This window comes from Buttiauxella sp. JUb87 (genome assembly GCF_004361975.1).
GTDB classification, from domain to species: domain Bacteria; phylum Pseudomonadota; class Gammaproteobacteria; order Enterobacterales; family Enterobacteriaceae; genus Buttiauxella; species Buttiauxella ferragutiae.
In genome coordinates, this window is the sequence record NZ_SNVY01000001.1 from 1 (window position 1) to 115,343 (window position 115,343).

The window sequence follows — 115,343 nt, forward strand, 5'->3', positions numbered from 1 at the left end:
AGAGGGTAATCGCGTTGTGTGCGTTTAACATATTGGTTCATCACATTTTCCTCTGCCTGCGAGTTAAATGTGTCAACGCTATTTAGGACGGGTCAGCAGACATAAAAAAACCCGCCGAGGCGGGTTTTTTATTAGGCTTTACAATTAAGCGGTTTTCTTCGCTTTCTTGTCAGCTTTAGCTGCTGGAGCAGCTTCTTTTGCAGTCGATGCTGGCACGCTACCTTCTTCTACATAATCACGACCGTAGAAGGTATCCATCAGAATCTGTTTCAGTTCAGAGATCAGTGGGTAACGCGGGTTAGCACCGGTACACTGGTCATCGAACGCATCTTCAGACAGTTTATCAACGTGAGCCAGGAAGTCAGCTTCCTGAACGCCTGCTTCGCGGATGGACTTAGGAATACCCAGTTCAGCCTTGATGCTTTCCAGCCATGCCAGCAGTTTTTCGATCTTAGCAGCAGTACGGTCGCCCGGTGCGCTCAGACCCAAGTGGTCTGCGATTTCAGCATAACGACGACGCGCTTGTGGGCGGTCATACTGGCTGAATGCAGTCTGCTTGGTTGGGTTGTCATTCGCGTTATAGCGGATAACGTTGGAAATCAACAGGGCGTTCGCCAGACCGTGAGGAATGTGGAACTGTGAACCCAGTTTGTGCGCCATTGAGTGGCACACACCCAGGAAGGCGTTAGCAAACGCGATACCGGCGATGGTCGCAGCGTTGTGTACACGCTCACGAGCAACTGGGTTTTTAGCGCCTTCGTTGTAAGATGCTGGCAGGTTTTCTTTCAGCAGTTTCAGTGCTTGCAGAGCCTGACCGTCAGAGAATTCGCTAGCCAGTACGGAAACGTAAGCTTCCAGTGCGTGAGTCACGGCATCCAAACCACCGAAAGCACACAGGGACTTAGGCATATCCATCACCAGGTTGGCATCAACAATTGCCATATCTGGAGTCAGAGCGTAGTCCGCCAGCGGGTATTTCTGACCAGTTGCATCATCAGTTACAACAGCAAACGGGGTCACTTCTGAACCAGTACCGGAAGTGGTGGTAACCGCGATCATTTTCGCTTTTACGCCCATTTTCGGGAACTTGTAGATACGCTTACGGATGTCCATGAAGCGCAGCGCCAGTTCTTCGAAGTGAGTTTCTGGGTGCTCGTACATAACCCACATGATTTTCGCAGCATCCATCGGTGAACCGCCGCCCAGCGCGATGATCACGTCTGGTTTGAAGGAGTTCGCCAGCTCTGCACCTTTACGTACCACGGTCAGAGTTGGATCCGCTTCTACTTCGAAGAATACTTCAGTTTCAACGCCAGCTGCTTTCAGAACAGAAGTGATCTGGTCTGCATAGCCGTTATTGAACAGGAAACGGTCGGTAACGATCATCGCACGTTTGTGACCATCAGTAATCACTTCGTCCAGCGCGATTGGCAGAGAGCCGCGGCGGAAGTAGATAGATTTCGGAAGTTTATGCCACAACATGTTCTCAGCTCGCTTAGCAACGGTTTTCTTGTTGATCAGGTGCTTAGGACCCACGTTCTCAGAGATGGAGTTACCACCCCATGAGCCACAACCCAGAGTCAGGGAAGGCGCGAGTTTGAAGTTGTACAGGTCACCGATACCACCCTGTGAAGCAGGGGTGTTGATCAGGATACGTGCAGTTTTCATTTTGTCGCCGAAGTGCTTAACGCGCTCTGGCTGGTTGTCCTGGTCTGTGTACAGGCAAGAGGTGTGGCCGATGCCGCCCATCTCAACCAGTTTCTCAGCTTTAACAACAGCGTCTTCGAAGCTCTTAGCACGATACATAGCCAGAGTTGGAGACAGTTTTTCGTGAGCGAATGGCTCCGAATCGTCAACAACGCTAACTTCACCAATCAGGATCTTGGTGTCAGCCGGTACAGTGAAGCCTGCCAGTTCAGCAATTTTAGTTGCTGGCTGACCAACGATAGCGGCGTTCAATGCGCCGTTTTTCAGGATGATGTCCTGAACAGCTTTCAGCTCTTTACCCTGCAGCATGTAGCCGCCGTGGGATGCAAAACGTTCGCGCACTGCATTGTATGCAGAGTCAACAACGATAACTGATTGCTCGGAAGCACAGATTACGCCGTTGTCGAAGGTTTTAGACATCAGGATAGAAGCAACAACACGTTTGATGTCGGCAGTTTCGTCAACAACAACAGGGGTGTTACCTGCGCCAACACCGATTGCTGGTTTACCGGAGCTATATGCTGCTTTAACCATGCCTGGACCACCGGTTGCCAGAATCATGTTGATATCTGGGTGGTGCATCAGAGCGTTAGACAGTTCGACAGATGGCTGGTCAATCCAACCAATCAGATCTTTAGGTGCACCAGCAGCGATAGCAGCTTGCAGAACGATGTCTGCGGCTTTATTGGTCGCGTCTTTTGCACGTGGGTGTGGAGAGAAGATGATCGCGTTACGAGTCTTCAGGCTGATCAGAGATTTAAAGATAGCCGTTGAAGTTGGGTTAGTCGTTGGCACGATACCGCAGATGATACCGATTGGCTCAGCGATAGTGATAGTCCCGAAGGTGTGGTCTTCATCCAACACACCGCAGGTTTTCTCATCTTTATAGGCGTTGTAGATATACTCAGAAGCAAAGTGGTTTTTGATCACTTTATCTTCAACAATACCCATGCCAGATTCGGCAACGGCTAGTTTCGCGAGAGGGATTCGAGCATCAGCGGCAGCCAGAGCGGCGGCGCGGAAGATTTTATCAACTTGCTCTTGAGTAAAGTTGGCATATTCACGCTGGGCTTTCTTGACGCGCTCTACAAGTGCGTTAAGTTCAGCGACATTAGTTACAGCCATAATGCTCTCCTGATAATGTTTAAACTCTTTTAGTAAATGAGCTGCTCGAGTCGACAGTATAGTCAGCGGGCAACAGCTTGCGTAGAAGAGGGCCACGACTATCCAAAAACTTCCCAAAACATCTTGCTGATTTACTAAAAGAGCCTTATCGAAAAAACCTATTCATGGTCTGAATCATACGCTCTTCAGATGTTTCCAAGAGTACTCACTTCTGAGTAGGTTTTTTGTGACTTGCATCACATTATCCTAAGGCTGACTCCATTCAGCATGACAGATTCAGGTTATTGATAAGTCTTTAAAATTCTTGTCACAGCAAAGCTAAAACAAACTACCATATTTTCAACAAGTGAGTAACAATATTGTTTAATATCGCAATTGCGCATAAAAGTAGTTATCTATGCTGCGAAAGGGCGTAGCGCCAGAACTGGTTTTCCATTACATTACCGCGGCCTTTGCTACGTTCATTTGCGGAGTTTTTAGTGGCTCAATCCTTATTTGATTTGCCAACCTATTTTAAGTTCTTTATTGGCCTGTTCGCGCTGGTAAACCCAGTTGGGATCATTCCCGTGTTTATCAGCATGACCAGCTACCAAACCGCGTTGGCGAGGAATAAAACAAACCTTACCGCCAACCTGTCAGTAGCGATTATTTTATGGACGTCGTTGTTCCTCGGTGACGGTATCCTCCAATTATTCGGCATATCAATTGATTCCTTCCGAATTGCCGGCGGCATTCTGGTGGTGACCATTGCGATGTCGATGATCAGCGGTAAACTGGGTGAAGATAAACAGAACAAACAAGAAAAATCAGAAAGTGCTATTCGCGAAAGCGTAGGCGTCGTTCCGTTAGCTCTTCCATTAATGGCAGGTCCTGGTGCAATCAGTTCGACTATTGTCTGGGGCACGCGATACCACAGCTGGAATTATTTAATCGGTTTTACGATTGCCATTGCGCTCTTTGCTTTTTGCTGTTGGTTAGTTTTCCGTCTAGCTCCTTTGCTAGTGCGCCTGTTAGGGCAAACGGGGATTAACGTTATTACCCGTATAATGGGTCTGTTATTGATGGCTCTGGGTATTGAATTTATTGTGACTGGTCTGAAAACCATTTTCCCAGGATTATTAAGTTAGTTCTGCTGAAAGCTACATATGAAAAAGCAGAATAACCATTCTGCTTTTTTTTGTTAAATTCCCACCAACTGATTTGAATCATAAGCGCTGCTGTTCTTTTCACTAGAAAACCATTCATAAGAAAATGCTTTGGAAACCGTATATTAGCGGCCCCGGCATTTGTCCGTTGTACATAAAGTTAACAATCAAATCGTTATTTAACTAACCCTACACAATGATGCTTGCTGCGGCTTTATTGAGATGATATTAGTTAATCAAGCTGTCTTGCAGATGAATGTGCTAAAAAATAACCAATTGTTAATTTTATGTGAACGCCAGTGTGTTGTGTTCATGTTGCAACAGAACAAACCAGATTAACACTGCAATTTCTTTATTTTTTAGCGTGTTAACTCGACGAAATGCATTGATGCAGCATCTTTCCAGACGACGTTCTGGATAGATAAAAGAGAAATGGTTAACAAATTTGCAAATTGTATTGGCGGGAATTAGGTGCTTTTGATACTTTCCGGACAACACAATTATCTGAAAAATGTTTCATTTACAGATGACTCATCAAAATCAACCTCAGTACAGGGTAGGTTGATTAAGAATCGACGGAGCAGGGTGCCATAAAGAGCATCCCCCAAATAAAGTCGGTGATAGCAAGTAAGACAAAAAATAAAGCCTGGCAGTTGCATAACGCTCTTGCACTGTAAAGGAACCCCTGAGGGGAAGAGGCTGGCTTTCGGGTCGGTAATTATAATGAGTGGAGTATCAACACAATGTCCATCATCACAAAAAAAAGTCTGGTAGCAGCAAGCATTTTATCCGCGCTAATCGTAGGCAATGTGGCCATGGCGGCCGAAGTTCCTGCCGGTGTTCAACTGTCAGAAAAGCAAACGTTGATTCGCAATAACGGTGCTGAACCACAGTCTTTGGACCCAAACAAAATTGAAGGTGTTCCTGAGTCAAACGTGAGCCGTGACCTGTTTGAAGGCTTACTGATTACCTCTCCAAAAGACGGCCACCCAATTCCGGGCGTGGCAGAGTCCTGGGATAATAAAGATTTTAAAGTCTGGACCTTCCATCTGCGTAAAGATGCGAAATGGTCTAACGGCGAGCCAGTCACGGCACAAGATTTCGTCTATAGCTGGCAGCGTCTGGTTGATCCAAATACTGCTTCCCCATACGCAAGCTACCCGCAATACGGCCATATCGTAAACGTTGATGCCATCATCGACGGCAAAATGAAACCAAGTGAACTGGGCGTAAAAGCCATTGACGACCACACGCTGGAAGTCACTCTGAGCGAGCCTGTTCCTTACTTCTACAAACTTCTGGTTAACCCGGCGATGTCCCCGGTGAATAAAGCGGCCATTGAGAAGTTTGGTGAGAAGTGGACCCAACCTGCCAACATCGTGAGCAACGGTGCTTACAAACTGAAGGACTGGGTGGTTAACGAACGTATCGTGATGGAGCGTAATACCAATTATTGGGATAACGCGAAAACTGTTATTTCACAAATTACTTATCTGCCAATCTCTTCTGAAGTCACGGATGTTAACCGCTACCGCAGCGGCGAGATTGACATGACATATAACAACCTGCCAATCGAACTGTTCCAGAAGCTGAAAAAAGAAATTCCAGCTGAAGTACACGTTGACCCGTACCTGTGTACTTATTACTACGAAATCAACAACCAGAAAGCTCCGTTTAACGATGTGCGCGTCCGTACCGCTCTGAAACTGGGCCTGGATCGTGACATCATCGTTAATAAAGTGAAGGCGCAGGGCGATCTGCCAGCTTACGGCTACACGCCTCCTTATGCTGACGGTGCAAAACTGACTAAGCCTGAGTGGTTCTCATGGACTCAGGAAAAACGTAATGAAGAAGCTAAGAAATTGCTGGCTGAAGCGGGCTACACCAAAGACAAACCGCTGACCTTCGACCTGCTGTACAACACTTCCGATCTGCACAAGAAACTGGCCATCGCTGCCGCTTCTATCTGGCAGAAAAACCTCGGTGTGAACGTTAAGCTGGTAAACCAGGAGTGGAAAACCTTCCTTGATACTCGTCACCAGGGCAACTACAACGTTGCACGTGCAGGCTGGTGTGCGGATTACAACGAACCGACTTCCTTCCTGAACACCATGTTGTCTGGCAGCTCAATGAACACCGCGCATTATAAGAGCCCGGCCTTTGACGCCATCATGGCGGAATCGCTGAAAGCAACAGATGAAGCACAACGTGCCGCCGCGTACGATAAAGCGGAACAGCAGTTGGGCAAAGATTCTGCAATCGTTCCGGTTTATTACTACGTGAACGCCCGTCTGGTGAAACCATGGGTAGGCGGTTATACCGGCAAAGACCCGATGGATAATATCTATACTAAAGATATGTATATCATCAAACATTAATGGCAATTCGTGGGGTAAGTTTTACCCTTCATACTTCACGCTGCAGGTGCGTTAACTGCGCTCATTCACCCCAGTCACATAGTTTGTCTATGTTCCTGGGGATTCATGAGTTTGTTGCCTTCCTGCACCGTGAATTATTTAGGGTAAAAAGGGTAGGACTTACCCCATCGTGTCTTATTTAATCGCATGCTAAAGGCACAGCCAGAAGGTACGGGCAATGTTGAAATTTATTCTACGTCGTTGTCTGGAAGCAATTCCGACACTCTTTATTCTTATAACTATTTCATTCTTCATGATGCGTCTTGCGCCGGGTAGTCCATTCACCAGCGAACGCGCGCTTCCGCCAGAAGTGATGGCGAACATCGAAGCTAAATATCATTTAAACGATCCAATCACGACACAGTATTTCAGTTATTTGAAACAACTGGCACACGGTGATTTTGGCCCGTCATTTAAATACAAAGATTATTCAGTAAACGATTTGGTCGCCTCAAGCTTCCCTGTCTCGGCAAAATTAGGTGCTGCTGCATTTATCTTTGCGCTTGTTTTAGGTGTTTTAGCGGGGGTCATCGCCGCACTGAATCAAAATACCAAATGGGATTACGCCGTAATGGGGGTGGCCATGACGGGGGTTGTTATCCCGAGTTTCGTGGTGGCGCCATTACTGGTTCTGATATTTGCGATAACACTTAAGTGGCTGCCCGGAGGCGGGTGGAACGGCGGTGCCATTCAATACATGATCCTGCCGATGGTTGCACTTTCATTAGCTTATATTGCAAGTATCGCGCGTATCACTCGTGGCTCAATGATTGAAGTGCTGCACTCTAACTTCATCCGTACAGCTCGCGCTAAAGGTTTGCCAATGCGTCGCATTATTTTGCGCCACGCGTTGAAACCGGCTCTGTTACCCGTACTGTCATATTTGGGCCCAGCTTTTGTCGGTATTATCACCGGCTCGATGGTGATTGAAACCATTTACGGGTTACCGGGTATTGGCCAGTTGTTCGTAAACGGAGCGTTGAACCGTGACTACTCACTGGTTCTGAGCCTCACCATTCTGGTAGGCGCGCTGACGATTCTCTTTAACGCGATTGTTGACGTGCTGTACGCCGTTATCGATCCAAAAATCCGTTACTGACACTGGAGTTCGCCATGATGTTGAGTAAGAAAAACAGCGAGGCGCTGGAAAACTTCAGTGAAAAACTAGAAGTAGAAGGCCGTAGCCTTTGGCAAGATGCCCGTCGCCGTTTTATGCATAACCGTGCCGCGGTTGCCAGTTTGATTGTTCTGGCGATTATCGCGCTGTTCGTGGCCTTTGCGCCGATGCTGTCGCAGTTTAGCTACTTTGATACCGACTGGGGAATGATGTCGGCAGCACCAGATATGGAATCCGGGCACTACTTTGGCACAGACTCCTCCGGTCGAGATCTGTTAGTTCGCGTGGCAATCGGCGGGCGTATTTCTCTGATGGTGGGTGTCGCTGCGGCGCTGGTCGCGGTAGTCGTTGGCACATTATACGGCTCGCTCGCGGGTTATCTGGGCGGTAAAACCGACTCAGTGATGATGCGCTTGCTGGAAATCCTCAACTCCTTCCCATTCATGTTCTTCGTGATTTTGCTGGTGACCTTCTTTGGGCAAAACATCCTGCTGATTTTTGTGGCAATCGGGATGGTTTCCTGGCTGGATATGGCGCGTATCGTCCGTGGCCAAACTCTAAGCCTGAAACGTAAAGAGTTCATCGAAGCAGCCCAGGTTGGCGGTGTCTCTACCGTTAACATCGTTGTTCGTCACATTGTGCCAAACGTACTTGGCGTGGTGGTGGTTTACGCCTCGCTGCTGGTGCCAAGCATGATCCTGTTCGAGTCTTTCCTGAGCTTCCTGGGTCTGGGTACACAAGAGCCATTAAGTAGCTGGGGTGCATTGCTGAGCGATGGTGCCAACTCCATGGAAGTGTCCCCATGGTTGCTGATGTTCCCGGCAGGCTTCCTGGTTATCACTCTGTTCTGTTTCAACTTTATCGGCGATGGCCTGCGTGATGCCCTCGACCCGAAAGATCGTTAAGGAGTGCCGCGATGAGCACAATTGAAAATTCTGCGGTGGTGACTCCACTGAGCCAGACTTCTACGCTGTTAGACGTAAAAGATCTGCGCGTCACCTTTGGTACTCCAGATGGTGACGTTACGGCGGTAAACGATCTGAATTTCAGCCTGCGCGCCGGTGAAACACTGGGTATCGTAGGTGAATCCGGTTCCGGTAAATCGCAAACAGCATTTGCGTTGATGGGCTTGCTGGCGGCGAATGGCCGTATTGGCGGGTCGGCTAAATTCAACGGTAAAGAGATCCTGAATCTGCCAGAGAACCAACTCAACCGCCTGCGTGCAGAGCAGATTTCCATGATCTTCCAGGACCCAATGACCTCACTGAACCCTTACATGCGTGTAGGTGAGCAGTTGATGGAAGTGCTGATGCTGCACAAGAAATTGGGCAAAGCCGAAGCCTTTGAAGAATCTGTTCGTATGCTTGATGCGGTAAAAATGCCCGAAGCGCGTAAGCGTATGCGCATGTTCCCGCATGAGTTTTCCGGTGGTATGCGTCAACGTGTGATGATTGCGATGGCACTGCTGTGCCGTCCAAAACTGCTGATTGCCGACGAACCGACCACTGCGCTGGACGTCACCGTTCAGGCGCAAATCATGACGCTGCTTAACGATCTCAAACGTGAGTTCAATACTGCGATCATCATGATTACCCACGATCTTGGCGTAGTCGCCGGGATCTGTGACAAAGTGCTGGTGATGTATGCAGGTCGTACTATGGAATATGGCCAGGCGCGCGACGTGTTCTACAACCCGGTTCATCCTTACTCCATCGGCCTGCTCAACGCGGTTCCACGTCTTGATGCTGAAGGCGAATCTTTGCTGACCATTCCTGGCAATCCACCAAACCTGTTACGTCTGCCGAAAGGTTGCCCGTTCCAGCCACGTTGCCCACACGCTATGGAAATCTGCAACACGGCTCCGCCGCTGGAACAATTTGGTGAAGGCCGCTTACGCGCTTGCTTTAAGCCAGTGGAGGAGTTGGTATGAACGCCGTGACACAAGATAAAAAAGTCCTGCTGGAAATTGCAGACCTCAAAGTTCACTTTGATATCAAAGACGGCAAACAGTGGTTCTGGCAACCCTCCAAAACGCTGAAAGCGGTTGATGGCGTGACACTACGTTTGTACGAGGGTGAAACGCTGGGTGTGGTAGGGGAATCAGGTTGCGGAAAATCGACCTTTGCCCGTGCCATTATCGGCCTGGTCAAAGCCACCGAAGGCAGAGTTGCGTGGCTGGGTAAAGATCTGCTGGGGATGAATCAGGACGAGTGGCGCGATGTGCGCAGCGACATCCAGATGATTTTCCAGGACCCGCTGGCATCACTCAACCCGCGTATGAATATCGGCGATATTATCGCTGAGCCGCTGCGTACCTATCACCCGAAAATGCCGCGTCAGGAAGTCCGTGACCGTGTGAAAGCGATGATGATGAAAGTGGGCTTGCTGCCTAACCTCATTAACCGTTACCCGCACGAATTCTCAGGCGGCCAGTGTCAGCGCATCGGGATTGCCCGCGCGCTGATCCTTGAGCCAAAACTGATCATCTGTGACGAACCCGTTTCGGCACTCGATGTATCCATTCAGGCTCAGGTGGTGAACCTACTGCAAAAACTGCAACGTGAAATGGGACTGTCGTTGATCTTCATCGCCCACGACTTGGCGGTGGTAAAACACATTTCAGATCGCGTCCTGGTGATGTATCTGGGTCATGCAGTTGAGCTGGGTACTTACGACGAGGTGTACCACAACCCGCTGCATCCTTACACCAAAGCCTTGATGTCTGCGGTACCCATTCCCGACCCGGATTTGGAAAGAAACAAAACGATACAACTTCTTGAAGGGGAGTTGCCATCGCCTATTAACCCGCCGTCAGGCTGTGTTTTCCGTACCCGTTGTCCTATTGCTGGGCCAGAATGTGCCAAAACTCGCCCGGTGCTGGAGGGCAGCTTCAAGCATGCCGTTTCCTGTCTTAAGGTAGACCCGTTATAATCTCGCAGGGCTGGCATGATGCCAGCCCTTTTTGTTTGTGAGGTTACTTGCCTGTGCTTATTCTTGTTACCCGTCAGCGGATGTACCATCTTCTCTTTGATCAAAAAACGCGCTCAGGCCGACGCTTTGAAGCGTTATGCGGGTTATTCGCTTTACTCAGCGTGATTGCGGTCTTTATCGAGTCAGGACTCGGCACGCAATACCATCTGACCTACGATGAATGGCAGCTCTTTGTGGCTCTGGAAATTGGCTTCACTCTGCTGTTTACGCTGGAGTATATTCTGCGGGTGCTGTGTTGGCCTGACCCCAGAAAGTACGTCTTCAGCTTCTGGGGCTTCATCGATCTGGCGACGATTTTGCCGCTGTACGTGTTGTGGCTGTGGCCTGAAATAGGCGTCAATTACGTGTTTGCGTGGCGCGCAATGCGTGCAATCCGCGTACTTAGAATACTCAAACTGCTGCGCTACATGCCGACGTTGCACACCTTATGGCAAGCTATTGTTAATGCTCGACACCAATTGATTCTGTTCTATTCCTTTATTCTCATCGTGATGGTGGTCGCTGGTGGCCTGATGTACGGCATTGAAGGGCCGCCAAACGGTTTTACTAACCTGGGGACGTCGGTGTACTGGGCGGTGGTGACGGTGACGACAGTGGGGTATGGCGACATCACTCCGCATACCGGGCCGGGGCGCATGGTCGCTTCAATTCTTATCTTGATTGGTTACTCGGTGATTGCCATCCCAACCGGGATTATTACCGCGCATATGACTAACGAGTTTCAGAAACAGCGGAATTCCCGTTTGTGCCCAAACTGCCATAAAGGCAATCACGACGAAGAGGCTCGATTCTGCAAATCCTGTGGGAGTGCGTTACCTAAGCTGTAGGTCAGATGTAAATGGCGGATGACGCTAACGCTTATCCGCCCTACAAAGGCTTACTCGCGCCAAAGAATATGGCAGAGTTTGTGGTCTTTTTCGCGGCACAACAGTACACGTGCGAAGATGTCGTTAATTTCACCGCCATCGGTATCGGCCAGGCCAATCACCACTTCGGCGAAGAAATCAGGGTTCAGATCGAAATCCACATGTTCCTGCCAGTCTTCTGCCGGGTCAAAAAGCTCAGCACCGCCGCGTTCTTCAAATTGCAGATTAAACAAAATTACATCGGCCGGGTCGAGGTTATCGACCGCCAGCTCAAGAAAAATATCGTAAGCCTGCTCGAGGGTTTCATCTTCTGTCAGGCGATTGTTCAGATCCATTTCCATGTCTGGTTCCACTTATTAAATACTGATGCGCCACGTTTTACAGCAACGGGCTAAAGAAGTAAAACAGTCGCTCTACCACGCGCTGCCACATTGGACGCTTAACCCACAAACGCTGGTCTAACAGGCGAGAGCGGGAGATATAATCGTCTTGTACCGCCGCCAGATCGCTGGCAAAACCGGAGTCATCAATCACCAGCGTAATCTCGAAATTAAGCCACAAGCTGCGCATATCCAGATTCACGGTACCGACTAAACTCAATTGCCCATCGACCAGCACACTCTTGGTGTGCAGCAGACCGCCTTCAAACTGGTAAATTTTCACCCCAGCAGCCAGTAACTCAGTGAAGAAGGCTCGGCTCGCCCAGCCCACCAGGAGAGAGTCATTCTTGCGTGGGACAATAATACTCACGTCGACGCCACGTTGCGCCGCGGTGCAAATAGCATGTAGCAAATCATCACTCGGGACGAAATAAGGCGTCGTCATAATTAAATATTCACGCGCCGCATAAACTGACGTTAGCAGCGCCTGATGAATTAAGTCTTCCGGGAAACCAGGACCTGAGGCAATGGTATGAATGGTATGCCCGGTCGCCTCTTCAAAAGGCATAATATTCGCGTCTGGAGCCGGTGGTAAAATACGCTTACCGGTTTCTATCTCCCAGTCACAGGAATAAACAATCCCCATCGCGGTGGCGACCGGGCCTTCCATACGCGCCATTAAATCGACCCATTGCCCGACGCCAGCATCCTGTTTAAAGAAACGCGGATCGACGAGATTCATACTGCCGGTGTAAGCAATGTAGTTATCGATCATCACCATTTTACGGTGCTGGCGTAAATCCATACGGCGCAGGAACACACGCATCAGGTTAACTTTGAGCGCCTCAACCACTTCGACGCCAGCGTTACGCATCATATTCGCCCACGGACTGCGGAAGAACGCGACGCTACCCGCAGAATCGAGCATTAATCGGCAATGAATCCCGCGACGCGCGGCTGCCATCAGCGATTCAGCAACCTGGTCAGCTAAGCCCCCTGGCTGCCAGATATAAAACACCATCTCGATATTGTGGCGAGCCAACTGGATGTCACGAATCAACGCGTGCATCGTTTCATCTGACGTGGTGAGCAGTTGGAGTTGGTTGCCTTTGACACCGCCAATCCCCTGGCGGCGCTCACACAGCTGGAACAGTGATGTCGCCACTTCGCTGTTTTCTTCGGCAAAAATATGTTTGCAGCTTTTAAGATCGTTCAACCATTTGGCGGTTGATGGCCACATGGCACGCGCGCGCTCTGCGCGGCGTTTACCCAGATGCAGTTCGCCAAATGAGAGATAGGCGATGATCCCAACCAGCGGAAGAATATAAATGATAAGAAGCCATGCCATGGCTGAAGGAACTGCACGACGCTTCATCAAAATTCGTAGCGTCACGCCGGCTATTAAAAGCCAGTAACCTAAAATTATCAGCCAACTAAAGACTGTATAGAAGGTTGTCATCGTTCAAAAATCCTTTAGAAACCGTATGCTTTTGAGTTTACGCACAACAGCCAGCGGTTAACACTAAAACTATACCCAAAATTGGGAATACGAGCAGCCAGCGGGCCAACAGCTTGAAGTGTGACGGGTATAATCGTAAAACGACTGGTCTGTAGGGCAGAAGGCACTATAATGGCGCGTCTTACATGCAACCCGAGTCGTAAAAATGAGGCGTAGTAGAACTGAGGTCGGACGGTGGCGTATGCTTCGTCAGACGCAACGGCGCAGATCGCGTTGGCTGGAAGGTCAGTCACGCCGCAACATGCGCATTCACGCCATCAGAAAGTGCCAGACAAACCGCGCGCGTAATTCCTTGCTGTTTGCTATTCACGATCAATGGGCGTCGTAAAGAAAAGGGCACCGCTCGCGGTGCCCAGTATCATTTAGCTGCGACCTTTAGAAGAAATGCATCGCAAGTACAATAATCAGAACTGTTATTGTGGCCGCCGCCACTAACACCATTGGGTGACTGGCCAGCCAGGCATTCCAGCGAGCTTCCTGATTTCCCACCGATTGCTTATGTTGTTCATAAGACTCATCAAAAAGATCCATGAAAATTTCCCGACAAATTCAATAACAGCATTAACTTAAAATTACCCATTCAGTACGCTGCGCATTGTCACCTTTTGTGAATCTTTGAACAATGTTTCCTGGTTATCCAATGTTATTTGTAGAGGGTCGCCTCTCCGTAGACCTGCCCATCATCGCTACTCTCGGTCGTGATCGTATAGGCTGATGCACCGTTGTTTATTGCTTCTGCTTTAAGGGAGTTTTCCACTTCTTCAATAGTGCTCCCCCTTGCTGTGAGGGTGCCGCTTTGTTGGTTATAAGAGGTTTCATCGGCGAGAGTATCAACAGCCAGGGTCGTTATCGGAAGGGCTATCAGGACCGCAGCTACTGAAAAATAAAGTAAATTTTTCATCATTACATCCTCAAGGCTTACGAGTGATTAAAAGTAATTACCTCATAAAGTGTAGGTGAAATGACTTGGCGAAAAGTCAAAAAACGATGGGATAATTCTCATTTTGTTAATGCTAAAACATGACGAATTTGCTGTTTTGATTTTCATGCAACACTTGTGAATTGGAACCGTGTCAGCCGATCATGATTGCGCTCGGCAGTTAGATTTATTCAATAAACCGGATAACATTGACTACTATTAGGGGGAAGCCGCTAAAGGGTTGATTTTCGTAACCTAAGGAATGAATCATGTTGAAAAAATTCTGTGTTATTGCCGTGACAGGCGTTCTTGTTTCAGGCTGTGCATCCCAGAATGATTTATCCCCACAAGAAAAGAAATACCAACGTGTAAATGCCGCCGCGCATCAATGTGCAGAAGAAGTAAAAAATAAAACCATCGAATTAACCGCCAAAGGAATGTCAACTACCGTCCGTTGGACGACCTTACAGTATGTGGTGACAGGCTCCGATGGCACAGAAAATCTGCGCGCAGTTGAGTACAGAACGTCCACAGTTCTGGATAATGACGTACCGGGGAGTGCGTGGAAAATATGCATGCAAAATGCCGATGCGTTGGTCCCAGAGTTGAAGTTCTGAGTGTCGTATTCAGAAAGAAAAGGCACTTCAAAATACGATGAGTACTTATTTGTGCCCTTTATGAATTAAAGAATAAATCAGAAGACCTTTTTATAGGGCTTGATCGCGACCTGTTTAACGACGCCAGCGGCGATATAAGGATCGGCCTCGGCCCAGGCTTGTGCATCTTCTAGCGACGCAAACTCAGCAATAACCGTTGAACCGGTAAAACCCGCAGCCCCTGGATCATTGCTATCAACGGCAGGCATTGGCCCCGCGGTTAACAAGCGACCTTCATCGCGTAAAAGTTGTAGGCGTGCAAGATGGGCAGGGCGCACAGCTAGCCGCTTTTCGAGAGAATCGGCATTATCTTCCGCATAAATGATATACAGCACGTGCAGCACTCCTTTTGATATGAGGGTTGTAAAATACGGTAAGTGAATGGCGCAAAGACTGCAATTGAAACATAAACAAGATGTTAAATCGCGGTCACGAATGGGGGAAAAACCTGCAGGTGGAAGGATAAAGAGCCACTTTCTTCGATGCGTTGTTGAATATGATTGCTATTTGCATTTAAAATTGACGCCTGTTTAAGAGACTTAAGCCATTATGACGTCAATGACCTTTGATTTACCTCGCCGCTTTCCATGGCCAACCGTTCTCTCGGTTGTGATACATGGTGCTGTTGTCGCGGGGTTGCTCTATACCTCGGTACATCAGGTTATTGAGTTGCCAGCGCCCGCACAGCCTATCAGTGTCACCATGGTGACCCCGGCTGAGCTCGAACCCCCACAACCTGAAGTGGTGCAACCGCCTCCGCAGCCGGTAGCAGAACCTGAGCCAGAACCGATTCCCGAACCGCCAAAAGAAGCGCCGGTAGTCATCCATAAGCCTGAGCCGAAACCCAAACCAAAGCCTAAGCCAAAGCCGGTGAAAAAAGTGGAACAGCCGAAGCCAGAAGCCAAACCGGTTGAACCCCGTCCAGCAACTGCGGTAACTAACACGGCACCAGCTCGTCCGGCACCGGTTGCTAAAACGGCACCAGTGGCGTCTACCGCTCCGGTTGCGACAGGGCCACGCGCGCTTAACCGTAATTCGCCACAGTATCCTTCTCGTGCACATGCGTTACGCATTGAAGGTAAAGTGCGGGTGAAGTTTGATGTTGGCCCGGATGGCAGCGTGAGTAACGTGAGCATCCTCTCCGCAACGCCTGCCAATATGTTTGAGCGTGAAGTGAAAATGGCGATGAAAAAATGGCGCTACGAAAGCGGAAAGCCAGGCCAGGGTTTGATTGTCAATGTGGTCTTCAAACTTAACGGCGGCGCAACGATGGAGTGATCAAGCTCCTTGCCAAATAAAAACGGAACCTAATGGTTCCGTTTTTTGTTTATAAGCTGTACTTACAAGAAGGTGTAACTCAAATTCACACCCACGCCATAATTGCGCCCCGGTGCAGGTTCGAAGTAGCGACCATTACTTTCGTTGACGATGACAGAGCCGACATATTCCCGATCAAATAAGTTATCGACACGCCCCCAAACATCCAACAGCCAGCGTTCCTGAATACGCAATTTGTAACCGCTGTTGAGCGAGGCAACCGTATAAGCAGGCGCCTGTTCGCTATTCTCATCATTGGCCTGAATGTCACTCATATAGCGAACGTCAGCACCGGCATAAAAACCTTCTGGCGGTGCGTATTCCAGCGCCGCGTAGCCCATGTTACGCGCAATACCCGGAATGCGATTTCCCTCGCAATTGTCTTCACCCCCACAAGCGTTACTGCGATACGTTGCATCCAGATAAGTCCACGCCATTTTTACGCGCCAGTCATAACCTAACTGGCTATCAGCAGAAAGCTCCATGCCACGACGGCGTGTCTCACCGGCATTTTTATAGGTTGTGCGGCCACCACTACTTTGGTCGGCAACAATCTCATCGTCGGTGTCTGTCTGGAATAGCGCGGCGGTCAACAAACTGTTGCCGACCCGGGTTTTGCTGCCGATTTCTATGGTGTCGCTGGTGGATGGCTTCAGACCGAAATTCAAACCCGCCTGGCCATTATCACGATAGGAGAGTTCGTTGATGGTCGGTGTTTCAAAACCGCGACCCGCAGAGGTATACACATTCCACGCATCGTTGACTGCATACTTCAGTGCCGCCGCTGGCAGCCATTTGTGATAGCTCGCGTCACCACTGTCATCGCCATTCCGGGCAGTAATGTATTCGTCATTCGAATCGAAATAAACCGAACTAAAACGCACACCAGCATCGAGACTCAGCTTATCGGTGAATTGCCACGCGGTTTGTAGATACGGGTCAACATTCCACATCAGATTACGTTCGTCACGGCGCAAATCGCCTTTCTCACCCAAAACCGTGGTGCCATTTTCGACCACAAAGTTTTCATAGCCTTTGCGCTTTTCTGACATGGTTTCGTAATCAAGACCCGTGGTAAATGTCACTGGGACAGATAGCAGATTGCCACGGTGCGTCCAGCGTGAATCAATCCCCTGATAATGGCGGCTCAGCTCAATCACACCGCCGGGATGTGTTGGGTTTAACTGCGGAGCGACGGGTATCGATTGGTATTGAGTGGTTTCGCGCACACCTGCATAGGTCATGACACTGAGGTCATCATTAGCGGTTAATTGCCTGTCGTAACGCAGGCCGGCCTGCGATTGTTTTGTGGTTTTACGCGTATTGTACTGCTCAGCGCGAGGTGCCTGAGTGGGGTTGTCGTGCCATTCCTGCTCGGTTAAACCGCCTGGGTCGTTGGCATCAATATCGACGCTATTGAGCAGCAGCGTCAATTTACTGGCTTCATTAAGGCGCACACCCAATTTGGCGTTACCGAGATTTTTTTGCGCGCTACTGTGGTCACGATAACCATGAGTGGTAAAGCGCGAAGCCGAAACCGCGTAATCGACATCGCCCGCTTGTGTGCCATCGCCTGTTGCACCGGTGGCTTTAATGCTGTTGCGCCAGCTTCCGAAACTGCCGTAATAACTGCTGGCTTCCAGCGTTGGTGGCTGAGTTCCGGTAGTGGTGCTGACATTCACCACACCGCCAGAAGCGTTACCGTAAAGTGCGGAGAAGGGGCCACGTAACACCTCGATACTTTCTACGCTATTGATGTCGATATTTGAGGTTTGGCCCTGGCCATCAGGCATGGTTGCCGGAATGCCATCGACATACATGCGTACGCCACGCACACCGTAAGTGGAACGCGAACCAAAACCACGAACCGACAACTGTAAATCCTGCGCATAGTTTTGACGGTTCTGGACTTGCAAGCCTGCAACACTGCCCAGGCTCTCGGAAAGATTCACACGCGGTGCCGCCTGGCGCATATCATCGCCATTAACAACACTCACAGCCGCAGGCGTATCCAACTCGGAAATCGTGCCTTGTGTTGCAGTCACGACCATCGTCTCTTCTGCCGCAAGCGCGGGCAGGGCGAACGAAGAAAGGGCCGGAACTAAGATAAGTGGAAGCGACAGCTTTCCATGTTGCACAATTTTCATCAGACATTTTCACAGGTAGGAACATTTACGCTCCGGACGAACCATCTGGAACATTCAAGTGCATATGTTAATACTTGTGATGAATGTTTGAAAAGTGTTAACGGCACATAACGTTAATGCGATGAAAAACGGCAGGCTAAAAAAATAGCCCCAAAATGGGGCTATCAGATGGCTGACAAAGGCCACTAAACAGGTGTTGCAGGGGGATTAGCGATAGCGTCATCCACCCTTTGCGCAAGTTTTGTCAGCTGGCGTTGTCTTCGTAGTGTTTATTAACATCGTGAGCGAGTTCATGGACACGTTTACGTGCACCAAACCAGCCAATGACAAGCACCAAAGCAATCAATGGGATAGAGGCGATGGTGTAGGTTCCATTCGGGTAATCAAAGGCCATCAACACTAACACGCTGAACAGGAATAACAGCGTCAGCCACGAGGTGAAAGGCGCACCCGGCATTTTAAAGCTGACATCTGCGGCTTTGCCTTCTTTAATCGCCTTGCGTAAACGCATCTGGCAAACCACGATAAACGCCCAGGAAGAAATAATACCCAGCGAAGCCACGTTAAGGACGATTTCAAATACCTGCGACGGCACCAGGTAATTCAGGAATACGCCAATCACATACACTCCAAGCGTCACCAGAATACCCGCGTAAGGGACTTGCTGCTTGCTCATTTTCGCCATGAATTTAGGCGCTGAACCGCCCATCGACATCGAACGCAAAATACGTCCGGTGGAATAGAGGCCAGAGTTCAGGCTGGATAATGCCGCACTCAGAACCACCATATTCATAATGTCGCCGATATACGGCACGCCGAGTTTTGAGAAGAAGGTGACAAATGGGCTTTGCCCGGCTTGATAGGCATTCCATGGCAACAACAGCACCAGTAAAACCACCGAACCGACGTAGAAAAGACCGATACGCCAGATAACGCTATTAATGGCTTTTGGTACCATATTCTGCGGGTCTTTACACTCGCCAGCCGCCGTACCCACCAGTTCAATCGAGGCGAAGGCAAATACCACGCCTTGCACCAGCACTAATGCCGGTAATAAACCGTGTGGGAAGAATCCGCCGTTATCGGTAATTAAATGGAAACCCGTGGTATTGCCATCGAGCATTTTCCCGCTGCCGAGGAAAATAGTACCCACCACCAAAAAGACCACGATGGCGAGGACTTTAATTAACGCGAACCAAAATTCCATTTCGGCAAACCACTTCACGCCGATCATGTTCATGGTGCCGACTATACCCAGTGCGCACAGTGCAAATACCCATTGCGGTACATCACCGAAGGCACCCCAATAATGCATATATAAAGCGACAGCGGTAATGTCGACAATGCCGGTCATTGCCCAGTTGACGAAGTACATCCAGCCTGCAACATACGAAGCTTTTTCACCGAGAAATTCACGGGCGTAAGAAACGAAGCTGCCGCTTGATGGGCGATGGAGCACCAGCTCGCCCAGTGCGCGTAAAATGAAGAAAGAGAAGATCCCGCAAACCAGATACACCAGCGCTAACGCCGGGCCTGCCATTTGCAGACGAGCACCTGCACCTAAAAACAGACCGGTGCCAATGGCGCCGCCGATGGCAATCATTTGTACCTGACGATTACCCATCGCTTTGTGATAACCGGAATCATGAGAATTGAGCCAGCGTCGCTTGGCTGCGTGTTTTTCTGCTTCCGTTTTGTGTGTTGCTTTCATGTTAACCCTGTTCCCTTGTTAAAAGATCCCCGTGCATTTGCCTGGCATTTTTATAACTTCAGCGCCATGGCAAATCGGGCGCTAGATCCTATACAGGATTGTTAACGGACGCTAATGTCTTTTTTTGAAAAAGGGGGTTGGGGCGCGAAAAAAATGTTACGAAAATGCAACGCGGAAAACCCGCGCTGCATAGAGGAAGATGCGAGGAATCAGCGGCGCTGCCAGCTTATCGCGTAGTGATAGTGTTTTTTATCAAGCCAAAACTCGGGTGATACGCTCGGGCTCCAGGAGTCATCGCCACCTACGCCCATATGGAAACCATCCAGATTTAAACAAGTTCCAGCTTGCTTGACCAATAAATGGCGATGCGAGGTTTCGCGCAATTGTTGTTGGCTAAAGCGGCTGATATTGAAATGGAAGTTCCCCTGCCAAAGGTTGTCGCCATATTCCAGCCTCTGGGTAGCGCAGCGCAGGCCGTTTTCGGATGGGAAAACATACGGCGTATACAGATCTTCAAGCGGGCGCTGCCAGTGGCCAAATAATGCCGATTGCTGGCGATCAGGGTAGTTTTCATGCGGCCCCAGCCCCAGCCAACTGACAGGCGCATCAATTTGCGCTAACTCGCAAGTCAGCCCGATGCGCGCCGGAGGCGGGGTGCCAAAAGCGACCTCAACATCAACGCTAATATGCAGTGTGCCTTCGCAATCAATACGCCAGCTTTTATGGCTGACAAACAGCGTTTTCCCGTTGTGCTGCCAGCTATGTGTGGTGCGGATCAGCACTTCGTTGGCCAGTTGTTCGGCTTCACAATTTTGCAACTGGGATTCCAGTTGATACATGCCCGCCGCTTTCCAGCGTTCGACCCAGGCGTTGGGATCGATACGGCTGGCTTCACTGACGCCAATGTCGTTATCCAGCGGGGCGCGAGTGAACTGGTCTTGCAGTGGTTGCAGCAGTGCGGGTTGCTGCGCTTTCCACCACTGGCTTAATAAACCGGTTTCACGATTGAACTGCCAGTGGTGCTTGCCGAGGCGAATAGTGAAATGACAATGGCTGGTTTCAAGCCCTGGCGTTTCACCGCTAAATGGCAGCGGTGTGGTGCTGAGTATGCCCGGTAACTGCCATTGATCCCAGGCGCAAACATGCCCGGCTTCACACCAGTCGGTAGCGTGGATTTGCTGCACTTTCACCGTCAGCCACACGTCGCCATTTTCGGTTATCGGCGGCAGGGCATCAAAAACCAGGTTCTGTGTGCCTTCAGGGGCAATATCTAACAACACTTCACCTTCTGCGAGCAGCACTCCAGCTTGCGAAACCTCCCAAATCAGGCGCTCGTTATCGCTAGGGCGGAACAAATATTCGCTTATCACCTCAAGGCGCAATGGGGTTTCACGATGCAGGGCGAACTGAAAAAACTGCTGTGCTTGCTGGGCTTCATACAGCGCCGGATGCGGTGTGCGGTCGGCAAACACCAGGCCATTCATACAGAACTGCCGATCGTTTGGTTTGTCGCCAAAATCACCGCCGTAAGCTGACCAGGCTTCACCGTTTTCGTCATGTTTAATCAACGACTGGTCGACCCAATCCCAGACAAAGCCGCCTTGTAAGCGAGGATGCTGGCGGAATGCTTGCCAGTATTTGTGGAAGCCGCCAAAGCTGTTGCCCATGGCGTGGGCATATTCGCAAAGGATCAGCGGGCGTGTTTCATCCGGCATGCCGATCCACTTTTTAATCGACCATTTTGGCACCGCCGGGAACGGCTGATCCTGGTCGACACGCGCGTACATCGGGCAAATGATATCGGTGGCAGCACTGTTGGCACCGCCGCCTTCATATTGCACCGGGCGTGTGGGGTCGAATGATTTTATCCAGCGATACAGAGCGTCATGGTTCGCGCCATGCCCAGACTCATTACCGAGCGACCAGATGATAATAGAAGGGTGGTTAACATCGCGTTGTACCATGCGCGTGACGCGTTCTGTCATCGCAGGTAGCCAGACCGGGTCGTCACTCAGGCGATTCATTGGCACCATACCGTGGGTTTCAATGTTCGCCTCATCCACCACATATAAGCCGTAACGGTCGCACAGCCGATACCACAATGGGTGATTGGGATAATGCGAGCAGCGCACGGCGTTGAAGTTGTGCTGCTTCATTAACACAATGTCCTGGCGCATGGTTTGTTCGTCCATGACCTGGCCGTTAAGCGGATGATGTTCATGGCGGTTGGTGCCACGGATCAGCAATGGTTTACCGTTTAACTTCAACAACCCCTGATGGATTTCAACTTTACGGAAACCGACATCATAAGCTTCTGCTTCGATCGTCGCGCCCAGGTTATTGCGTAACGTCACCACTGCGCGATAAAGGTGGGGTTGCTCGGCACTCCACAGCAGCGGGTTGGCGACCGCAATTTTTAATGTTGTGCGGTCAGAGTATGCACCACGTTCATCAATAATCTCACTGCCGAGGACTTGTTGTGTTTCGCCGACGCAATCTTCGCCGTGCCACAATTGCAAGCTGACTTGTCCAGCGCTGTCGATATTGCTTTTAACAACCACCTGCGCTTGCAATATCGCGTGGCTAAAATCTTCGTTTAACTGCGAGCTGATACGCACATCGCTGATTTGTGTGGTGGGTTTATGCAGCAGCGTCACGTCGCGGAAAATCCCGCTCATACGCCACATATCCTGGTCTTCCAGATAGCTGCCGTCGGACCAGCGCAGCACCATGACCGCAAGGCGGTTTTGCCCTGAGTGCAGCACTCCACTGAGATCAAACTCCGATGGCAGGCGGCTGTCTTGCCCGTAGCCAATCCAGTGCCCGTTACACCACAAATGAAACGCTGAATTCACACCATCAAAAATAATCCGTGTCTGGCCGCTCTCAAGCCAGGAAGATTCGACACTAAATGTGAGCGAGTAACAACCAGTGGGGTTTTCTTCAGGAACGTGCGGTGGGGTGACCGGAATGGGATAAGTGACATTGGTGTAAATCGGCGCATCGAAACCATGCATTTGCCAGTTTGATGGTACCGGAAAAGTCTGTGCATCCGCTAAGTCCGCGTCCAGCCAATCTTCGGGAACCTTCTCGGGTTGCGTAAAGTAGCTGAACTGCCAGTCCCCGTTCAGGTGTTTCACACTTTCTGAAACTGCGTCTTCGCGCGCAGCCCGTTCATTACGCCAGCTGGCAAACGGTGGATGAGCTGGCAGGCGGTTTAATTGCGTGACTGCCGGGTTTTCCCAGTCACGGCGGCCAAGAATCGCTGCCAGAGAGGCGGCAACAGTACCTGATTGAATTGTCATGCTGGAGGTTCCTTTACATTTTTGTGATGCGCTCACAATTTATAGCAATATGATTTTTGTCACTGGCAAAGTAAAGCAGCAAAACAGCTTCAGGTGAGGCGATTCACAGAAATTACTTCAGCCGCGAAACCTGGCGGGCGAGCACAGTCAGCGCATCGGCCAGCGTTTGTGGGGAAGGGGTTGAGGTATCTGGCGCGGCCGTCGTTTTACGTTCGATAAGCGTGATCGGCAGTACCGTGGCCTGCACGGGCATATTTGGCGAGCGTATTTGTTCAATCAGGCGGTCAACGCTGGCAGAACCCAGCAGCTTAAAATCTTGTTTGATGGTGGTCAGCGGCGGGATAAAACAGGCGCTGTCTTCAGTGTCATCATAACCCATTACCGATACTTGCCCCGGCACCGCTAAACCAGATTCATTCAGAGCCCGTAACGCGCCAAGTGCCATTTGGTCGTTGGCGACCAGCAGGGCAGTGAAAGTGATGCCCTGGCCGATTAATGCCAGTGTCTGTAGATAACCCGCTTGTGAGCTCCAGTCGCCTTGCAATTGTGCCACGGCGGTCAGCTGATGCTTTGCCAGCGCCTGTTGCCAGCCTTCAAGACGCAGGCGCGCAGAAACGGAAGCCAACGGCCCACTCAGTAAAGCAATTCGCTGGTGGTCTTGCGCAACCAGATGCTCAACCGCCAGATGCGCACCTGCCCTAGCATCAAAGATAATACTGTCCAGATTCAGCGCGGGTGAGACATCGAGGAACAGCACGGGCACCGTGCCAGACATTTCGTTGATGATTCGTGCCTGCTCACTTTCCAATGGAATGTTGACGATCAAACCGTCGACGCGCTGCGCAAGCAAGTTGTTGACCGCACTTTTGCAGGCTTCTGGATCAGGCTGTTCAATCATCGACATCATGACATTAAAGTGCCGCCGGCTGGCCTGTGACTTAATGGCAGCGGCGATTTGCGACGGGGCATGTAGCGACAAATTACTGGTCACCAGGCCAATGTTCTGGCTCAGTTTCCCAGCCAGCTGCTGCGCTACACGATTGGGAACGTAATTGAGCGACTGCATGGCCGCTTCGACTTTACGCCGGGTTTTATCAGAAACATGCGTCGCCTGATTAATCACGCGTGACACCGTTTGATAGGAAACATTGGCATGTTTCGCCACATCGTAAAGCGTTATCGACTTGGTTTTCACGGTGAGTTTCCTTATGGCGCTCATATTCCTGAGTGTGTAGGGCATTATCGATCATCTGCGAGCAAAAAAACGCATTATAGTGAATTCATCTGTTTTTAAGAGATTGAGATCATGGCTTTTGACCTTCAGGCATATTTCACGCGCATTGGTTTGCAGGGCGAGGCAAAACCGGATCTGGAAACCTTACAACGCATTCATCTGCTGCATACGTGCGCCATTCCTTTTGAAAATTTGGATGTGCTGTTAAGACGAGAAATCCGCTTAGAAATAGAGTACGTTTTTGAAAAACTGGTGGTCGCAGGGCGAGGGGGATACTGCTACGAGCAAAATGCATTGCTGCGTGCGGCTCTTGAGAGTATCGGCTTTGTGGTCGAAGACCTGGCTGCCCGGGTGTTGATTACGCAACCTACCGAGATGCCGCCGCGAACGCATCGTTTATTGCTCGTCACCCTCAATCAACAACGCTACCTGGCCGATGTTGGTTTTGGTGGCAAAACGCTGACGTCCCCGCTGCGATTCGACATGGACGTCGTGCAGACCACCGATTTCGGTGATTATCAATTAACGCAGGTGGACGGTGACTTTTTGCTGAGCACGCATCAGCAGGATAAATGGCTGGCGCTGTATCGTTTCGATTTGCAGCCCCAGTATCTGTCAGACTTCGAGGTGGCTAATTATTATGTTTCGACCTGGCCGCAGTCGCATTTCTGCCAACATTTAATGATCTGTTTGAAAAATGCCGATGGCACAACGTTTACGCAAAATGACAGGCAATTTAACGATGGCCAGCCGCGGACGCTTGACGATGCCGCCGAGTTTTATCAGTTGCTACAGGATAAATTTGGTTTGCGGGTCAATCACCCACGCTATGGCTTCAGTCTTGCGGAATTCGCAGCGATTTCTCTGCCTTAACAGTTGCAAGGAACGGGCGCTTAACGTAAGTATATTGTTTCCAATAAAGGGGAGAACCACTGTGCCACATATCACTGTAAAACACTTTCCGCGTGAACTGACTGACGAACAAAAAGAAGCGCTGGCTGCCGATATTTGTGCCGTACTCAAGAAGCATTTCAATTCAACGGATGAATCATTGTCTGTCGCGTTGACCCCAATCCAGAAAGATCGCTGGAAAGAGGATGTTTACGATAAAGAGATCGCCCCAGCTCTGGATACGCTGGCTAAAAAACCGGGTTACACCCTGTAAACTTTGCTCAGAGCCGCTCCCCAATGGCGAACGGCTCTGGCTGATTAGCTTTTTGTGACATCACTCAACAACACGGCGATACTCTTGCCGCCTTCGGTTTGCTCCAGCGCGATTTTCACCGCAATCGTCAGTGGTACCGACAACAGCATACCTACCGGCCCCAGTAGCCAACCCCAGAAAATCAACGACAAGAACACTACCAGAGTCGATAGCCCCAGCCCTCTGCCCATCATGCGTGGCTCGATGATATTGCCAAACACCAGGTTGATAGCCAGATAACCGGCAACCACCAGTAATGCTTCATACAAGCCACTGAAGACCAATACTTGCGCGACAGGCGGGATCGCTGCCAGTACCGAACCGATGTTAGGAATGTAATTGAGTGAGAAGGCGAGAAGCGCCCAGACGAAGGCAAAATGCACATCTAACATGATGAGCATTATCCAGACTACCAGGCCGGTGACCAGGCTAATCACAGTTTTGAGCACCAGATAATGGCTTACGCTGTCTAATGCTCGCTGAATCGCGACCATGCCGACTTCGGGACGGGACATTAATTGCTGAAGTTTTATTGGCAGCTGTGGCACTTCTATCAGCATGAATATCACGGTTAGCAGCAGTAAAAAGATCGATGACATAGCATTAGAAAGCTGGGTGATAAGACGTGTGGCAAGCGTCATCGCTGAATTCGGGTCGATATACTTGAACAGTTCATCCACTGACACCTTGATTCCGGCCCGTTGCAGCCACGGGTCAATTGCCTGCAGAGGGGAAATAAACGAGGCACGGTATTGCGGCACGGTGCGTGTCAGTTCATTGAGAATGGTGCCAAGATAGGCCAGCAGCAGTACAACCAGGAAGATAATCACCGAAATTACCAGGGTAATCGCCAGCACACGTGGGACATGAATGCGCTCCAGACGACGGATCATCGGGTTGACCACGATGGCAATAAATAGCGCCAGAATAAATGGAACGATCATATCGGCCGCCACTTTTATTCCTGCCAGGATGATGACCAGCATCCCGAACATGAGGACGACTTTTAATCCACCTAACGTAATAATGGGTTTTGCCACTATTGACGATCTCCTTCACAATAATTCGTTCCTTAATTATGGGTATAATACGGGGGTGCAACTGACTAATACACCGTTATTTTTTTGGCAAATCATCGTAAAGAATTGAAAAGAGAGGTTGAGAATATTCTTTGATATGCTAAAAATTAGCAATCTTTAGCTACTGAGGACAATTTACTATCCGCAACTGATGAGAAGCAACAACGCGGATACGTTGTGAAAACTATGGACATTATGCTTACCAACAAGCTGCTCCACACGTCAGAAATCCATCAAACACCCTCGTTTACTTCTGCTTATTCACTTTGCGGTGAACAGCACTGGCGCAACGCGCTTTAGATCCGCTCTCCTGCTTATCCCGTCATATTTCGCGCCCCAGCTGCGTCTGCATGTTTTGCTGGAACTCGAATTATTTAGGGAAAAAATACACACATTTTATTTTAAAGCTTTCGTACAGCTATTTTCTCTGTCAGGAGAGGAATCATGATCTATTGGATATTATTAGCATTAGCCATTGCTGCGGAAATTACCGGCACTTTATCAATGAAATGGTCGAGTGTTAGCGATGATAACCTCGGTTATATTTTCATGCTGTTAATGATCACACTTTCTTATATTTTATTATCATTCTCGGTGAAAAAAATCGCCCTCGGCGTGGCTTACGCTATGTGGGAAGGTATCGGTATTTTATTTATTACTTTATTCAGTGTGCTGCTGTTTGATGAGTCAATCTCATTGCTAAAAATAATTGGACTCACGACGCTGGTGGTCGGGATCGCGCTGATTAAATCAGGTACCGCGACCAAGAAAGAAAGCGCCAGGAAACCAATAAAGGGTAGCGAACATGCAGTCGTTTGAATGGATTCACGCATTATGGTTACTGGCGGCAATTGTGTTGGAAATTGTCGCCAACATTTTCCTGAAACACTCGGATGGTTTCCGTCGTTTTGGTTACGGCGTGCTCTCTCTGTGTGCGGTACTGGCGGCCTTCAGCGCGTTGTCTCAGGCGGTGAAAGGTATCGAATTGTCGGTGGCTTACGCGTTGTGGGGCGGGTTCGGTATTATCGCCACCGTAGCGGCGGGCTGGATTTTGTTTGGTCAACGCCTCAACCGTAAAGGATGGATAGGGCTGGTTCTGTTGCTTACGGGTATGGTGCTCATCAAACTGGCGTAAAAGTAAAGCCGCCTGGCATGAGTGCCGGGCGGTGTCATCATTGACTAGCTAATTTCTGTAACTGCTCGCGAAAACCGGTAACTGAGATCGCCCGGTTGTCGGCGCGATAGCGGTCTTTAGCCGCAGGAGCCGAACTTTGTACGGCGATTAATTGCCAGCCGTTTTCTGTTTTCAGCATCAATGGCGAACCACTGTCACCAGGCAAAGTGTCGCACTGGTGTGATAACACCGTTTTCTGCGCCCAACCGGTTATCTGGCAATCATTATGCGTGTAGAGATCGTCGAGATGGTCTTCCGGATAACCCGACTGCGTGACTTTACGGTCCTGGTTTTTCAGCGCTTCGGTGAGCGCATCACGGTCGCCTTCAAACAGCGGCAACGGCGTGATGCCTGAAGGCGGGTTGTGCAACACAATCAGGCCAAAATCGTGAGGTGCCGCATTAGATGGCACAATCCAGCCATCGCCGTCAGGTTTCAACCGACGCCCCAGCGTGGATTCTACTCGCCCTTCAATATCATGAATCTCGTAACGCCACTTTCCTTTCTGCGAAACAAACCGCAAAGCAATCGCTTTGTCAGGAGTCCCGCGCGGCGGTTGCAGCAAACAATGTCCTGCGGTTAGCGCCAGATGGGGGGAAATTAAGGTCGCAGTGCATAAATTACCGCTGGCAGTCTCAAGCTGACCAATGGCATCCCACGGGGAACTGGCTGAATCGGCGACACGTGTGCGGTCATCCTTACCAAAGAACAGCGTTTTGACGTCAGCAGTGCTCTCGTCATCTGCATGGGAAAGGGCAGGTAAAAAACACAGCACGCCTAACAACAACACCACTTTTTTGCGCATATCACTCTCTGATGGGGCGATTAATTTTAATTTTTATACCCGTCATCCTTCAAGCTGCAGGGGTATATATAGAACCTGTGAATGGATTAACTATAGACGGGTAGCACAGAAAGTGGGAGTAAAAAGTCATTACAGCCAGAAGCTTAGCGTAATAATGCCGCAAAGAATGAGCAGCGTGAGGATGATTTCAAAACTATAGCGTCGCAACATCATCCAGACTCCGGAAGTAAACACCCGGCGAGCCGGGTGTTTGTAGTGTGGCTATGCTTTCGGGATTGCCCCGACAACCTTATGCTGCTGGCTGAGTAGCTGGTTTAGCCGCTTCAGTTTTTGCTACAGGTTTTTTGTGGTGTTTTTTAGCAGCTTGCGCTTTCTGTGCAGCAGGTTTCGCAGCATCAGCTTTCGCTACAGGTTTTTTATGGTGCTTTTTAGCTGCCTGAGCTTTTTGCTCGGTTGCTGCTTTTTTGTGTTTTTTATGATGAGTAGTGGTGGCAGCAGGTGCTTTAGCCGCAGAAGTTGCAACTGGCGCTGCAGTTGCAGTCGTTTCAGCAGCGAAAGCGGCAGAGGACAGACCCATTGCAGCGACTACAACCAGAGCTAATACTTTATTCATCTCGACATCCTCAAATTTGTTTATGTTTGAACCCCTGAGGGGCCGTTGAGATGAACTATAAACTCGTGGATCAATGGCTTCAGTGAGTGATTGGTGTCGGCGTGTAACGGTTTGTACAAAGCCGGGGAAAGTTCCCCGGCTTTGGTGGCTTACAAGTAACGAGCTTCCAAATGTTTACGGAAATACAGCGGGTTGAGATCTTCACCCGTTGCATTAGTGATCAGCTCTGAAGTGGTGAATCGGCTGCCGTGCTGCCAGATATTCTGGCGTAACCAGTCAAACAGTGCGCTGAAGTTGCCCTCGGCAATATCGGCTTCAAGCTGCGGCAAGGCGAGTTTGGCGGCGTTGAACAGTTGTGCTGCATACATTGCGCCCAGCGTGTATGACGGGAAGTAGCCAAACGCGCCGTCCGTCCAGTGAATGTCCTGCATGCAGCCGTTGCGGAAGTTGTTTTTGGTAGACAGCCCCAGCCAGTGCTGCATTTTCTCATCCCAAAGTGCCGGAATATCTTCAACTTCGATTTCGCCATCGATGAGCGCACGTTCAATTTCGTAGCGCAAAACGACGTGGGCCGGATAGCTGACTTCATCGGCATCAACGCGAATATATCCGCGTTCAACGCGCTGGTTTACCGCAATAAAGTTCGCCGCTTCAAACGCCGGTTGTTTGCCGAAGCGCGTGGTCACCATTGGCAGCAGCAGTTTCAGGAACTCTTTACTGCGCCCTAACTGCATTTCAAAGAACAGACTTTGGGATTCGTGGATCGCCGCAGAACGTGCCAGAGCAACGGGCTGACCAAGCCATTCACGAGGCAGGTTTTGTTCATAACGGGCATGGCCGGTTTCATGGATCACGCCAAATAATGCGCTAACCAGATCGCTTTCATCGTAGCGAGTCGTGATGCGCACATCTTCCGGCACACCGCCGCAGAATGGATGCGCACTAACATCCAGCCTGCCGCCGTTAAAATCAAAACCCAGTAACTTCATGGTTTCCAGCCCCAATTCGCGCTGGTCGTGCGTGGCGAATGGGCCGGTTGGGGTAATAACCGATTCTTTCACCTGCTTATCAACGACTTTTTGCAGTAAATCAGGCAGCCAGCTACGTAAATCACCAAATAGCACATCGAGTTTGGCGCTAGTCATGCCCGGCTCGTAAATATCTAACAGCGCGTCGTAGCAGGATTTTCCTTTGGCATCGGCACGCAGTTTTGCCTCTTCACGGCAAACGCGAACCACTTCCTTCAAATTGGCGGCAAACCCTTGCCAGTCGTTAGCGGGCCGCTGCGTTCGCCAGCCATGCTCGCAGCGCGTACCGACCAGCGATTTTTCTTCTACCAGCGAGGCGGGCAGCAAAATGGCTTCCTGATATTGGCGGGTCATTTCACGCAGGTTGGCGCGTTCAACATCATTGAGATCTTCCTGAACCGCAGCCTGTAACAGCGTGGCGATTTTTTTATCGGTCAGGATTTGGTGTTGCAAAACGCTGAGTTCCGCCAGCGCTTCGCCACGAGCGGTGCTGCCATTGGGTGGCATATTGGTGAACATATCCCAGCCAGCGATGGCTGAGAGGTGTCCGAAACGGGAAAGACGCTGGAAGGTGCGGGTGAGGTGATTGTAGTTTTGCTTTTCCATAGTGCCTCGTGAAGAGATGATTTACGCAAGCGAAAATAGCAAAAAGCCATCCCGAAAACGAGGCCGTAACGGGGTTAATGTGCGCGGTGATGCAAACGCGTGCCGACTAACAATGCAATCACCAAAAGAGAGCCAATAAAACTCGCCACACCGCCCCAACCAAATGCGTGCCAGAAGATGCCACCGAGCGTCCCGGCAATGCTTGAACCAAGGTAGTAGCTAAACAAATATAACGATGAGGCTTGCCCTTTCGCGCGTTTCGCCCGTGGGCCAATCCAGCCACTGGCGACCGAGTGTGCAGCGAAGAATCCGGCAGAAAAAAGCAGCATCCCAATGAAAATAATCGCCAGCGGTGAAAACACGGTTAATACCAGCCCGAGCAACATTACCGCAGTGGAGAAAATCATCACCGGGCCACGGCCAAATTTGGCGGTCATTGCCCCGGCTTTTGGCGAACTCCAGGTTCCGGTTAAGTAAGCTACCGACAGTAGGCCCACCACCGCCTGGCTCAAATACCACGGCCCTTGCATTAAGCGATAACCAATGTAATTAAACAGCGTGACAAACGCGCCCATCAGCAAAAATCCCTGGGTGAATAACAGCGGTAACCCCTTGTCGCGCCAGTGCAAACGGAAGTTAATAAACAGCGTTTTCGGGCGTAATGAAGAAGGGCGAAAGTGCCGCGATTCAGGCAATATCTTCCAGAACATTAAGGCTGAGGCAAGGGCGAAGCAGCCGATGGCGGCGACCGCAATGCGCCAGTTAAACAAATCAGTCAGCACACCGCTTAACAGGCGGCCACTCATGCCGCCAATCGAGTTGCCACTGATGTACAAACCCATCGAAAAGGCCACGACACTCGGATGAATTTCTTCACTCAGATAGGTCATACCCACCGCGGCGACGCCGCTGAGCGATAGCCCAATCAAGGCGCGCATCACTAATATGCCGTGCCAGCTGGTCATCATAGTGGAGAGCAGTGTGCAGCTTGAGGCGAGCAACAACGCCGTTACCATGACTGGTTTGCGGCCAATGGCGTCAGAAAGTGGCCCGGTGAATAACAACCCAACGGCTAACATGGCGGTAGAAACTGACAGCGAAATACTACTACTGGCGGGGGATACGCCAAATTCATGCGACAGCACGGGCAAAATGGGTTGCACACAATAAAGCAGCGCAAAGGTGGCAAGTCCGGCAGAAAATAGCGCCAGGGTGACGCGCATGAATTGGGGTGAACCCCGTTTAATATAAATTGCCGGCTGGAGGGGAAGTCTGTCGTCTACATCTTCTGCCGGAGCGGTGTTGACGAGGGTTGTACGGCTCAAAATCGATCCTTAGTGCACTTTTGAAGTCTTCTTTTCAGAGTAGAAAATCGGGAATGTTCTGTCTAATATATTAATAATCTCAATTGATATGTTTAAAATATGAATATTGAATTGCGCCACCTGCGTTACTTTGTTGCGGTGGCTGAAGAGCTGCATTTTGGCCGTGCCGCTGCACGTCTGCGAATCTCACAGCCGCCCCTGAGCCAGCAAATACAAATTCTGGAACAACAAGTCGGGGCGCGTTTACTGGCGCGAACCAACCGCAGCGTGAGCCTAACCGCGGCGGGTGATCAGTTTTTGCTCGATGCCAGGCAGATTTTAAGCCAGGTTGAAAGCGCTGCCGCCCGCGCCGCCCGGCTGCATCACGGTGAAACAGGCGAATTACGCATTGGTTTCACCTCATCGGCACCGTTTATCAAAACCGTCTCTGACAGCCTGTCGACATTTCGCCGCAGTTATCCCGATGTGCATTTACAGATGCGGGAAATTAACACACGTGCGCAAATTGCACCGCTGAATGAAGGTGAGCTTGAACTGGGGCTGATGCGCAATACGCGGCTGCCGGACACTCTCGACTGGAAACTGGTGTTAAGGGAACCGCTGATGGCGATGGTGCATCGCGACCATCCGTTAGCCCAATGTACGGCGATTTCCCTGCAACAACTGGCAAACGAGCCTTTTGTCTTTTTTGACCCGCACGTCGGAACTGGCCTGTATGACGATATTATTAGTTTGTTACAACGTCACGACATTACGCCGTTTATCACCCAGGAAGTGGGCGAGGCGATGACGATTATCGGCCTGGTTTCCGCGGGACTAGGTGTTTCGATCCTGCCTGCATCGTTTAAACGCGTTCGGATCTCGGAAGTGGTTTGGTTGCCCATTGAAGAACCCGAGGCACAATCAGAAATGTGGCTGGTGTGGCCTAAACATCGCGAGTTGTCTGCCGCAGCACTTCGAATCTCCGCATTGCTAACGGAGTCAATAACTCGATTAAAAGGCATTTAAAGCACCGTAATATGTGCGGTAAATCACAACCCTAGGTAAATATTTGACTCCTTTGGTTGAAGTGTTTCACCATAGCCCAAAGTTTATTTCGAAGCGCGAAAATAAAGGGAGTCGCAAGTGGTTGCTGATAGCCAACCGGGCCATATTGATCAGATCAAGCAAACCAATGCGGGCGTAGTTTATCGTCTGATTGATACCCATGGACCGGTGTCGCGAATCGATCTTTCTCGTCTGGCGCAACTCGCTCCTGCCAGTATCACGAAAATTGTTCGTGAAATGATAGAAGCGCATTTGGTGCAGGAAACGGAAATCCAGGATCCCGGTAGCCGGGGGCGTCCTGCGGTGGGTCTGATGTTGGAAACTGAAGCATGGCACTATTTGTCTGTGCGGATTAGCCGTGGGGAAATCTCTCTCGGTCTGCATGATTTAAGCAGCAAATTGATTGTTGAAGATACCGTCTCGCTCGCGGTTGAAGACCAGCAGCCGCTCATTGAGCGGATAATCGCGCAAATCGACCAGTTCTTTATTCGTCATCAGCAAAAACTCGAACGCCTTACGGCGATTGCTATCACCATGCCGGGGATTATCGACACCAAACGCGGCATCGTTCATCGCATGCCGTTTTATGATGTCTGTGACATGCCTTTGGGCGAGATCCTCGAAAACTACACCGGCGTGCCGGTGTATGTGCAACACGACATCAGCGCGTGGACCATGGCAGAAGGGCTGTTTGGTGCCTCTAAGGGCGCACGCGATGTGATTCAGGTGGTGATTGATAATAACGTCGGTGCCGGCGTGATTACCGATGGACGTTTGCTTCATGCGGGCAGCAGCAGCCTGGTCGAGATTGGTCATACTCAGGTCGACCCTTACGGGAAACGCTGCTATTGCGGCAATAACGGTTGCCTTGAAACCATTGCCAGCATCGACAGTGTGCTGGAATTGGCCCAGTTGCGCATGAGCCAGTCGATGGGCAGCATGCTGCATGTCCAGCCACTGACCGTTGAGTCGTTGTGTGATGCTGCGTTAAACGGCGATCTATTAGCGAAAGATATCATTCTTGGGGTGGGGACCAACGTCGGTCGAATCCTGGCGATTATGGTCAACTTATTCCATCCACAAAAAATTCTGATTGGTTCGCCACTTAATCGAGCCGCAGAAATTCTGCATCCGGCGATTACCGCTTGCATTCGTCAGCAGTCGTTACCGGCTTATAGTGAACATATGATTGTTGAAAGTACCCAGTATAATCACCGTGGAACCATGGCGGGTGCAGCGCTGGTAAAAGACGCAATGTATAACGGTTCGTTATTGATTCGCCTGCTGCAAGGCTAATGTTTATGGCTTGATCCACTAAAAATTGCGCTATCTCAATCTGACTGAAGCACTATTCTTTTAGACTTTCCCTCCTGAATTATTCAATTTCTAATCACTCATATCCGTCTTACAAATAAATAAAGACGGGTATTTGCAGCATTTCCTTGGGAGTTAGTCATGCTTACGCGTTTCTTTATAACGGGTACCGATACTGCAGTCGGGAAGACTGTGGTTTCACGCGCCTTGTTGCAGGCGCTTGCAGCCAGCGGCAAAAGTGTTGTCGGCTATAAGCCGGTAGCCAAAGGAAGTAAAGAGACGCCAGAGGGCCTGCGCAACAAAGATGCGTTAGTTCTGCAAAGTGTTTCCACACTTGAATTGCCTTATGCAGCTATTAATCCTATCGCGCTGAGCGAAGAAGAAAGCAGCGTGAGTCATAGTTGCCCGATTAACTATTCGCTGTTGTCTGACGGGTTGCAAAATTTAGCCGGGCAAGTGGACCACGTTGTGGTTGAGGGCACTGGCGGTTGGCGGAGTCTGATGAATGATTTACGCCCGTTATCTGAATGGGTAGTTCAGGAACAAATGCCGGTGTTGATGGTTGTGGGTATTCAGGAAGGCTGTATTAACCATGCTTTGCTGACGGCTCAGGCCATTGCAAATGATGGCTTACCGCTGATTGGCTGGGTGGCGAACCGCATCAACCCAGGCCTTGCGCACTACGCAGAAATCATTGATGTATTAAGCAAAAAACTGCCAGCGCCGCTGGTGGGCGAGCTGCCTTATTTACCACGCGCCGAACAGCGTGATTTGGCAAATTACATCGATTTATCCCGCCTTTGCGGCGCTCTGGCGATAGACCGTTTGCGGGCGTAACCAGCGCGAAAGTGCTGAAGCAATTACGCACGACAGCAACAGACCGGGAAGCAATGTAAACTCCCCGGTCATTTCACAAACCATCAGCGTTGACATTATCGGTGCATGTGTGGTGGCGGCCAGCAGTGTTGCCATTCCGGTTAATGCCAGCAAAATCGCAATGTTATCGCCACTCCACGCCCATATCCCGTACCACTGCCCGACCAACATTCCCAATGCTGCGCCAACAAATAACGTCGGAGTAAATACGCCGCCCGGCGCACCAGAGCCGCTGCTTGCCAGCACTGCCGCCAATTTGTAAACCAGAACACCTGCCACGAACAGCAGTGCAGGCGGTTGCGAGAGAAATGACTGCACCACGCTGTAACCGTTACCCCAAACCAGCGGGGTGATAAGCGACAGCAACCCAACCAGCAATCCCCCTAACGCGAGTTGCCACGGCGGGCTTAAATGCAGACGCTGGAATATTTTGCTGCTTTGCGCCATAAGCCAGAGAAACAGTGGCCCAGCAAGCCCTGCGAGCATACCGAAGGATGCCATCAGCAAATATTGAACTGGCTGCGGAGCGCTGAGTGCGCGCACGGTGTAGAGCAGCGCTTGTTCGTCATTTAACAAGTGGGTCATCAGCAGGGCACTGACAGCGGCAATGACCACGGGGCCGAGGGAGGCGAGCATCAACGTGCCAAACAGAATCTCTGCGATAAACAAGCTACCCGCCAGCGGGGCATGATAGGCGCTGGCCATCCCGGCTGCCGCACCACAGGCGACCCACAACTTCCATTCGTCTGAACGTGAGAAACGCTGCGCGAAAACAGAGGCAAAGACGGTTGCCAGCAGTACCATCGCACCTTCACGGCCAATGGCGCTGCCGCTGGCGACAACAATCAAAGAGGCGGCAGATTTGACCAGGCTTGCGCTAACATCTAAGCGCCCGTCGCCGGTTTCAATCGCCTCCATATAGTCGGTGGGAGCCGAAGGGCGCTGGCGTGTCGCACGCTGCCATGCCCAAAGTAGCGTACCGGCAAGCAATCCACCTATCGCGGGGGTGAGCAGTCTTCGCCAGGGCGGTAGTGCCGCCGCAGCAGCGACCAGGCTGCCACTGTGGTCACCTAAAAAAAGACCTTCAAGGAAATACATCGACTGGCGAAACAGCCAGACCACCATTGCTGAGGCGATACCAATCCAGACGGCGAATATTAGTCGCCGTAGCATGCCTTTCATGTCGGGGAAGTGGTGTAAGCGGTGCATAGCAAGCATTGTAGGGTGGATAACCGCGAGCGTCATCCACCAATGTGAAGTAAACCCTGCTACGGTTGGTGAATATTCAATACCCGACGAGTGCGTCCCGAGCTGAGATAGTCAGCGATGTAATCCTGCGAAATCTCACCACTATAACGACCATCTTCATCGGTTATCGGCATCCACACCATGTTGTGCTCGTAGAGTTTTGACAGCACGATACGCAAGTTATCTTCTGCGCGCCCGGTCACTCTGAAGGGGTGGAGCACATCTGCGCAAACTCCTGTGGCTCCCCGCGTTTCACGGCGTTTCACAAACCCTAATGGTTTACCTTCATCGTCGACCACGGTTATCGAACGCATATCGTTGTCATCCATGATCGAGAAAGCTTCTGGTAGCGAAGTCGATTCACGAGCGGTGACGGTCGGTTGCTGGCCGGTAACGTCTCCTGCTTGTACCAACAGCAGGCGTTTCAGCGTGCGATCCTGGCCCACAAACGAGCCAATAAATTCGTTAGCCGGTTTAGCCAGTAATTCATCGGGGCTGGCACATTGCACAATTTTCCCCTGGCGGAACACCGCGATGCGGTCACCTAATTTCAGTGCTTCATCAATATCGTGACTCACCAGCATCACGGTTTTCTTCAACTGGCGCTGCATTTCCAGAAACTCATTCTGAATCGCTTCGCGGTTGATGGGGTCGACCGCGCCAAAAGGTTCATCCATCAACAGTACCGGAGGATCCGCCGCCAGCGCGCGTATCACGCCAATACGCTGTTGCTGCCCGCCGGACATTTCTCGCGGGTAACGATGGAGAAATTTGTTCGGGTCCAGCGCCACCATGCTCATCAGTTCGCTGGCACGCTCTTTACAGCGGGCTTTTTCCCAGCCCAACATGCGCGGCACCACGGTGATGTTTTCTTCAATTGTCATGTTAGGGAACAGACCGATTTGCTGGATAACGTAGCCAATATTGCGGCGTAGCGTCACGGTATCCAGTTCGTTAGTATTTTTACCGTTGATCAGAATATTGCCGCCAGTGGGGGCAATCAGGCGATTGATCATTTTGAGTGTGGTGGTTTTGCCACAGCCGGAAGGGCCGAGCAGCACACACATTTCACCTTCCGGCACATTCAGGTTGATATTATCAACCGCATTAAAAGGTTGGCCATTCTTCTGAGCGAACTGTTTGGTGAGGTTTTCCAGTTTTATCATTATCGAATCCCCTTTGGTGTCAGGACTAATTGCAAACGATGTAGCAACCAGTCCAGTAGAATCGCTAAAACACAAATCAATACCGCGCCGGCGATCAACATGCGGATGTCGCTGCTGCCGATACCGTTAAGCAATAACAAACCCAAGCCGCCAGCACCGATAACTGCGGCAATGGCCATGACGCCAATATTCATCACTACGGCAGTACGAATGCCGCCGAAAATAACCGGTAATGCCATGGGGATTTCAACCCAGCGCAGGCGTTGCCAGAATGTCATGCCAATACCACGACCCGCTTCACGCAAACCTGGCGGCAGGCTGTCGAGTGCGGTATGCGTGTTACGGACAATCGGTAACAGGGAATAGAGGAATACCGCGGTGATGGCAGGCAATACGCCAATCCCTTGCCCGATCATCGAAAACAGCGGAATCATCAGACCAAACAGGGCAATGGAGGGAATGGTCAGCACAATGGTGGCGATACCCAGCACCGGCGTGGCAAGCCATTTGTGACGCACGATTAAAATGCCCAGCGGCACACCAATCACAATCGCCAGACCCACGGCCATTAACACCAACCATAAATGTTGCAGCGTCAGACTGCCGAGATAGCTCGCGTTATCAAGCATATAGTGCAACGTTTCCATGGTGCCTCCTTAGAGCAAGCCTTTCTGCTGCAGGAATTCACGAGCCACCTGCTGTGGGGTTTCATGGTCGATGTCCACTTTGGCATTCAGGGTGGAAATCACGTCGTTGTTCAGTAAACCGGAAAGCGTATTGAGTGCTTCTTCAAGGCCGGGGTTGGCGGCGAGTGTTTCTTTACGCACCACAGGCGTAACAGCGTAACTTGGGAAGAAGCCTTTATCGTCTTGCAGCACTTTTAAATCGAAGCCTTTTACTCGCCCGTCGGTGGTGTAAATCAGCCCAGCGTCAACGAAACCATCGCGCACTGCGTTATAGACCAGTCCGGGGTCCATTTGGCGTATCTGCGGCCTGTCCAGCGGCATGCGGTAGGCTTGCTGCAATGGTTTCATGCCATCGCTACGGCCAGAAAACTCCAGGTCCAGGCCGAGCATCCAGTTGTTATCAGGGTCGGTCTGGCGGATATGTTCAATTTTTTCCACCAGTTCTGACATGGTGTTGATGTTCTCTGCTTCCGCACGTTTGCGCTGCATGGCGAACGCGTAGGTGTTGTTCATATCCGCCGGTTTCAGCCAGACAATCCCCAGTTTTGCATCGAGTTTTTTCACCGTGTCGTAGGATTCCTGCGGCGTCATTCGTTTGTTGATGTGATTAAAAATAATCAGCGACGTGCCGGTGTATTCCCAGGTCATATCCACTTGTTTGTTGACCATGGCATTACGCGAAATCACGGTAGCAATGTTGGTCTGTGGCGTGACCTGGAACCCTTTTTTTTGCAGATACTGCGTGGTCATAGCTGAAAGGATGTGTTGTTCGGTGAAGCTTTTGGTTGCCAGAACCAGCGGCTCAGCTCGTGCTGCGCCCGCCAGTAATAGTGTGGCGGCTAATGCAGCAAACAACGGTTTAAACGGGATCATAGTTGTCTCCTTTTTATTATTGTTATTCCGCTGTGTGGGGGCTTAACACGCGCCCTAAGCCCGCGAGTGCAATATCAAGCAGCAGGGCAACGAGTGCCGTGGCGGTTGCGCCCAAAATCAGCGTTGGGAAATCGTTGAGATAAATGCCAGGGAAAATCAGCTCGCCATAACTGCTGGCACCAATTAAAAAAGCCAGCGGCGCCGTGCCGACGTTAATGGCTGTGGCAATGCGGATCCCTGAAAGCATGACCGGCCACGCGTTGGGCAACTCGACCTGGCGCAAACGTTGCCCCTTGGTCATGCCAATCCCATTGGCCGCTTCGATAAGCGAAGCCGGGACGCCGCACAAACCTGAATAGGTGTTACGGACAATGGGCAGCAGCGAGGCGAGGAATAGAGCGATAATCGTCGGTTTATCGCCAATCCCGATGAAGACCATCGCCAGTGCCAGCACCGCCAATGGTGGCAAGGTATTCCCGACGTTAAATATCTGCATCGCATACTCAGCCCAACGCCGTGCGCAAGGACGGCTGAGTAGAATACCGCCAGGGATCCCCACTAACAGGGCCAGCGCCATCGAGTTAAACACCAAAATTAAGTGTTGTTGCCCGAGATACAATAAGTCGACCTGGCGTGCTTTTATGACGTTGGGGCCGATGCCCCAGATGAGTAAACCGAGCACAATTGTCAGTGCTACGACGCCTAAAAAAGTGCGTTTTATGAACGATGAATGCTGCATTGCTGTGTGTCTCCCTGGGTGCACGTTATAGCGACGTGATGGGTCGCCTGTTGTTATGCCGTGTGTCGGCAGGGTGTTTTGACCTATAACAATGTGAGGGGAAGGAATCCAGCTAATGAGGGAAATAGCAGATTAATGATTTGCGAGGAAATTAATGCTTTGGCCTGCACCGCCTCGCTTGCGAGGGTGAGATAAGAATTGTCTTAAAATGCATTAGCTAAAGTTACGGCGTAACTTTTGGTTTGTGCGGTGGATAAGCGCAAGTGTCATCCACCGCTTCTAAAATTATTAGAAATACAGCTCTTTAGTGGCAACCGGAATCAGCATCTCTTTGCGCCACTCGGCCAGGGTGATTTGAGTCAATTCACCTAATGCCTGGTAGAACGGATGTTCGGCATGAGCAATAAACAGCTCCAGGAAACGCCCACTCCACGGCAAAATGTGCCACGCCAGCAGTTCGTCGACTTTCTGCTGCAAACCTTCTTCAGCAAGCCACGCCGCCAGCATCAGCAATATCCCGATGTGGTCGTCCGGTTCGTTGCTCGCTTGTTCGTTGGCGATGTCGTTCTTGCGCATCCATTTGCGCAATTCAAGCATCGAATCACCAAACAGCACGTTTTCTTTATCGAGATACACAGAACCCCATGGTGAAGCCGGTAGTGCGTAAGGGCCTATAAACAGGCGTTGCCAGGCTTGGCTCAATGATTCTGGCTCATAACTGAAACCCTCTGCCATGCGTTGGGCGAGAGCATCCAACTGTTCATGCTGCACCGGCCATTGTTTCGCCCATTCAGGATCTTCAAGTGTGGCGTAAAGTGCGGCGACTTCCTGGCTGGTGGGAGCTTGATAATACAGCGCACCCAGTACTCTTCCGGTCAGGGCGATGGTCGCCAGTCTTTGTGTCGTTGTAGACATTTTTCTCTTCCTTGTTGCGCGGATTGCTCCGCGCATTTTGTATCAATTAACCTGCTACCGCCATGCCGACTGTCATATGCAGACCGTAAAAAATCCCACGGCCAATACATTCACCGACAACCACCAGTATGAATCCGAGCAGCAAACCGGATGTTTTGGCTGGTGTGCGGCGTATCAATGAGCAAATCCAGCAACCTAAACCCAGCGCTATTAACGCAATGCGCCACACTTGCAGCGAGGCGTAATCAGGCACCAACGCGCTGGCATGCTGCACAGAACTCTGGATTTCCGCCAGTTCGTTGCTTTGCAAAACGATCACCGCAATGGCGATGAATAACGCCAGAACGCTGACTGTTGCCAGTCTACGGCTGCGGTATTCGTAACCGATGCTTCGCAGCAACAGCACCGCCAGCAGTGGGCCAGTCAGTAAGACGGTGAGGAAGAAGCTCAGCGTGGTGTATCCGTTATGCCAGGTTGGCACGGTATCAATCTGGTAAACACGAGTCATCGCCGCGACAAAAAACACGCCCAACAACACGGTTATGACGAGCCAGATTTTGCCAATCGCCGCAGGCATTTTCTTCAGTATTGAAATCAGCCACCAGAAACCGCCAACGGCGAAGAACACCGAACCACTGGCAATTTCATTGCTCAAAGCCGATTCGCCAATACGATTGAGTGAGTTAAACGCCCGTAACGGGGAGCCGAGGTGCATCACCGAGGCAATAAACGCAATGCCCATCAACAGCCAGATAAAGAACATCGGGCGTAACATTTTATGCTGCAACTCACTGTTATTACTGGCCTGATTCCAGGCATAACTCATGACAATGACAGCCCCAACCACGCACTGGCCCAGTACGGTAAACAACACCAACGGCCATTCATGCCATCCGCTTCCCATCTCAAACCTCCTTTGGATTCGCCAGGTAGCCGGTTTTATCCCCGCAAGGACGGCTGTTGGCATTGGGTTTAATCACAATATTTGGCTTCGTGAAATGTGCTGACGGCAGCGGAGCAATAGCGGCTTGCTCGCCGTATTTTTTACGTAGTTCGTCGATGGGAGCCAAATCCAGCGCACGCAATGGGCAAGATTCCACACAGATAGGTTTCTTGCCTTCCGCGACTCTGGAGTAACAGCCATCGCATTTGGTCATATGGCCTTTTTCGGCATTATATTGCGGCGCACCGTATGGGCAGGCCATATGGCAGTAGCGGCAGCCAATACAAATATCCTCGTTCACCACCACAAAACCATCTTCGCGTTTGTGCATCGCACCACTTGGACACACCTTAGTGCAGGCGGGATCTTCGCAATGGTTGCAGGCGATGGATAAGTAATAAGCAAACACATTTTGCTGCCAGACCCCATTGTCTTCCTGCCAGTCGCCACCAGCATATTCATAAATGCGGCGGAAGCTGACGTCCGGGGATAAATTTTTGTAGTCCTTACAGGCCAGCTCGCAAGTTTTGCAGCCGGTGCAACGACTGGAATCAATATAAAAACCATATTGGGTTGTCATCAGCTATTCCTTACGCCTTTTGGATTTCGACCAGGTTGGTATGTTGCGGGTTGCCTTTAGCCAACGGTGAAGGTCGATGAGTGGTCAACGTGTTGATGCATGAACCGTGATCGACACGGTCGCCGCTCATATTGGCTTCGTGCCATGCGCCCTGGCCCATTGCGGTGACGCCCGGCATGATACGTGGCGTGACTTTCGCCGGAATACGCAATTCACCACGGCCATTAAACACCCGCACCATATCGCCACTGGCGATACCACGCGCCTGCGCATCTATCGGGTTAATCCACACTTCCTGACGACACGCGGCCTTCAGCACATCAATGTTGCCGTAGCTTGAGTGGGTACGCGCTTTGTAATGGAAGCCGAACAGTTGCAGTGGGTAAGTGCTGCGTTCGGCCGCATCCCAGCCGTCGAAGGTGGAGGCATAAACGGGCAGTGGGCTGATGGTCTCGTCTTTTTCTAACTCCCAACTGGCGGCAATGTCAGCCAGTTTGCTGGAGTAGATTTCGATTTTACCAGAGGGGGTTTTTAATGGATTGGCATCCGGGTCGTTGCGGAAAGCCTTGTAGGCAACAAAATGGCCGTTCGGGTCTTTACGCTTATAAATTCCCATCTCGCGTAACGCCTCATACGAGGGTAATTGCGGGTCTTTTACCAGCATCTTCGCGTACAAAAATTGCAGCCACTGCTCCTGAGTACGCCCTTCGGTAAATTTCTGGTAGATATCCGGCCCGAGGCGACGAGCCACTTCGCTGGTTATCCAGTAAATTGGCTTACGTTCAAATTTCGGCTCGGTGGCAGGCTGGATGAAAATCAGATAGCCCATATTCCCGGCGTAATCGTTCGGGATAATGTCTTCTTGTTCGACCGTCATTAAGTCTGGCAGCAGGATGTCGGCGTATTTTGCCGACGAGGTCATGAAGTTCTCGATGACCACAATCATTTCGCACTTGCTGTCATCTTGCAGAATGTCGTGAGTTTTGTTGATGTCGGAATGCTGGTTGGTAATGGTGTTACCGGCGTAGTTCCAGATAAACTTAATCGGCACGTCGAGCTTATCTTTACCGCGCACGCCGTCGCGTTTGGCGGTCATTTCCGGGCCGCGAACAATGGCATCGGTCCAGCTAAAGCAGGAAATTTGCGTTTTCACCGGATTGGTCAACACCGGCATACGTTCAATAGTGATGGTGTAAGTCGATTCACGAGCGCCGCTGTTTCCACCGCTAATCCCGACGTTTCCGGTCAAAATCGGCAACATCGCGATAGCGCGTGAAGTCAGTTCACCGTTGGCCTGGCGTTGTGGCCCCCAACCCTGAGCGATATACGCCGGTTTGGTGCTGCCAATTTCACGCGCCAGCTTGATGATTTTGTCTACCGGAATACCGGTAATCACGGATGCCCACTGCGGAGATTTTGCAACGCCGTCATCACCCTGACCGAGAATATAAGCTTTGTAATGTCCGTTGGCTGGCGCACCTTCTGGCAGCGTTTTCTCATCAAAACCGACGCAGTATTTGTCGAGGAACGGCTGGTCAACGAGGTTTTCGCTAATCAGTACGTGGGCGATACCGGCAACCAGTGCGGCGTCGGTGCCCGGACGAATCGGCAACCATTCATCTTCGCGCCCAGCGGCGGTATCGGTATAGCGCGGGTCGATAACTATCATGCGCGCATTGGAACGTTCACGCGCCTGTTCCAGATAATAAGTAATGCCGCCGCCGCTCATGCGGGTTTCGGCAGGGTTGTTGCCGAACAACACCACCAGTTTGCTGTTTTCAATATCAGAGGTGCTGTTGCCGTCGTTGGTGCCGTAGGTGTAAGGCATCGCGCAGGCAATTTGCGCGGTACTGTAGGTGCCATAGTGGCTAAGAAAACCACCGTAGCTGTTCATCAGTCGGGCAACCAACGAGGCGGATGGGGAAGAGCGGGTGATGTTGCCGCCGACAATCCCCGAGGTGTAGTTAATATAAACCGCCTCGTTACCGTATTTTTCCACCGTGCCTTTCAGGCTTTTGGTGATGGTATCCAGCGCTTCATCCCAGGAGATGCGCTCGAATTTCCCTTCGCCGCGTTTGCCCACGCGTTTCATCGGGTAGTTCAGGCGTTCAGGGTGGTTGATTCGGCGGCGAATCGAGCGGCCACGCAGACAGGCACGGACTTGATGATTGCCATAAATATCATCGCCGGTGTTATCGGTTTCCACCCAGGTGACTTCATTATCGCGCACGTGTAACCGCAGCGCGCAGCGGCTACCACAGTTTACCGAGCATGCCCCCCACACGACTTTGTCTTCTGTCTCAGGGTTAACAGCCGCACCCACCGCAGTGGCAGCGGCTCGCAGGCCAAAGGGCAGGGATATTCCACTTACAGCCAGCGCCAGCCCGCTGATGGCGCTGGTTTTCATCAGGGTTCGACGGGAAATCCCATCATGGCAACATTGGTTCGACATAACTCACTCCGTGTTATCTCTGGTTGGGATGTCATGGATGTTTCTAATTTTTTTACGAACGGCGAGGACGCGAAATATTGCTTATCAGGCGAATATTATCGGCGGGGATGAGTTTTACTCATTTAGAGGTAGCAGTTGTTAACACGGGTCAAAGTAAGTGTGGAGTGTTGAATGAAAGCTGATTGAGCGGAGAAAATAAAGCGGGGCGATGCCGCCCCGGCAATCGATTACTGTGGTTCGGCTGGTGTGCCGTCTTGTGTAGCAGTGCTGCTGGCTTGAGAATTGCCACTGCTGGTACGCGTATAGAGAATTTTCTGCGTATCATTAGCACAGTGGCCTACGACTTGTGCGTCAGGTTGGTCGGCCTGGTCGTTCGGAACAATCGTCAAACTGAATCCAGATTCCGCAACACCATTGCCAATGATTTTTTGCTGAATGTCTGCCTTAACTTTGTCACATGACGTCTGCGCAGCCAGCACGGGAACGGTCGCTGCCAACAGGCACACACCCAGCCAGATTGAACGTTGCATGGTCTCTTCCTTATGTTGAGGATGATGTATACCCGTCATCCTTCAAGCTGCAGGGGTGTTGGCTACACTCACTTACCCAAATCACTTACTTAAGTAAGCTCATCGGGATAAGCTCCCTGGCCGCCTGGCTGCAACTCGAATGCTAACGGGTATATAAGAATAGTCGCTGTAGTGTAAAGTGTTGTATTTGCTTATATCATGTATATAACAATTCCAGTCGGAGACCGGACTTACGTGAAGAAAATCATTATCCTCAGTGTGCTGGCAGTGTCTATTGCCGGCTGTGATAATCAGAATATTACGCTGACTTACACGCCAGAAATGGCCAGTTTTTCGAACGAATTTGATTTTGATCCATTGCGCGGGCCGGTTAAAGATTTCACCCAGACATTGATCAACGACAAGGGAGAGGTCATCAAACGCGTGGTTGGGCTGGTGTCGGAAGAAGGCTGTTTTAACGAGCTAGAATTCCATGATCTGGAAAACAACACCGGCGCCACTCTGGTGCTAAATGCCAATTATTATGTTGATGCAATAAGCCATGAAAGACGGGTCAAACTTCAGGGGAAATGCCAATTGGCGGAATTACCCCAGGCGGCACTCACTTATGAAACCGACGATAATGGCTTTGTCGTTGCCGCGCATGGTGAAAAGACATCGATAGTTTATCGCTATGATGCTGACGGCTATCCGTTAGGTAAAATAACTAAATCGCAGGACGACACACTCACCATCACCGCGAAAACTGGCAGTGACATCAAGAAAAAGCTCGATTACACCGCAGAAAGCATACTGAACGGTAAATCTATCGGCTTAGCCAAACAATCCTGTGATTACGACGGCCATTTCAACCCACTGGAGTGCGTGCTGAACATCACCAATGAAAGTGCAAAACCGGCTAAAGTTGAAACCTACACCATCAAAAACAACATCAATTATTATTGATAGCGAACAAAGGACGCCGGATGAAATGGTTGCAACGCCTGAAAATTGATACTTTTTTGCTGATCATGATCGCTGTGGTGATCCTGGCTTCACTATTTCCCTGCGAAGGCGCGGTAAAAACGGCATTTGAATACCTGACCACTGCGGCGATTGCGTTGTTGTTTTTCATGCATGGGGCAAAGCTTTCCCGTGAGGCGATAGTGGCAGGAATGGGGCACTGGAAACTACATCTTGTGGTATTCCTCAGCACCTTTGCTCTTTTCCCGTTATTGGGGCTGGCGATGGGCTTTCTTTCACCAGCCATCCTTAACCAACCCTTGTACATGGGCTTCCTGTACCTTTGCGCGCTGCCCGCAACTGTACAATCGGCTATCGCCTTCACCTCGGTTGCTGGGGGAAACGTTGCCGCCGCGGTGTGTAGTGCTTCGGCATCAAGCATATTGGGGATTTTCCTGTCACCGGTGTTAGTCGGGGCATTAATGAACACCCAGGAAGGCACCACCGACACACTGCACGCGATTGGCAAGATCATCCTGCAATTGATGGTGCCGTTCGTGGTGGGGCATTTGTCGCGCCCGCTGATTGGCCGTTGGGTAGATAAACATAAGAAACTGATTAGCATGACAGACAGATCATCCATTTTGCTGGTGGTGTACGTGGCATTCAGCGAAGCGGTGGTGGAAGGCATTTGGCATCAGGTTAATGGGGTGGCGTTGTTAGCTGTTCTGGGCTGCTCAATTGTGCTGCTGGCAATTGTGCTGGTGATTAACACCTGTGTGGCACGGTTGATGGGGTTCAACACTACAGATGAAATTACCATTGTGTTCTGCGGCTCCAAGAAAAGCCTGGCAAACGGTGTGCCGATGGCGAACGTGCTGTTCCCGGCCAGTGCCGTGGGCATGATGGTCCTGCCGCTAATGATATTCCATCAGGTGCAATTGATGGTCTGTGCGGTGCTGGCGCAGCGTTATGCACGTAGAACGGCGAAGGAAAAAAGAGCGCTTGAGTCAGTTTCCTGACCCAAGCGTTTGACGAAGGGATTAGCTGATTAAGCGGCGCGAACTTTAGCGATCAGCGCCTGCTTTTCTGCTTCACTCAGGAAGGCAATTTTCAAACCATTCTCTTGCGCGGTGCGGATATGCGCAGCACTCAGACCCGCTTGCGGGGCGGCTACTGTATATTCATGAATAATATCGATACCCTGGACTGCCGGATCATCGGTATTAATGGTCGCCAGCACGCCTTTATCCAGGAAGGTGATTAGCGGGTGCTTATCCAGCGAGGCGATAGTGCTGGTCTGGATATTGGACGTCAGGCACGATTCAATCCCGATACCGTGTTCCGCCAGGAAATCCATCAGCGCCGGATCTTCAACGGCTTTGACCCCATGACCGATACGTTCGGCACCCAGTTCACGAATCGCCTGCCAGATACTTTCCGGGCCTGCCGCTTCACCCGCGTGAACGGTGATATGCCAGCCGGCATCACGCGCACGGTTGAAGTGATTCAGGAATAAGCTACCAGGGAAACCGAGTTCATCACCGGCAAGGTCAAGCGCGGTAATGTGGTCGCGATGAGTCAGCAGTGCATCCAGTTCCGCTTCGCAAGCGGCTTCACCAAACGTACGGCTCATGATGCCAATCAAACGGGCTTCAACACCAAAATCACGGCAGCCCTGACGGACACCTTCAATCACCGCTTCTACTACACCGGCGACAGGCAAATTATGCGTCATCGCCATGTAACCTGGTGAAAAGCGCAGCTCGACATAATGCAGGCCATTGCGCGCGGCATCTTCAATATTTTCCCATGCCACACGGCGGCAGGCATCAAGAGAGGCCAGGACTTTCACGCCCCAGTCGAGTTTTTGCAGGAAGCTGACCAAATCAGGCGCGGTTTCCACAACCTGTACATGCGGGCGAAGTGCTTCAAGAGAATCAGCCGGAAGCGGTAAATTAAACTGGCGGCCTAGATCGAGGATAGTTTGCGCACGAATATTACCATCGAGGTGGCGGTGCAAATCGGTTAACGGCAGGGTGGTATCAATCATGGTCGCACTCTTTTATTGATTAAAGTGCGATAGATTATAAAAACAAATGTGTCCAAAAAGCTACGTTGCGCAAATAAAAAGGGGAGTTGCCTCCCCAGACGTTTATTGCAGCGACTTGATTGCCGCAATCAGGCGCTTCACACCTTCTTCAAGCTTAACTCGTGGGCAACCGGCATTCAGGCGCACAAAACCTTTGCCTTCTTCGCCGTAGGTATATCCCGGCATGATGGCGACTTTTTGCTGTTCGATCAGCACTTTTTGCAGCGCGTTGTCATCAATACCCAGCGGGCGAAAATCAATCCACGCCAGATAGGTTGATTCCGGTGGCTGCCAGTTCAGTTGCGCAAACTCACTGTTTAGCGCATCTGCCACATAGCGAAGATTGCTTTGCAGGTAAGCGCGCAGTTCATCCAGCCATGCAGCACCTTCCAGATAAGCCGCAATGTGGGCGATAACCGCCAGAATGGCAGGGGATGACAGTCCATCCTGGCCTTTCAGCACATTCAAATACTGCTGGCGTTCATGAGCATCGTTAATCAGGCCGTAGGCTCCGGTTAACGCAGGAATGTTGAAGCTCTTGGAACCGGAGGTGAACAGCGCCCACTGGCCTTTGCCTACTTCACACCATGGCGTGTGTAGGTTTCCTTCCCACACCATATCCATATGAATTTCATCACTGATAACCCGGACGCCGTGGCGTTCGCACAGCAAGGCCATGGTTTCCAGTTCGCTGTGTGTCCAGACTTTGCCGGTTGGGTTTTGCGGGCTGCACAGCAACATGATTTTGCATTCAGTTTTGGCCAGTTGCGCCTCGAGTGCTGTCATATCGCACATCCAGCCGCCATCGGTTTTATGCAACGGTGCGCTAAAGACCTCGCGCTGGTTGCCTTCGATGGCTTTGTAAAACGCATCATAAGCCGGAGTATGAATCAGTACCGCGTCACCTGGTGCTGACCACTGGCGAATCAGCTGTGAAACCATGTAGATAACAGAAGGGCCGTAAACCACCGCTTCTTTATCTATCACGCTGTTAAAACGAGCTTGATACCAGTGGGCAATCGCGCCAAGAAACTCGTCATTCTTCCAGCGGCTATAACCCAATACACCGTGAGATAAACGCTTTTGTAATGCGTCCAGAATGACCGGAGCGGTAGGGAAATCCATATCGGAGATGGTAAAGGGCAGGAGGTCTGCGGCACCAAAACGGTCTGCGACATAATCCCACTGGGTACACCAGGTTCCGTGACGGTCAACGGGGGTGGAAAAATCGAACATATCACCTCGCAACAAATGGGCGCCGAAGCGCCCATCGTGATTTACGCCTGAGCAGTTTGCATCAGATGCGCCATTTCATCTTTCACTGACTGGACCTGCGGCCCAATCACCACTTGCAGATTATGCTGGTTAAGCTGAACCACACCAATGGCGCGCAGATTCTTCAGTGCGGATGAGTCGACTAAAGACATATCTTTTACGGACATACGCAGACGAGTGATGCAGTTATCGAGAGACACGATATTTTCCGCACCGCCAAGTGCGGCTAGCATCGCTGGAACATTGTATCCAGACTTGCCAACCTGACCGGCAATCGCTTTTTCAGCGCTGCTGGTAGTGTCAACATCGCGACCCGGTGTTTTGATATTGAAGCGAGTAATCGCGAAGCGGAAGATGGCATAATACGCGCCGAACCAGATAGCTGCGACGACTGGCACCATGTACCATTTAGTCGCCAGGCCATGCAGGATCCCGAACACTACGAAGTCGATGATGTTGCCATCGGTATTGCCGATAGTCACGCCCAACACCGCCATAATGGTAAAGCCAAGGCCAGTCAGCAATGCGTGGATGACGTACAGCACTGGAGCAACAAACAGGAACAGGAATTCCAGTGGTTCTGTGGTGCCACCAACGACGCAAGCAATCACGCCAGAGATCAGCAGCCCTTTAATTTTATGGCGGTTTTCTGGGCGAGCACAGTGGTACATCGCCAATGCAGCACCAGGTAAACCACCAAGGAAGGCTGGCATTTTACCCTGTGACAGGAAGCGGGTGGCGCTTTCAGAGAAGCCGTGAACGCTTGGGCAACTCAGTTGAGCCTGGAAGATGGTCAATGCGCCGCTGACGCTGTGACCACAAACATCCATGGTGCCGCCAGCATCAGTAAAGCGAATCAGCGCAACCAGAATGTGGTGCAAACCGAACGGCAGTAATAAACGCTCGCCAGTACCGAAAATCATCGGCCCAAACATACCTGCGCTGTTAATCATATTGCCCAGCGCGTTAATGCCTGCGGCAAAAATTGGCCAAATCAGCGGTATAACCAGCCCAACCAGCCCCATCACCACCGTGGTGATGATGGGCACAAAGCGTGTACCGCCAAAGAACGCCAGCGCATCAGGCAGACGCACATTGTGGAAACGTTCATGAAGCAGGAAAACAATCACCCCGACAATCACTGCACCTAAAATACCGGTGTCAATTGACTGGATCCCAAGGATGCTTTGAATGTTGTTTGCCTTCAGAATCGCGGCATCGGTGGTAGGCAAAATGCCTTTTGCGGTAAGCCAGAAGTTGACTGCCAGGTTCATTACCGCATAACCGACGAAACCTGCAAATGCGGCAACACCTTTATTTTCACGCGCCAGCCCAAGAGGGATAGCGATACAGAACATGATTGGCAGGAAGCTGAATGCAAACGAACCTACTTTGCTCATCCAGACGAAAATGAGCTGTAAAACTGGGTTACCTAATGCGGGAAGCAAAGTGACCACGTCGTGGCTACTCAGTGAGCTTCCGATCCCGAGCATGATGCCGCAAAACGACAGCAGTGCCACGGGCAACATAAACGTTTTGCCAAGGTTTTGAAAAAACTCCCAAAGCGTAATTTTTTGTGTTGTATTAGCCGCCATAACGACTCCTTGAACCTTGGTTAATAAATGAGTAGCAGTACAAAACGAAGCGGATGATAAAACGTTTTACCAAGCTTTATTGCGTGCTGTATCACAGATTCAAAGCTCGGCAGAGTGCCTAATACACCTGCTGAGATTAAACGTTTTATCACTGCTGGAGGGTTCGTCTCGCCGATGACGACTCAGGAAAAGAAAATCACGATTAACGAAGTGGCCGAAGCTGCTGGTGTTTCTGTCACGACGGTCTCTTTGGTGCTCAGTGGCAAAGGGCGTATTTCCCCGGCGACGGGGTTACGCGTGAGCGAAGCCATCGAAAAATTAGGATTTGTGCGCAACCGCCAGGCGGTTTCACTGCGTGGTGGCCAAAGTGGCGTGATTGGCCTCATCGTGCGTGACCTCTGTAACCCGTTCTATGCTGAACTGACCGCTGGCCTGACCGATGAGCTGGAAAAACAGGGGAAGTTGCTGTTCCTGACGCAAAGTGGTGCACAAGGTCAGCATATGCAGCGTTGTTTCGACATGCTGGTCGCTCAAGGCGTAGACGGTATTATCGTGGCGGGTGCTGCTGAGCAGGGTGCGGATATGCGTGTCATTGCGGAACAAAAAAATCTGCCGCTAGTTTTTGCCTCCCGCGCCAGTTATCTCGACGAGGCCGATATCATCAGGCCTGATAATATGCAGGCTGCGCAACTCGTGACTGAGCACCTTATCAAACGCGGACATCAGCGAATCGCCTGGCTGGGTGGTGACGGTTCTTCATTAACACGGGCCGAACGCGTCGGCGGCTACTGCGCGACATTGCTGAAATACGGTTTGCCTTTCCATAGTGAGTGGATCATCGAATGCGAGCCGAGCCAGAAAAAGGCGGCTGATGCGATTACCACACTGCTGCAACACAATCCAACGATTACCGCTGTGCTTTGCCACAACAGTACCGTGGCGATGGGAGCATGGTTCGGATTATTGCGAGCCGGGCGGCAAAGTGGAGAAGGGAGCATCGACAGCTACTATGACCGGCATGTAGCGTTGGCAGCCTTTGCTGAAGTGATGGATGATGAACTGGATGATTTACCGCTGACCTGGGTTTCTACACCCGCTCGAGAAATTGGGCGCACTGCGGGGCAAAGGATCCTTAAACGCGTACAAAACGACAACGAAGAAGTTCGTAGTCAGATCATGCCTGCAAGATTAGTCATTCGGAAAAATTAAAACGCCCACAATTGCCGGTAGGTTACGGCTGGCAGCTTGTTGATACTCTTCGTGATATATACTTAAAAAAACCTGATTTGATCGGGGATTCATGGAATGGTTGTATGAATGTGTTTGCGACTAGCCTTACATCATATCTGAGTCGGGTGTTATCAAACCTGGGTGAAAAGCGCTGGGTACTGGTTTTAGTGATGCTCATTCAGGCCGGTGGTTTAGTCATTTACTTGTACTTGTCGCACAACTGGATTGAATCTGGTGTGGTGCAGTCATTGAGAAATGTGTCGTCGATGCACTTGCGGGGTTTTGAACAACTCGAAAGGACGATTAGCTACCAACTTGCTTCGGTGGGGGAAGCGGTGGCGGACGATGCACAGTTCAGATATGCGAAAGAATATATCCGTGGTGAAGTGGAACAAACTGGGCTGGATTCCATCATAGTCTTGGATAGGACTGGCAAGATTATTGCGTCTGAGTCTGTTGTCCCGTTGGAATTGATCCTGCCTCCCAGTGTCTTCGCGACACAGTCCTTCAGGGATTTACCGCAATTTAAAACTTTTCAGCGTGGCGGAACGAACTCTACCTTTTTTGTATCCCGGCAGTATGTTCCCGAAATGGGGGGCAACGGCATGATTATGTACCACATGATGACATCTCCTGAAGGACGGCCGCTGGGCAGCGTAATTGGTTATACCAGCCCGCGTAGTTTGTCTATGCTGCTTTACGCGGATACCGCTCGGGGATTCGATCTGGGCAAAAACGGTGTGTTATCTATTTTTGATAACCACACCCGGCAGGTCCTGTATCGCTATGCTTATTCACGTGTTCCCGTTGAGGAACATAGTTTGGCGCTGCCAGCCATCAGAGACAGATATTTTCAAAACACACGTTATGGGCCGGACGTGAAGTATTACCAGTCTCCGGTTGACGGTGTGGAAAGGCTGGTGGTGTTAACTCCACTGCATCTTGGTCAATGGATGCAACTGGTGGGTGAAAGCCCGAATGAATACCTGTTCGAGTGGCGAATACAGGTGGCGATTTCGGTATTTGTTTTTATTTGCGTCAGTTTCTTGCAAGTGCTGTTAATGGATATTTTTCGCCAGAACAAGGCCCAGCGTACCCTGCTGGATTTGGTTCTCAACTCCGTGGATGCCTGTGTTTACTTAAAGACCAGCGATCGACGTTTCAGCTATGTTAATTCGAAAACTGCCGAGCTGTTTGGGCTTCCTGTGGAACAGATAATCGGTCGCCGGGATAAGGATATTCTTCCGCAAAAGTTAGTCGATGATTTCTGGGCGACGGACAAACAGGTGCTAGAGACTGGCAATAGGCAACTCTGTACTGAGATGATGATTAACCCGCAAGGGGAACGCCGCTACTTTTCGACGATAAAAGAGCTGGTGAGAATACCGGATCAACTTCCTGCGGTGATTGGCTTGTCCACGGATGTCACCGAACTGCATGAACAAACAGAGGCAAGAAAGGCCGCTGAGGATGCCATTCGAAAAATGGCATTTTTCGACCAACTGACTGGGTTGCCTAACCGCCGTATGTTAGAAGAACGCCTTGGCAAAACGCTTGCTCAGGCGAAATTGAAACAGCAGAAGTTATCGCTGCTTTTCATTGATCTCGACAAATTCAAGGCAGTAAATGATTTGCATGGGCACAAGACCGGTGACTGGCTGCTTACTCAGGCTGCATCTCGCATGAGTAGCGTACTACGCGCGTCCGATATCGTCTCACGCATTGGTGGTGATGAGTTTGTCGTTCTGTTGCCTGATGCCCAGAGTCTGGACGAAGCGGTGAGGGTAGCGGAAAGGATCCGTGCTTTATTGGAACAACCTTTTGTGATGGATAATGGCGTAGCGCTGGATATCTCATCAAGCATTGGTGTGGTGATTTACCCAGACCAGGCCGATAACGTGCATGATTTGCTGCACTTTGCCGATGAGGCCATGTATCGCGCCAAGAAAGGTGGCAAGAACGCGGTCGAGGTCTTTACCGGCTAGTTTGCGGCGTTAGATTACCGGATAAAACAGCTTCTCGTAGGCGGCTTTGTCAAACTGAACCGGTCGTACTTCCAGTGTTTGTGCATCCTCGACATGCAGCCGAGTACCCACATTTCACTGTTAAAATAGCTGACAGCTGCATTGTGATTATTAAAGACAGCGAAGAAGTTGACGCGCTGAAGCATGAGCAGGAAGCGCTGCGTCAGCAACTGCGGGAGATTAAGTAGGCTAATAAGAATATTAAATCGGCACTGCGTGGAATGACGGCTTAGATAATAAATATAAATAAAAGTCGGAAAGATCGTGTGGTCTTTCCGACTTTTTGCTATGAGGCTAGTTTAGAAACACCAAAATCCACATAACCTTCAGAACTAACAACAAGACACCACTGATTATTAATATCAAAGAAATAATGATGTTGAGGAACTAATTCTATTAAGAGATTCAGCATAGTATCCATTTGGTCAGGGGGGATTTTTAGAGCAAAATCCAACGATGAATCGTTTATATAAAATATCCCCTCTGAACTGAATATTAAATCGTACGCATATTTGTGGATGAAACTACTCACCAGAGAAGTCCAAGATTTTTTTTCATTACCAAGATCTTGATATACATGGCCTATAGTTTTATTCCAGTCTATTTTTGATCCAATCCAATCAAACATATCTGATAGTGAATCAGCAATAGGCTCCCAGTTCTCAATAATTTCTGGAGGGTTAGGTAGATTTGCAATGTGTAACTTAATTTCATCATCAATAGTCATTTCCCCCTCCTTGGCTTTGAAGGATGATCATATCTTTTTTGATGTTTAGTCGTTGTTTGTTCGGTTGCATCAAATTGGTAATGTTCCCCTTTGTCCTTGCCGTTAAACACATTTATATGAGAACCACTTCTTTCATCATATTCAATTCTAAAACCAGTTTTTCCATCGGCTGTAGTCATCCCGACGGTTTTACCTTTCGTATCGCCAAATTTACCTGTATTAACTTTTTCAGCTTTAAATCCTCTGGCCTCAAGCCATTCTAAAGCTTTATTCATTGCTTGCTCAAATGACCCCGGACAACAAGCCAGCCCCAGCGGGTCTATCCACCCCAGCGGATTATGCACATATCCGTAAGGATTCACTCCCCCCGCCAACCCTATCGGGTCTGCCGAAATGTACTGTCCCGTTTCACTATCATAGTAACGGAAGCGGTTGTAGTGCAACCCGGATTCTGTGTCTTCGTATTGCCCCGGAAAGCGCAGTCTGCAACTCAGCTTGTCATCGTTAGCACTTTCTTCCCGACCCCAGAGCTGTTGCCTGCCGCGCCAGACGATGGTGCCGTCTTCGGTCAGTAATTCCTGAATACGACCGACCGTATCGGTTACCGCATAGTGCAACTGGCCTTTTTCATAACGCGCCAGTGGTGTGAAACTGCCTGGCTCGTAAATCCAGCGGATACTGTCGTCATATGCCGGAGTGCCACCGGCATACACCGGGATTTCTTCGGTCAGCTGGTCGCCATTCCAGTGGAAGTCATAACCGGTTTTCTGGCGGTTAGTGCAACGTTTGCTGATGCGCCTGCCAGACGGGTCGTAGCGGTATTCCTAGCGTTCGCCGTCCGGGGTTTCCAGCGCGGTGAGCTGGCTTCGGACATCCCAGCGGTAGCGCCACTGGAGAGGGCGGTAACCGCCTTTATCCACCAGTTTTTCCACCAGACGACCGTTAACATCATATTTCCAGGTGATGTTGTGTTCGTTCACCACCCGGACAAATTTCCCGTCTTCCGGTTTCCCGCTGTCGGGGTTGATGCGTGAGGTGGTGTGCCGCCAGGCTTTGTGCTCGCGCGATGCGACCCGGCTATGCTGCTGTTGCTGGTAGGCTTCGCTTTCCATTACGTCATTCACCCAGGTCTGGCGGCGGGTGATATTGAGGTTCTGGTCATAGGTGAAGCGTTCTTCGCGCATTGGCACACTGCTGCTGGTCCAGGTGGAGTGGCTTATCTGGTCGTTCGCGGTCAGGGTGTGAACTGCGGTACCGCGCAGTGAGTCGGCAATCATTGTCAGGTTGTAAGCCTTGTCGTACAGCCACTGACGTTGCAGGTCTTTATTGCGGGCGTCTGGTTCAGTGTTACTGCCGGCGCGCTGCTGCGTCAGCATCCCGGTTGGTGTGTAACCCAGTTGCTGGCGGAAGCCGGTGTCACTCTGTCGGGTGATTTCGTGGCCGCGCAGGTCGTGGGTGAAGGTCAGTGGCGCTTGGTCTGCTATCTGCCACTGTGTCAGCTCTCCCATTAATCCACGGGTGAAGTGTTCGGTAATACCCGCAGAGGTGCGCTTCGTGACATAATCCTGTTGTGCATCGAACCGGTACTCAACAGCGCCGCTGACCACAGGCAACTAAGAAGGTAGTTAATTATGGCTGAGCACGATTGTATTTAAGAATCAGGGATTTCCAAAGCGCAGCGCCGTTATATTGTTGGCTATGTGCCGAACCGGGGCGATACCGGTACACCGAATATTCATTTAAAGGGTAAATGGCTGAAAGAGGCGGGGTTTGAGACGGGCGCACATCTTACAGTGAAAATAGCTGATGGCTGTATTGTGCTTATTAAAGACAGCGAGGAAGTGGACGACCTGAAACATGAGCAGGAAGCGCTGCACCAGCAATTGTGGGATATAAAAATGGTTAACCATAATATTAAATCAGCGTTGCGGGGAATTGCAAAATAAATACAACATGACCGGAAGGGTTTAATATTATCCCGGTTAAGACTGTAATTAAAATCTTGCTCTACAATACAAACCTGATCCATTACATTTTATTTTTATTTCCAAATCATCCTCTTAGGTGAGATGTTCTTTGATGAATTCGTTTAACTCTTCCCGACTTAATTCAAACTCAGGCCCAGCATCAATTCCTCTTAAAAAGTCAATAACATAAGCTAAACTCTCATATTCAATTGGATGATCGAGATAAAACTCTAATGCAAATCTGGCAACTTTTGAAGGATCATAATTATCTTGTAAAAGATAATTAATTCCATTCAAAAACTCAGTGGTTAACTGATTCAATTTATTGCCCTTCCTGTTGAAGTTGCTTTACCGACATCTATATCTGCTCTGGTTGGGAGATAATGTGGAAGATCTAAAATCTCTCCGTTCTTCATTTTGGGATGGACACGATTCACATTATTAGAGTGGTCATAAGTCTCCTCCCATCCTTTTACATTACCAGTTGAAGAATCCCACTCTGTAACGTGTGACCGTCCTCTAGTAGGGCCAACCGTTCGAGCAGGGGACTCTGCGTTATAATAGCGAATACGTCCATCTGGTAAGACACGATTTCTTGCCGCTTCATTTTGCGCTTTTTCTAATGCTCTGAGCTTTCGCTTTAATTTTACAGCATCACTAGGACAACAAGCCAACCCCAGCGGATCAACCCACCTCAGCGGATTCGGCACATACCCGTACGGATTCACCCCACCCAGCAACCCTATCGGGTCCGGGCTCAGGTATTGCCCCGTTTCCGTATCATAATAACGGTGCCGGTTGTAATGTAAACCCGATTCTTCATCTGCGTACTGGCCCGCAAAACGCAGATTGCAGCTCACTTTATCTTTGTTACTCGCCGTCAGCGGAAACTGCCAGTTCTGCACCAGAAGCTATGAGATATTTATTTGTAAGTCGGAATAAAAATCATTTTAACGTGCAATTGCTGAATAGATTAAACCGTAGGAAAAATAATAAAAATCATTCCTACGGCCAATTATTAATAGATCAATCAAGCAGAGGCAATCGATAATTAGAGAAAAAACCATTATGGTCAAATATAAAAGCCTCTTTTATATCCATGGAGATAATAATAACATCACCATTAAAGAAACATTCTTTATAGAATGAAAAATACTCTTTCACAAATTTTTCTAAATCATGAAACCCCATAATGAACACACCTAAATTTTGTACATATGATAATTCAGTTATAATATATACATCGCCACTTTTCAATCCATTGAAATCCAAAAGATGTAATATTTCAGTATCAGCAAGCTCTTCCCATTCGTCAACCCTGTTAGCATTAATTGGGTTAATATTATTCAAATCAATGATTTTGTTAATCTGAGAACTACAACATCCAAGTATAGTTGTAAGTATACGGTCGGCTTCCTGCCATGAAATATTTTTAATGTTAAAACTTTCCATCATATTTATCCCTCCCTTCTATGAATACTTTGTCCTTAACTGAGTGCCGCTTGCCATCAAAGTCTCTCACCGTAACATGTGGTCCTTCATTAGTATTTGCATGACCTGTAGGATTCCATTCTATACGCCTATTACCATCTGGGCTGCTATACCAATTCTCTTTATAGTTGGTAAAGTTATCCAAATTACCACCGGCAGCCCTTTCCGCTTCAGCCAGTAAACCATCTTGGCTAGTTGTATAGCGGCGGAGAACATCATCGCCAGCTGAATTTTTCCTTGTTTCACAACAATCCTTCCCAGCCAGCCCCAGAGGATCAACCCACCTCAGCGGATTCGGCACATACCCGTACGGATTCACCCCACCCAGCAACCCTATCGGGTCTGCCGAAATGTACTGTCCCGTTTCACTATCATAGTAACGGAAGCGGTTGTAGTGCAACCCGGATTCTGTGTCTTCGTATTGCCCCGGAAAGCGCAGTCTGCAACTCAGCTTGTCATCATTCGCACTTTCTTCACGACCCCAGAGTTGTTGCTTGCCGCGCCAGACGATGGTGCCGTCTTCGGTCAGTAATTCCTGAATACGACCGACCGTATCGGTTACCGCATAGTGCAACAGTCCTTTCTCATAACGTGCCAGTGGTGTGAAGCTGCCTGGCTCGTATATCCAGCGGATACTGTCGTCATACGCCGGAGTGCCACCGGCATACACCGGGATTTCTTCGGTCAGCTGGTCGCCATTCCAGTGGAAGTTGTAACCGGTTTTCTGGCGGTTGGTGCAGCGTTTGCTGATGCGCCTGCCAGACGGGTCGTAGCGGTATTCCCAGCGTTCGCCGTCCGGGGTTTCCAGCGCGGTGAGCTGGCTTCGGGCATCCCAGCGGTAGCGCCACTGGAGAGGGCGGTAACCGCCTTTATCCACCAGTTTTTCCACCAGACGACCGTTAACATCATATTTCCAGGTGATGTTGTGTTCGTTCACCACCCGGACAAATTTTCCGTCTTCAGGTTTCCCGCTGTCGGGGTTGATGCGTGAGGTGGTGTGCCGCCAGGCTTTGTGCTCGCGCGATGCGACCCGGCTATGCTGCTGTTGCTGGTAGGCTTCGCTTTCCAGTACGTCATTCACCCAGGTCTGGCGGCGGGTGATATTGAGGTTCTGGTCATAGGTGAAGCGTTCTTCGCGCATCGGCACACTGCTGCTGCCGGTCCAGGTGGCGTGACTTATCTGGTCGTTCGCCGTCAGGGTGTGAACTGCGGTACCGCGCAGTGAGTCGGCAATCATGGTCAGGTTGTAAGCCTTGTCGTACAGCCACTGACGTTGCAGGGTTTTGTTGCGCCGGTCGTGCGGATTCAGTTCTGCCGGATTGCCGACCTGTTGCTGCGTCAGCATCCCGGTTGGTGTGTAACCCAGTTGCTGGCGGAAGCCGGTGTCATTCTGTCGGGTGATTTCGTGGCCGCGCAGGTCGTGGGTGAAGGTCAGTGGCGCATGGTCTGCTATCTGCCACTGTGTCAGCTCTCCCATTAATCCACGGGTGAAGTGTTCGGTGAGTCCTTCAGTGGTGCGTTGTGAGATATAGTCGCGTTCTTTTTCCCATGTATATTCAGTGCGTCGGCCGTTGAGGGTTTCGGCAGTAATGCGCCCGGCCTCATCATATTCATAATTGACGGTAGCATCGTCATTCTTTGCTTCGACCAGTGTCATAGCGGAATAGGGTGGCACTGAGTACGCGGGTGCTGTCGCCCTGAGTGACGTCCTCGCGTACGACCTGGTCGGTGACGTTATATACCCGGTTAAGGTGGGCGCCATCCGGGAAAGAAGTGCAGATACAGCGGCCTGCGGCGTCGTAGCGGTAATTCAGCATTCTGCCGGTAAAGTCGGTTTCCGCAATAAGTTGCCCGGCTTTGTCGTAGGTCAGACGGTAGTGCTCACCGGCGGCGTTGGTGATTTCAGTCAGGCGGGTGAGTTTATCGTAACGGCATTCCAGCCGTTCACCGTCCGGGCGTATCACCGCCGTCAGCAGGTCGAATGCACCGTATTCATAACGGGTGGTTTTTCCTTCCCCGTCAGTGAAGCTTTCGGGCAGTTTTTCACTGTTCTGACGCATCAGTTCGCGCACACCGTCGGGGCGGTTAATTTCCTCGATGCTACCCTGTGGCCCGGCATGTTTTTTGCTGTGGCGGAACTGCGTGGTGAAGCCCAGCGGGTCTTTGACACTCAGCAGACGGCCCAGCATATCCTGTTCTGTGTGTGTGATACCGCCATTCGGGGCAGTGGTTTCGCGCACCTGGTGCAGGGCATCATGGCTCCAGCGCCAGGTCGCGCCGCCGGGAAGAATATGAGCCTGTAAATCGCCCTGTTCGCTGTAGCTGAACTGCTGGCTCCGGCCCTGCGGGTCAGTGAGGCTGACCACGCTGCCGAGCTCGTCGTAAGCCCACAGCCATTGCTGGTCGCCCGGTGTGGTCAGGCGGGTGAGCTGTCCGGCGTCGTTGTACTCGTACCAGAGACTGTGGCCGCCGGGGAGGGCGACATGGCGGATATCGCCTTCATCGTTATAGTGATATTCAGTGGTGCGCCCAAGGGCATCGGTGCGTGACTGAAGCTGGGTGTTCTCCCACACCGTGATTTCTTCCCGTCCCAGCGGGTCGGTGCTGCGGGTAACCAGGCGATCTTCGTTGTACCAGTAACGGGTTTCTCCGCCCTCCGCATCCTGGTAGGTGGTACATTTTTCTTCATCGTTATAGATAAAGTGGTCACTGTAATAGCCTTCGGTTGACTGTGTGCTGATGACCCGGCCCTGCATGTCATAGCTGATATCGACACAGGTTTTATCCGTATCCCGCCAGCGGGTCATAAACCCTTCAGGAGAGTATTCGTGCCACAGATGGGTGAACTGGAAGGTGTCGCATTCAGCGAGAAAACCGTTGCTGTCATAGTGGCAGGTGACAAGGCGCTGGCGTTGAGGGGTGACCAGGTCAATGCTCATCAGTTGCCGGTTCTGCCAGTCAAGGGCGAGCGTGTAACCGTCGCTGTGGCGGATTTCAGTCAGCAGATCATCTGTGCGGATAAAGTCAATGCGGTTGCCGTAACGGTCATAAATAGTGGAGAGTAAATAAGTTCCGCAGCCTGCCGGGGAAAACACCTGGGTCTGTTGCGAACGACGGTCAAAAACGGACAGTTTATCGCGAATATCCCCCATCAAACGGTAATGCGTCTGACGAGAGTTAACAGCTTCGTGGAAAATACCGTCCTGAGGAATGGGGTAATAGAGCACCACGCCTTCGTGGTCGGTGAAGTGTAAATCACCGTCGTGTACCGTCAGAGATGTAGACCATTCATCGGTCCATTTCGGGCCGAACAGACCACCAGTTCTGGCTTGCGAACGGTAGGTGCGCGAGAGGGGTAGAGGCAAGGTGCCTGGCAGGGCCAGGACACTCAGTTGCTGAAGAAAATCGCCAGTTACCACATCAACAGGCTCACCCGCTTTGGTGCAAAAAGATAATGAAAAGTTTTCCCCTTCTCCTGCCTGACCCTTTGTTTTTCCTTTGACCCTGGCACCATCCATGTCTATGCCCCCCGCAGATCGCAGAGAATATGCCATCATCATTCCCTGAACTGCCTGCATTAGCGCCCGGTTCTGCGGTGTGTCTATAGTATTAAAGTTTTCAAGCGCCTCTCCGCCTATCTGCTCGGCAATGTTCCGCGCCGTTTCAGCAGACATATTGTAATAACTCCCAGCACTCAGCATTGCACCTATTGCCTGGCTATTCATAACATCGTCAGGCGTATGGTCGGTGAAAAAATCTGTGGTCGCGTTCTGAACAGAGTTTGCCGTGTCGGCTATTGCCCGAGCCTTTTGAAGCTGATACTCGACATATGATGTTAACAGGGATTGAAAGAACCCCTTTTCCTCTGCAGTTTCAGTCTGAATGGCAGGGTCAGCATTGTGGGCAGATACAATCGCTGCCGGAGGCTGGCCAACAATAATGCCCGTGGTATTACGGGCATTCATCCAGAATATATCGTCATGACGCAAAACGGGTTTCCCCCCAGCCCGCACGGTCTGACTGTGTGCCAGCGGTTCGCAGATATCACCGACGGTGCCACTCGACACTCCCTTCGCGATACCAGCTTCATCTCCTTTTGTCCGGGGCATGAAGCTCTGATCAAGTACCAGCAGCGGGCCGCCATTCGCCCTCACATTAGGGATCACATTCATGGCATCGGCCATGCTAGCCGTTACTGGATAGGGGACCGGGGGAATTGCTGGACCCATGGGTGTCTTACAGACATCGGGTTTGGTACTGATCACCAGCCACTGGATGTCCTGGCGTGCAATATAATTAATCGCCATATTCATTTCCCTTCGGTGCGATAGCGGGCTTCCATTACCCGGATATCATTGCGGACGGGTAGCCGGTAGCGCCAGGTCAGTGCGACAGTGAACGTGTCGGTATTTATTGCCAGGGTATCTATCCATAACAGTTGTGGTATCAGCCCACCGATGTTCATTCGGAGTAACACCATTGCCTGATGCGCTGGAAGGATAAAACGGATATCCCCATCCGGGTGAAAGCCTGTCAGCACAAATTCTGGTCCCGGTTCGGGATACCGAATCTGCTGGGTATGCGGTGCTCCATTCCAGTAGCCAAAATCAAAATCATCCGGCAGGTCGGGGTGCTGCGTTTCCAGCCATTGCTGGTCGTAGGTTCCTGCCAGCGGCAGGCGTGGCAACCAGGCGCGACCGATACAACCAAAGCCGGCAGGCTGATATTCGGAAGCAAACCAGTCGGCTTTCCCGTCAAGGCAGGCAACGAATTGTTTGAGGGTAAAGGGGGCGTCCAGCGCGATGATACAGGGAGCTTCAACCTGCTGAACCTCGCAGGCGTGCAGATACCATGGCTGCATGTAACCCAGCCCCAAAGGGTTCACCGGGCAGGCCATATGCGCCAGCGGTGGGTTGTTCTGGTCGGGATGTTCGCGGCGTTGCACATCTGTCAGGAGGTATTCTTCGGGAATGCGCTCAGCGTGATGACTATCAGCCTCTATGCGACACTCGCCGCCAAAGGCGTAACGGTAATCCAGCGGCAGGGAAGTAAATGGCTCCGGCTCTGTTTCATACCACTCCCCGGTTAGCGCCTGGCGCTGGTAAAAGCGTCTGCCGGTTACCTGCAGTTTCTTGTCCACCAGTACTTCGCCTGAAGGTGAGTACATCTGTATACCTGCCGTCATTTCCTGCGCGGCAGCCCCGCCAGGTGTATAAGCGGTACCGTTGACGATGATATCGCAGAGAGGTTTCAGCGGGGCGAGGTCACTTTCACGCAGCACCGGGGAAAGGTTCATTTCACCGGCATATTCATCTTCCACACATAACGGTAGCACCGGGTTTTCCATCAGTAGTGCCTGCCACAGTCCCTCAGCATCCTGTACCAGCCGGAAGCCGGTTTTCATGGCAACCACCCGATGACGTTCGTTATGCTTATCATCCATTGCGTATTCCATCACTGAAAATGGAGTCCGATTACGGAATTCCATATATATTCCTTTCCTTTTTCTGAAATAAAAGAATGCGTATCTATTTATGTATTAGTGGGATTCATTTTTATGATGAATGAAATAACGTTTTTTTCTAAAAAACAATATCAATAATTAGAAGGTATTTTGAATATGAAGTTTATGCGGATTGTCAATTTAATGAATTGTTTTTTAATTGATATGTGAGTAATGATTAACATTTTGGTATTTCTGGTGAAGTGCTAAGGCAAAGTGTTGAATTATATTTTGGAGAGCTTTGCCAACTCATTTTTTATTTTAAGTATCACTAACTTCATTCTTAACTAAATGGCTAAGAGATAAAAAAGCCTCCCGCAGGAGGCTCTATCAAACTAAACCAATACTTACTGTTGTGGAACCGCAGGCAGTGCTGGAACCGGTGGCACTTCCAGTTCAGGCGCTGGCTCGGCACCGGTATCTGGTAAACCAAAGATGCCAAACAGTTCGCTCAGTGGCATTTTCTGGCCGTTCAACGTGACCTGACTATTGGAATATTGCAGGCTGGAAACCACGTTATTTCCGTCCATTGTGGTCACTCGGAACATTTGCCCCATTGCGGCCATGCCTTTAATTTGTTGCTCGGCAAGTTTAGCGGCCTCGGCTGGCTGATACCCTTCAAGCTGTGCAATCTGAGTCATTAACTCTGTCGCCATATCCACTGGAATCACCAGCTTGCTATCGAGGGATTTCACCACGCGATTAATCTGTTCTTCCTGAGAGGTTGGCTCGCCAGTAGCGGTTGATGGGTCTTTCAGGAACAGCGAGAGGTTAAAGGTACTTTCGCCTTTGGCATTCTTCCAGCTCAACGGTGCAATGGTAATGACCGGATCGCCTTTTAACAACAGTGGCAGGTTAGCGGCAAACAGCTCAACAATTCGCTGCTGATAAATATCTGGATCTTTCGCCGTTGCCGGGTCTGCCAGCAGTTTTTGCGACTCAGCATTGTACAACTTGCTGAACTCTTGCACGGCTGCACCATCAAGGTTGCCAATTTTTACCGTCAATTTGCCACTACCAAGATCTTTGCTCTGTACTTTGAGCGACTTCAGGGTGTAATCGATTTGACCAGAAAGATGTTTTTTATCTTCCTGCAATTCGGATTTGGCATCGATACCTAAACCTTCCACCACGGCCATCTCTTTGCCTTCGATGGAAACCGCGAGTTTGTCGATAGAACCTTTTTGGCTACCAATACGTTCGATAAATTCGCTACGGCTGCTATTGCCTTCGGTTTTGATGCCATTGAATGTCATCAGTACTTTTTGGCCATATTCGTTGGTGGTATTCACCAGGCCGCTTTGTGCTTCACCGCTGATAGCAATTTTGTCACCGTTACCATCGACATCCGCTTTGAATTGGCCGCCGCTGAAGGCCACTTTTTCATCGCCTTTAACGTAGTCCAGTGGCAGCAAATTGATATCTGAAGAGGTATCACCGCTATAGCCGATACGCGTTTGTGCATCAATAAATGACTGCCCTTTAGCGATATCAAATAAAGGTTTAGTGGTCGGGTTATTGACCAGCGTGGTGTGAACGGATGCCATGGCCGGCAGCAGATTGAATTTTTTCAGTTGTGCGAAGGGGAATGGGCCGTGATCAATAGTTTCATTGAATACGATACTTTGCTCAGGCCTGAGAATGGCACTGGTCACTCCTGCTTTCGGTTTGATAACTAACTGCATTGAGCTGTGGAACAGACCACGCTGATAGTCCTGGTAGCTTAGCGTTAAACCAGCTTCCGGTGAGGCTTTGTTCAATTCGGCGTTAGCGTTAGCCACCATCTCCGCCATGCGGCCTTCAAGCTGTTTACCGGTGTACCAGGCAGTACCTGTCCACACCACACCCAGAGCCACAATGACACCTACAGCAACCAGTGATTTTTTCATTCAGTCGTCGTCCATATAAAGTGCGTCTGCTGGTAGTCCTCCAGCAGACGATTGAAATGCCAACCGGCATTTAAGAAATCTATCCTGTGAAGCTTAGCAATCCTGAATTAAAAGATCAGTAAGTTACTTCAAACTCAGATTTTGGAATAGACGCGAGCCACACGGCCAACGCCGCTAATAGCAACCGGTGATTCTTCGGCGGAGATAAACGCCGACTCACCAGGTTTGAGTACCAGTTGCTGTTGGTCCTTGCTCAAGACTGCTTCGCCTTCGGTACAGAAAACGATGGCCGCACTGGTTTGCGCAAGCTCGGTCTTTTGCGCGCTGAGATCGTGCAAAGAGAACGCGAAGTCATCAACCGGAATAGGGAAGTCCAGCTCGTTTGCCAGTTTCACTGGCTGAGTTAACAACTCTGCCGCCGGTTTAGGTTCAAACTTCACGTTTGCGACCAGTTCAGGAATATCGATGTATTTTGGCGTCAGACCGGCACGCAGCACGTTATCGGAGTTCGCCATCACTTCCAGCGCCACACCCTTCAGGTAGGCATGCGGGGTTTCGGCAAACAGGAACATCGCTTCGCCTGGCTGCAATTTCACGACATTTAATAGCAATGGTGAGAACAAACCACTGTCATCCGGGTAGAACTCAGAAATCACCCGAATGGTTTCCCATGGCTCACCCTGTTGATTATTAAGAGCGGCTTTCAATACGCCCAACGCAAGGGACTTTTCATCACCTTTCATATTCAGCAAGCTGGCGAAAAGCTGTGACAAACATTCAGCATCAGGCTGTTGTAAGAAGTGAGCGATGGCAGGATGTGCACCGGAAACTGGCTGCAAAAGCGAGACAATATCAGCAAATTCGCGGAAGGCGTTCATGGCGAGGAACGGCGTTAAGGCAAACACCAGTTCAGGTTTATGGTTTGGATCTTTGTAGTTACGCTCAGCAGCATCTAACGGGATGCCTGCCGCGTTCTCTTTGGCAAAACCTAACTCAGATGCTTTCTTGTTAGGATGCACCTGGATGGAAAGCGGTTGATCGGCACACAGCACTTTAAAGAGGAAAGGTAACTCACCAAAACGCTCTGCAACGGCCTTGCCCAGCAGTGCGGGTTTGTTCGCATCAATCACATCACGCAGTGAACGCGCCTGACCATTATCAAGAATTCTTGAGCTGCTTTTCGGGTGTGCACCCATCCACAGTTCTGCCATTGGCAGATTTTGCGGATTTTGCACACTATAAAGTTCCGTTAACGCAGTTTTACTTCCCCATGCGTAGTTTTGCACTGAGTTGATCAGTTTTTGCATTATCAAGCCCTGTAGTAATGTAGATAAAGTTCCGGCTATTAAACCAATTATCTGTGATGAAGTAACCTGGGGAGTAAAAAGTCGTATTAGTCTCAGTTTTTGTTAAAAAACTGTGTAGCATATTGTGATTCATTTTTAACACGGTGCAGGTTTACTGTACCCGAAGCCATAAATAGTTAACGTAGCTAATGTCGTAAGTGAGAGAACAATGCCGAACAAAGCCTTTCATTATCAAGAGCCGTTCCCGTTAAAAAAAGATGAAACTGAATACTACTTGCTAAGCAGTGATTATGTTTCAGTGTCGGAGTTCGAAGGGCAGGAAGTCCTGAAAGTTGACCCCAAAGCCCTCACGTTACTGACCCAACACGCCTTCCACGATGCCTCGTTTATGTTGCGCCCGGCCCATCAGCAGCAAGTGGCCGATATCCTCAATGATCCTGAAGCCAGCGAAAACGATAAGTACGTCGCGCTGCAATTCCTGCGTAACTCTGAAATCGCCGCCAAAGGTATCTTGCCGACCTGCCAGGATACCGGTACGGCGATAATCATGGGTAAAAAAGGCCAACGTGTCTGGACAGGTGGCGGCGATGAAGAAGCGCTGTCTCGCGGCGTCTACAACACCTTTATTGAAGATAACCTGCGCTACTCGCAAAACGCGGCGCTGGATATGTACCAGGAGGTGAACACCGGCACCAACCTGCCAGCACAAATCGATCTCTATACTGTCGATGGTGACGAATACAAATTCCTCTGTGTCGCCAAAGGTGGCGGTTCAGCTAACAAAACCTATCTGTATCAGGAAACTAAGGCGCTGCTGAGTCCTGGCCGTCTGAAAGATTACCTGGTCGATAAAATGCGCAGCCTCGGTACTGCCGCGTGTCCGCCATACCATGTCGCGTTTGTGATTGGTGGCACTTCAGCTGAAGCCACGCTGAAAACAGTCAAACTAGCATCAACCAAATACTATGACGGACTGCCGACCGAAGGTAACGAACACGGGCAGGCCTTCCGCGATGTTCAGCTTGAAGAAGAGTTGCTCAAAGAAGCGCAGAATCTGGGGTTAGGTGCGCAGTTCGGTGGCAAATATTTCGCGCATGACATCCGCGTTGTGCGTTTGCCGCGCCACGGGGCATCATGCCCGGTAGGGATGGGCGTTTCTTGCTCCGCCGACCGCAACATTAAAGCCAAGATTAACCGTGACGGTATCTGGATCGAGAAACTCGAGCACAATCCTGGCAAGTTCATTCCACAAGAACTGCGCCAGGCGGGGGAAGGCGAGGCGATTAAAGTCGACCTGAATCGCCCAATGAGCGAGATCCTCAAGCAGCTATCGCAATACCCGGTTTCTACCCGTCTTTCTTTAAGCGGCACGATAATTGTGGCGCGTGACATCGCCCACGCTAAACTCAAAGAGCGTATCGACAACGGCGAAGGGTTGCCGCAATACATTAAAGATCATCCGGTGTATTACGCGGGGCCTGCCAAAACGCCAGAAGGTTATGCGTCGGGTTCCCTCGGGCCGACAACCGCCGGGCGCATGGACTCTTATGTCGATCTATTGCAAGCCAACGGCGGCAGCATGGTGATGCTGGCGAAAGGTAACCGTAGCCAACAAGTGACGGATGCCTGCCATAAACACGGTGGTTTCTATCTTGGCAGTATCGGCGGCCCGGCAGCGGTTCTGGCGCAGCAAAGCATCAAGAGCCTCGACTGCGTTGAGTATGCTGAGCTGGGGATGGAAGCTATCTGGAAAATCGAAGTCGAAGACTTCCCAGCCTTTATTCTGGTCGATGACAAGGGCAATGACTTCTTCCAGAAAATACACGCTTCGCAATGTACGCGATGCGTGAAGTAGACCACTCAAGCCGCCCATAAGGGCGGTTTTTTTTGCTCAAAGGAGAATGAAATGGTAGCCGTTCGTAGTGAAAAAGACTCAATGGGCCCAATTGACGTCCCGGCAGATAAACTGTGGGGCGCACAAACTCAGCGCTCTCTTGAGCACTTCCGCATTTCCACTGAAAAAATGCCAACTGCACTGATCCAGGCGCTGGCATTAACCAAGCGGGCAGCCGCGAAGGTGAATATGGATTTGGGCCTGTTGGTGGCTGAGCGCGGCAACGCCATCATCAACGCGGCTGATGAAGTACTGGCAGGTAAACACCCGGATGAATTCCCGTTAGCCATCTGGCAAACCGGCTCTGGTACCCAGAGCAACATGAATATGAACGAAGTGCTGGCAAACCGCGCGAGTGAAATTCTCGGTGGTGTACGCGGCATGGAGCGTAAAGTTCACCCCAACGACGACGTGAATAAAAGCCAAAGTTCGAACGACGTTTTCCCAACGGCTATGCACGTTGCGGCGGTGATTGCGCTGCGCGAACAACTTATCCCGCAATTGAACGTGCTGAAAGCAACGTTGCACAGCAAAGCCGAAGCCTTCCGCGACATCGTCAAAATTGGCCGTACCCATTTACAAGATGCCACACCGTTAACCCTCGGCCAGGAGATTTCCGGCTGGGTAGCGATGCTTGAGCACAATCTTAAGCATGTCGAGAACAGCTTGCCGCATGTTGCGGAGCTGGCGCTGGGTGGGACAGCAGTGGGAACCGGGCTGAATACGCACCCTGAATATGCCGTTCGCGTAGCCAAAGAACTGGCTGAAATTACCGGGCAACCGTTTATCACCGCGCCGAATAAATTCGAAGCGCTGGCAACCTGCGATGCGCTGGTGCATGCCCATGGCGCATTAAAAGGGCTGGCGGCGTCACTGATGAAAATTGCCAACGACGTGCGTTGGTTGTCCTCTGGGCCGCGCTGCGGGATTGGTGAAATCGCGATTCCTGAGAACGAACCGGGCAGTTCAATTATGCCAGGCAAAGTTAACCCAACGCAGTGCGAAGCGATGACGATGCTGTGTTGCCAGGTGATGGGCAACGATGTGGCTGTGAATATCGGCGGCGCATCGGGCAATTTTGAGCTTAACGTCTACCGCCCGATGGTGATTCACAACTTCTTGCAATCGGTGCGTTTGTTGGCCGATGGCATGGAAAGTTTTAACGAGCATTGCGCGGTAGGCATCGAGCCGAACCGTGACCGAATCGCCCAATTGCTGAATGAATCGCTGATGCTGGTGACGGCGCTCAATACACACATCGGCTACGACAAAGCGGCGGAAATTGCCAAGAAAGCCCATAAAGAAGGGCTGACACTGAAGGCATCAGCGTTAAAGCTCGGTTATCTCAGCGAAGACGAATTTGACGCCTGGGTGCGTCCGGAAGAGATGGTCGGCAGTATGAAACAGTAAGCTTTACTGCGCCTGCCTCACTCTTCGCAATACAGATGCAGGCGCGGGATCACCAGCCGTAACGGTTGCGCATCCGGCTTATAACGATGGCGGATATTCTGCGCATCATAATTGAGTAACTCCCCGATTTCAGGCGGCATTTCGCCATTGTCAGAATTGCACAATACAATCAGCGGTGAAGGGCAGGCATGTTGCACCTGTTTTTTGCGTGCCTGATACCATGCGCGAGCCACAGGCTGCACCTTGACGGGACGTTTAATTTTCAGGCGCACGTTATCCGACAGGCGACTGATGTCATTGAGCTCGCGGGTAATTTGTTCGGCCCATTGTTCGCGGGTATACGGCGGCACAGCGCGATTCGCTTTCAGGCTCTTCTCCAGTATCTCGATCACCTCACGCCGGGAATAGTTTTTGATGATTTGCTTATTCGCCCAGCCAAAATTGAGCGTGTCCGGGTTTTCCAACAGCGTGATGGTGCGATAGGCGTTGAGCGTAATCAGTCCTGGCAGTTGGCGGTGTACCCACTCAAAACGCTGCACGCTGGCTAAACCTGATTCCACACTGACAATATTTTCAAACTCTTGTTTGTGCTGATTAATTCGCTGAATCAGTTCTCGTGTTTGCTCGCGATCCTGCTCGTTTACCTGATAACAAACCGCACCCGGTAGGCGCACAGCGGCCTTACTGCTGGTTTTTTCCGACTGCTGCTGGATAAACAGGCGAGTAAAGTGGGAAAGGGTGGCCTGGTGCGCGGTTTTACCGAGTAGTTGCGTGACCTCAATTTTGGTCACCGCATCGTGCTCTTTCCCTTTATCTACCGTAGGGAGCGGGAAAACACGGCCAACCAATAATCGATAACTCTCGAGATGTTCACGTAATTGATGCAGGTCGCGCTCGATCTCACGAAAGGTATTGTTCAGGCGTTCAATCAAATCATATTTAGCCATTTCGCCATCCATTAGTTACAACATACTAATTGATTTATAGCATAGGGAGATGAACCTGACCATCGGTGTGGTGATGGTCAGGCAGGTGACAATGGATTTTTAGCAGGGTGGCGTCATTGAAGCTAATGGCAGAGGGGATTGAGACTGATGACAAACCTTTTTCACAGGTCGGATAAACGCAGCGCCATCCGACACTTTTATCTGTAACAACAGGCGAAAATGGTGGATGACGCTATCGCTTATCCACCATTTTCGCCTGTTTAGTGACCTTTGTCAGCAGTCTGATTCGGTTTTTATCGGCCAGCTAAAGCGGAAGCGAGCACCACCCAGAGCACCGCTATCCACCACCACCGATCCTTCCATCGCCGTGGCAACGGAGTGCACGATTGCCAGCCCTAATCCACATCCGCCCGTGGCACGGTCGCGGCTAGGGTCGAGGCGCACGAATGGTTCAAATACTCGCTCGCGTTCTTCGGCTGGAATGCCGGGGCCATCGTCTTCGACTTGCAAAATTGCGGTTTTGTTATCGAGCCACAGGCTGATGCGCAGTTTCTCTTTGCTGTAACGCAGCGCGTTGTTGACCAGATTATCGGTCACGCGCTCCATCAGGCGCAGGTCTATCAGGCCAAAATCACCGGCGGCTGGCGTATCCAGCAAAATAGTGAGCTGCGGATGAATGATTCTGACATCGGCAATATGTTCATCAAGCCAGCGGGGGACATCCACGCTTGCCAGTTGCAGCTCCGTTTGCGGGCGGTCGAGGCGTGCGTAAGTGAGAAGTTCTTCAATCAGTGCTTCGAGTTGGCCAATATCACGGTTCAGCGCCAGTGACTCTGCTTGCGTCAGGTTGTCACTCATCTCAAGGCGATAACGCAAACGCACCAGCGGCGTGCGCAGCTCATGGGCAATCCCGTCAATCAACATTTTCTTACTGGCAATTTGGGCGTTGATACTGTCAGCCATTTGGTTAAATGCGACACCTAATCTCTCGAAACTGGAAGCGCTGTCGAAATGAATACGCTCATCAAGATACCCGGCACCTAACCGCTGCGCGGCGGTTTCCAGTTTGAGCATGTCCTTCCAGTGCGGGCGCATCCAGATAAACACCGGGAAGGCGAGGGAAATGGCAATAAACGCCATGAGCGCGACGTCCAGCAGACGCATCTGGTGCAAGAAAAAGAGATAAGGAATAGGGCCGACGGCCAGAACGTAATGGCTGCGAGGAATACGCTGAATAAAAGTGTATTCATCGTCGAGAGCGACGATTTCACCGGCACGCAGGTGGCGCATCGTCATGTCATCAAGCTTGAATTTTTCAAGCGGCTCGATGTGCAGTTTAAAGGACAAGTTGAGGTCGAGATCTTTAATGGTTTTGTTCCAGTCACGCGGCGGGATTTCGCGTAACTCGCTACGCATCAAGTACAGCGAGCTTTTCATTAAATCATCAAGCGACTGGCGGCCGGCCCGTTCGGCAGTGAATTTGTACACCAGGCCAACCAGCATGGTCATCACCAGGAAGCAGACGAACAGTAAGAGATAGAACTGAATAAATAGCTTTTTCAACGAAAATCACCGGTTTATCAGATTATGAGAGCTGCTTCCTGTCAGGCAGGAGTGCGACGAGGACAAGCGGGACGGCGTGTTCTTGCCCCATCTGGCTGGCTATGTAAGCAGGGTTTGCCTCTGCTGACAATATCCGGCATCTAATCTGGCATGTAAACTCAGGGGAAATGTCTGAATTACACCGTGGCGGCAACCGATTGGTGGGTGGGGCTCATCGGTTTGTGCTGTTCTGCCAGCAACTGGCAAACGGCATTGCCTGGTAAAGGGCGGTGGAATAAAAACCCCTGACACAGTTCGATTCCTGCTTCTTGCACTTGCTCCAACTCTTGCGCTGTTTCAACGCCTTCAATCAGGATTTCACACTGAATAACTGTGCATAATTTCACGACTTGTTGCAGGAAGCAAAATCCATCTGGCTTGGCTAAACCCAGCACCATGGAGCGATCCAGCTTAATTTTATCCAGCGGATAGCGGGTCAGATAATGCAGTGTGGAATATCCTGAGCCAAAGTCATCGAGGGCAATTTTGATTCCCAGTCTGCGCATTTTATCCAGTACTTCGGCAACGCGTACCGGTTCCTGCACCTTTTGCGACTCGGTAATTTCGAATTCCAGTTGCCATCCAGTGGGTAGCGGTTTAGCCATCACTTTACGGACGATATTGAGCAGCCGGTAGTCGATCAGCGTCTGCGGTGAAATATTGACCGAGAGCGTCATGTTTTCGGCATCAGACATATGTTCGCGAACGTAATCCAGCGCGTGCTCCATGACCCAGAAATCAATCTCCGGCATCATGCCGGTGCGCTCATAGTATTTCAGGAAAACGGGAGGGGTAATCTTGCCGTCATCGCTCTGGTGGCGGAGCAACACTTCAAGGGCGACGATTTTCCGGTCTGTAAGACGAACCTGTGGCTGGAAATAGAGGATGAACTGACCGCTGGTTTGCAATTTCTCAATTTTCCGCTGGGCTTCGATATAGCTATTTTGCTCAACCACATGGCTGTAATTGGGCACCATTTCAAAATCAGTCGGTTGGTTGATTTTCATCTCGCCAGTCAGTAAATCGAGATCGGTATTATCAGCAGTGGATTGTTTTAATGAGCTTTTGACGAAAGGGCGATAAATGATCACGCCAAGAGCAAGCAACAGCAGATAAAGCAGCACCGCAACCGGCGAGTGGCCGCTGGCTAGCCACACTTTTAGCGGCCCAGGTGTTGACCAACTGACGATTTCTGAAATCCGTGGAATGAGTTCCATATACGTCGCGCCATAGGCCACCAGATAGGCGGATAACGGTGTCAGGACGAACGGAATGATCATCACTGGGTTGAGGACAATCGGGAAGCCAAAAATCAGCGGTTCATTGATGTTAAACAATGCCATCGGAGCGGCAACGCTCAGCAAGCGACGGTGCTGGTTTTTTTTCTGCATCAAAATGCAGATAATCAGGCTTAGCGTATTTCCGGTACCACCAGAATTACACCACATATCATAAAACACCGGGCTGAGAATATTGAGTGCGCTATGTCCGGCATGCCATTCACTGATATTGACTTTAGCCGCGGCAGTAAATGCGACATCAATGTCCATAAATAGATAATAACCATGCAGGCCAAAGAACCATGGCACACTGCGTAACAGTACATACAAAATACCGTGTAGAAAATCTGTCGGATAAAAATACAGCGACAAACTGCTGAAGAAATTCATCGTATTCGTGACATAGATTTCAGCACCTAATTTTATTACGCTGCTGAACAGGGCGATAATTCCCAATGTGACAAAAAAGGAGATAATCGTAATATTATTGTTATCTTTCCATTGCCGAATTTTTAGCAGGTTTTTACTGACGACTTCTTGTAATACATTACCGATAATTCCGGATGCCAGAGCCATGGGAATACTGATGTCGAGGAAAAACTGGGCATTGTCATCAAGTATACGGCGGAAGATCATCAGGGTGCTGATACTGAGCGCGATACAATAAATTTGTGAAAGCCGGTTTCTCACTGCCCAGTGCACCGCGATATAGATGTTCATCACCAGCGGTGCCAGAGACAGGAAACCGATCTGCAACTGCATGAACCACACCGCGGCATTGTTGAAGCCTGCAGTGTCACAAATTACGGAAGCGGTAATCACCAGCCCGCGAACAATCGAAAGAGGAACTATCGCCATCGTGCTGGCGATAATGGCATTGGCATAGCGATTATTTAATAACTTAATTTGGCTATTATTTAAACGGCATAGCAGGTTGTTGTGAAGCCACTCTTTTATCACAAAATCACCTAAAGCAATGATGGCTATTAATAGTTTTTTTACATGGACGATCGAGGGCGATGAATCAGATTTTTTATGTTTATGCCATCGAAAAATATAGTCATATTTCTACAATTAATGGTGCTGGTTATATCCAAAAATAAACACATGCGCTAAAGTTATTCTCGCTAATTTATTTTAAAAAACGTGTTTTGTCTTGAATAAAACAAATTCAGAGGGAATCTATCATAACTGAGGTTATTATTTCTATGCGAGCGAGTATTAAATTTGGCCACCTGAATTTAACTCATCATCAAATCAGGTGGCTCGCACTATAACGGGTATAAAACTGTCAGGCTTCGCTTTCCCACGCATGCGGGGCAAATAAATAACCTTTATTGCGTACGGTTTTTATTCTGAAGGGTTCCGTGGCGCTATCGTAGAGTTTCTTTCTCAAGCGGGAAATGGCGACATCAACGCTGCGATCTAAGCCGTCATAAGTCACGCCACGCAGGTTTTTCAGCAAGGCATCGCGGTCCATGATTTGTCCCGCGTGGGTAGCCAGTTCCCATAGCAAATCGAAATCAGCCGTTGAGAGCGTGATATTTTCGCTACCCAGCGTCACCTGGCGGTTTACCGGGTCAATACACAACGTGCCAAAGCGCATCGCTTTGTGAGGTTTAAGCGCATTAGAGCTACTTTCGACGGTTTGCTGTGCTGAAACGCGCTGGCGCAGATGAAGGCGCAGACGCGCTAACAGAACGGCTGGCGGAGTAGTTTTAAGAATATAATCGTTGGCACCCATTTCGAGCGACAATATATGGTTCATATCGCTGTCGAGTGAGGTGAGCAACACAATCGGGCCATCCCATTGCGGGCGTAAATCACGGCATAACGTCATGCCGTCTTTGCCTGGTAGCATCACATCCAGCAGGACAAGGTCCGGGCACTGCTGCGCAATCGTCGCTTCGGCGCGATCGCCACGGCTTTCGACAATAACGTCAATGTCATGTTTGCCGAGGTAAGCGGCAATTAACGCTCCTACTTCTGGATCGTCTTCTACGTATACGATTTTATTCATGGCCAGCGCATCAAATCAAAAGGAAAACATACCCTGGTTCTGGGGGCAAAACCATATATGACGGGTAAACGGATTTATCGAAGCGGGCGGCCGCCATCAACGGCATGTGTCCGGCCAGTGACGTATTGGCTGCGGAGCAGATAATCGACCAAAGCAATTATTTCCTGCTCGCCAGGGGCGATTTTCATCAGTGATTTGTTGAGCGCCTCTTGACGGTACTGCGCATCGTCATGGTCGTTGAACATAATCATTGCCGGTGCAATGGCATTCACCTTCACCTCAGGTGCCAGCTTACGGGCAAAAGAACGCGTCAGATTATCCAGCGCGGCTTTACTGGCGGCATAGGCGATATGCTTGTCGCTCCCGCGTTCGACGACATAATCGGTGAAATGAATAATGTCGGCACTGGCATGACCATGCCCGCGCAGTAAAGGTTCAAGAAGATGATTGAGTAAATAGGGCGTATTGACGTGAATTTGCAGCATCGCTGCCAGAGTCGCGGCGGGAGATAAATCGGGCGACTCGGCAAGCCAGGCACTGGCGTTATGCACAATGGCGCGCAAGCCAGCGCAATGCTGCTTCACGGCATCAGCAAACTGCGTAATGCCGTCATTGCTCGAAAAGTCCCCGTACAAACAAACCGCTCCAGCTTGTTCAAGCTCATCTACCGCAGCATAACGCGTGCGGTAGCTGATGATTACGGGTTGTTGCTGAGCCAAAAAGTGTCGTGCTAATGCCAGGCCAATTCGTTTACCGGCACCGGTAATCAAAACAGGACGAGCAGATGATGTAATCCCCATCGACGACTCCTTATTAGTTACTTCACCAGTACCCATGTCGCCGGAAACGCCGCTACCAGCATCAAGATAATTACCGATTTTTCTTTGAGATTCAGCCCAATATCATGCGTATGGGTGCTGCGAGTGTACATAAAGACTAATAAACCCGGCGCATACAATACCACTGAAAGCAGCAGGTGCATCGGGCCTGACGCATAAAGTAACCATAAGCCATAAATACAGGCTCCCAGGCCAATCGCCTTATGCAGCGGTCGGGTTGAGATTTTCAGCAAAAAGGCGCCAACCAGGAAATAGGGTACCAGAATCATTTCTGAAGCGATGGTTAAAAGGGTGTTGTAATCCGACCCGGTCAACCAAATCAACACCAGGCAAATTTGCACGCTGATGTTGGTCAGCCACAGGGATGCGGATGGCGCGTTATTTTTGTTCTGACGGGCAAAAATTTTCGGGAATGCTTTGTGCGTTGCAGCGAGGAACGGGACTTCAGCCGCCATTATCGTCCAGCTAAGATAAGCGCCGCATACCGAAACAATCAGCCCTGCGGCGATAATAATTTCACCCCATGGCCCCATCATTTCGACCATCAAGCCTGCCATCGACGGGTTGCGCATGCCAGCAAGTTCCGGACGTGCAATCACACCCAGAGAAAGCAACGTTACCAGCAGGTAAACGCATAATGCGGCAACTACCGCTAACAATGTGGCGCGACCAACGTCATTTTTATTACGCGCTCGAGCGGAAACCACCACGGCACCTTCCACACCAATAAATACCCACAAGGTAATAAGCATGGTGTTTTTGACCTGTTCCCAAACCGGAACACCCAGCGCAATCCCGCTGAAATCAAGGCTAAAAGTGGAGAGTTTAAAGGCTATCGCCGCCAGCACCACAAACAAACCCAGCGGTATCAATTTTGCCAATGTGGCGACCAGATTGATGCTGGCTGCGGTTTGTACGCCACGCAGAACCAGGAAATGCACCATCCACAGCAAGACAGATGCACCAACAATCGATTGCCACGTATTACCATCACCAAACAGGCGTAATTCTGGCGTATCGGTGAAGAAACTTAACGCCGAGAAAACGATAACCAAATATGAAACGTTGGCGATGACGGCACAAAGCCAGTAACCCCAGGCAGAAAAGAAACCAATCAGCTCGCCAAAGCCTTCACGTGCATAAGTAAAAATCCCGCCATCGAGATCCGGACGCAAACGGGTCAACACCAGCATTGCCAGTGCCAGCAGTAAAATACCAGCACCCGTGATGGCCCAACCGATCAGCAAAGCTGCCGGGCTAGCCACACTCGCCATATTTTGCGGCAGGCTAAAAACACCAGCACCGAGCATTGAACTCAAAACCAATGCCGTTAATGCAGCGAGGCCAAGCTTCTTTTCCATTGCAGTCCTGTAATTTTCCAATTAGAGCCAGAATAATTATTATGCTTTTGTGCATAAAAATGGTGGGTAACGCTAAGGCGCGGGATTTTACGGAGAGTACGAGCTGCTTGCAATGGCATGAGCCACAAAATCATCGGGGAAATAAAAAAAGGGCACTCACGGCCCTTTTTAGAATTTTTAGCGGGGGGATATCTTACTTGTACAAATCCGCGCTGATAGTCAAGTTACCACCACGTTCTTCCCATTGACGGGTAATGTGGTAGTACTTGGCGCCTTTCTTCGCAGCACGTTTAGCAACCTGATAAGAAACTTCAGTGCTGCTGCTGTAGTGGCCGGTGAACTTCACGCTATCAAATGGAACCATTTGTGCGGCGGTGACTTTGTTCACTTCCTGGATTTTTGTACCGTCAGGGAGCGTTACGGTGTAACGGCCACCTTGTGTGGTTTGCGTTTCAAAGAAACGGCCAACATCAGCACTTGGGGTACTGGAACTGGCGACACCCGGGATCTCAACAGCGGCAGCGGCGGCACCACCGGCTGCCAGGGCGGCTTTACCTGCTTCGGAATCAGCAGGGATCACATCAGAACTTTGCACCACACGTTTCTTGGCATCTTTTTTATAGATATAAGCGGTAATACGCTGGTTGCCACCGGAGTTTGCGTCGATTTGACGAACGATGTAGAACGAATCCGCACCTTTTTGTTTAGCCACTTTGGTTATCGCATCGTTAACTTCAGGCTGACTGCGATAAAAACCCTGGATGGTCACGGTATCGAATGGCTCAAGAAGATAGGCTTGATCTTTCGGTAATTCCGTCACGCCATTAATCACGCGATTAGTCGTTTTCTCAGCTTCAGGGGCATCTGCATGATACACATCTGCGACTACACGCCAGTTACCGCTGCTGCCAGTATCGTTAGTGTCCAACACGTAGAAAGATGCCGCACCCATATTATCCGCACGACGAGAAACAGATTTCACTGCTTCGCCAATAGAGTTAAAGCGGCCAGTGATGGTAATGCGATCAAAAGGTTTAAGAGCAGCAGCTTGATCGGGTGTCAGCTCTTTTGCTGCCTGAGCGGACAGCGTAGTAAGAGATATCAGTGCTGACGCCAGAAGAGTGGTCTTGAGCTTCATAAAAATAATCCTTCGCCTTGCGCAAAATGAATACAAATACCGCATTCTCTGAGGGTTACCTGCTAACCGCCGATTATGGCATTGAAACACTGCAACTGTCTGCGGCATTTTTCACTCTTCAAACGCGGATTACAGATATTTTCCATAACGAATATTTATATGTTAATAAAAGAGTCCTTTGACCAGTAAAAGCGGTAAAGCTTACAACTTAATTAGTTAATGTAATGTTAAATGTGCAATTTGCGATGGCTCAGAATCGTGAATTGAGGCTAAGTTTAAGCGGATTATCAGGTCTCACAGATTAAAGTCAGTCAAAAAGAGCTGTCTGAAAGGCTCAACGCTAATCTTTTACGATAATGATACAAATACTGAGATCCTGATCTAGATCACAGGCGTTATTTTCAGTAGGTTATAAAAAGTTTGTTACAGATGTATTTTTATTGAATCGGTAACGGAAATGACGATTGCCTTGTGTTCTAAACAGGCAACGTGTCTGGATTGCCAAGGCAATGTCTGACAAACCATCAACAAAAAATCAGATGGAAGGGAATACTATGCGTATTGGGGTACCAAGAGAGCGGTGGGCGGGAGAATCCCGAGTGGCAGCCACGCCAAAAACAGTGGAGCAATTGCTGAAGCTGGGTTTCACCGTCACCGTTGAGAGTGGCGCAGGTAAGCTGGCAAGCTTCGATGACGAAGCGTTTGTAAAGGCTGGCGCGACCATTTCAGATACCGCTGATGTCTGGCAGTCTGACGTTATTCTGAAGGTGAATGCACCACAGGACAGCGAAATCGAACTACTGCGTGCAGGTTCTACGCTGGTGAGTTTTATCTGGCCTGCACAAAATCCTGAATTACTCGAAAAACTGGCCGCAAAAAACGTCACCGTGATGGCGATGGATTCCGTGCCGCGTATTTCTCGTGCGCAATCCCTTGATGCCCTGAGCTCCATGGCAAACATCGCGGGTTATCGTGCCATCGTCGAAGCTGCTCATGAATTTGGCCGTTTCTTTACCGGGCAAATTACTGCTGCGGGCAAAGTTCCACCGGCTAAGGTGATGGTTATCGGTGCCGGTGTGGCAGGTCTTGCGGCGATTGGCGCGGCAAACAGCCTGGGTGCTATTGTCCGTGCATTCGACACCCGCCCGGAAGTCAAAGAACAAGTGCAAAGTATGGGCGCTGAGTTCCTTGAGCTGGACTTTAAAGAAGAAGCAGGTAGCGGTGACGGCTACGCCAAAGTCATGTCCGAAGCCTTCATTAAAGCCGAAATGGCGCTGTTCGCCGCGCAAGCTAAAGAAGTCGACATTATTGTCACCACCGCGCTGATCCCTGGCAAACCGGCTCCAAAACTCATCACTCGTGAAATGGTTGATTCCATGCAGCCGGGTAGCGTGATTGTCGATTTGGCAGCACAAAACGGCGGTAACTGCGAATACACCGTGGCGGATAAAGTCACCGTCACACCAAACGGCGTAAAAGTGATTGGCTATACCGATTTACCAGGACGTCTGCCAACACAATCCTCTCAGCTTTACGGGACTAACCTGGTTAACTTGCTCAAACTGCTCTGCAAAGAGAAAGATGGCAATACCGTGGTTGATTTCGAAGATGTGGTCGTTCGTGGTGTGACAGTGATTCGCGATGGCGAAGTCACCTGGCCGGCACCGCCAATTCAGGTTTCTGCACAGCCGCAGGCTGCCGCAAAACCTGCTGCACCGGTTGAAGAGAAGAAGCCTGCATCACCGTGGCGCAAATATGCGTTTATGGCACTGGCGATCATTTTGTTCGGCTGGCTTGCAGACGTCGCACCGAAAGAGTTCCTCAGTCACTTCACCGTATTCGCGTTGTCGTGCGTGGTCGGTTATTACGTGGTGTGGAACGTTTCGCACGCACTGCACACACCTTTGATGTCGGTAACGAATGCCATTTCAGGGATTATCGTGGTCGGCGCTGTGCTGCAAATTGGTCATGGTGGCTGGGTTAGCTTCCTGAGCTTTATTGCGGTGCTGATTGCCAGTATCAATATTTTTGGTGGATTCACCGTCACTCAGCGCATGCTGAAAATGTTCCGGAAGAACTAAGGGGTAACACATGTCTGGTGGATTAGTTACAGCAGCATACATTGTTGCCGCGATTCTGTTTATTTTCAGCCTGGCGGGGCTGTCAAAACACGAAACTTCAAAACAAGGCAACTTGTTCGGTATGGCAGGTATGGCCATTGCGCTGGTCGCAACCATCTTTGGGCCTGAAACCGGCAACGTCGTGTGGATTATCGTGGCTATGGTGATTGGTGGTGCCATTGGTATTCACCTTGCCAAAAAAGTAGAAATGACCGAAATGCCGGAGCTGGTGGCGATTCTGCACAGCTTCGTAGGTCTGGCTGCGGTTCTGGTTGGCTTCAATAGCTACCTTGATCACGCGCCAGGTCTTGAGCCAGTGATGGAAAACATCCATTTAACGGAAGTGTTCCTCGGTATCTTCATTGGTGCGGTGACCTTCACAGGTTCCATCGTGGCGTTTGGTAAACTGCGCGGCAAAATCTCCTCTAAACCGCTGATGCTGCCAAACCGTCATAAACTGAACCTGGCTGCGCTGGTCGTTTCCTTCGCGATGTTGATTATCTTCGTGCGTACCGAAAGCGTTGGCCTGCAAGTGCTGGCGCTGTTGGTCATGACTATCATTGCGCTGGTTATTGGCTGGCACCTGGTGGCGTCCATTGGTGGCGCAGATATGCCAGTTGTGGTTTCCATGCTGAACTCCTACTCCGGTTGGGCGGCGGCGGCGGCAGGCTTTATGCTCAGCAACGATCTGCTGATCGTGACGGGCGCGCTGGTGGGTTCTTCGGGTGCGATTCTGTCTTACATCATGTGTAAGGCGATGAACCGTTCCTTTATCAGCGTCATCGCTGGCGGCTTCGGTACTGACGGTTCCTCCACCGGTGAAGGCGAAGAAGTGGGCGAACACCGTGAAATCACGGCAGAAGACACGGCTGACATGTTGAAAAACTCAACGTCAGTGATCATCACCCCAGGCTATGGTATGGCGGTGGCTCAGGCGCAATACCCGGTGGCTGAAATCACTGAAAAACTGCGCGCTCGTGGCATCAAAGTTCGCTTTGGTATTCACCCGGTTGCTGGGCGTTTGCCAGGCCACATGAACGTTCTGCTGGCTGAAGCCCGCGTACCGTATGATGTGGTTCTGGAAATGGACGAAATCAACGATGATTTCACCGACACCGACACCGTTTTGGTTATCGGCGCGAACGACACGGTGAACCCGGCAGCACTTGAAGATCCACGCAGCCCAATCGCGGGCATGCCAGTGCTGGAAGTGTGGAAGGCGCAGAACGTTATCGTCTTCAAACGCTCGATGAACACCGGTTACGCAGGGGTGCAAAACCCACTGTTCTTTAAAGATAATACCCACATGCTGTTCGGTGACGCGAAAGCCACCGTTGAAGCAATTTTGAAAGCACTCTAGTTTTTAAGTAATTGAGATGCTCAGCAAAACCGCCTTTCGGGGCGGTTTTTAGATTGCTGGTAAAGGTCACTAATCAGGTGTTGTAGGGGGGATAAGCGATAGCGCCATCCACCATTTGCGCCTGTTGTTGCAGATAAAAATGTCGGATGACGCTGCGCTTATCCGACCTGGGAAGAGGTTTGTCATCAGTCTGAAAACCGCCTTTCGGGGCGGTTTTTTTATGGTTCGCCCAGAGCAATAAGCTCTTGTAGCAGCGCCGTCAGCTGTTGCATTTTCTCCGGCGTAAACTGAATTTCAATCTGCTTATAGGCCTCTTCAACTTGCGCCTGCGCGCGGGCATACAGCGCATTTCCCTCTTTGGTCAGTGAGATGTACAACTTACGCTGGTCGTTAACCGGTTTTAACCGCAGCACCAGACCATCGCGTTCCATACGCGTCAAAATACCCGTCAGGCTGGGGCGAAGGATACAAGTACTGAACGCCAGATCATGAAAATCCATGGAAGGGTTGTCAGCCAGCACACGAATAATCCGCCACTGCTGCTCCGTTAAATTGTGCTGCTTAATAATCGGGCGAAAGTAGCCCATTGCCACTTCTCGCGCCTGCATCAAGGCGATGGTTAAAGAAACCTGCATCATGCCTCCTGGTGTCTGAACTCATTAATATGTGAATAATATAATAATGTTGCTTTTATCGACAGCTTATTTTCCTGTGAAATAACGGTAAGTTTTATAAAAAATTAATAATTATCTGATAAATAACAACTTAATTTAAATAATGTAAATTTATTGTTAATCAAATCACAAAAAATTAACTCTCGCTTGCTAAATGCATAATGGGGGAATAAAACATATTGTTAATATATTAATGAAATGTTTGCTGTCTCTGAGGAGCTATCAATGAAAGGTACTGTTTTCGCCGTAGCGCTCAACCACCGCAGCCAGCTTGATGCCTGGCATGAGATGTTTGAGAAAGCCCCCTATAAAACACCCCCTAAAACGGCGGTCTGGTTTATCAAACCGCGCAATACCGTCATTCGTGGCGGTGAGCCGATTCCGTATCCGCAGGGGGAAACGGTGCAGAGCGGTGCCACCGTGGCGCTCATTGTTGGAAAAGCAGCACGCAAAGTGAGCGTTGAAAACGCGCATCAATATATTGCCGGTTATGCACTGGCCAACGACGTCAGCCTGCCGGAAGAGAGCTTCTACCGTCCGGCAATCAAGGCGAAATGCCGTGATGGTTTTTGCCCGCTAGGGGAAATCTCTACCGTTGATGACGTCAACAATCTCACCATCGTGACTGAAATTAACGGTCGCGAAGCCGACCACTGGAGCACCACAGACTTGCAACGCAATGCCGCCGAACTGCTAAGCGCGCTGAGCGAATTTGCAACCTTAAACCCCGGTGACGCTATTTTGCTTGGCACACCGCAGTCCCGTATCACGCTGCGTCCAGGTGACCGCGTGCGTATTCAGGCCACAGGGTTCCCGGCGCTTGAAAACCCAGTAGTTGCCGAAGGAGAACTCGCATGAAAAAGGCTCGTATTCGCTATCAGGGGCAGGATATTGACGTTGGCATTGATGGGCAAAATCAGGTGCTGCTGGCTGGTGGCCATAAGCTCGAAAACGGCACTTTTAGCTGGCTGCCACCCGCCGACGGCACGCTGTTCGCGTTGGGATTGAACTATGCCGATCACGCCAGCGAACTGGATTTTAAGCCGCCGGAAGAACCGCTGGTATTTATCAAATCAGCCAATAGTTTTATCGGCCATGAGCAGGAGTCAGTTCGTCCGGACAACGTCGAGTACATGCACTACGAAGCAGAATTGGTGGTGGTTATCGGCAAAACGGCGCGCAAAGTCAGTGAGGCCGATGCCATGGATTACGTTGCCGGTTATACCGTTTGCAACGATTACGCCATCCGCGACTACCTGGAAAACTACTACCGCCCAAATCTGCGGGTAAAAAGCCGCGATACCCTGACCCCAATTGGCCCGTGGATTGTCGATAAAGCCGATATTCCGGATCCGCACAACCTGGCTTTACGCACCTGGGTTAACGGTGAATTGCGCCAGCAGGGCACCACCGCCGACTTAATTTTCAACATCCCGTATCTGATTGCTTATCTCAGCGATTTTATGACCCTGCAACCAGGCGACATGATCGCCACCGGCACGCCGAAAGGGCTGTCTGACGTGGTACCAGGGGACGAAGTGGTGGTCGAAGTTGAAGGCGTGGGCCGTCTGGTCAACCGCATCATCAGCCAGCAGGCGTATGAGGAGCAGCTGTAATGAAAAAGATTAATCATTGGATCAACGGCAAAAACGTCGCGAGCAAAGACTACTTCCAGACCACCAATCCGGCGACGGGCGAGGTACTGGCGGATGTAGCTTCTGGTGGCGAAGCTGAAATCAACAGCGCGGTTGCCGCTGCCAAAGAGGCCTTCCCGAAATGGGCTAACTTGCCGATGAAAGAGCGAGCGCGCCTGATGCGCCGCCTGGGTGACTTGATTGACCAGAACGTGCAGGAAATTGCGGCGATGGAGACTGCCGACACCGGTTTGCCTATCCATCAGACCCAAAACGTGTTGATCCCACGCGCTTCCCATAACTTCGAATTCTTTGCTGAAGTGTGCCAGCAGATGAACGGCAAGACCTATCCGGTCGATGACAAGATGCTCAACTATACCCTCGTCCAGCCAGTGGGGGTTTGTGCGCTGGTGTCGCCGTGGAACGTGCCGTTTATGACGGCCACCTGGAAAGTTGCACCATGCCTGGCGTTGGGTAACACCGCGGTACTGAAAATGTCTGAACTGTCGCCGTTAACGGCCGACCGTCTGGGTGAACTGGCGCTGGAAGCAGGGATTCCGGCGGGTGTGCTGAATGTAGTGCAGGGCTATGGTGCGAACGCGGGCGATGCCCTGGTGCGTCATAACGATGTCCGCGCTATCTCGTTTACCGGCGGTACCGCTACCGGACGGCGCATTATGCAGAATGCGGGTCTGAAAAAGTATTCCATGGAACTGGGCGGTAAATCGCCGGTGCTGATTTTTGAAGATGCCGATATTGAACGCGCACTGGATGCCGCGCTGTTTACCATCTTCTCGATCAATGGCGAGCGCTGTACTGCGGGCTCACGCATCTTTATTCAGCAAAGCATCTATCCAGAATTCATCAAACGTTTTGCTGAACGTGCAAACCGCCTGCGTGTCGGCGACCCGACAGACCCGAACACCCAGGTTGGCGCATTGATCAGCCAGCAACACTGGGAAAAAGTGTCCGGCTATATTCGCCTCGGCATTGAAGAAGGCGCGACACTGCTGGCGGGTGGCCCTGATAAACCGTCCGATTTGCCTGCACATTTGCGCGGCGGCCACTTCCTGCGACCAACGGTGCTGGCGGATGTCGACAACCGTATGCGCGTGGCACAAGAAGAAATTTTTGGCCCGGTTGCTTGCTTGCTGCCATTTAAAGACGAAGCGGAAGGCTTGCGTCTGGCTAACGACGTTGAATACGGACTGGCTTCGTATATCTGGACCCAGGATGTCAGCAAAGTGCTGCGCCTGGCGCGGAGTATCGAAGCGGGAATGGTGTTCGTGAACACCCAAAACGTACGCGACCTGCGTCAACCATTCGGCGGCGTGAAAGCCTCTGGTACCGGACGTGAAGGTGGTGAGTACAGTTTTGACGTGTTCGCCGAAATGAAAAACATCTGCATTTCCATGGGCGACCATCCGATCCCGAAATGGGGCATTTAAGGAGAATATCATGGGCAAATTAGCGTTAGCCGCCAAAATCACCCACGTACCGTCAATGTATCTCTCTGAACTGCCGGGGAAAAACTACGGTTGCCGCCAGGCCGCCATTGACGGGCACAAAGAGATCAGCAAGCGTTGCCGTGAACTGGGTGTTGATACCATTATCGTGTTTGACACCCACTGGCTGGTCAACAGCGCCTATCACATCAACTGCGCCGACCATTTTTCCGGGGTCTACACCAGTAACGAACTGCCGCACTTTATTCGCGACATGACCTACGACTACGACGGTAACCCGGAACTGGGGCAATTGATCGCCGACGAAGCGGTGGCGCTGGGCGTGCGTGCCAAAGCGCACAACATCCCAAGCCTGAAGCTGGAATACGGCACGCTGGTGCCGATGCGTTATATGAACAGCGACAAACATTTCAAAGTGGTGTCCATCTCTGCTTTCTGTACCGTTCACGATTTTGCCGACAGCCGCAAGCTCGGTGAAGCCATTGTTAAAGCGATTGAAAAGTATGACGGCACCGTCGCGGTGTTCGCCAGCGGCTCGCTGTCGCATCGTTTCATTGACGACCAGCGTGCGGAAGAGGGAATGAACAGCTATACCCGAGAATTTGACCATCAAATGGATGAGCAAGTGGTCAAGCTGTGGCGCGAGGGCAATTTCAAAGCGTTCTGCACCATGCTGCCGGAGTATGCCGATTACTGCTACGGCGAAGGCAATATGCACGACACAGTAATGCTATTGGGGATGCTGGGTTGGGACAAATATGACGGCAAGGTGGAGTTTATCACCGAGCTGTTCGCCAGCTCCGGTACCGGCCAGGTGAACGCTGTTTTCCCGCTACCCGCCTAAGGACAAACCATGCCGCATTTTATTGCTGAATGTACCGACAACATCCGTGAACAGGCCGATTTACCCGCGCTGTTTGCCCAGGTTAACGAGGCGCTAGCCGCTACCGGCATCTTCCCGATTGGCGGCATCCGTAGCCGGGCAATCTGGCTGGATACCTGGCAGATGGCCGATGGGAAGCACGATTACGCTTTCGTACACATGACGTTGAAAATCGGTACCGGGCGCAGCCTGGAGAGCCGTCAGGAAGTCGGGGGTATGCTGTTTGAGCTGATAAAAAACCACTTTGCCGCCCTGATGGACAGCCGTTATCTGGCCTTGTCGTTCGAGATTGAAGAACTGCACCCTACGCTGAATTACAAGCAGAACAACGTGCATGCGTTGTTCCGTTGAGGTCACCAAAATGCTAGATAAATCAATTCATAGCCTGATTGCCCAGCGGTTGAACCAGGCTGAAAAGCAGCGTGAGCAGATTCGCCAGATCTCGCTTGATTACCCAACGATCACTATTGAAGACGCCTACGCCATTCAGCGCCTGTGGGTCGAAATGAAGATTGCTGAAGGCCGCGTGCTAAAAGGCCACAAAATCGGTCTGACCTCAAAAGCGATGCAGGCCAGTTCACAGATCAGTGAGCCGGACTTCGGCGCGTTGCTTGACGACATGTTCTTCCACGACGGCGGCGACATCCCAACCGATCGCTTTATCGTTCCGCGCATCGAAGTGGAGCTGGCGTTTGTGCTGGCAAAACCGCTGCGTGGCCCAAATTGCACGTTGTTCGACGTCTACAACGCCACCGACTACGTGATTCCAGCACTGGAGTTAATCGACGCCCGTTGCCATAACGTCGATCCGGAAAGCCAACGTCCGCGCAAAGTGTTCGACACCATCTCCGATAACGCCGCCAATGCCGGAGTCATTCTCGGTGGTCGCCCGATCAAACCCGACGAACTCGACCTGCGATGGATTTCGGCACTGCTGTATCGCAACGGTGTGATCGAGGAAACCGGCGTTGCTGCTGGTGTGTTGAATCATCCGGCGAACGGCGTGGCGTGGCTGGCAAATAAGCTCGCCGCTTACGACGTCCAACTGGAAGCAGGGCAGATCATTCTTGGCGGTTCGTTCACCCGCCCGGTTGCCGCGAGCAAAGGCGACACCTTCCATGTCGACTACGGCAACATGGGTTCGATCAGTTGCCGCTTTGTGTAAGGGGAATCAAGATGATGAAAAATAGCTTTAAAGAGGCGCTGAAGGCGGGGCGTCCGCAAATTGGATTATGGCTGGGGCTGTCCAGCAGCTATAGCGCCGAGCTGTTAGCGGGAGCGGGTTTCGACTGGTTGCTGATTGACGGCGAACATGCGCCGAACAACGTGCAGACGGTGCTCACTCAGTTGCAGGCGATTGCGCCATATCCCAGCCAAGCGGTGGTTCGTCCGTCGTGGAATGATGCGGTGCAGATCAAACAACTGCTGGATGTCGGCACGCAAAACCTGCTGGTGCCGATGGTGCAGAACGCCGAAGAAGCTCGCGCGGCGGTTCGTGCCACACATTATCCACCGCAGGGTATTCGTGGCGTGGGCAGTGCACTGGCGCGCGCTTCGCGCTGGAACCGCATCCCGGATTACATTCATCAGGCCAATGACGCAATGTGCGTACTGGTGCAGATTGAAACCCGCGAAGCGCTAAATAATCTTCCACAGATTCTGGACGTTGAAGGCGTCGATGGCGTGTTTATCGGCCCGGCCGATCTCAGTGCCGACATGGGGTTTGCTGGTAACCCGCAGCATCCGGAAGTCCAGGCCGTCATTGAACGTGCCATCGTGCAAATTCGCCAGGCGGGCAAAGCTCCCGGCATTTTGATGGCTAACGAGCAACTGGCAAAACGCTATCTGGAACTGGGGGCGCTGTTCGTTGCCGTCGGTGTCGATACCACGCTGCTGGCACGTGGAGCCGAGGCACTAGCCGCGCGCTTTTGCGAGCAGAAAATCTCGTCAGATTCGTCCGGTGTTTACTAGCACTATCAATCACAACATTCATTGCTAATTGCCATCTGGTGTCATCGCGCCAGGTGGTGTGGTACCCACGCTGTCTCACTACAAAAATGCCCATCAGAGGAAAGGACAATGAGCGACGCATCACCTGCAATCCCGGAACAACTTAACCCTGCTGACCAGCATAAACAGCTGACTGCCAGACAGCAGTCAGTCATCAACAAGCTGTTTCGCCGTTTGGTTCTGTTTTTGTTTGTGTTGTTTATCTTCTCATTTTTAGACCGCATCAATATTGGTTTTGCCGGGCTGACCATGGGGCAGGATTTGGGGCTTAACGCCACCATGTTCGGGCTAGCCACCACGCTGTTTTACGCCACCTACGTGATTTGCGGTATTCCCAGCAACGTGATGCTAAGCATCGTCGGTGCGCGCCGCTGGATAGCCGCCCTGATGGTGTTGTGGGGCATTGCCTCCACCGCAACCATGTTCGCCGTCGGGCCGAAAAGCTTGTATGTGCTAAGGATGCTGGTGGGCATCACCGAAGCGGGCTTCCTTCCGGGCATTTTGCTCTACCTGACTTACTGGTTCCCGGCGTTTTTCCGCGCTCGTGCCAACGCGCTATTTATGATTGCGATGCCCGTGACCACCGCCCTGGGTTCGATAGTCTCAGGCTATATTCTCTCGATGGATGGTCTGTTGAATTTACACGGCTGGCAGTGGCTGTTCTTGCTCGAAGGTTTCCCATCGGTGCTGCTCGGTATTTTGGTTTGGTTCTGGCTGGATGATTCCCCGGCTAAGGCGAAATGGCTGACCGAAGATGACAAGAAATGCCTGCAAGAGATGATGGATAACGACCGCCTGACCCTGGTTCAGCCGGAAGGGGCTATCAGTCATCATGCCATGCAGCAGCGCAGTCTGTGGCGTGAAGTCTTTACGCCCATTGTCCTGATGTACACCTTTGCCTACTTCTGCCTGACTAACACGCTCAGTGCTATCAGCATCTGGACGCCGCAAATTCTGAAAAGCTTCAACGAGGGCAGCAGCAATATCACCATCGGCCTGCTGGCCGCTATTCCGCAGATTTTTACTATCCTCGGGATGATTTACTGGAGCCGCCATTCGGATAAACATCAGGAGCGAAAACACCATACCGCCTTACCGTTCCTGTTTGCTGCTGCGGGCTGGTTATTGGCGTCGGCGACCGACCATAATCTGATCCAGCTATTGGGGATAATCATGGCTTCCAGTGGTTCGTTTAGCGCGATGGCGATTTTCTGGACCACACCGGATCAGTCAATCAGTTTACGCGCCAGAGCAATCGGCATCGCAGTGATCAACGCTATGGGGAATATTGGGTCGGCGCTAAGTCCGTTTATGATTGGCTGGCTGAAAGATATTACCGGCAGTTTCAACAGCGGATTATGGTTTGTCGCCGCGTTGTTGGTCATTGGGGCGATTGTTATTTGGCTTATCCCGATGAAATCCTCGCGCCCACGTGCCACGCCGTAAGGAACCACTATGTGCCAGCGTGCGATCGCCAATATCGACATCAGCAAAGAGTACGAGGGAAGCCTGGGCACAAAAGATGTGCATTACCAGTCGTTTGCCCGCATGGCTGAATTTTTTGGCCGTGATATGCAGGCACATCGTCATGACCAGTATTTTCAGATGCACTTTCTTGATACCGGGCAGATTGAACTGCAACTCGACGATCACCGCTACTCGGTGCAAGCCCCGCTGTTTGTGCTGACACCACCGTCGGTTCCGCACGCTTTTATCACCGAGTCAGACAGCGACGGCCACGTGCTCACGGTACGCGAAGATCTCATCTGGCCGCTGCTGGAAGTGTTGTATCCCGGCACGCGGGAAGCGTTTGGTTTGCCGGGAATATGTTTATCGCTGGCGGATAAATCGGAGGAGCTGGAAGCATTGGCGCACTATTGGCGGCTAATTGAACGTGAATCATCTTCGCAGTTGCCAGGGCGCGAGCACACGCTGGTATTATTGGCGCAGGCGGTTTTTACGCTGCTGCTGCGTAATGCGCCACTGGACGATCTGGCCGCCAGCGGGGTGCGTGGCGAACTTAAACTGTTCCAGCGTTTTAACCAGATGGTCGATAAAAACTACCATTTACACTGGAATATGCCGGACTATGCGGCGGAGCTGCATTTGACGGAGTCACGTCTGACGGACATCTGCCGCCGTTTCGCCAACCGCTCGCCAAAGCGGCTTATTTTTGACAGACAACTGCGTGAAGCTAAGCGGCTACTGCTGTTTTCTGACAGCACCGTCAGCGAAATCGGCTGGCAGCTTGGTTTTAAAGATCCTGCCTATTTTTCCCGCTTTTTTAACCGCTTAGTCGGTTGCTCGCCGAGCGAGTTTCGTGCTCAGCAGGTTCGTGTGTCGTAAGTTTTTCGCGCTCTGATATTTTGCGTGAGGGATAACAGTTAGCCTCGCAGGTTTTCCATTCACCCGTGCGTTCAGTTATCTCTTTAATTTCCGATAACGGTGAACGGAACCTTCTCCGTACGGGCACTTTCTCTTCCTGCAATACCACAAATGCCCGTAACCTCCTGCGGGTTCATTTCCGAACATCTCCGAATGTGACCTCGCTCACTGATCAATCCTCTGATTAAGCCTACCTTCCATTTTTCATTATCGTATTGATTTTATTATATTTGTTTGAATTATGTGTGACATGGAATCATACATTCAGGCTAATAACTCCATCTAAATTAAAGGAATAACATGATGGCATCTGATGCGTTTCATGGATCCGTTTTCTCTACATCAGGGAGAGTGCTGTGTCATTAAAAGGACTGCGTTTCACACTGGAGGTGGCAGGGATGGAGCCGGACACTTTTGCGGTGGTGAGCTTTCGCCTGCTGCAGCATAACTCCGCTGCATTTGTCCTCGATGCTGACGTCGCCAGTAAGTCTTTCCGCCAAACGGCTGACCCGTTGCTGGAGAAAAACGTCACCCTGACGCTCTGGCAGGGGCAGAAAGTCCTGCGCCATGTCAGCGGCATTATTGCCACCTTCGGCATGAGCGAGCACAACGGCTGGCAGATGCAGTACACCCTGCGTATTCATCCTCCCCTGTGGCGCTGCGGTCTGCGCCAGAACTTCCGCATCTTCCAGCAGCAGGATATTCAGACCATCACCGCCACGTTGCTGGCAGAAAACGGCGTCACCAACTGGACGTCGGTGTTTTATGAATCCCATCCGGCCCGCGAGTTCTGCGCCCAGTACGGGGAAAGTGACTTCGCTTTTTTATCCAGACTGTGGGCCGAAGAAGGCATTTTCTTCTTTGACGACGTCTCCCCGGACGGGGGGCAGCGGCTGATGCTGACTGATGATGTGACCGGCCTGCGCAGGCGGCAGGATGCCTTTCCCTTTAATCCGAATGTATCGACTGGAACCACCACGGAGCACATCAGTGTGTTTCGTCACGAAGCGGGTATCGCCCCCTCCACTGTCACCAGCCTGGATTACACCTTTAAGATGCCGGACTGGCCGGGGGGCTATCGCCAGAAAGCACAGAGCCTGAATGGCCAGCGCTCGCAGTATGAAGTGCTGGATTATCCGGGGCGTTTTAAGGATGAACAGCACGGCGAAGATTTCACCCGCTATAAACTGGACGCCTGGCGTAACCAGGCCGAAACCGCCACCGGCACCAGCAATTCTCCGGCGCTGTCGCCTGGCGTGCGTTTCCCCCTTTCCGGCCACCCGATAAAAAGCCACAACCGGAAATGGCAGGTCATCAGCAGTGCGATGACCGGGGAACAGCCACAGGCCCTGCACGGCAGTCGCGGCGAGGGGACCACCCTCACCAACCGGTTTGTGGCCATACCGGGAGACCGCACCTGGCGCCCGAATCGCCCGCAGAAACCGAAGGTCGACGGCCCGCAGAGTGCGGTGGTCACCGGCCCGCCGGGGGAGGAGATTTTCTGCGACGAACACGGGCGGGTGCGGGTGAAATTCCGCTGGGACCGTTATCACGGCGAAACAGAAGACAGCTCGTGCTGGATACGGGTGTCGCAGGCGTGGGCCGGTGCCGGGTTCGGTCACCTGGCGATACCGCGTGTCGGCCAGGAAGTGATAGTCGATTTCCTCAACGGCGACCCGGACCAGCCCATCGTGATGGGGCGTACGTATCATGAAGATAACCGCTCGCCGGGCAGTCTGCCTGGCACAAAGACGCAGATGACCCTGCGCTCAAAAACCTATAAGGGTAGCGGGTTTAACGAACTGAAATTCGACGATGCGACAGCCAATGAGCAGGTGTATCTCCATGCGCAGAAAAACATGGACACCGAGGTGCTCAATAACCGCACCACTGATGTGAAGGTCAACCACACGGAAACCATCGGCAACAACCAGAAAATCATCGTCGGGCTGGGGCAGACGGTGAAGGTCGGCAAAGAGAATGCCGGCGGGCATGACCAGAACATCACCGTGGCGCACGACCGCAGTATCACGGTACGCAATGACCAGACCCTGAAAGTCACCCGTGACCACACAGTGAATACCGGCCGTGATGACGCGCTGACTGTGGCAAATGACCGCAAAGTAACAGTCGACGGCAGCCAGGCGCATAAAACCACGAAAGACCACCTCAGCCTGGTGGAAGGTAACCACAGCCTGGAGGTCAAAGGCGACCTGGCCCAGAAAGTGGCGGGTGCGCTGGGCACGGATGCACAGGGCGATATCGTGCTGCAGAGCAATACAAAAATCACCCTGAAAATGGGCAGCTCATTTATCGTCATCCATCCTGGTGGCGTGGACATCAGCGGGCTGAAAATCAACCTCAACAGCGGTGGCAGTCCGGGTAATCCGGTGCCGACGCAATTACCGGCGGTGCTGAATGCGCTGACGGGTGAAGATGGTAATTCGCCAGATGAGCCACCGCAGGACGGATACGGGAGTGATGGTGGTGGAAATGGCTCAGGAGGTGGGGATGACTCTGGAGGACAGGATGAGCCAGAGGATTCTGTGTTTGATGAGCAATTTTTACTTCGAGATGACGAAGGGAATCCTATCGAATTACAAAAATATAAAATAACAACAACTAGCGGAGTGGTATATCGAGGAGTAACCGATCCGGATGGGAAAACAGAACGAATAAAAACTACTGAGGAAGAATATCTGGTTTTTGAATATGATTTAGACTTGGAGTAATAAAATGCCATTAACGAATAATCGTGGAACGTCGAATTCAAGACCAAGTAGTTTACATGTTGTCACAGGTAAAATAATGTATAGTCGAAAAGCTACTGAGGAGGGGTGGCTAAAAGTAAAGCTAGATAACGGTAATTTTGATTTTCTTCATGAAAATGTGAAGCTTATTGTAAAAGGAGAGAAAAATGGAAGGCTTTATCTCTTAGTGGCTAGTGATAAATCAAATTTAATAGGTCAGACCATTAGTTTGCAGCAAGAAAATGCATTAAAATATTTAAGTAGCAAAGGTCCCATGCAAAAGAGTGCTTCAATTAAAGTAGAATATGTCGGGAAACCAGTTAAAACCACCTCAAGATTCAAAGGTGATTTAATACAGCAGTTCGCAAATTTATATGTTAATGGCTCAATCATAAAAGTTACACTTAATAGTTTGTGGCCACCAAAATATTCTTACTCACCTATCCCTGCAGGGGTTCATAAGCTAATGTCTCCTGACAACTCACATGCTAAAAATGCTCCAACAGACTGGTACAGAAAGGCATTTTCACCTGGGGTTATAACGTGTAATGATATCTGGTTTCCTATAGAATTAAATGGGGAAGGAGGTAATAGCTCGCGTTACATCCATCTTGGTAATTTATCTGAAGGTTGTGTGACAGTATATGACGTTGAGAAGTGGAATGTTGTATACGATTATTTGATTAATCACAGAATTCCAGGAACCAAGGGGATGTATGTGGGTGAAATCACGGTGGTGACATAATGGATTTTGGGGTGAATACATGCATTATGTAAAGTCTTTTTTATTATTCATAATAACTTTGTCTATTGATTGTCATGCGGATTCAATTGTTGCAAAAAAAATAAGTAATGGTGATTGCGAAAAATATTCTTCCTATAAAAGATCTATAGAAAGTCTGAATGGCGTAGATAGCTTTAACAAGCTAACTGACTACATCAGTGAAAATGAAGTCCAATGTGATGATGCACAGAGTGATATCAATGAAATCCTGAAAAAAATTTATGCTTACTTTCAGGGTGGAGTTAGAGTAGAGGCAAGTGCCGTATTTTTTTGTGATAATATTATTGATGAAAAAGTATGTGAAAGTGAACATTCAGATGGGACTGAACATGGCCACTTGCGTTCTGAAAGAAATAATTTCAGATATCTTAATGTAGCGAAGAATAGCATTTTCATACCTGCGGTTGTAAATAAATACAGTATCTACAAAGTATTTTATAGCTGGCAGAACCCATTGCTGATAATTGATTATGTGTATCCTATAGAAACATTACGTTTCAAACCAATAAAAGAAAATGAGTATTATAAGCTATCTGATCATGATTTTGGTAATATGATTAATACAGTGGTGAGTCCTTCAGATATCAACTCTGGTTATTCTTCGAATAAATGGCTTATTGTTTTATATAAAAAGAATGAAAGTGATTATATCAAGGCTGTATGGTATTACCAACCCAATTAAACGAAAATTTTTTTGCACTATAGAATCTTTAGTATCAAATGAATAGATTTTTTATGGGGTGATAAATTCAACATAACACAGCCAATAAATAGATGAAGGGAAGGTTCTCTTGCCATATTGACAGACGACTGTAGAGTGACCATAAAAAACTAGTCATATTAAATAAAACTCAAAGTCTCACTCACTATAATAAGGGTGTTTATGCCGTTAGCTGTAAAACTGAATGATCAAGGAACTGAATACGATGGTTTTCATTCCACGCTGATATATCTTTTTCCATAACGGCATTGTTATGTATGCGAAATATAAAATTAAAGTTGAGATCGGTAATGATGATGATGATGATGATGAAAAAAAACCTACTGGGAGGAACGAGTCTCAAGATGAAAGTTGGGAAGAAGGAGAGGGGGAATGGACCATTTGTGATGCACTAGGAAAAGAACAATCATCCTTTAGGATAAGATTTTGAGGCGTGTTCATAATGTATAAGTTATTAATCGCGAGTGCTTTGTTATTTTCTAATTATATATTTGCTGGAGCCAATATGGATGATGTAAGATATTCTGCATATTTTAAAACACTCAGTAGTACTTGTATACTTTCAGTGAATGGGCTTGATTATCTTAGTACACTAAAAGGATCAAGGAATATTAGTACAGGTAGTGATATAACTGATGCGTTAGAGAACGGTGTGAATAATAGTATAGGGTTGATATTTTTTCCTTCTGAGTCAAAAATAAAAACTGAAACATATTCTTGTGAAGTGAAAATTGTGAAGTCAGTGCCAGATCGGCATGATGAAATAGTCACTAACTTCAAAGTTTTTTTCGATGGTAAAAATAATCGGCCATTTAATGACTTGGAAGGCTATTCTATACAAGATATAAGTGATGGGACTAAGCAACCTATTATCAAAGGTATTTCAAATCGAATTATATTTTCTGGCGAAGAAAAACCAGAAGATTGGCTTACAGCTTATCGTAATTTTACTGTTTCAGAAATTCCTGTATGGCGATGGACAAAAGCTACGCCACAAAAAGATGATTTGGCTTTACGTAGTCAATTGATAGCAGCCTATAATGAGCTAATCAATGATTTGAAAAAAAGAGATCTTACTACCATTAAGAAAAAATACTCAATTGCTTTGGGTGAATATGCGAAAGCAGGTTTGACGGATGATACTGAATTCTTTTTCAATTCTATTGGTTTGGTTAGCGCACTCCAAAAAGGTGAAGTAATTTTAAATCCTGACTGGAAAAAATACAAAGTGTTAATGTATCAAAATAATAGAATGTTTTGTCTTGGTATCGGTGGGGCAAGTAGAAACTCTCCAATTCAATTCTTCAATGCTGAAGGGAAAAGAATATTCTCCTGGAACCCCTTCTTCGCCATGATCGACGGTAAAATGGTATTAGTTCGTTAAATAAAAACTAATATCTTCACTGACTGTAATAAGGATATTTATGCCGTTAGCCGCAAAACTGAATGATCAAGGAACTGAACACGATGGTTTTCATTCCACGCCGATAATTGCTGGTTCATCAACAGTATTTATTGATGGTTTACCTGCAGCCCGGTTGGGGGATCCGTTATTTGAGCACAGCAAACCGCCAGATCACCCACCTCATCCTCGCGCTATCTCAAGTGGCTCTGGGACAGTTTTTATAGATGAGATTCCGGCAGCCAGAACAGGGGACAGTATTAGCTGTGGCGGTGTTGTGATTGGGAGTGGGACTGTCAATATTGGTTAAATAGAACCATCCTTACCTTAACTATCTCAAGACTATCTCTTATATAAAAATCACCCTGGCAATCTTGTCAGGGTGAGATCTGTAAACCTGCGTGATTTTCCGTTTACCCGTGTGTTCAGTTATCTGTTTGATTCCCGCAGACGTTCACCGGTTCCGTGGGGACCCCGATCACAGAACACCATCCCGCCTGAAAAGTACCAGCCATTGACCTAAAAGTCTCTTCACCGAATCGGGTTTAAGAGCTTCAATTAAGAAACAAAAACAAAACATAAATTTAACAAAATCCGATTAATACTGAAGAGGTCACGATGAAACCTGAAGATTTCCGCGCAGACACAAAACGCCCGTTCACCGGTGAAGAGTACCTGAAAAGCCTGCAGGATGGCCGTGAGATTTATATTTACGGTGAGCGTGTTAAAGACGTCACCACCCATCCAGCATTCCGCAACGCGGCGGCATCTGTCGGCCAGTTATATGACGCGCTGCACAAACCTGAGCTGCAAGACTCCCTGTGCTGGAACACCGATACCGGCAGCGGTGGTTACACTCACAAGTTCTTCCGTGTCGCCAAAAGTGCTGATGACTTGCGTCAACAGCGTGATGCTATCGCCGAATGGTCGCGTCTGAGCTACGGCTGGATGGGGCGGACCCCGGATTACAAAGCTGCCTTCGGTTGTGCGCTGGGGGCTAACCCGGCGTTCTATGGGCAATTCGAGCAGAACGCCCGCCACTGGTACACGCGTATTCAGGAATCCGGCATGTACTTTAACCATGCCATTGTTAACCCACCTATCGACCGCCATAAATCGGCTGATGAAGTCAAAGACGTTTACATCAAGCTGGAAAAAGAGACCGATGCCGGGATCATCGTTAGCGGGGCGAAAGTTGTCGCGACCAACTCAGCATTGACCCACTACAACATGATTGGCTTCGGCTCGGCGCAGGTGATGGGTGAAAACCCTGATTTCGCTTTGATGTTTGTTGCACCGATGGATGCGGAAGGCGTGAAACTTATCTCACGTGCATCTTACGAATTGGTGGCAGGTGCGACTGGCTCACCGTATGACTATCCGCTCTCCAGCCGTTTCGACGAAAACGACGCAATTCTGGTGATGGATAAGGTGCTTATTCCATGGGAAAACGTACTGATTTACCGTGACTTCGATCGTTGCCGTCGCTGGACAATGGAAGGTGGCTTTGCGCGTATGTACCCGCTGCAAGCCTGTGTGCGTCTGGCGGTGAAGCTCGACTTTATTACCGCGCTGCTGAAAAAATCGCTCGAATGTACTGGCACCCTTGAATTCCGTGGTGTGCAAGCGGATCTCGGTGAAGTTGTGGCCTGGCGCAATATGTTCTGGGCATTGAGTGACTCTATGTGTTCAGAAGCGACGCCGTGGGTGAACGGGGCATATCTGCCAGACCACGCTGCGCTGCAAACCTACCGTGTGATGGCGCCGATGGCCTACGCCAAAATTAAAAATATTATCGAACGTAACGTGACCAGCGGCCTGATCTACCTGCCGTCGAGCGCACGTGACCTGAATAACCCGCAGATTGACCAGTATCTGGCGAAATACGTGCGCGGCTCCAACGGTATGGACCATGTGCAGCGCATCAAGATTCTCAAATTGATGTGGGATGCTATCGGCAGCGAATTTGGCGGCCGCCACGAACTGTATGAAATCAACTACTCCGGTAGCCAGGATGAAATTCGCCTGCAGTGCCTGCGCCAGGCGCAGACCTCCGGTAACATGGACAAAATGATGGCGATGGTCGATCGCTGTCTGTCCGAATACGACCAGCACGGCTGGACGGTTCCGCATCTGCACAACAACGCGGATATTAATCTTCTGGATAAGCTGCTGAAGTAATTCACAGCAGGAGGTCACTATGCAATTAGATGAACAACGTCTGCGTTTTCGCGATGCCATGGCCAGCTTGTCGGCTGCCGTTAATGTGGTCACGACTGAAGGTGAGGCGGGTCGCTGCGGCATTACCGCCACCGCCGTGTGTTCGGTCACCGATACTCCGCCAACAGTGATGGTGTGCATCAACGCGAACAGCGCGATGAACCCCGTGTTTCAGGGTAACGGCAAATTGTGCATAAATGTGCTGAACCACGAACAGGAAGTCATGGCTCGCCACTTTGCCGGGATGACCGGTATGGCAATGGATGAGCGCTTCAGTCTGGTCGGCTGGCAGCGTGGCGCTTTGGCGCAGCCAGTGCTTAAAGGGGCGCTGGCGAATCTGGAAGGGGAAATCCGTCAGGTGCAGACCATCGGCAGCCATCTGGTTTACCTGGTTGAAGTGCAGAATATTTCACTGGGCGAAGAAGGGCATGGATTGATCTATTTCAAACGCCGTTTTCATCCGGTGCTGATGGAGGCGCTGGCGTAAAAAACGAGTCGTCATTTAATGCTAGTATCAGCAATGTTGACCCTTCTAATGATGAGTGATAGCGTATCATCATTGTTGATACTATGAGATCGAAAACATGTCGAAGGTAATAGTGAAAAAATGGGGTAACAGCCCATCCGTACGGCTTCCTGTGGCCATTATGCAAGCGGCATCATTGAATGTGGATGATACCGTTGATATTTCGGTTGAAGACGGCCGTATTGTCATTGTACCGGTGAAAACGAAGGAATATTCCCTTGATGCGCTGTTAGCCGGGATTACTCCTGACAACATCCATGAAAAAGTTGATTTTGGCGCTCCGGTCGGTAAGGAGCTGATCTGATGGTTTCACGTTTTGTACCGGATTCTGGCGATGTTATCTGGATTGATTTTGACCCTGTAGCAGGACACGAACAGGGCGGTAATCGCCCTGCCGTGGTGCTGAGCCCATTTGCATATAATAATAAAGTGGGTTTACTACTCTGCGTTCCCTGTACAACCAAAGCAAAAGACTATCCGTTTGAGGTTGAACTCTCTGGCGAACGTGAAAGCGTAGCCCTGGCCGATCAAATCACATGCGTTGATTGGCTAGCCAGAAAGGTGACAAAAAAGGGAAGCGTTAGTGTTGCCGAACTGGCTGATATAAGGGCTAAAGCAAAAACACTCATTGGATAACATAATGAGTGTTTATATGAAGCTACAACGAAATAATCAGCCTGAAATTAAAAGGCCTGAGCCCGTAGAATACCGAACCCAGGCCAATCAGTTAATCGTCTTCGTCGTCATCCAGTTCTACTGGCGTTTGGTATTCATCAGGTTTGATGACCAGCAAATCGCAACGTAAATGGTCAATGACTTGCTCGGCAGTATTACCGAGGAACGCCGCCGATAGCCCGGTGCGCCCCACAGTACCGAGCACTACAATACCGGCCTGCAAATGCTCCGCGAGATCGGGAATCACTTCTTCAGGTAACCCTTTCTCGACATGAGTCATTTTCTCATCAATAGCGAATTTTTGACGTAACGCTTTCATCGCGACTAAATGCTGGCCGCGAATCGCATCGTTATAAACACTTGGGTCAAAATCGGGGAGTTCGATGGCGATATTAATCGGGGTTATCGGGTAGGCGCCTACCAGGTGAACTTCGGTGTGGTTAACATCGTTGGCGAGGCGAATCGTCTCTTTAACCAACTTCTCATTCAGTGCGTTGTGGTACAGCTCTTCACTTGCCAGATTTACCGCCACAACCGCTCGGCCACCTTCAGGCCATGGTTTTTCATTAACCATCCACACCGGGCATGGGCATTTACGCAGCAAATGCCAGTCGGTTGGGGTGAAAATAACCGCTTCCAGTTTGTCGTGCTGGTGCGTCATTTTCAGCACCAGATCGTGTCCACCGCTAATCACTTCCTGAATAATCGCCTCGAAGGGACGATTATGCCAAACCACTTTAATTTCAATGGGTACGCCCGAATCGATGTAGTACTGCGCTTGTTCTTTAATCCAGGCCGCGCGCTGGCTGATTACGCCTTTGCGCATAGCCGTACGCTCATCAGGCGACAGAAGGGTGGTCATCTCGTAGGAAAAATCATAGATAGGCAGAAAGGCTTTGATCCTGCCCCCAATCCGTTGATGCAGGTAAACAGCACGCCGCAGGGCGGGTTGATCGTCCTGATTGGGATCTATAGCGACTAGCATGTTTTGATATTTTGCCATACAGGTCTCCTTACAACTGCTTAACCACAGTCTGTTAAGTAAGATTAACCTATATGTGCTAATTGAAACAGGTGATAACCCATTGCAGGATCAATAAATCAACAAAATCCATTGATCCTGGTTAGGGAAGCAGAAATCAGGCAACGTTGCGTGACTGACCAGCGAGTTGTGCGAGAATTTCGCTGTTTTCGATGGTGATGTACTTTCCTTTCACCGCCAGCATGCCACTTTTCTGGAAGCGACCTAACAGGCGACTGATAGTTTCAACGGTCAGACCGAGGTAGTTACCGATATCGCCACGCGTCATGGTCAGACGGAATTCCCGAGGGGAGAAACCGCGCTGGGCAAAGCGACGTGAAAGGTTATAGATAAATGCCGCCAGGCGCTCTTCTGCATTCTTCTTCGAAAGCAGCAGAATCATATCCTGGTCTCCCTTAATTTCGCCGCTCATCAAACGCATCATCTGCTGGCGCAGGTTGGGCATTTTACCGGACAAATCATCAAGGGTTTCGAAGGGGATTTCGCAGACCATAGAGGTTTCGAGCGCTTGTGCGAAACTTGGGTGCATCCCAGTCCCGATAGCGTCAAAACCTACCAAATCGCCGGCTAAATGGAAGCCCGTAATTTGCTCGTCACCTTGTTCAGTGATGGTGTAGCTCTTAATGGTCCCTGAACGAATAGCGTACAGCGACTTCAGCTCATCACCTGCTTTAAACAGGGTTTGTCCCTTCTGAATAGGCTTCTTACGCTCGATGATATTATCCAGCTGATCAAGCTCATGTTCATTGAGAGTGAAGGGGATGCATAATTGGCTGATGCTGCAATCCTGGCAATGGATAGCACAACCGCCAGACTGAATGCGTCGAATAATTCGCTTTTCAGGGATCATAGATATGCTCGGGCCGTTATATTGATATTGGTCAATTTTAACATCTTTTTCTTAAGCACGTAAGTATGATGAAAGACCATTCAGAATATAACGACTAATAAGATGGGAGATTAAGACGTATCCCATTGAAATTAATGGGGCTGTTTATGAAAGTGTATTATTCATGAGCGAATAAAGAATAACCTGCTGCGCACAATTAGCTAAAGCAGCAAATATCCTTCATGACGCAATAACCACTCTTTACGACCCACGCCCCCGGCATAACCTGTCATGGTGCCATTTCTGCCAATCACACGATGACACGGCACCACCACACTCACCGGGTTGGAACCATTCGCCGCACCGACTGCCCGGGCTGCACCTGGCCGCCCAAGTTGCTCCGCTAATTGCCCATAATGCATCACCTGGCCGCATGGGATAGTGCGCAGTGTTTGCCACACTTCCCGCTGAAACGCAGTACCTGCCGTGGCGGTAGGCAACGTTTCAATCACCGCTAAATCACCGTCAAAATAATCGTGCAACTTATCGCTCAACCCATCCGGATTAGCGCAAGCCACGCGCTGATAACCGCTGACACCATAATGAAGACCCAGTAATTGCACCATTCTGTCGCTATGTTCTTCCCACTCTACGGCGCGCAAATGGTATTGCTCGTCGCAGATAATCCATAGCGGGCCTAATGGCGTCACGATCTTGTCTTCTAACAGTGTCAGCATGCTGTGCTCCGGTTAACTGAGATGCGGGTAAACCCCTGGCCCAATAGGCAAGCCAACAAGATACCACGCTACCAGTAGCAGCAACCAGACAGCCAAAAAGATCAGTGGATAAGGTAAGACGAGAGAGTAATACGTCCCTAATTTGGCATCGGGTTTATAGCGTTGCAGGAAACCTAAGAATAATGGAATAAACGGCGAAACCGGAGCCAACGGGATAACCGAAGAGTCTGCGACACGGAACAGGATTTGCGCAAACGCCGGGTGAAAGCCCAACATCATGAACATCGGCACGAAAATAGGCGCCAGAATAGACCAGATAGCCGAGCCGCTGGCGATAAACATACATAAAAACGATGACAGTAGCGCCAGGCCAAGAAACGCCGGAATGCCATTCAATCCTGAGCCTTCCAGCACATCGGTCAGTCCGACCGCCATAAACTTGCCCATGTTGCTCCAGTTGAACATCGCAACAAATTGCGCCAACGGGAACACCATCACGATGAAACCGGCCATCTCCTTCATTGGTTCAATCATTAACTGCGGTAAATCCGCCTGCTTGCGTATCTTTTTGGTGGCGATGCCGTAGGCCAGCGAAATGATAAAAAAGAACAGGATAATCAGCGGCACGATCCCGCTTATAAAAGGTGAAGGAATAATAGTGCCTTTCACCGGGTCGCGCAGTAGACCATTTTCCGGCACCAGCAGCAGGGCGATAACCGCCACAAACAGCAATGACACAATCCCAGTAACACGCAAACCAAAGCGTTGTACATCGTCGAGTTGCTGAAGTTTTTCTTTGTTTTCGCCTTGCCAGCTTCCCAAACGCGGCTCGACGATTTTGTCGGTAATCAGCCCACCAACAATTGACAGCACAATCACCGATGTCGCCATAAAGTACCAGTTATCAATCACGCTCACGTGCATCAGCGGGTCGATGGTGTGAGCGGCTTCGGTACTGATGCCCGAAAGCAGCACATCTGTGGTCACAATTAACAGATTGGCAGTAAAGCCACAGCCTACACCGGCAATCGCCGCCAATAAACCGGCCACGGGATGGCGACCCACGGCGAGGAAAATCAGCGCGCCCATTGGCGGCATGATGACCAACGCAGCATCGGATGAAATGTGGCTGAAGAACGCGATAAACAGCACCATGTAACTGGCATATCGAGCGCTAACATGCGAGGCCATCTTCACCATCAGGCTCGGTAACAGGCCGACGCGCTCCGCCAGCCCGGCACCTAATACCAGGGCCAGAATGGCCCCTAACGGCGCAAAACCGCTGAAGTTTTTAATCACATTGGGCAAAAACCAATGCACCCCTTCGGCGCTTAACAAATTTTTGACCTGTACCAGGCTGCCATCTGCGGGATTACGCACCCCGACATTGAATGCCGAAAGCACGGCGGTGCTCACCGATAAAATGACAATCAAATAGACGAATAGCAAAAAAGGGTGCGGGACTTTATTGCCAATTTTCTCGACAAGGCCGTACAGCTTGCCAGAGCCGGAGGGCGTGGGTAGGGACGAAAGACTCATAGACGGGCCTCTATCGGTTGCGATGTTGTGTTTTATGTCATTATTTTAAAGGTGACGGTGTCACGCCTTCCGGGATCGGACACTGATACGGGCGTTCAGCGAGTTGTGCGTGCAACTCACTTTGGCAAGCTTCCAGTGTCTGCGGCTGGGTGAACAATTGCAGCGCAGTCGCTGCCATCACTTTGCCGGCGTGCAGCATCCCTTTGTGTGCAATCGACGTGCGTCCCTGGCTCACCAGTTGCCAGGTGTGCAGCGGGGTGCCGACGGTAAAGCACGGGCTAAAACATTGCGCGACCGGCACCTTCCAGCTGACATCACCCACATCGGTGGAGCCTGGGAGGATTTTGTCATTTGCGGCATACGGCGCAATTTCGTCAATCAGCAACGTATCGCGATGGCGACCAGCAAACGCTTTTCCCTCTTCATTCGAGGTGTTAGCAATATTATTTAAGCTGTTTTGCAGGTCATTTTCGCTCAATGTGGCGCGGATTTGTCTGGCAAACGCGATTTCTTCTGCGCTCCATTCAGGTACGCCAAGAGCTTGCAGGGCCTGATACATCACGTTTTCTAACTGGCGGTTAGGCAGGTAATTCGAACAGGCTTTATCAAAACGCACATTCACTGTGGTTTCCGTCATCAGCGCGGCACCTTCAGCAATTTTATTGATGCGCTCAAAAATATGCTGCGCCTGTGCCATTTCCGGTGCACGAATCAAATACAGCACTTCGGCTTGCGCCTGCACCACGTTGGGCGAAATCCCACCGGCATTGGTGATGGCGTAATGCACGCGGGCTTTTTCAATGATGTGCTCGTTGAGGAAGTTGCTGCCGGTGGTCATCAGCGTGACGGCATCTAACGCACTGCGGCCAAGATGTGGCGAGTTTGCGGCATGTGCCGCAATTCCGTGGAAGCGATAAGCCACCTGAATATTGGCCAGTGAACTGGTGCTAAACATTCCGGCGTAAGCTTCCGGGTGCCAGGTAACGGCAGCGTCAACATCGTCAAACAAGCCTTCGCGCACCATAAACGTTTTACCGGAACCGCCTTCTTCGCCAGGGCAGCCGTAGAAACGCACTGTTCCGCCTGAGCCATACTGTTCAAGCCAGTTCTTCACCGCTACCGCGCCTGCAAAGGCCGCCGTACCCAGCAAATTGTGGCCGCAACCATGGCCGTTAGCACCTTCAGCCAATGGATTTGGAGCGGTTTCCCCTGAACACTGGCTTAAACCAGCGAGGGCATCATATTCGCCGAGCAGCGCGATAACCGGTTTTCCGGAACCGAAACTGGCAACGAATGCGGTTTCGATATTGCCCGCGTTGCGCTCGACGCGAAAACCTTCTGCTTCCAGGGCGCAGGCCAGGCGTTCAGCAGACCAGTGCTCTTCAAAACGGGTTTCCGGATGATCCCAGATATCATCGGCAATCGCAGTAAACTCGCCGCGTTTGGCTTCAATTACGTCATCAACAAACTGGTAAATTGCGCTCATCACACACCTCGCTGCCAGGGGAAATTAAGTGCCAGGCGCGCCATGGTAGCCACGGCAATTTCCATCACTTGCTCGTCAAAATCGAACTTCTCGTTATGGTGTCCGGCGCTCAATTCGGTGCCGAATACCATATATGACGCTTTCCCGCCTTGTTCCTGCACCCGCGCCATCATTAATGTGGCATCCTCAGAACCCGCCGCACCTTTCACGGTATCGACAACTTCGCTGACGCCATTCACTTCAAGCACTTGTTGATGGATAAACTCAACCCATTCTGGCGACGGCACACTGTTGGTCGCAGCACCCATCAAACGCACCTCGGCTTTGATGCCGTACATCGTCGCGATACCCTGAATAATCTCTTGCGAGCGTTCAAACACGTAGTCGTTAATCACGTTGGTTTCGCCACGCGTTTCCACTTTCAGCAACGCTTGCGCAGGCACCACATTGCGCCCACTGCCAGCCTGTAAAACACCGACGTTGACGCGCGAAGCTCCCGCACTATGCGGAGCAATACTGTGCAATGCCAACGCGGTTTGCGTGGCGGCGAGCAGGGCGTTGCGGCCTTCTTCGGGTTTACCGCCCGCATGTGCGGCGACGCCAGTAAACTCAACATCAAATTTGGTGGTCGCCATAAAGTTGTCGCTGCCACACACCACGGTGCCGAGCGGGATGCCGGTGCCGATATGAATCGCGGTAAAATAGTCGATATTATCAAGTGCACCTGCAGCAACCATCGCACGAGCGCCGCGCGTGCCTTCTTCCGCAGGCTGGAAAATAAGTTTGATAGTGCCGTTAAGCTGGTCGGCAAACTGCTGCAATACGGTGGCGAGCCCCAGCCCGATGGCTGTGTGCCCATCGTGACCACAGGCGTGCATCATTCCGGCGTTGCAAGAGGCAAAACCCTCGGCAAATGGGCGATGAACCGGTTGCAACATTTCGCCTAAATCCAGCGCGTCCATATCCACGCGGAAAGCCAACACCGGCCCTGGACGGCCGGTTTCCAGCGTCGCTACAATACCGGTGAATCCGCCAGAAAAATGCGGTAACCATTGTTTAAGTGCGCCTTGTTCCAGCGCACGTTGTTCTTCACGCACCAGCACTTCTGCTGACGGTAGACCCATACGTGCCGCGTCATCTACCACGTCACGCCCCAGCGCTAACTGATAACCTAATTGATGCAGCACTTCGGCGACATGCGTGGCGGTGCGAAACTCAAGCCAGCCGGACTCGGCAAAGTGGTGAAAGTCACGCCGCCAGTGCTGCATGCGTGGTGCTAACTCATGAACTGCCCATTCTAATTGCGACATACCCCATCCTGTTCTGTGATCAAGTTCACGTGGTGATAGTTTTTACTTATCACTCAGCGATTTCTGTAAGTTTTCGCCGTCGTAGGATTACCCTGGCACAAGAGTTTGAATTACAGTAGATGCCAAAATCTTTCGGTTGATAGCCAATGGTTATCAGGGGGCGCTGTGACCTTCCAGGTAAAGCTTCATCAGATTCGTGCGTTTGTCGCTGTGACGCAAAATGGCAGCATTCGTGGTGCCAGCCGGGCGTTAAATATGTCGCAGCCCGCGCTGACAAAATCGATTAAAGAATTAGAGGAAGGGTTATCGGCGCGGCTGTTTATCCGGCGCAGTCAGGGTGTGGCATTGACCGAATGCGGTGAGAGTTTTTATCAGCATGCGCAGTTGATTCTCGAAGAGTTACGCGCCGCGCAAGAAGATATTTTGCAACGTCAGGGGCAACTGGCAGGGCAGATCAATATTGGTATGGGCGCGAGTATTTCGCGCACACTGATGCCGCCAGTTATCACCTCGTTTCACCAAAAACACCCGCAGGTCAAAGTGCGCATCATGGAAGGGCAACTGGTTTCGATGATCAACGCGTTGCGCCAGGGCGAACTGGATTTCACCATCAATACCTATTACCAGGGGCCGTACGATCACGAATTCACCTTTGAACGGCTGCTTGAAAAACCCTTTGCGGTGTTTGCCCGTGAAGGCCATCCGGCGATTAATGCCACCTCATTAAAAGAGTTACTGCATTACAACTGGACGATGCCCACCCCACGTGGCAGTTATTACAAACAACTGGAAGAAATGTTCCAAAAACGCTCAGAAATCCCCACCGTCAGCGTGGTTTGCGAAACGTTTTCTGCCTGTATTAGCCTGGTAGCACAAAGTGATTTTTTGAGTATCTTGCCCGCAGAGTTGGGCCAGGATCCGTTGCTGGCGCACCAGTTAAAGCAGATACATGTCACCGAAACGCTGCCACAGGCAACTTACTATTTGATTCAGCGGCGCGATGCAACACCGGCACCGCTAACGGTGGCGCTAATCAACCAGTTTCGTCGCCAGTGCCGTTAAACGGGCGTTGAGCCACGGCACATCGGCGGTTATAGTGACTCCAGAATTAAGCCTGGACCAGGAGGAATTGCCCATGAGCCTTGACGAAAAATCGCTGTTTCTTGACGCCATGGAGGATGTCAAACCACTGAAAGATTGCCAAAGCAGCCAGTGGTTGAAACCGGTGAAAGAGAAGGTGGTGCAAAAGCTCGATACCATGCAACTTGATAACTTCCTCACTACCGATTTTCTGGAAATTATTCCGCTCGCCATACAGCTTGAATTTAAGCGCGAAGGGTTGCAAATTGGTGTGCTGGATAAACTGCGACAGGGTAAATATAAACAGGAAGCCAGCCTCAACCTGATTCGTCAGCCGGTCGAACAATGCCGTCAGTTGCTTTTTGCTTACATTCAGCAAGCCAAAAAAGACGGGCTGCGTAATTTGCTGATCGTTCATGGCAAAGGACGCGAAGATAAATCCCACGCCAATATCGTGCGCAGTTATGTTGCCCGCTGGCTGGCAGAATTTGAAGAAGTGCAGGCTTTTTGTAGCGCGATGCCCCATCACGGCGGCAGCGGTGCATGCTATGTGGCGCTTAAAAAATCTGAGCAGGCAAAAGTCGAAAACTGGGAACGCCACGCAAAACGCAGCCGTTAAACATTCTTTGGTGGATGACGCTGCGTTTATCCACCCTACAAAACCTTCTGAAACCGCGATTTACCCGCCACATCTATTTCAACAATAACGACAACTCCTGCGCTGCTTCCTGCAACTTAGGCAACACACGGTTGAGCAACTCTTGCGATGAAACCTGCCCGGCGTGAACGCCGACGTTAAGCGCCGCTACCACCGCGCCATCTGGGTTAACCAACGGAACGGCAATCGAACGCAGCCCCATTTCCAGCTCCTGATCGTTAAGTGCGTATCCTTGCTGGCGCACGCGTTTTAACTCTTCGCGCAGTTTGCTCACCGAATCCACCGTTTGCGGGGTGTAGCGAATCATGGTGATACGCCCAAGAAAATCATTCAGCTGTTCTTCTGGCAAATAACTCAACAACACGCGTCCCATTGACGTCGACCACGCGGGCAGGCGGCTACCAATATCTAAATCAATGGTCATGATGCGCGAGCTGGAAGCGCGGGCGATATACAGAATATCGTCACCATCCAGCGTGGCAATCGAGCAAGACTCATTGAGCATTTCACTTAGATGTTTCAGCACCGGCTGGGTGGATTTCGCCAGCGGCGTGGAGGCCAGATAAGCGTGGCCGAGCGCTAAAATCCGTGGCCGCAATTGGTAATACTTGCCATCTTCAGCATAGACAAAACCCAACTTGCCCAGGGTGTACAAACAACGGCGCACCGCCGCACGAGGGATCCCTGTTTTTTGGCTGATTTGTGAAATAGACATCTGCCGACGCTGCGGAGTAAACGCCTGAATCACTTCCAGCCCACGCGCCAGTGACGCCATAAAATTAGGATCGCCCTTAAACGGATCGCCATCACCCGCTGCCAGTTCTTCACGTTGAATTTCCATTCTGTTCTCCTGAATGTTCGTTGTTGATCACGCTGTTGATCACACTCTGCAAACAAACATACATGATGTTCGATAATCGCACCATATTTCGATTATCGCCCTTGACCAGCTTCGTTAACGGGGTCACATTTTGTTCGAACAACGCAATCTTGTGCGAAATGCGCACCCCCAGGAGAAACGTGATGATCAACAAAAGTGTGGCTTCGCTTGAAGAGGCCGTCGCCGGAATTTTCGACGGGGCAACCATCATGATTGGTGGCTTCGGCACCGCAGGCCAGCCAACGTATCTTATCGATGCGCTGATTGCTCAGGGCGCAAAAAACCTGACCATTATCAACAACAACGCCGGTAACGGTGAAGTCGGGCTGGCGGCACTCCTGAAGGCCGGACGGGTGCGTAAAATGGTCTGTTCTTTCCCGCGCCAGGTGGATTCACAGATTTTTGATGACCTGTATCGCCGTGGTGAAGTTGAGCTGGAACTGGTGCCACAAGGTAACCTGGCGGCGCGTATTCAGGCCGCAGGTTCAGGTTTGGGTGCGGTATTCACGCCAACCGGTTTTGGAACGCCGCTCGCAGAAGGTAAAGAAACGCGGGAAATCGATGGCCGCCACTACGTGCTGGAATACCCATTAAAAGCCGACTTCGCGCTAATCAAAGCTTATGAAGGCGACCGTTGGGGCAACCTGGTTTATCGCAAAGCGGCACGTAATTTTGGGCCAATTATGGCCACCGCCGCGACTGTCACCATTGCTGAAGTCAGCCGCGTGGTGCCATTGGGTGAACTCGACCCGGAACATATCGTGACGCCTGGGATTTTTGTCCAGCGCCTGGTCGCCGTCGAAACCTCACTGGCACAGAGCGCATAAGGAGCTAAAACGTGAAAAAACTCACCCGCGATGAAATGGCAAAACGTGTTGCCCGCGACATTCCCGAAGGCGCTTACGTTAACCTTGGCATTGGCTTGCCCACGCGCATTGCCAACTACCTCCCGGCAGATAAAGAAATCTTCCTGCATAGCGAAAATGGCTTGCTGGGCATGGGGCCGAAACCGGCTGAAGGGGAAGAAGATCCCGAATTGATCAACGCGGGGAAAGAATACGTCACCCTGTTAACCGGCGGCTGCTTTTTCCACCACGGCGACTCCTTCGCCATGATGCGCGGCGGGCATCTCGATATCTGCGTGTTGGGGGCTTATCAGGTGTCTGCCAGCGGTGATTTGGCGAACTGGAGCACCGGTGCTGTGGATTCCATCCCGGCTGTCGGCGGGGCGATGGACTTAGCTATCGGCGCGCGCCAGGTATTTGTGATGATGGATCACCTCACGCGTGACGGCGAATGCAAACTGGTAGAAAACTGCTCTTATCCACTCACCGGAATTGGCTGTGTGAGCCGCATTTACACTGACCTTGCAGTGATTGATATCACTGAAAAAGGGCCAGTGGTACGTGAAATCTTTAACGGCCTGTCATTTGAAGAATTACAACGTATTACACCGGTCACACTTGGCTTTGAACAACTGGCAGAAAGCGCGTAAGGAACTATGATGAATCAAGCATTTATCTGTGATGGAGTGCGTACTCCTTTTGGTCGATTTGGTGGCACACTGTCAGGCGTACGTAGCGATGATTTAGCCGCGCTGCCGCTGAAAGCACTGATGGAGCGCCACCCGAACGTTGACTGGTCGGCGGTCGATGACGTGATTTATGGTTGTGCTAATCAGGCGGGTGAAGATAACCGCAACGTGGCGCGCATGGCGTTACTGCTGGCGGGAATGCCGGAAACGGTTCCCGGCACCACCATCAACCGTTTGTGTGGCTCAAGCCTTGATGCGCTAGGTGTGGCAGCGCGGGCGATTAAAAGTGGTGAAACACAGTTGATGATTGCCGGTGGCGTCGAAAGCATGTCGCGTGCGCCGTTTGTGATGGGCAAAGCGGAAAGTGCATTTAGCCGCAGCATGAAGATGGAAGACACCACCATTGGCTGGCGTTTTATCAACCCGCTGATGAAAGCGCAATACGGCGTTGATGCAATGCCAGAAACGGCAGAAAACGTCGCGACTGATTTCAATATCAACCGTGAAGATCAAGACGCTTTTGCGTTACGCAGCCAGCTTCGCACCGCACGCGCGCAGGAAATGGGCATTTTTGACGATGAGCTAATTCCCGTTTCCATCGCGCAACGTAAAGGCGACGCGCTGTTATTTAACCGTGACGAACATCCGCGTTCTACCTCGATTGAGTCGCTGGCAAAACTTAAAGGCGTGGTGCGTGCAGACGGCACCGTCACCGCCGGAAATGCCTCGGGGGTTAACGATGGGGCTTGTGCTTTGCTGTTAGCCAGTGAACAAGCGCTAAATATCCACGGTTTACAGCCGCTAGCGCGTGTCGTGGGCGTGGCAACCGCCGGAGTCGCACCGCGTATCATGGGCTTTGGCCCGGCACCTGCGGTGCGCAAAGTGCTGGCACAAACCGGGTTAACTCTCGCGCAGATGGATGTGATTGAATTAAATGAAGCCTTTGCGGCGCAAGCACTGGCGGTAATGCGCGACCTTGGCCTGCCGGATGACGCAGAACATGTTAATCCGAACGGAGGAGCCATCGCGTTGGGGCATCCGTTGGGTGCTTCTGGTGGCCGCCTGGCGATGACCGCCGCCTGGCAACTGAAGCGTAGCGGCGGGCGTTACGCACTGTGCACCATGTGTATTGGCGTTGGTCAGGGAATTGCACTAATTATTGAACGCGTTTAAGGAGCAGGCATGACACTGTTTAACCCGATGTTGCGTGCATCACCGTTGAGCGAAATCTTCAGCGACCACAGCACGTTACAAGGAATGCTGGATTTTGAAGCGGCGTTAGCGCGGGCGACAGCGCTTTGTGGCGCGATCCCCGAATCGGCAGTGCAGCCGATTGCCGTACAGTGTCAGGTCGATAAACTGGACGTGCAGGCGTTAGCTCAGGCGGCTGCGGGCGCTGGAAACCTGGCGATTCCGCTGGTGAAACAGCTCACCGCCTGCGTCAAACAGCATGACGAACAGGCCGCGCGTTATGTTCACTGGGGCGCAACCAGCCAGGACGTGATTGATAGCGGCCTGGTTTTGCAACTACGTGCGGCGCTCGTTGCCAGTGAAGCATTGCTTGGGCAATTAATCAGCGCGTTAATCGAACAAATCCAGCGTCATCAACATAGCGTGATGCCAGGCAGAACCTGGATGCAACACGCATTGCCGATAACGTTTGGTTTGAAACTTGCGGGCACGCTCGATGCGTTACTGCGCTGGCAGCAACGTTTGCATGAAATGAAACCGCGCGTGTTAGTGCTGCAATTTGGCGGTGCCGCAGGCACGCTGGCTTCGCTAAAAGAGCAGGGCATCAACGTTTCACTGGCTCTGGCAAACGTGCTGGCGCTGAACCAGGCCGATACACCGTGGCACAGCCAGCGCGACAGATTACTGGAAGTGGGGGCGTGGTTCGCCGGTGTCAGCACCACACTCGGCAAATTTGCCAATGATTTTTCATTACTGATGCAAACCGAAGTGGCTGAAGTGGGCGAACCGATTGCCGAAGGGCGCGGCGGTTCTTCCACCATGCCCCATAAACGCAATCCAGTGAGTTGTGCGGCGATCCTGACCGCAACCACCCGTATTCCTGGGCTAATGGCAACACTCTACGCCAGCCAAAATCAACAACATGAAAGAGCACTCGGCGGCTGGCAGGCCGAGTGGGAAACCCTTCCCGAACTGATTACGCTGAGCGGTGGCGTGATGCAAACCGCGCTGGATTTAATCGGCGGGATGCAGGTCAACGCAGAAAAAATGCGTGCCAATCTGGATATCACCCACGGCCTGATTATGGCGGAATCGGTCACGCTGGCGTTGGCGACATCACTTGGCAAACAGGCGGCGCATCATCTGGTGGAACAA

The 115,343-nt window shown here is 50.6% G+C and carries 104 protein-coding genes and 1 pseudogene (1 of these 105 running past the window's edge); 51 read left to right on the top strand and 54 right to left on the bottom strand.

Features of this window, described 5'->3' with window-relative positions; all coding sequences use genetic code 11:
- Nucleotides 1-144: 144 nt before the first annotated feature.
- Nucleotides 145-2,832 (bottom strand): bifunctional acetaldehyde-CoA/alcohol dehydrogenase, encoded by a 2,688-nt coding sequence (adhE, locus tag EC843_RS00005; RefSeq protein WP_121815560.1) that lies wholly within the window; start codon nt 2,830-2,832, stop codon nt 145-147.
- Between the two features lie 479 nt (nt 2,833-3,311).
- Here adhE and EC843_RS00010 point away from each other — a divergent pair, with 479 nt between their 5' ends.
- From EC843_RS00010 to EC843_RS00040, 7 genes are all read left to right on the top strand, one after another.
- Nucleotides 3,312-3,959, top strand: coding sequence for a YchE family NAAT transporter (locus EC843_RS00010; protein ID WP_064547324.1), 648 nt, complete (start codon nt 3,312-3,314; stop codon nt 3,957-3,959).
- A gap of 761 nt (nt 3,960-4,720) precedes the next feature.
- Nucleotides 4,721-6,355, top strand: a complete 1,635-nt coding sequence (gene oppA, locus EC843_RS00015; RefSeq protein WP_064547322.1) for an oligopeptide ABC transporter substrate-binding protein OppA — start codon at nt 4,721-4,723, stop codon at nt 6,353-6,355.
- A 217-nt stretch (nt 6,356-6,572) separates the two neighbouring features.
- Nucleotides 6,573-7,493: an oligopeptide ABC transporter permease OppB gene (gene oppB / locus EC843_RS00020; RefSeq protein WP_064547319.1), complete on the top strand. Its 921-nt coding sequence runs from the start codon at nt 6,573-6,575 to the stop codon at nt 7,491-7,493.
- 14 nt (nt 7,494-7,507) lie between these two features.
- Nucleotides 7,508-8,416 carry an oligopeptide ABC transporter permease OppC gene (gene oppC, locus EC843_RS00025; RefSeq protein WP_064547317.1) on the top strand — a complete coding sequence of 303 codons (909 nt, stop codon included), beginning with the start codon at nt 7,508-7,510 and terminating at the stop codon, nt 8,414-8,416.
- Nucleotides 8,417-8,427: 11 nt separating this feature from the next.
- Entirely contained in the window at nt 8,428-9,441 is a 1,014-nt protein-coding gene (locus tag EC843_RS00030) for an ABC transporter ATP-binding protein (protein WP_133521328.1), read from the top strand.
- Nucleotides 9,438-10,442 (top strand): murein tripeptide/oligopeptide ABC transporter ATP binding protein OppF, encoded by a 1,005-nt coding sequence (gene oppF / locus EC843_RS00035; protein WP_064547313.1) that lies wholly within the window; start codon nt 9,438-9,440, stop codon nt 10,440-10,442. The genes EC843_RS00030 and oppF overlap by 4 nt, the downstream gene beginning before the upstream one ends.
- A gap of 80 nt (nt 10,443-10,522) precedes the next feature.
- Complete coding sequence (locus EC843_RS00040; protein WP_133522038.1) at nt 10,523-11,329, top strand: ion transporter; 807 nt, start codon at nt 10,523-10,525, stop codon at nt 11,327-11,329.
- Nucleotides 11,330-11,379: 50 nt separating this feature from the next.
- Here EC843_RS00040 and EC843_RS00045 read toward each other — a convergent pair whose 3' ends face one another.
- Nucleotides 11,380-11,709, bottom strand: a complete 330-nt coding sequence (locus tag EC843_RS00045; RefSeq protein WP_034455830.1) for an HI1450 family dsDNA-mimic protein — start codon at nt 11,707-11,709, stop codon at nt 11,380-11,382.
- Between the two features lie 37 nt (nt 11,710-11,746).
- On the bottom strand, nt 11,747-13,207 hold the full coding sequence (cls, locus tag EC843_RS00050; protein WP_064547309.1) for a cardiolipin synthase: 1,461 nt from the start codon (nt 13,205-13,207) through the stop codon (nt 11,747-11,749).
- A gap of 205 nt (nt 13,208-13,412) precedes the next feature.
- Between cls and EC843_RS00055 the strand changes: the two genes are divergently transcribed.
- Nucleotides 13,413-13,595: a YciY family protein gene (locus EC843_RS00055; protein ID WP_074388575.1), complete on the top strand. Its 183-nt coding sequence runs from the start codon at nt 13,413-13,415 to the stop codon at nt 13,593-13,595.
- A gap of 47 nt (nt 13,596-13,642) precedes the next feature.
- On the opposite strand, the gene EC843_RS24430 is transcribed toward EC843_RS00055, so the two are convergent.
- Together EC843_RS24430 and EC843_RS00060 are read right to left on the bottom strand one after the other, a co-directional pair.
- Nucleotides 13,643-13,798 carry a hypothetical protein gene (locus EC843_RS24430; RefSeq protein WP_157092958.1) on the bottom strand — a complete coding sequence of 52 codons (156 nt, stop codon included), beginning with the start codon at nt 13,796-13,798 and terminating at the stop codon, nt 13,643-13,645.
- A 112-nt stretch (nt 13,799-13,910) separates the two neighbouring features.
- Entirely contained in the window at nt 13,911-14,168 is a 258-nt protein-coding gene (locus tag EC843_RS00060) for a DUF1471 domain-containing protein (RefSeq protein WP_064547307.1), read from the bottom strand.
- A 287-nt stretch (nt 14,169-14,455) separates the two neighbouring features.
- Between EC843_RS00060 and EC843_RS00065 the strand changes: the two genes are divergently transcribed.
- The gene (locus EC843_RS00065) at nt 14,456-14,803 is read left to right on the top strand and encodes a hypothetical protein (protein WP_064547305.1); all 348 of its coding nucleotides are present in this window, start codon (nt 14,456-14,458) and stop codon (nt 14,801-14,803) included.
- Nucleotides 14,804-14,880: 77 nt separating this feature from the next.
- Here EC843_RS00065 and EC843_RS00070 read toward each other — a convergent pair whose 3' ends face one another.
- Nucleotides 14,881-15,177 carry a YciI family protein gene (locus tag EC843_RS00070; RefSeq protein ID WP_064547302.1) on the bottom strand — a complete coding sequence of 99 codons (297 nt, stop codon included), beginning with the start codon at nt 15,175-15,177 and terminating at the stop codon, nt 14,881-14,883.
- A 223-nt stretch (nt 15,178-15,400) separates the two neighbouring features.
- Here EC843_RS00070 and tonB point away from each other — a divergent pair, with 223 nt between their 5' ends.
- On the top strand, nt 15,401-16,120 hold the full coding sequence (gene tonB / locus EC843_RS00075) for a TonB system transport protein TonB (RefSeq protein WP_133522039.1): 720 nt from the start codon (nt 15,401-15,403) through the stop codon (nt 16,118-16,120).
- Nucleotides 16,121-16,182: 62 nt separating this feature from the next.
- Here the strand turns inward: tonB and pqqU are convergent, their stop codons facing one another.
- The 4 genes from pqqU to EC843_RS00095 form a co-directional block, all read right to left on the bottom strand.
- Complete coding sequence (gene pqqU / locus EC843_RS00080; RefSeq protein ID WP_133521329.1) at nt 16,183-18,306, bottom strand: TonB-dependent receptor PqqU; 2,124 nt, start codon at nt 18,304-18,306, stop codon at nt 16,183-16,185.
- A 244-nt stretch (nt 18,307-18,550) separates the two neighbouring features.
- Nucleotides 18,551-20,017, bottom strand: a complete 1,467-nt coding sequence (gene ansP, locus EC843_RS00085) for an L-asparagine permease (protein WP_064547296.1) — start codon at nt 20,015-20,017, stop codon at nt 18,551-18,553.
- A 209-nt stretch (nt 20,018-20,226) separates the two neighbouring features.
- A complete protein-coding gene (locus EC843_RS00090) occupies nt 20,227-23,322 on the bottom strand; it encodes a beta-galactosidase (RefSeq protein ID WP_133521330.1) in 3,096 nt (1,031 codons plus the stop codon).
- Nucleotides 23,323-23,434: 112 nt separating this feature from the next.
- Complete coding sequence (locus EC843_RS00095) at nt 23,435-24,541, bottom strand: LacI family DNA-binding transcriptional regulator (protein ID WP_133521331.1); 1,107 nt, start codon at nt 24,539-24,541, stop codon at nt 23,435-23,437.
- Nucleotides 24,542-24,628: 87 nt separating this feature from the next.
- Here EC843_RS00095 and EC843_RS00100 point away from each other — a divergent pair, with 87 nt between their 5' ends.
- Both EC843_RS00100 and pptA read left to right on the top strand, forming a co-directional pair.
- A complete protein-coding gene (locus tag EC843_RS00100) occupies nt 24,629-25,429 on the top strand; it encodes an arylamine N-acetyltransferase (RefSeq protein WP_133521332.1) in 801 nt (266 codons plus the stop codon).
- Between the two features lie 61 nt (nt 25,430-25,490).
- Entirely contained in the window at nt 25,491-25,721 is a 231-nt protein-coding gene (gene pptA, locus EC843_RS00105) for a tautomerase PptA (RefSeq protein WP_064547288.1), read from the top strand.
- 44 nt (nt 25,722-25,765) lie between these two features.
- On the opposite strand, the gene EC843_RS00110 is transcribed toward pptA, so the two are convergent.
- A complete protein-coding gene (locus EC843_RS00110; protein ID WP_064547286.1) occupies nt 25,766-26,800 on the bottom strand; it encodes an AI-2E family transporter in 1,035 nt (344 codons plus the stop codon).
- Nucleotides 26,801-27,280: 480 nt separating this feature from the next.
- Here EC843_RS00110 and mdtJ point away from each other — a divergent pair, with 480 nt between their 5' ends.
- Together mdtJ and mdtI are read left to right on the top strand one after the other, a co-directional pair.
- Nucleotides 27,281-27,658: a multidrug/spermidine efflux SMR transporter subunit MdtJ gene (gene mdtJ, locus EC843_RS00115; RefSeq protein WP_083963401.1), complete on the top strand. Its 378-nt coding sequence runs from the start codon at nt 27,281-27,283 to the stop codon at nt 27,656-27,658.
- Nucleotides 27,645-27,974 (top strand): multidrug/spermidine efflux SMR transporter subunit MdtI, encoded by a 330-nt coding sequence (gene mdtI, locus EC843_RS00120; RefSeq protein ID WP_064547282.1) that lies wholly within the window; start codon nt 27,645-27,647, stop codon nt 27,972-27,974. The genes mdtJ and mdtI overlap by 14 nt, the downstream gene beginning before the upstream one ends.
- Nucleotides 27,975-28,011: 37 nt before the next feature.
- Here mdtI and EC843_RS00125 read toward each other — a convergent pair whose 3' ends face one another.
- The 4 genes from EC843_RS00125 to EC843_RS00140 all read right to left on the bottom strand — a co-directional run bounded on the left by EC843_RS00125 (nt 28,012) and on the right by EC843_RS00140 (nt 32,390).
- Nucleotides 28,012-28,818: a serine protease gene (locus tag EC843_RS00125; protein WP_064547281.1), complete on the bottom strand. Its 807-nt coding sequence runs from the start codon at nt 28,816-28,818 to the stop codon at nt 28,012-28,014.
- Between the two features lie 289 nt (nt 28,819-29,107).
- The gene (asr, locus tag EC843_RS00130) at nt 29,108-29,431 is read right to left on the bottom strand and encodes an acid resistance repetitive basic protein Asr (protein ID WP_064547279.1); all 324 of its coding nucleotides are present in this window, start codon (nt 29,429-29,431) and stop codon (nt 29,108-29,110) included.
- A gap of 149 nt (nt 29,432-29,580) precedes the next feature.
- Complete coding sequence (locus EC843_RS00135) at nt 29,581-31,065, bottom strand: carboxypeptidase M32 (protein ID WP_133521333.1); 1,485 nt, start codon at nt 31,063-31,065, stop codon at nt 29,581-29,583.
- 74 nt (nt 31,066-31,139) lie between these two features.
- On the bottom strand, nt 31,140-32,390 hold the full coding sequence (locus tag EC843_RS00140) for an MFS transporter (RefSeq protein WP_064547275.1): 1,251 nt from the start codon (nt 32,388-32,390) through the stop codon (nt 31,140-31,142).
- A 99-nt stretch (nt 32,391-32,489) separates the two neighbouring features.
- Between EC843_RS00140 and EC843_RS00145 the strand changes: the two genes are divergently transcribed.
- The 3 genes from EC843_RS00145 to bioD all read left to right on the top strand — a co-directional run bounded on the left by EC843_RS00145 (nt 32,490) and on the right by bioD (nt 35,588).
- A complete protein-coding gene (locus EC843_RS00145; protein WP_133521334.1) occupies nt 32,490-33,398 on the top strand; it encodes a LysR family transcriptional regulator in 909 nt (302 codons plus the stop codon).
- A 117-nt stretch (nt 33,399-33,515) separates the two neighbouring features.
- On the top strand, nt 33,516-34,733 hold the full coding sequence (mlc, locus tag EC843_RS00150; protein WP_064547271.1) for a sugar metabolism global transcriptional regulator Mlc: 1,218 nt from the start codon (nt 33,516-33,518) through the stop codon (nt 34,731-34,733).
- Between the two features lie 159 nt (nt 34,734-34,892).
- Nucleotides 34,893-35,588, top strand: coding sequence for a dethiobiotin synthase (gene bioD / locus EC843_RS00155; RefSeq protein ID WP_121815571.1), 696 nt, complete (start codon nt 34,893-34,895; stop codon nt 35,586-35,588).
- On the opposite strand, the gene clcB is transcribed toward bioD, so the two are convergent.
- From clcB to EC843_RS00205, 10 genes are all read right to left on the bottom strand, one after another.
- The gene (gene clcB / locus EC843_RS00160) at nt 35,541-36,836 is read right to left on the bottom strand and encodes a voltage-gated ClC-type chloride channel ClcB (protein WP_133521335.1); all 1,296 of its coding nucleotides are present in this window, start codon (nt 36,834-36,836) and stop codon (nt 35,541-35,543) included. The two genes, bioD and clcB, sit on opposite strands and share 48 nt — an antisense overlap.
- A gap of 59 nt (nt 36,837-36,895) precedes the next feature.
- Nucleotides 36,896-38,041 carry an osmoprotectant ABC transporter ATP-binding protein OsmV gene (gene osmV, locus EC843_RS00165; protein ID WP_133521336.1) on the bottom strand — a complete coding sequence of 382 codons (1,146 nt, stop codon included), beginning with the start codon at nt 38,039-38,041 and terminating at the stop codon, nt 36,896-36,898.
- Nucleotides 38,041-38,688: an osmoprotectant ABC transporter permease OsmW gene (gene osmW, locus EC843_RS00170; protein ID WP_064547263.1), complete on the bottom strand. Its 648-nt coding sequence runs from the start codon at nt 38,686-38,688 to the stop codon at nt 38,041-38,043. The genes osmV and osmW overlap by 1 nt, the downstream gene beginning before the upstream one ends.
- A gap of 9 nt (nt 38,689-38,697) precedes the next feature.
- Complete coding sequence (osmX, locus tag EC843_RS00175; protein ID WP_133521337.1) at nt 38,698-39,600, bottom strand: osmoprotectant ABC transporter substrate-binding protein OsmX; 903 nt, start codon at nt 39,598-39,600, stop codon at nt 38,698-38,700.
- Nucleotides 39,601-39,622: 22 nt separating this feature from the next.
- Nucleotides 39,623-40,339 carry an osmoprotectant ABC transporter permease OsmY gene (gene osmY, locus EC843_RS00180; RefSeq protein WP_133521338.1) on the bottom strand — a complete coding sequence of 239 codons (717 nt, stop codon included), beginning with the start codon at nt 40,337-40,339 and terminating at the stop codon, nt 39,623-39,625.
- 288 nt (nt 40,340-40,627) lie between these two features.
- A complete protein-coding gene (dmsD, locus tag EC843_RS00185) occupies nt 40,628-41,254 on the bottom strand; it encodes a Tat proofreading chaperone DmsD (protein ID WP_121815603.1) in 627 nt (208 codons plus the stop codon).
- Between the two features lie 46 nt (nt 41,255-41,300).
- Nucleotides 41,301-42,158 carry a dimethyl sulfoxide reductase anchor subunit family protein gene (locus EC843_RS00190; RefSeq protein WP_133521339.1) on the bottom strand — a complete coding sequence of 286 codons (858 nt, stop codon included), beginning with the start codon at nt 42,156-42,158 and terminating at the stop codon, nt 41,301-41,303.
- 1 nt (nt 42,159) lies between these two features.
- Nucleotides 42,160-42,777, bottom strand: coding sequence for a DMSO/selenate family reductase complex B subunit (locus EC843_RS00195; RefSeq protein WP_064547252.1), 618 nt, complete (start codon nt 42,775-42,777; stop codon nt 42,160-42,162).
- A gap of 10 nt (nt 42,778-42,787) precedes the next feature.
- A complete protein-coding gene (ynfE, locus tag EC843_RS00200) occupies nt 42,788-45,229 on the bottom strand; it encodes a selenate/tellurate reductase subunit YnfE (protein ID WP_133521340.1) in 2,442 nt (813 codons plus the stop codon).
- Nucleotides 45,230-45,456: 227 nt separating this feature from the next.
- Nucleotides 45,457-45,759 (bottom strand): DUF1161 domain-containing protein, encoded by a 303-nt coding sequence (locus EC843_RS00205; RefSeq protein ID WP_064547248.1) that lies wholly within the window; start codon nt 45,757-45,759, stop codon nt 45,457-45,459.
- A 234-nt stretch (nt 45,760-45,993) separates the two neighbouring features.
- Between EC843_RS00205 and EC843_RS00210 the strand changes: the two genes are divergently transcribed.
- Together EC843_RS00210 and EC843_RS00215 are read left to right on the top strand one after the other, a co-directional pair.
- On the top strand, nt 45,994-46,704 hold the full coding sequence (locus EC843_RS00210) for a YnfC family lipoprotein (RefSeq protein WP_232886802.1): 711 nt from the start codon (nt 45,994-45,996) through the stop codon (nt 46,702-46,704).
- A gap of 20 nt (nt 46,705-46,724) precedes the next feature.
- Nucleotides 46,725-47,723, top strand: coding sequence for a bile acid:sodium symporter family protein (locus EC843_RS00215; RefSeq protein ID WP_133521342.1), 999 nt, complete (start codon nt 46,725-46,727; stop codon nt 47,721-47,723).
- Between the two features lie 29 nt (nt 47,724-47,752).
- Here EC843_RS00215 and add read toward each other — a convergent pair whose 3' ends face one another.
- From add to malX, 3 genes are all read right to left on the bottom strand, one after another.
- Nucleotides 47,753-48,754 (bottom strand): adenosine deaminase, encoded by a 1,002-nt coding sequence (add, locus tag EC843_RS00220; protein ID WP_121813251.1) that lies wholly within the window; start codon nt 48,752-48,754, stop codon nt 47,753-47,755.
- 102 nt (nt 48,755-48,856) lie between these two features.
- Nucleotides 48,857-50,029, bottom strand: coding sequence for a MalY/PatB family protein (locus tag EC843_RS00225; RefSeq protein WP_133521343.1), 1,173 nt, complete (start codon nt 50,027-50,029; stop codon nt 48,857-48,859).
- A 41-nt stretch (nt 50,030-50,070) separates the two neighbouring features.
- Complete coding sequence (gene malX / locus EC843_RS00230; RefSeq protein ID WP_133521344.1) at nt 50,071-51,663, bottom strand: maltose/glucose-specific PTS transporter subunit IIBC; 1,593 nt, start codon at nt 51,661-51,663, stop codon at nt 50,071-50,073.
- 174 nt (nt 51,664-51,837) lie between these two features.
- On the opposite strand from malX, the gene EC843_RS00235 reads away from it, so the two are divergent.
- Nucleotides 51,838-52,872, top strand: a complete 1,035-nt coding sequence (locus EC843_RS00235; RefSeq protein WP_064547234.1) for a Mal regulon transcriptional regulator MalI — start codon at nt 51,838-51,840, stop codon at nt 52,870-52,872.
- 104 nt (nt 52,873-52,976) lie between these two features.
- Complete coding sequence (locus tag EC843_RS00240) at nt 52,977-54,878, top strand: diguanylate cyclase (RefSeq protein WP_133521345.1); 1,902 nt, start codon at nt 52,977-52,979, stop codon at nt 54,876-54,878.
- 325 nt (nt 54,879-55,203) lie between these two features.
- Here EC843_RS00240 and EC843_RS00245 read toward each other — a convergent pair whose 3' ends face one another.
- The 3 genes from EC843_RS00245 to EC843_RS24670 form a co-directional block, all read right to left on the bottom strand.
- A complete protein-coding gene (locus EC843_RS00245; RefSeq protein ID WP_133521346.1) occupies nt 55,204-55,644 on the bottom strand; it encodes a type IV secretion protein Rhs in 441 nt (146 codons plus the stop codon).
- Nucleotides 55,641-56,357, bottom strand: a complete 717-nt coding sequence (locus EC843_RS24665; protein ID WP_243739100.1) for an RHS repeat-associated core domain-containing protein — start codon at nt 56,355-56,357, stop codon at nt 55,641-55,643. Before EC843_RS24665 ends, EC843_RS00245 begins: the two co-directional genes overlap by 4 nt.
- A 111-nt stretch (nt 56,358-56,468) precedes the next feature.
- Complete coding sequence (locus tag EC843_RS24670) at nt 56,469-57,251, bottom strand: hypothetical protein (protein ID WP_243739101.1); 783 nt, start codon at nt 57,249-57,251, stop codon at nt 56,469-56,471.
- A gap of 81 nt (nt 57,252-57,332) precedes the next feature.
- On the opposite strand from EC843_RS24670, the gene EC843_RS00255 reads away from it, so the two are divergent.
- On the top strand, nt 57,333-57,590 hold the full coding sequence (locus EC843_RS00255) for a SymE family type I addiction module toxin (RefSeq protein ID WP_279535809.1): 258 nt from the start codon (nt 57,333-57,335) through the stop codon (nt 57,588-57,590).
- A gap of 114 nt (nt 57,591-57,704) precedes the next feature.
- Here EC843_RS00255 and EC843_RS00260 read toward each other — a convergent pair whose 3' ends face one another.
- From EC843_RS00260 to manA, 8 genes and pseudogenes are all read right to left on the bottom strand, one after another.
- Nucleotides 57,705-57,932 carry a hypothetical protein gene (locus EC843_RS00260; protein ID WP_133521348.1) on the bottom strand — a complete coding sequence of 76 codons (228 nt, stop codon included), beginning with the start codon at nt 57,930-57,932 and terminating at the stop codon, nt 57,705-57,707.
- Nucleotides 57,933-58,270: 338 nt separating this feature from the next.
- A pseudogene (locus EC843_RS00265) lies at nt 58,271-58,489 on the bottom strand (RHS repeat-associated core domain-containing protein); the annotation flags it as partial.
- A 148-nt stretch (nt 58,490-58,637) separates the two neighbouring features.
- A complete protein-coding gene (locus EC843_RS00270; protein ID WP_133521349.1) occupies nt 58,638-59,066 on the bottom strand; it encodes a hypothetical protein in 429 nt (142 codons plus the stop codon).
- Nucleotides 59,050-60,759 (bottom strand): RHS repeat-associated core domain-containing protein, encoded by a 1,710-nt coding sequence (locus EC843_RS24675; protein WP_166642016.1) that lies wholly within the window; start codon nt 60,757-60,759, stop codon nt 59,050-59,052. The genes EC843_RS00270 and EC843_RS24675 overlap by 17 nt, the downstream gene beginning before the upstream one ends.
- A complete protein-coding gene (locus EC843_RS24680) occupies nt 60,734-63,409 on the bottom strand; it encodes a PAAR-like domain-containing protein (RefSeq protein WP_166642017.1) in 2,676 nt (891 codons plus the stop codon). The genes EC843_RS24675 and EC843_RS24680 overlap by 26 nt, the downstream gene beginning before the upstream one ends.
- Before the next feature lie 2 nt (nt 63,410-63,411).
- Nucleotides 63,412-64,590, bottom strand: coding sequence for a DUF2169 domain-containing protein (locus EC843_RS00280; RefSeq protein WP_121813329.1), 1,179 nt, complete (start codon nt 64,588-64,590; stop codon nt 63,412-63,414).
- Nucleotides 64,591-64,952: 362 nt separating this feature from the next.
- A complete protein-coding gene (locus EC843_RS00285; protein ID WP_133521350.1) occupies nt 64,953-66,494 on the bottom strand; it encodes a YdgA family protein in 1,542 nt (513 codons plus the stop codon).
- Nucleotides 66,495-66,628: 134 nt separating this feature from the next.
- A complete protein-coding gene (gene manA / locus EC843_RS00290) occupies nt 66,629-67,801 on the bottom strand; it encodes a mannose-6-phosphate isomerase (protein WP_064547231.1) in 1,173 nt (390 codons plus the stop codon).
- A 208-nt stretch (nt 67,802-68,009) separates the two neighbouring features.
- Here manA and fumA point away from each other — a divergent pair, with 208 nt between their 5' ends.
- Together fumA and fumC are read left to right on the top strand one after the other, a co-directional pair.
- A complete protein-coding gene (gene fumA, locus EC843_RS00295) occupies nt 68,010-69,656 on the top strand; it encodes a class I fumarate hydratase FumA (RefSeq protein WP_064547229.1) in 1,647 nt (548 codons plus the stop codon).
- 51 nt (nt 69,657-69,707) lie between these two features.
- Nucleotides 69,708-71,105, top strand: coding sequence for a class II fumarate hydratase (fumC, locus tag EC843_RS00300; RefSeq protein WP_121813333.1), 1,398 nt, complete (start codon nt 69,708-69,710; stop codon nt 71,103-71,105).
- Between the two features lie 17 nt (nt 71,106-71,122).
- Here fumC and tus read toward each other — a convergent pair whose 3' ends face one another.
- From tus to ydgH, 7 genes are all read right to left on the bottom strand, one after another.
- A complete protein-coding gene (gene tus / locus EC843_RS00305) occupies nt 71,123-72,052 on the bottom strand; it encodes a DNA replication terminus site-binding protein (protein ID WP_133521351.1) in 930 nt (309 codons plus the stop codon).
- Between the two features lie 273 nt (nt 72,053-72,325).
- Nucleotides 72,326-73,615, bottom strand: coding sequence for a two-component system sensor histidine kinase RstB (gene rstB, locus EC843_RS00310; RefSeq protein WP_064547226.1), 1,290 nt, complete (start codon nt 73,613-73,615; stop codon nt 72,326-72,328).
- Between the two features lie 176 nt (nt 73,616-73,791).
- Nucleotides 73,792-75,894, bottom strand: coding sequence for an EAL domain-containing protein (locus EC843_RS00315; protein ID WP_064547225.1), 2,103 nt, complete (start codon nt 75,892-75,894; stop codon nt 73,792-73,794).
- Nucleotides 75,895-76,225: 331 nt separating this feature from the next.
- The gene (gene rstA, locus EC843_RS00320; RefSeq protein WP_064547223.1) at nt 76,226-76,954 is read right to left on the bottom strand and encodes a two-component system response regulator RstA; all 729 of its coding nucleotides are present in this window, start codon (nt 76,952-76,954) and stop codon (nt 76,226-76,228) included.
- Between the two features lie 74 nt (nt 76,955-77,028).
- Complete coding sequence (gene folM, locus EC843_RS00325) at nt 77,029-77,754, bottom strand: dihydromonapterin reductase (protein WP_133521352.1); 726 nt, start codon at nt 77,752-77,754, stop codon at nt 77,029-77,031.
- Nucleotides 77,755-77,771: 17 nt separating this feature from the next.
- Nucleotides 77,772-79,154, bottom strand: coding sequence for an amino acid permease (locus tag EC843_RS00330; protein ID WP_121813337.1), 1,383 nt, complete (start codon nt 79,152-79,154; stop codon nt 77,772-77,774).
- Between the two features lie 193 nt (nt 79,155-79,347).
- Complete coding sequence (gene ydgH, locus EC843_RS00335; protein WP_064547216.1) at nt 79,348-80,292, bottom strand: DUF1471 family protein YdgH; 945 nt, start codon at nt 80,290-80,292, stop codon at nt 79,348-79,350.
- A 554-nt stretch (nt 80,293-80,846) separates the two neighbouring features.
- On the opposite strand from ydgH, the gene pntA reads away from it, so the two are divergent.
- Nucleotides 80,847-82,373: a Re/Si-specific NAD(P)(+) transhydrogenase subunit alpha gene (gene pntA / locus EC843_RS00340; RefSeq protein WP_064547215.1), complete on the top strand. Its 1,527-nt coding sequence runs from the start codon at nt 80,847-80,849 to the stop codon at nt 82,371-82,373.
- A 10-nt stretch (nt 82,374-82,383) separates the two neighbouring features.
- On the top strand, nt 82,384-83,772 hold the full coding sequence (gene pntB / locus EC843_RS00345; protein WP_064547214.1) for a Re/Si-specific NAD(P)(+) transhydrogenase subunit beta: 1,389 nt from the start codon (nt 82,384-82,386) through the stop codon (nt 83,770-83,772).
- Nucleotides 83,773-83,990: 218 nt separating this feature from the next.
- Here pntB and hpaR read toward each other — a convergent pair whose 3' ends face one another.
- Nucleotides 83,991-84,407 (bottom strand): homoprotocatechuate degradation operon regulator HpaR, encoded by a 417-nt coding sequence (gene hpaR, locus EC843_RS00350; protein WP_064547212.1) that lies wholly within the window; start codon nt 84,405-84,407, stop codon nt 83,991-83,993.
- A gap of 264 nt (nt 84,408-84,671) precedes the next feature.
- On the opposite strand from hpaR, the gene EC843_RS00355 reads away from it, so the two are divergent.
- The 19 genes from EC843_RS00355 (at nt 84,672) to mazF (ending at nt 101,863) form a co-directional block, all read left to right on the top strand.
- Nucleotides 84,672-85,304: a fumarylacetoacetate hydrolase family protein gene (locus EC843_RS00355; RefSeq protein ID WP_133521353.1), complete on the top strand. Its 633-nt coding sequence runs from the start codon at nt 84,672-84,674 to the stop codon at nt 85,302-85,304.
- Nucleotides 85,301-86,062: a fumarylacetoacetate hydrolase family protein gene (locus EC843_RS00360; RefSeq protein ID WP_133521354.1), complete on the top strand. Its 762-nt coding sequence runs from the start codon at nt 85,301-85,303 to the stop codon at nt 86,060-86,062. Before EC843_RS00355 ends, EC843_RS00360 begins: the two co-directional genes overlap by 4 nt.
- Nucleotides 86,062-87,528: a 5-carboxymethyl-2-hydroxymuconate semialdehyde dehydrogenase gene (gene hpaE, locus EC843_RS00365; protein WP_133521355.1), complete on the top strand. Its 1,467-nt coding sequence runs from the start codon at nt 86,062-86,064 to the stop codon at nt 87,526-87,528. Before EC843_RS00360 ends, hpaE begins: the two co-directional genes overlap by 1 nt.
- 10 nt (nt 87,529-87,538) lie before the next feature.
- A complete protein-coding gene (gene hpaD / locus EC843_RS00370) occupies nt 87,539-88,390 on the top strand; it encodes a 3,4-dihydroxyphenylacetate 2,3-dioxygenase (RefSeq protein ID WP_064547204.1) in 852 nt (283 codons plus the stop codon).
- Between the two features lie 9 nt (nt 88,391-88,399).
- On the top strand, nt 88,400-88,780 hold the full coding sequence (locus EC843_RS00375) for a 5-carboxymethyl-2-hydroxymuconate Delta-isomerase (RefSeq protein WP_064547203.1): 381 nt from the start codon (nt 88,400-88,402) through the stop codon (nt 88,778-88,780).
- Between the two features lie 10 nt (nt 88,781-88,790).
- Nucleotides 88,791-89,594, top strand: a complete 804-nt coding sequence (gene hpaH, locus EC843_RS00380; protein WP_064547382.1) for a 2-oxo-hept-4-ene-1,7-dioate hydratase — start codon at nt 88,791-88,793, stop codon at nt 89,592-89,594.
- Between the two features lie 14 nt (nt 89,595-89,608).
- Entirely contained in the window at nt 89,609-90,400 is a 792-nt protein-coding gene (gene hpaI / locus EC843_RS00385) for a 4-hydroxy-2-oxoheptanedioate aldolase (RefSeq protein WP_064547384.1), read from the top strand.
- 108 nt (nt 90,401-90,508) lie between these two features.
- The gene (gene hpaX, locus EC843_RS00390) at nt 90,509-91,885 is read left to right on the top strand and encodes a 4-hydroxyphenylacetate permease (RefSeq protein ID WP_064547202.1); all 1,377 of its coding nucleotides are present in this window, start codon (nt 90,509-90,511) and stop codon (nt 91,883-91,885) included.
- Nucleotides 91,886-91,894: 9 nt separating this feature from the next.
- A complete protein-coding gene (gene hpaA / locus EC843_RS00395) occupies nt 91,895-92,785 on the top strand; it encodes a 4-hydroxyphenylacetate catabolism regulatory protein HpaA (protein ID WP_064547201.1) in 891 nt (296 codons plus the stop codon).
- Between the two features lie 395 nt (nt 92,786-93,180).
- The gene (gene tssI, locus EC843_RS00400) at nt 93,181-95,556 is read left to right on the top strand and encodes a type VI secretion system tip protein TssI/VgrG (RefSeq protein ID WP_133521356.1); all 2,376 of its coding nucleotides are present in this window, start codon (nt 93,181-93,183) and stop codon (nt 95,554-95,556) included.
- 4 nt (nt 95,557-95,560) lie between these two features.
- Nucleotides 95,561-96,319: a hypothetical protein gene (locus EC843_RS00405; protein ID WP_133521357.1), complete on the top strand. Its 759-nt coding sequence runs from the start codon at nt 95,561-95,563 to the stop codon at nt 96,317-96,319.
- A gap of 19 nt (nt 96,320-96,338) precedes the next feature.
- Nucleotides 96,339-97,040, top strand: a complete 702-nt coding sequence (locus EC843_RS00410; RefSeq protein WP_133521358.1) for a hypothetical protein — start codon at nt 96,339-96,341, stop codon at nt 97,038-97,040.
- A gap of 292 nt (nt 97,041-97,332) precedes the next feature.
- Nucleotides 97,333-97,509 carry a hypothetical protein gene (locus EC843_RS24445; RefSeq protein WP_166642018.1) on the top strand — a complete coding sequence of 59 codons (177 nt, stop codon included), beginning with the start codon at nt 97,333-97,335 and terminating at the stop codon, nt 97,507-97,509.
- Nucleotides 97,510-97,521: 12 nt separating this feature from the next.
- Nucleotides 97,522-98,463 (top strand): hypothetical protein, encoded by a 942-nt coding sequence (locus tag EC843_RS00415; protein ID WP_243739103.1) that lies wholly within the window; start codon nt 97,522-97,524, stop codon nt 98,461-98,463.
- Nucleotides 98,464-98,503: 40 nt separating this feature from the next.
- Nucleotides 98,504-98,791 (top strand): type VI secretion system PAAR protein, encoded by a 288-nt coding sequence (locus EC843_RS00420; protein ID WP_133521359.1) that lies wholly within the window; start codon nt 98,504-98,506, stop codon nt 98,789-98,791.
- A gap of 308 nt (nt 98,792-99,099) precedes the next feature.
- Nucleotides 99,100-100,662, top strand: a complete 1,563-nt coding sequence (gene hpaB / locus EC843_RS00425) for a 4-hydroxyphenylacetate 3-monooxygenase, oxygenase component (protein ID WP_064547186.1) — start codon at nt 99,100-99,102, stop codon at nt 100,660-100,662.
- Nucleotides 100,663-100,681: 19 nt separating this feature from the next.
- On the top strand, nt 100,682-101,188 hold the full coding sequence (locus tag EC843_RS00430) for a 4-hydroxyphenylacetate 3-monooxygenase reductase subunit (RefSeq protein WP_064547185.1): 507 nt from the start codon (nt 100,682-100,684) through the stop codon (nt 101,186-101,188).
- Between the two features lie 97 nt (nt 101,189-101,285).
- The gene (locus EC843_RS00435) at nt 101,286-101,531 is read left to right on the top strand and encodes an AbrB/MazE/SpoVT family DNA-binding domain-containing protein (protein WP_064547184.1); all 246 of its coding nucleotides are present in this window, start codon (nt 101,286-101,288) and stop codon (nt 101,529-101,531) included.
- Entirely contained in the window at nt 101,531-101,863 is a 333-nt protein-coding gene (gene mazF, locus EC843_RS00440) for an endoribonuclease MazF (protein ID WP_064547183.1), read from the top strand. The genes EC843_RS00435 and mazF overlap by 1 nt, the downstream gene beginning before the upstream one ends.
- A 91-nt stretch (nt 101,864-101,954) precedes the next feature.
- On the opposite strand, the gene uspE is transcribed toward mazF, so the two are convergent.
- The 6 genes from uspE to EC843_RS00470 form a co-directional block, all read right to left on the bottom strand.
- On the bottom strand, nt 101,955-102,905 hold the full coding sequence (gene uspE / locus EC843_RS00445; protein WP_064547181.1) for a universal stress protein UspE: 951 nt from the start codon (nt 102,903-102,905) through the stop codon (nt 101,955-101,957).
- A 136-nt stretch (nt 102,906-103,041) separates the two neighbouring features.
- Nucleotides 103,042-103,794 (bottom strand): fumarate/nitrate reduction transcriptional regulator Fnr, encoded by a 753-nt coding sequence (fnr, locus tag EC843_RS00450; RefSeq protein ID WP_064547179.1) that lies wholly within the window; start codon nt 103,792-103,794, stop codon nt 103,042-103,044.
- Between the two features lie 200 nt (nt 103,795-103,994).
- A complete protein-coding gene (gene ogt, locus EC843_RS00455; RefSeq protein WP_064547177.1) occupies nt 103,995-104,510 on the bottom strand; it encodes a methylated-DNA--[protein]-cysteine S-methyltransferase in 516 nt (171 codons plus the stop codon).
- A 12-nt stretch (nt 104,511-104,522) separates the two neighbouring features.
- On the bottom strand, nt 104,523-106,049 hold the full coding sequence (abgT, locus tag EC843_RS00460; RefSeq protein WP_064547174.1) for a p-aminobenzoyl-glutamate transporter: 1,527 nt from the start codon (nt 106,047-106,049) through the stop codon (nt 104,523-104,525).
- A gap of 40 nt (nt 106,050-106,089) precedes the next feature.
- Nucleotides 106,090-107,535: a M20 family metallopeptidase gene (locus EC843_RS00465; RefSeq protein WP_064547172.1), complete on the bottom strand. Its 1,446-nt coding sequence runs from the start codon at nt 107,533-107,535 to the stop codon at nt 106,090-106,092.
- Nucleotides 107,535-108,845 carry a M20 family metallo-hydrolase gene (locus EC843_RS00470; RefSeq protein ID WP_133521360.1) on the bottom strand — a complete coding sequence of 437 codons (1,311 nt, stop codon included), beginning with the start codon at nt 108,843-108,845 and terminating at the stop codon, nt 107,535-107,537. Before EC843_RS00470 ends, EC843_RS00465 begins: the two co-directional genes overlap by 1 nt.
- A 165-nt stretch (nt 108,846-109,010) precedes the next feature.
- On the opposite strand from EC843_RS00470, the gene EC843_RS00475 reads away from it, so the two are divergent.
- Nucleotides 109,011-109,907, top strand: coding sequence for a LysR family transcriptional regulator (locus tag EC843_RS00475; protein WP_064547168.1), 897 nt, complete (start codon nt 109,011-109,013; stop codon nt 109,905-109,907).
- 73 nt (nt 109,908-109,980) lie between these two features.
- Nucleotides 109,981-110,544 carry a DNA endonuclease SmrA gene (gene smrA, locus EC843_RS00480; protein ID WP_133521361.1) on the top strand — a complete coding sequence of 188 codons (564 nt, stop codon included), beginning with the start codon at nt 109,981-109,983 and terminating at the stop codon, nt 110,542-110,544.
- A gap of 73 nt (nt 110,545-110,617) precedes the next feature.
- Here smrA and EC843_RS00485 read toward each other — a convergent pair whose 3' ends face one another.
- Nucleotides 110,618-111,424: an IclR family transcriptional regulator C-terminal domain-containing protein gene (locus EC843_RS00485; RefSeq protein ID WP_121813349.1), complete on the bottom strand. Its 807-nt coding sequence runs from the start codon at nt 111,422-111,424 to the stop codon at nt 110,618-110,620.
- Between the two features lie 182 nt (nt 111,425-111,606).
- On the opposite strand from EC843_RS00485, the gene EC843_RS00490 reads away from it, so the two are divergent.
- The 4 genes in view from EC843_RS00490 to EC843_RS00505 are tightly spaced (at most 11 nt apart) and all read left to right on the top strand, a layout consistent with a single transcriptional unit that may run on beyond the window.
- Nucleotides 111,607-112,290: a 3-oxoacid CoA-transferase subunit A gene (locus EC843_RS00490; RefSeq protein WP_064547162.1), complete on the top strand. Its 684-nt coding sequence runs from the start codon at nt 111,607-111,609 to the stop codon at nt 112,288-112,290.
- Between the two features lie 11 nt (nt 112,291-112,301).
- Nucleotides 112,302-112,958 carry a 3-oxoacid CoA-transferase subunit B gene (locus EC843_RS00495; RefSeq protein WP_064547160.1) on the top strand — a complete coding sequence of 219 codons (657 nt, stop codon included), beginning with the start codon at nt 112,302-112,304 and terminating at the stop codon, nt 112,956-112,958.
- A 9-nt stretch (nt 112,959-112,967) separates the two neighbouring features.
- Nucleotides 112,968-114,170: a 3-oxoadipyl-CoA thiolase gene (pcaF, locus tag EC843_RS00500; protein WP_133521362.1), complete on the top strand. Its 1,203-nt coding sequence runs from the start codon at nt 112,968-112,970 to the stop codon at nt 114,168-114,170.
- 9 nt (nt 114,171-114,179) lie between these two features.
- Nucleotides 114,180-115,343, top strand: the 5' portion of a protein-coding gene (locus EC843_RS00505) for a 3-carboxy-cis,cis-muconate cycloisomerase (RefSeq protein WP_133521363.1). It continues 192 nt past the right edge of the window; the window shows 1,164 of its 1,356 coding nt (coding positions 1-1,164); its start codon is at nt 114,180-114,182; the stop codon falls past the right edge of the window.

Excerpts from the sequence above, each read along its gene's own strand:
- pqqU (WP_133521329.1), bottom strand. The coding sequence starts at position 18,306 with ATGAAAATTGTGCAACATGGAAAGCTGTCGCTTCCACTTATCTTAGTT.
- asr (WP_064547279.1), bottom strand. The coding sequence starts at position 29,431 with ATGAATAAAGTATTAGCTCTGGTTGTAGTCGCTGCAATGGGTCTGTCC.
- ydgH (WP_064547216.1), bottom strand. The coding sequence starts at position 80,292 with ATGAAGCTCAAGACCACTCTTCTGGCGTCAGCACTGATATCTCTTACT.
- EC843_RS00065 (WP_064547305.1), top strand. The coding sequence starts at position 14,456 with ATGTTGAAAAAATTCTGTGTTATTGCCGTGACAGGCGTTCTTGTTTCA.
- ansP (WP_064547296.1), bottom strand. The coding sequence starts at position 20,017 with ATGAAAGCAACACACAAAACGGAAGCAGAAAAACACGCAGCCAAGCGA.
- manA (WP_064547231.1), bottom strand. The coding sequence starts at position 67,801 with ATGCAAAAACTGATCAACTCAGTGCAAAACTACGCATGGGGAAGTAAA.
- EC843_RS00415 (WP_243739103.1), top strand. The coding sequence starts at position 97,522 with ATGTATAAGTTATTAATCGCGAGTGCTTTGTTATTTTCTAATTATATA.
- hpaX (WP_064547202.1), top strand. The coding sequence starts at position 90,509 with ATGAGCGACGCATCACCTGCAATCCCGGAACAACTTAACCCTGCTGAC.
- fumA (WP_064547229.1), top strand. The coding sequence starts at position 68,010 with ATGCCGAACAAAGCCTTTCATTATCAAGAGCCGTTCCCGTTAAAAAAA.
- tus (WP_133521351.1), bottom strand. The coding sequence starts at position 72,052 with ATGGCTAAATATGATTTGATTGAACGCCTGAACAATACCTTTCGTGAG.
- EC843_RS00280 (WP_121813329.1), bottom strand. The coding sequence starts at position 64,590 with ATGGAATTCCGTAATCGGACTCCATTTTCAGTGATGGAATACGCAATG.
- osmV (WP_133521336.1), bottom strand. The coding sequence starts at position 38,041 with ATGATAAAACTGGAAAACCTCACCAAACAGTTCGCTCAGAAGAATGGC.
- EC843_RS00410 (WP_133521358.1), top strand. The coding sequence starts at position 96,339 with ATGCATTATGTAAAGTCTTTTTTATTATTCATAATAACTTTGTCTATT.
- EC843_RS24445 (WP_166642018.1), top strand. The coding sequence starts at position 97,333 with ATGTATGCGAAATATAAAATTAAAGTTGAGATCGGTAATGATGATGAT.
- EC843_RS00355 (WP_133521353.1), top strand. The coding sequence starts at position 84,672 with ATGAAAGGTACTGTTTTCGCCGTAGCGCTCAACCACCGCAGCCAGCTT.
- hpaD (WP_064547204.1), top strand. The coding sequence starts at position 87,539 with ATGGGCAAATTAGCGTTAGCCGCCAAAATCACCCACGTACCGTCAATG.
- EC843_RS00360 (WP_133521354.1), top strand. The coding sequence starts at position 85,301 with ATGAAAAAGGCTCGTATTCGCTATCAGGGGCAGGATATTGACGTTGGC.
- hpaA (WP_064547201.1), top strand. The coding sequence starts at position 91,895 with ATGTGCCAGCGTGCGATCGCCAATATCGACATCAGCAAAGAGTACGAG.
- osmW (WP_064547263.1), bottom strand. The coding sequence starts at position 38,688 with ATGGAAACGTTGCACTATATGCTTGATAACGCGAGCTATCTCGGCAGT.
- hpaI (WP_064547384.1), top strand. The coding sequence starts at position 89,609 with ATGAAAAATAGCTTTAAAGAGGCGCTGAAGGCGGGGCGTCCGCAAATT.
- pntB (WP_064547214.1), top strand. The coding sequence starts at position 82,384 with ATGTCTGGTGGATTAGTTACAGCAGCATACATTGTTGCCGCGATTCTG.
- EC843_RS00375 (WP_064547203.1), top strand. The coding sequence starts at position 88,400 with ATGCCGCATTTTATTGCTGAATGTACCGACAACATCCGTGAACAGGCC.
- EC843_RS00285 (WP_133521350.1), bottom strand. The coding sequence starts at position 66,494 with ATGAAAAAATCACTGGTTGCTGTAGGTGTCATTGTGGCTCTGGGTGTG.
- ynfE (WP_133521340.1), bottom strand. The coding sequence starts at position 45,229 with ATGTCGAACCAATGTTGCCATGATGGGATTTCCCGTCGAACCCTGATG.
- cls (WP_064547309.1), bottom strand. The coding sequence starts at position 13,207 with ATGACAACCTTCTATACAGTCTTTAGTTGGCTGATAATTTTAGGTTAC.
- smrA (WP_133521361.1), top strand. The coding sequence starts at position 109,981 with ATGAGCCTTGACGAAAAATCGCTGTTTCTTGACGCCATGGAGGATGTC.
- folM (WP_133521352.1), bottom strand. The coding sequence starts at position 77,754 with ATGGGGATTACATCATCTGCTCGTCCTGTTTTGATTACCGGTGCCGGT.
- malX (WP_133521344.1), bottom strand. The coding sequence starts at position 51,663 with ATGGCGGCTAATACAACACAAAAAATTACGCTTTGGGAGTTTTTTCAA.
- EC843_RS00195 (WP_064547252.1), bottom strand. The coding sequence starts at position 42,777 with ATGACAACCCAATATGGTTTTTATATTGATTCCAGTCGTTGCACCGGC.
- EC843_RS00430 (WP_064547185.1), top strand. The coding sequence starts at position 100,682 with ATGCAATTAGATGAACAACGTCTGCGTTTTCGCGATGCCATGGCCAGC.
- ogt (WP_064547177.1), bottom strand. The coding sequence starts at position 104,510 with ATGCTGACACTGTTAGAAGACAAGATCGTGACGCCATTAGGCCCGCTA.
- abgT (WP_064547174.1), bottom strand. The coding sequence starts at position 106,049 with ATGAGTCTTTCGTCCCTACCCACGCCCTCCGGCTCTGGCAAGCTGTAC.
- EC843_RS00435 (WP_064547184.1), top strand. The coding sequence starts at position 101,286 with ATGTCGAAGGTAATAGTGAAAAAATGGGGTAACAGCCCATCCGTACGG.
- EC843_RS00240 (WP_133521345.1), top strand. The coding sequence starts at position 52,977 with ATGAATGTGTTTGCGACTAGCCTTACATCATATCTGAGTCGGGTGTTA.
- EC843_RS00030 (WP_133521328.1), top strand. The coding sequence starts at position 8,428 with ATGAGCACAATTGAAAATTCTGCGGTGGTGACTCCACTGAGCCAGACT.
- EC843_RS00245 (WP_133521346.1), bottom strand. The coding sequence starts at position 55,644 with ATGACTATTGATGATGAAATTAAGTTACACATTGCAAATCTACCTAAC.
- EC843_RS00095 (WP_133521331.1), bottom strand. The coding sequence starts at position 24,541 with ATGAGCGCCATAAGGAAACTCACCGTGAAAACCAAGTCGATAACGCTT.
- EC843_RS00190 (WP_133521339.1), bottom strand. The coding sequence starts at position 42,158 with ATGGGAAGCGGATGGCATGAATGGCCGTTGGTGTTGTTTACCGTACTG.
- EC843_RS24430 (WP_157092958.1), bottom strand. The coding sequence starts at position 13,798 with ATGGATCTTTTTGATGAGTCTTATGAACAACATAAGCAATCGGTGGGA.
- mdtI (WP_064547282.1), top strand. The coding sequence starts at position 27,645 with ATGCAGTCGTTTGAATGGATTCACGCATTATGGTTACTGGCGGCAATT.
- EC843_RS00485 (WP_121813349.1), bottom strand. The coding sequence starts at position 111,424 with ATGGAAATTCAACGTGAAGAACTGGCAGCGGGTGATGGCGATCCGTTT.
- fumC (WP_121813333.1), top strand. The coding sequence starts at position 69,708 with ATGGTAGCCGTTCGTAGTGAAAAAGACTCAATGGGCCCAATTGACGTC.
- oppB (WP_064547319.1), top strand. The coding sequence starts at position 6,573 with ATGTTGAAATTTATTCTACGTCGTTGTCTGGAAGCAATTCCGACACTC.
- EC843_RS00040 (WP_133522038.1), top strand. The coding sequence starts at position 10,523 with ATGTACCATCTTCTCTTTGATCAAAAAACGCGCTCAGGCCGACGCTTT.
- hpaR (WP_064547212.1), bottom strand. The coding sequence starts at position 84,407 with ATGCAGGTTTCTTTAACCATCGCCTTGATGCAGGCGCGAGAAGTGGCA.
- EC843_RS00225 (WP_133521343.1), bottom strand. The coding sequence starts at position 50,029 with ATGTTCGATTTTTCCACCCCCGTTGACCGTCACGGAACCTGGTGTACC.
- EC843_RS00405 (WP_133521357.1), top strand. The coding sequence starts at position 95,561 with ATGCCATTAACGAATAATCGTGGAACGTCGAATTCAAGACCAAGTAGT.
- EC843_RS00420 (WP_133521359.1), top strand. The coding sequence starts at position 98,504 with ATGCCGTTAGCCGCAAAACTGAATGATCAAGGAACTGAACACGATGGT.
- hpaE (WP_133521355.1), top strand. The coding sequence starts at position 86,062 with ATGAAAAAGATTAATCATTGGATCAACGGCAAAAACGTCGCGAGCAAA.
- mazF (WP_064547183.1), top strand. The coding sequence starts at position 101,531 with ATGGTTTCACGTTTTGTACCGGATTCTGGCGATGTTATCTGGATTGAT.
- EC843_RS00060 (WP_064547307.1), bottom strand. The coding sequence starts at position 14,168 with ATGAAAAATTTACTTTATTTTTCAGTAGCTGCGGTCCTGATAGCCCTT.
- EC843_RS00270 (WP_133521349.1), bottom strand. The coding sequence starts at position 59,066 with ATGATGGAAAGTTTTAACATTAAAAATATTTCATGGCAGGAAGCCGAC.
- fnr (WP_064547179.1), bottom strand. The coding sequence starts at position 103,794 with ATGATCCCTGAAAAGCGAATTATTCGACGCATTCAGTCTGGCGGTTGT.
- EC843_RS00045 (WP_034455830.1), bottom strand. The coding sequence starts at position 11,709 with ATGGAAATGGATCTGAACAATCGCCTGACAGAAGATGAAACCCTCGAG.
- add (WP_121813251.1), bottom strand. The coding sequence starts at position 48,754 with ATGATTGATACCACCCTGCCGTTAACCGATTTGCACCGCCACCTCGAT.
- hpaH (WP_064547382.1), top strand. The coding sequence starts at position 88,791 with ATGCTAGATAAATCAATTCATAGCCTGATTGCCCAGCGGTTGAACCAG.
- EC843_RS00470 (WP_133521360.1), bottom strand. The coding sequence starts at position 108,845 with ATGTCGCAATTAGAATGGGCAGTTCATGAGTTAGCACCACGCATGCAG.
- EC843_RS00090 (WP_133521330.1), bottom strand. The coding sequence starts at position 23,322 with ATGACAATTCAATCAGGTACTGTTGCCGCCTCTCTGGCAGCGATTCTT.
- EC843_RS00215 (WP_133521342.1), top strand. The coding sequence starts at position 46,725 with ATGAAATGGTTGCAACGCCTGAAAATTGATACTTTTTTGCTGATCATG.
- oppA (WP_064547322.1), top strand. The coding sequence starts at position 4,721 with ATGTCCATCATCACAAAAAAAAGTCTGGTAGCAGCAAGCATTTTATCC.
- rstA (WP_064547223.1), bottom strand. The coding sequence starts at position 76,954 with ATGAATAAAATCGTATACGTAGAAGACGATCCAGAAGTAGGAGCGTTA.
- EC843_RS24680 (WP_166642017.1), bottom strand. The coding sequence starts at position 63,409 with ATGGCGATTAATTATATTGCACGCCAGGACATCCAGTGGCTGGTGATC.
- bioD (WP_121815571.1), top strand. The coding sequence starts at position 34,893 with ATGCTTACGCGTTTCTTTATAACGGGTACCGATACTGCAGTCGGGAAG.
- clcB (WP_133521335.1), bottom strand. The coding sequence starts at position 36,836 with ATGCACCGCTTACACCACTTCCCCGACATGAAAGGCATGCTACGGCGA.
- EC843_RS24675 (WP_166642016.1), bottom strand. The coding sequence starts at position 60,759 with ATGACACTGGTCGAAGCAAAGAATGACGATGCTACCGTCAATTATGAA.
- dmsD (WP_121815603.1), bottom strand. The coding sequence starts at position 41,254 with ATGTCTACAACGACACAAAGACTGGCGACCATCGCCCTGACCGGAAGA.
- adhE (WP_121815560.1), bottom strand. The coding sequence starts at position 2,832 with ATGGCTGTAACTAATGTCGCTGAACTTAACGCACTTGTAGAGCGCGTC.
- EC843_RS00330 (WP_121813337.1), bottom strand. The coding sequence starts at position 79,154 with ATGGAAAAGAAGCTTGGCCTCGCTGCATTAACGGCATTGGTTTTGAGT.
- EC843_RS00235 (WP_064547234.1), top strand. The coding sequence starts at position 51,838 with ATGACGACTCAGGAAAAGAAAATCACGATTAACGAAGTGGCCGAAGCT.
- tonB (WP_133522039.1), top strand. The coding sequence starts at position 15,401 with ATGACCTTTGATTTACCTCGCCGCTTTCCATGGCCAACCGTTCTCTCG.
- hpaB (WP_064547186.1), top strand. The coding sequence starts at position 99,100 with ATGAAACCTGAAGATTTCCGCGCAGACACAAAACGCCCGTTCACCGGT.
- uspE (WP_064547181.1), bottom strand. The coding sequence starts at position 102,905 with ATGGCAAAATATCAAAACATGCTAGTCGCTATAGATCCCAATCAGGAC.
- pntA (WP_064547215.1), top strand. The coding sequence starts at position 80,847 with ATGCGTATTGGGGTACCAAGAGAGCGGTGGGCGGGAGAATCCCGAGTG.
- oppC (WP_064547317.1), top strand. The coding sequence starts at position 7,508 with ATGATGTTGAGTAAGAAAAACAGCGAGGCGCTGGAAAACTTCAGTGAA.
- EC843_RS00490 (WP_064547162.1), top strand. The coding sequence starts at position 111,607 with ATGATCAACAAAAGTGTGGCTTCGCTTGAAGAGGCCGTCGCCGGAATT.
- EC843_RS00055 (WP_074388575.1), top strand. The coding sequence starts at position 13,413 with ATGAGGCGTAGTAGAACTGAGGTCGGACGGTGGCGTATGCTTCGTCAG.
- oppF (WP_064547313.1), top strand. The coding sequence starts at position 9,438 with ATGAACGCCGTGACACAAGATAAAAAAGTCCTGCTGGAAATTGCAGAC.
- EC843_RS00125 (WP_064547281.1), bottom strand. The coding sequence starts at position 28,818 with ATGCGCAAAAAAGTGGTGTTGTTGTTAGGCGTGCTGTGTTTTTTACCT.
- EC843_RS00145 (WP_133521334.1), top strand. The coding sequence starts at position 32,490 with ATGAATATTGAATTGCGCCACCTGCGTTACTTTGTTGCGGTGGCTGAA.
- osmY (WP_133521338.1), bottom strand. The coding sequence starts at position 40,339 with ATGCAGCATTCATCGTTCATAAAACGCACTTTTTTAGGCGTCGTAGCA.
- pcaF (WP_133521362.1), top strand. The coding sequence starts at position 112,968 with ATGAATCAAGCATTTATCTGTGATGGAGTGCGTACTCCTTTTGGTCGA.
- osmX (WP_133521337.1), bottom strand. The coding sequence starts at position 39,600 with ATGATCCCGTTTAAACCGTTGTTTGCTGCATTAGCCGCCACACTATTA.
- EC843_RS00100 (WP_133521332.1), top strand. The coding sequence starts at position 24,629 with ATGGCTTTTGACCTTCAGGCATATTTCACGCGCATTGGTTTGCAGGGC.
- EC843_RS00205 (WP_064547248.1), bottom strand. The coding sequence starts at position 45,759 with ATGCAACGTTCAATCTGGCTGGGTGTGTGCCTGTTGGCAGCGACCGTT.
- EC843_RS00135 (WP_133521333.1), bottom strand. The coding sequence starts at position 31,065 with ATGGAAAAGCAAAACTACAATCACCTCACCCGCACCTTCCAGCGTCTT.
- EC843_RS00465 (WP_064547172.1), bottom strand. The coding sequence starts at position 107,535 with ATGAGCGCAATTTACCAGTTTGTTGATGACGTAATTGAAGCCAAACGC.